Here is a 115343-nt window from a genome sequence, read left to right as displayed (position 1 = left end):
GAATGAAGGTCTGTGCTGGTGGCATTGTGGGAATGGGTGAAGGCGATAAAGATCGCGCCGGGTTATTGATGCAATTGGCGAACCTGCCGGAGCACCCCGAATCAGTGCCCATCAATATGCTGGTAAAAGTCGCCGGTACCCCGCTGGAAGAACAAAAGGACCTGGACCCCTTCGAATTTATTCGCTGTATTGCTGTGGCCCGTATCATGATGCCGAAATCCCATGTGCGCCTATCCGCCGGTCGCGAGCAGATGAGCGATGAGATGCAGGCAATGGCCTTCCTTGCCGGCGCCAACTCTATTTTCTACGGTGAAAAACTGCTGACAACTGCGAATCCGGAAGCTAACGAAGATATGCAGTTGTTCAGTCGCCTGGGTATTAAGCCAGAAGAGTATCAGCAGTACGCCGATGAGGCTGAGGTGGAAGCGGAATTGAACGCGCAGATCACCGAACAGCAAAATGATGCTTTCTTCTACGACGCGGCCAAATGACCCTGAATGAAGTCCTGCAACAGCGCCTCGCCGAGCGCCGCCAGCAGAATCTGTACCGGGAGCTAAAAACCCTCGATCGCGCACCCGGGCCGCGAGCCCGGGTCGACGGGCGGGAGCTACTGGTATTTAGCAGTAACGACTACCTGGGGCTTGCCAGCCGCGAGGAAGTCATCGCAGCACAGAAGGCGGGAGCAGAGTGTGGTGCAGGCGCCACAGCCTCTCACCTGGTTAATGGTCACCTGGATATTCATCACCGCTTGCAGCAGTGCATCGCCGAAGTAAGCGGGCGAGAAGCGGCGCTGATATTCTCGAGTGGCTACATGGCGAATATCGGCACTATTTGTGCCCTGTTGGGGCGAGCCGACAATATTGTTTCGGACAGGCTTAATCACGCCTCACTGATTGACGGTGCCCGCTTGAGTGGCGCCAACAGTCTGCGCTTTGCCCATAACGATCTCGCTGGCCTTGAACGCCAATTGCAGCGCGCTACTAGCCGGGGTGGCGCTACTTTAGTAGCGGTGGATGGCGTTTACAGCATGGATGGTGATTTGGCCCCTCTGGCTGAGATTGCCACTCTGTGTAAGCAATACAACGCCTGGTTAATGGTTGATGAGGCCCACGGCTTTGGCGTAATGGGTAGTGAAGCATACCCGCTGGCGGGCAGCTGTGCCCTGGCGGGGCTGACCCAGGAACAAGCCCCGGTTGTGATGGGTACCTTGGGTAAAGCGGTTGGCAATGCCGGTGCCTTTATTGCGGGCTCCCGGGCACTGATAGATTTCCTCACCCAGTTTGCGCGGCCCTATATCTATACCACCGGAATGACGCCAGCAGTGGCTGCCGGTGCCTTGGCTGCTATCGAATTGATTCGCGATGAGCCTCAGTTGCAAGGGCGCTTGCGGGTAAATATCGCTTATTTCCGCCGCAGGGCACTACAGCTCGGTCTACCTCTTCAGGCGTCGGCCAGTGCGATACAGCCGCTGGTGTTGGGCTGTGAAAGTACTGTGATGGCGGTTGCCAGAGAATTGCAGGAGCGCGGATTCCTGGTGGGTGCCATTCGCCCGCCTACAGTGCCGCTGGGCACTGCACGCTTGCGCATTACCCTGAGCGCGGCTCACCGGGCCGAGAATATCGATGACCTACTAGGCGCGCTGCAGCAGATTTTGCAGGACGCAGGGGTACTGGATAAGTGATACGGGTTGAACACTTGGTTTTCCTGCACGGGTGGGGCGGGAGTGCAGACCTTTGGCAGCCGCTTATAGAATCCCTGGCGCGTCGTACAGAAGTGCAACTCCACTGTATTGAGTTACCTGGATTTGCTACACAGGGCGCTGAAGACTGGCCCCCACTAGAAGCTTTGCTGCAGAAGCTTTACCAGCAACTTCCCCCTCGCTGTATCCTGGTTGGCCACTCCCTCGGCGGTATGCTGGCCGTTCGCCTGGCTTCTATAGCGAAGCAGGACAAAGTTCTGGGGTTAATGACCATAGCTGCCAATGCCTGCTTTGTGGAACGAGATGGCTGGCCGGGCATGGCCGAGAGCACTTTCAAGGCATTTTTCGATGCTTTTACATCATCTCCGGAGAGTACCTGGGAGCGATTTTGCTCGCTGCAGGCGCGGGGTGATAGCGCCATGCGCTCTTTACTTAAAGACCTTAAGGCACAAACACCTCAAATAAATAGTGATGCCTGGCGGGAAGCATTGTGCTGTCTGGCAGAGTTGGATAATCGCCAATACCTGGAACATCTGTCCGTGCCGGCACGGCACCTGTTTGGTGACAGGGATGCCCTGGTTCCCATTGAAGCTGCTCGGTCCATTGAGGCGTGTGGGGGCACCGTCAAAGTCATACCCGAGACGGGCCATTTACCCCATTGCACCAAAGCTGACATCGTCGCTGAATATCTATTCGAGCTTCTCGAGTCTATTGGAAATCCCCCGGCTGAGCCGTTTGATAAGGCTGCGGTAGCTCGCTCTTTTACCCGGGCAGCACAGGGCTACGATGATTGCGCCCATCTGCAGCGGGCAGTCTGCCGGCAACTGTTGGCCCAAGCCGATGACAGCTGGGCACCCCGCACAATCCTCGATTTGGGCAGTGGCACCGGATTCGGTACTGAACTGTTGCGGCGGCATTTTCCTAAGGCGCAAATTATTGCCCTGGATCTGGCGGAGGGGATGCTGAAATTTGCCCGGACGCAAAGACCCGAAGCTGATGGTTACGTTGCGGCCGATGCCGAACAGTTACCCCTGGCGGCGGGTAGTATTGATTTGGTGTTTTCAAGTATGGCGCTGCAATGGTGTTACCGTCTGCCGCAATTGTTTGCAGAGTTGCAACGAATACTGGCTCCCGAAGCGCGGTGCCTGGTTGCCACCCTTGGCCCTAAAACCCTGGTGGAATTGAAACAGAGTTGGGCTCAAGTGGATGGGGGTGTACATGTGAATCAGTTCCTGCCCGCCGAGCAGTGGCGTGAAGCGGCGCTGCACAGTGGTCTCAGCGGATTGGTTACGGATGAATTGCGCCTACTGCACTTTGATAGCCTGCGGCAGTTGATGCGGGAGCTTAAGGGAGTGGGTGCACACAATATTAACCGGGCGGCTGATAAAGGTATGACAGGTCGTCGCAAACTGCAGCACTTGTCCGTGGCCTATGAGAATAAGCGGGAAGAGCGTGGATTGCCGGTAACTTACGAGGTGATCTATATGAATCTCACCGCTTGCAGGGCAAAAAAATCCGGCTGACCTGCGCCTATCGCAACGCAGGGAGCCGGGTGCAAGATTGAAGAGATCAGGGGTAGATGTCGATAGGGATTGGCGTCTTCACCAGAGCCCAGATTTCGTCCATTTCGCGATTGGAGGCCACGGCGATACAGCCATCGGTCCAGTTGGTGCGGCGCAGGTGTTTTTCCATATAGGACCATTGGGGCTTGATACCGTGGATCATAATGTCACCGCCGGGACTGACCCCCATTTTGGCTGCCCGTGCACGGTCCTGCTTGTTGGGATAGGACACGTGGATTGAACGGTAAAAACGGCTGTTGGGATTCTTCCAGTCCAGTGTGTAGCGGCCTTCAGGGGTGCGCTCGTCCCCCTGGCGAACCTTGTGTCCCCTGGGGTTATCGCCAAAAGACACGGTATAGCTTTTCACGACACGGCCGTCCCGTATCAGCTGCATGAGTTTCTTGGACTTATAAACTACGACGTGGTCAACGGGATCAACTTTCGCTGAAGCAAAGATTGGCACCAGCAGGAGCAGGGCAAAGGTCAGGTATCGCATGGTCTTTAAGCAGTTCGGGTAGTTGTCGGTTATTTCGCAATGACACCGCATCCCTGCTGTCTGTCCCCTTTAAAAGGGGGTTATTGTGTGAGCGCAACCCCGTGCCTTCTTATCGATGTACGGCCTGATTTGTTCAAAATTTGCGCTACCGGGTTAATTTATCACCATCTGAGTGGCGTGAAAAGTCACGTTATGAAAAAAGTTAACTTTTATTGGAGGAGGGGGTTAGGCCTTGGCAAAAACCTATTTTATCGCCGGTACTGACACCGAGGTCGGCAAGACATATGTGAGCGCCGCACTGCTATCGGCAGCGGCGGAGGCAGGCTTGCAAACGGCGGCAGTGAAGCCTGTGGCATCTGGATGTGAGCACACGGATGATGGCCTGCGCAATGAAGATGCCCTTTTGCTCCAGGAAGCGATGACTCTGAAGCTGCCTTACCAGCAAGTAAACCCCTTTGCCCTGGAGCCCGCTATTGCTCCGCATATAGCGGCCGCAGAGGTGGGTAAGCAGTTAAATGTTGCGCGGATGGCTGGCGTCTGTCGGGGAGTGATGTCTGCAGGGGCCGACCTGGTTTTGATCGAAGGTGCTGGTGGCTGGCGCACCCCGTTGGGCCCAAGAAGCTTTCTGTCCCAGTTGCCCCGGGAACTAAACCTACCGGTCATACTCGTGGTGGGCATGCAACTTGGCTGTATCAACCATGCATTACTCACAGTAGAGGCAATCCGCCGTGATGGGCTTCCGTTAGTGGGTTGGGTAGCCAACTTTGTACGTGGTGAGGGTATGGCTCGCGCAGAGGAGAATCTGCATACCCTTAAGGCTCTACTGCCGGCTCCTCTTCTAGGCTCTCTTCCATTCGATAGCGCCGCGAACTATCGCAATGCTGCCCAGTACCTGGATATCGATGGGTTAATTGCCCAAGCCGATCACTGATGGGGCGGTAGGATAAGGAGAAGGCGCAAAATGCTGTCCTTACAAGGTGATATTACTAGGCCTGATTATATCTGATTTAAAAAGCTAGTTCGTAGGGCGATATCATTTTCCAGAAGTTGGGCGATATTTCGTGTGTCATCGATACCGGAATGCAGTCGCCCACTAAATGTAAGCCCCGATAGTTTAATAGCCTTGGCTAGGTTGACGCGGTGTCCTTTATTGTCAGCGAATATTTGCTTCACATTAATGTGAGGCAGGTACTGTAAGGGGTTTGCTATTTCCTTTCTGCCTGTTTCCATGCGCAATTGCCATGCATCAAAATTTCCCCAGCTGCCCCATGCGGCTAATTCATAGTTGGAAAGCCAATCTTTGAATTTATCCAGTACCCCGGGTAACAACGAGGCCTTATCAACCTGCTCCTGAGTAATACCCGTTAATTCGGTACAAAATAGTGTCAATTTCCTGTGAAGAAAGGGTTTTACGTATAGCTGCCTTTCATCTAATTGAACAAAAGATTTTTGTGTCAAACTTCCCACTATCGCACCCAACTCTATGGTTTCGGCTTCTTCTGGAGGGAGGGGCGGCTCGTTATCACAAGTACATTCGAGATCAACCAAAAGGATACAGGTTTGATTCTTCATCGTTAATTGAGAAGCTTTTTGCAAGAATATTCATGACAATGTTTAATTTATAGTCTATGTAGTTATTCGGATAAAGCTGGCGTGATTTTCTCTAATTTTTCATTATTTCCTAACTCGGTTATTGCAGTTATTGGATTTGCGTTATTGATTTATTAAAGGGGGAAACAAAACGCGCACCAAAAATTTGTATCGTCCAGCAGTAAAAAGTAGATGGATATATTCTTATGGGGATATCTCTTTGATTGGGGTTGGGAAATTGACTACGAATGAGCATACAAATGGCTGGCAACCACCGATTCTTGAAGATCCCAGCAGATACTTGAAACTAGCAAATAATTCTTGGTTTAACTTGCTGGTAGATTTGCAAGACATACTTACTCGAGAGACAGCAATGTTCTGGCGAGGCCAGGGAATTGGAACCGTTCACTTACCTGTTACGACTGGTAGTATTTCGAGCCCAGTTGGGCTGGGCAGTGATTCAATTCCTGTGAGTATTCAATTAAATGGTCAGGAAACATATCTAGCCGACTCCATGCAGTTTCAGCTTGAGTTGTGTTGTCGAATGAAGCCTCGGGGCGCTTATTATCTAATGCCGTCATTTCGTGGGGAGGACTGGGACGCTACACATCTCTGTCAGTTTATGCACAGCGAGGTAGAAATTAGTGGCGACTTGGATGAGGCTATGTCTTTGGCTGAAGGATATATCCGTGTGCTTTGCGAAGCGATACTTAGGGAGCAAGCTGAGTCAATTACACGAGCAATCGGCAGCTTAAGTCACTTAGAGTCAGTGGCAAACGGAGATTTAACTTTTAATTCTGTTACTTTTGATGAAGCCGCCAAGCTTCTTCAGGACAAGCCGGAGTTTATCGATAAAACGGATTACGGGCGAAATCTTACTAGAGCGGGAGAGCGAGAGCTTATCAGAACTATTGGCCCCTTTGTTTGGGTTACCAAGTGGGACCATGGAATTGTTCCTTTTTATCAAGCCATGGATAAAAACGGCTATAGCGCATTAAATAGTGATCTCTTATTTGGATGTGGCGAAGTGGTTGGTTGTGGTGAGAGACATGTTGACGATCTGGCCGTTCTCACAGCTATGAAGGTACATGGGGTAAATCCAGAATCCTATAAGTGGTATACGAATATGAAGCGGGTTTACCCATTGAGAACGGCTGGATTTGGCATGGGTGTTGAGCGATTTTTGATGTGGGTGCTCCAACACGATGATATTCGGGATCTCCAGATATTACCTCGTAGAAATGGATTTGAATTGTCACCATGAGTTCTTTCGATAGGGACCCTTCAAGTTACAATATTTCTAATCAGGTAAGAATTAGCTCACTGGGATTAGCTGAAGATAGAGTACCTCAGCACTTACACCCCATACTTTCATTTATCAATTCATGGGCAAATCAACAAGATGCACCAGTGACTATAACTATAGGTGGAAGCATCGCATCTGGTGAAGCCGATGCTTTTAGTGATTTGGATATCACGGCAGTCTATGAGTCGACTAATCCACTCAATAGGGCCAGAGCTGAATTTGAGCAGATGTTCACCCGGTATTTTAATATTTGCGTGACATTCTCTGCTGTGCATGCGGGAATCCCAAATTTACTTGTTTTCTATACTCGACAAGATGACTGGATTGTAAAGTTAGATATAAGTTTTTTGTATTGTACAGATCCTCCCTGCTGTATCCAAGAACCATTCATCGTCTTGCGTAAAGATATTCCTATCAACCAAAACACCATGCCTGATACGGAATCAATGTCAGTGCAGGATATTATTCCTCGTTATTGTGGATGGCTTTGGTATACATTTGCAAAAATTAAAAGAGGTGAGAGTCTGGCTGCTTGTGACTCTCTCGCCTTTACACGTAAACATGCCATTATCCCACTTATTCAACAGGCTACAGGTGTTAAATTACAGGGGGATCGGCGATTAGAGCAGCGATTGCCGACCGACTGGGTAGAACAACTTCATAACACTCACCCTCGTACTTTGAAGCCTGAGGATCTTTATTTGAGTCAAGCTAGCCTTCATCAAATTTTCCTGCGAGCGGTTAATGAAATAGGAAAGTCTGATTTGTTACTAGAGGAGCAAAAATATAATCAGCTTGTTGATGTGTTACGACGGCAGGGGCTAACCATTGACTGGCCTGAATAATGATGCAATGTCGGTAAACTTTGGGCGCTCTGGGCATAAGCCCAGAGAAACAATGTTCGAAATGAAAAGTTTACGCTATCAATATGAATAACAGGTTTTATCCTAAGTTAATACCGGGAAAGGCGATAGCAATATATTCACCCTCTTCAAATGTAGCAAGTGAATATCCTGACCGATTAATTCGGAGCGTCAAAGCCTTGGAGCGAACCTTGAATACAAAGGTTGTACTGCCGGAGCAGGTGTGCTTTTCAAGAGGATTTACGGCAGGGACTGCATTGGAGCGGGCTCAGGCGTTTGAGAGTTTATTACTCGATCACTCGATTGCGGGAATCATGTGTTCAATTGGAGGATTCAACTCAGCTGAAATATTAGAACACTTGAATCGAGATATTGTTTGCCGATACCCCAAAGTGTTAATTGGCAACAGCGATGCGACAGCCTTGATTTTAGGTATTTTTAGTTTGAGTGGATGGACTACTTATTTTGGCCCCACGCTGTTACCCCAGTTTGGCGAATACCCTCAGCCTTTTGCTTTTACGATCGAGAACCTTTTTTCTGCCATCGGTAATAATGAGACCTTGACAGAGCTAAGAGATCCTGCTGCATGGACTCGTGAATTTACTGACTGGGGTGAAAGTCCGCAACGGCGTCGTTTGATGGGAAAAGACAGTCACCGAATAGTTTATCGAGAAGGGCTGGGTGAGGGGATATTGTTTGGAGGGAATATAGAGACGCTAAATATGCTTGTGGGTACGCCATATCTTAATATCCCCTCAGATATTATTTTTTTCTGGGAGGCCCATGCTGAAGAAGCGCGACTAGAGAGGGTTCGTCGTGCCCTTACCCATCTGCGTCAATCAGGGATACTCTCTCACGTTAGAGGTATGCTTATTGGACGCTCTCCATATTGCACTGATATTGCCGGCGTCACGCTAAAAGATACGGTTCTTGAGGCTTGTGCAGATTTCGACTTTCCAATAGTGGCGAATCTAAGTTTTGGGCATACGGATCCCATGTTGACTTTACCAATCGGCGTTTTGGCTAATGTTTGTGTAATGAAAGGTAGTGAGGCCCGTATCACAATTGTCTAACTTACTTTTGTCAAAACAGGGATGCCCATGCGGTTATTGCTTGAGTACCCCGGGGGAGAGGTCGCAATTTATTGTCTGTCAAAATGATGTTGCGACCGCACTAATACCGATACGTCCGAGAATTAGGGGGAATGTGGTGGTGGTGCCTCACGCCTATCATACGGATTTTTCCACATTCAATCAGAGTGAGTTCCGCGATCTGTTTAAGTGTGTCAGGGAGTCTACTTTTGCAGTAGAAAACCTCTATGATCCGGATGGTACCAATGTCTGGTGTGATTGGGGGGGAATTACGGGGCGATCCTATCTTCACTTAGTTTGGGAGATTGTCCCCAGGAGTGATAGGAAAGCGGGTAGAAAATATCGCTATACGGATATTTTTTCGTGTCCGCAATGGAGTTCGCCGGAGAGGGCGAAGGAAGCTGCACGTCTACGCGGTGCTCTCAATTTCTCGAAATAACCCCTATTATAAAACGATCATAACTTGTATTGAGTTTGCTGTGCCTTATACGTTTCGAGTTCGAAGGCCGTGCCCGCTATGTACACTGATGCATTCGAGTGTTCCGCTGGTAAAGGAGATGAAGCACGCTTGCCTGGCGGTAAATCCGAGGCAGCGCAGTAAAGGCGCATTGTTAGTAATCCCTTCTTTGCACACGAATCATTTTACCGCTTGTGACTCGGTAGTTTTATCAGATGTCAGCAATTTGATCCTAACGGGTGTTGATATTCTGCGAGAGGCATTTCAGCCAGATGGTATTCATACATTCTGCAATTCCGGAGTGTCCGCAGGCCAGTCTGAAGATCACATGCATGTGCAAATCATCCCGCGATATGCAGATGAGCCCTATTCATTTGTACCCAGTGATGAGATTCCACTATTAGCTGAGGATAAGTTAGCCGAACTCGTCAGCGTTCTACTGCGAAGGAGCACCAATGTAGACTAGCAGCAGTTTTTTCAGCCGGCTCTAGTGAGCGGTACAGCATCCATTCAACAGATTGTTCCCACTCTTTAGAACTGAGTGCTTGTCAGGTTCCTCAAAGCCCGAGACTGTTGACATTAGGGCGCTTCGGCCCTAGATTCAAACGAGCGTTTGAAACACTTGAATGAGGACCGGGAGCATGGCCGACTATAAGGCGCCACTAAGGGAGATGAACTTCCTACTTCACGAGGTATTTGCTGCGGAAAAACTCTGGGCGGAATTGCCCGGGTTGGCTGGAGCGGTAGATCGTGAGACCGCAGATGCGATTCTCGAAGAGATGGCCAAGCTGGCTGCCAACACCCTGGATCCGATCAATCGCACTGGCGACGAAGAGGGCTGCCAGTGGAATGACGGTGTGGTGACCACGCCGAAAGGCTTTAAAGAAGCCTATGCCACCTTCTGTGAAGGCGGCTGGGGTGGACTGCTGGGCAACCCGGAATACGGCGGCATGGGTATGCCGAAAATGCTGGGCGCTCAGGTTGAGGAGATGATCAATGCTTCAAATATCTCTTTTGCACTCTACCCGGTTCTGACTAACGGCGCCTGCCTGGCAATTGATGCCCACGCCAGTGATGCGCTGAAAGAAAAATACCTGCCCAAGATGTATGAGGGAACCTGGGCTGGTGCCATGGGCCTTACCGAGCCTCACGCCGGTACAGACCTGGGTATTATCCGCACCAAGGCCGAGCCCCGTGGCGATGGCAGCTTTAGCATTAGCGGCAGCAAGATCTTTATCACCGGCGGTGATCAGGATCTGTCCGAAAACATAATTCACCTGGTATTGGCAAAATTGCCAGACGCACCCAAGGGACCGAGAGGCATCTCGCTGTTCCTGGTGCCCAAATACAAGGTGAACGAAGACAACAGCATCGGCGAGCACAATGATGTGAACTGTGGCTCGATCGAGCACAAAATGGGTATCAAGGCCTCCGCTACCTGTGCGATGAACTTCGACGGCGCCCAAGGCTGGCTGGTCGGCGAGGAGAACAAAGGACTCGCGGCCATGTTTACCATGATGAACTACGAGCGTCTGGGTGTCGGTATCCAGGGCCTCGGCGCTTCAGATCGCTCCTATCAGAATGCTGTTGAATACGCTCGCGACCGTATCCAAAGCCGCTCTCCAGCGGGCGCCAAGCAGCCGGAGAAAGCCGCAGACCCCATCATTGTGCACCCGGATGTGCGCCGTATGCTGCTTACCCAAAAAGCTTTGGTGAATGGTGGCCGCGCCCTGTCCACTTACGTGGCCAAGTGGTTGGATATTTCCAAGTTCGGCGAGGGTGAAGAGAAAAGGAACGCGGAGAATATGGTTGCCTTGCTGACCCCGGTAGCCAAAGCCTTTACTACCGATATGGGATTGGATTGCACGATCCTCGGTCAGCAGGTCTTCGGTGGCCACGGTTATATCCGCGAATGGGGCCAGGAACAGTTGGTACGCGATGTGCGTATTACCCAGATCTATGAAGGAACCAATGGTATCCAGGCTCTGGATCTGGTGGGCCGTAAGACTGTAGCCACTGGCGGTGCTCTATTCGAATTGTTTGCTGCAGATGTACAGGGCTTTATCGATGCCCAGATTGATCGAGAGGAAATGGCAGAGTTTATCCAGCCGCTCATCGCTGAGATGCAACGCCTGCGTGAAGCAACTGAGAATATGGTTGCCGCCACTCAGCAAGACCCCCACGCACCGGGTGCTGCCTCTGTAGAGTACCTGCACCTGTTCGGCTACGTCGCTTACGCCTTTATGTGGGCGAAAATTGTGTCTGCGGCGCTGCCGAAAGCGGAAGCGGATAGCTTCTACAGCGGCCAGATAAAGATAGCGCGCTTCTACTTTGCTCGCCTGTTGCCACGTACCCAGGCATTGGCCGGCAGTGTCAATGCAGGCAGCGCTAGCTTGATGGACTTGGAGGAAGAGCTGTTCTAACAGCCCCCAAAGAAAGTGTTAAAAAGCCCCGCATCGCGGGGCTTTTTTGTGGAGCTGTAGAAAGCTTTCTCCTAAACTCAGGGCACAAAAATAACGAGCGAAAGTGCCCATGTTAGATCCCTCCGAAAAGAAACTCTCCGATGAAGACCAAGCCAAGGTCGATAAATACCTGCAGTCCGGCATCAACAGTGTCGAACGCAAGCCTTTCCGTCCCTGGGTATTGTTACTAGGCTTGTTAGCGTTATTGACGCTGCTATCGTTGCTGAGCCTGTACATCGCCCAGACAAAAGGTATCGTCTAGCGCGGCGTGGAGCTTCCCAAGTGCTGGAGTAGCTGCCATTCGTCACCGGAAACTGGCTGGATAGACAGGCGCCCCTGTTTTACCAGCACCATCTCTGCTAACTGGGGGATGCCCTTGATTTCTGCGAGGGGCACCGGCCGCTGGAACTCACTTCGCCAGCGAATATCGACGCAGTACCAGCGCGGTTTATCCTCGCTGGACTTGGGGTCAAAGTACTTGCTTTCCGGGTCGAACTGGGCCGGATCGGGGTAGGCAGAGCGAACCACTTCGGCGGAGCCCACAACTGCCGGCACCTTACAGGCACTGTGATAAAACAGCACGCCATCTCCTTCCTTCACCTTATCGCGCAAAAAATTGCGTGCCTGGTAATTGCGGATACCATCCCAGCGACCGCAACCGCTGGATTCGGCAGCGAGGTCCTGAAGGCTGTATTCATCGGGCTCAGATTTAAATAACCAGTACGTCATGCGGCAGTTTGTCTCTTTGCTGCGCCGGGTGGTGTTTCGCCGGCTTTCGGCGCCATTTAGTATGAAGCTGCCGATTAGTGTCAAATCGGCGCATAGATTTTTACCCAATAAGCGGGAGATTATGGGAAGCAAAACACTTCAGTGGCTCTCACAGAAGCTGGCCAGTCGTCGTTCACAATACTGGGCCCTGCAGCTCTCTGGTTGGGGGGGCTATACGCTGTTGACCTTTGTAGGTAGTTTTTTTTGGGTGAATGACCACTGGATTCACTCTGGCTACATCATAGTTGCCACTACTGCGGGAGTTGTTCTCAGCGAGAGCATGCGTTTGGGTTTTCACCGCCTGTGGAGTAAGCCTCCAGCGCTGCGATTAATAGGTTCTTTATTGCTGGTAGTGATGGCGGCGGTGATTTGGGCGGCAATAAAGTTCAGCGGCTCCCTGTGGCTGTATGGTCACGATGGTGATGAGCACCCGGCACTCCTGGCCATCTATTGGTTCACCTATTCATTTCTGATTCTGATGACCTGGGCGGCGCTCTATTACGGCATCAAGTATTACCGCTCCTCTCAGGCGCAGCAGGAGAAGGCGTTGCGGGCGGAATCAATGGCGCATCAGGCTCAATTAAAAATGCTGCGTTACCAGTTGAATCCTCACTTCCTGTTTAACACACTCAACGCAATCTCCACCTTGATCCTCGATAATGACGGGCGCACGGCCAACAATATGGTGACACGCCTGTCTCAATTCCTGCGCCATTCCCTGGATAATGACCCCATGCAGAAGGTCACCCTGGCGAAGGAAGTTGAGGCGCTGATGTTGTACCTGGACATTGAAAAGGTGCGCTTCGCCGATCGCTTGGGGGTGAATCTGGATTTACAGGGGGAGTCCCCCCAGGCCCTGGTGCCGAGCCTGTTGTTGCAACCGTTGGTTGAAAACGCGATCAAATACGGGATTGCACAACTGGAGTGGGGCGGTGAGATTGGCATCAAGTCGCGGGTTTTCGCCGGCGAATTGTTGTTGGAGGTCAGTGATAACGGCCCCGGTATGTCGGAAGAGGAGCTGCGCCTGATTGGCAAAGGCTACGGAGTGGGTATTCGCAATACCTGTGAGCGCCTTAAGGCTCTTTATGGCGATGACCAGAGAGTGCGTTTCCGCAATCGTCCGGAAGGGGGCTTGTCGGTAAATATTCGTATTCCCTTTGAACAGGAATAAATAAATGAGTGGAGTAGAGATCCTGAGGGCGATCGTTGTCGATGATGAACCCCTGGCTCGTCGCGGCTTGCGGCTGCGCCTGGAGCAGATGGCTGATATAGAGGTGGTTGCAGAGAGCGGCAATGGTCGCGATGCATTGGAGAAAATACTGGAGCTGAGGCCCGATGTAGCATTTGTGGATATCCAGATGCCCGGCGTAAACGGTTTGCAACTGGTCCAGTTGATTCCGTTGGACTCTCTGCCTCATGTGGTATTTGTCACGGCCTACGACCAGTATGCGGTAGAGGCTTTTGAAATCAATGCGGTGGACTACGTATTAAAACCCATCGAAGAAGAGCGCTTGGAGTTGGCTCTTACCCGAGTCAGGGAACAGAGAGCCAACGCTGATATCGCTAACCAACGAGAGCAATTACTCGAAGCTGTTGCCGATTTGACCAAGGAATCCCCTGAGGTGTTGGAGCAGAAGCTGGTTAGCGGGCAATTTGCCGGTAGTGCCTATCCGGACAAAATTGCAGTGAAAGATGCGGGCAAAATAACTTTGGTGCCCTCCAGTGAAATCGACTGGATCGATGCTGCCGGTGATTATATGTGTGTGCACGCTCGGGGTGAGACCCATGTGATGCGTATCACCATGAAAGAGCTGGAGCAGCAGTTGGACCCGAAATTGTTCCAACGGATTCATCGTTCGACTATCGTCAATTTAAGTCGAGTACGGGAGATACGAGCCCATATTAATGGTGAATACCATCTGGTGTTAGATAGCGGCGAATGTTTAAAAATGAGCCGCAGCTATAAAAATAAAGTCCAGCACTTCCTCTGATCCATAAATTTTTTATGGCTCTCAGGTGAGGCAGCAAAGCAGATGGGTTTTCCACTGTAACGCTGCCTCTTAAGGCATGGATTTCATTTTGTGAATTTTTATTTTCTTTCCGGCGAATAAACAGGCTCTTCATGGCCTGATCGAATTTTCCTGGCAACTAGTCGCAACTGCCTTGTAAGGAATTCATATTCCGCTAGCCTTCAATCCCAATAAAAAACTGGGGCTGAAGTAATGGCATTAACACGCGCCGCTTTAAAAAATCCCGCTGCTGCGGGGGTCGCAGTGGTTATGGCTGTTCTGCTTGGAGCTTTCCTCGCCAGCCAGCTGCCGGTTCAACTTTTCCCCGATATCGACAATCCTCGTATCGCTATCCAGGCGGGCTGGAGAGCGGCCGCACCGAAAGAGGTGGAGGCGGAAATTGTCGAGCCGATCGAATCCGTATTACAGGGCCTCACCGGTCTGGAAATGATGCAAGTCAACGCCGGTCGCGGTGGCGCCTGGGCAAATCTGGAATTTGCCATGGGCACCGATATGAACAAGGTGCTGATTGATGTTATCAGTCGTATGAGCAGCCTGCCGCCATTGCCCCGGGATGCGGAGCCACCGCGAGTAATGCTGGGTGGCTGGGGTGGCGATGCCACAGCACTGACCTATTTCTTTCTGCAAAAACTACCTGATAACCAGAATAACCTGGATGACTACGCTGGCCTGATCGAAGATGTACTGCGCCCGGAGTTGGAGTCGGTGCCCGGGGTTGCCAGTGTCCAGGCCCAGTCTGGGAGTGCGGCACAGGAAGAGTTACAGATTATTTTTGATCCCTGGAAAGCAGCTGAACTGGGAGTAGAGCTGCCTACAGTGAGTCGGCAGCTGGCGTCGGCCAGGGATGTCTCCGGTGGATTTACCGACGTGGGGCGGCGTCGTTATACCCTGCGCTTTGTCGGCGAGTATGAACCCAAAGACTTATCCGAACTGGTGTTGGAATGGCGCAATGGACAGCCGGTGCGCCTGGGCGATATTGCCGAGGTCAAGGTGGGGCCTTCTGAATCCCGCGGTGTCACCACGCAAAATGGCAATCCGGCAGTTTCTCTCCGTATTAACCGTACCAACAATGCCAATATGCTGGCTACTTTGGAGCGGGTTAAGCAAAAAGTCGCTGAGCTGAATGAAACTAAATTAAAAGCTGAGCAGCTTGTGCTGGTGCAATCATTTGATGCATCGGTATTTGTTTATCGGGCTTTAAACTTGCTCGGCGGTAATATGATTTTGGGTATCGTATTAGCTGTCGGAGTGCTCTGGTGGTTTATGCGACGCATGCGTGCGACCTTGATCGTTGCCGCAGCGATTCCAATTTCATTACTTTCGACCTTTGTGGTGCTGTCGGCCGCAGGCCGCAGTGTGAATGTAATTTCTCTGGCGGGACTGGCCTTTGCCACCGGTATGGTGCTCGATGCTGCGATCGTAGTGTTGGAGAATATTGTGCGCCTGAGAGAAAAAGGTCGGGGGGCCGAGGAGGCTGCGGAGCAGGGTGCGGGCCAGGTGTGGGGTGCACTGTTGGCTAGTACTGCGACAACCGTTGCGATATTCCTTCCGGTATTTTTCCTTAACAGTGTCGAAGGGCAGGTCTTCGGTGACCTGGCCCTGACTATTGCTGTCGCTGTGGTGTTTTCCCTGTTGGTTGCGGTGGCTGTGGTTCCCCTGGCTGCGCGTCTGTGGCTACCCTCTATCTCTACTGAAGACCGTCTCTCCCGAGTGTGGGAAAAAATAACTGCGCGGGTAATGGCTTTGACGAGTACCAGGACCCGCCGTTGGCAGGTGATCGGGGGGCTTTTATTAATGCCCATGGTTGCGACTTATTTATTCTTACCAAACCTGGATTATTTACCGCCGGTAAAAAGAGATGCAGTTGATGTGTGGATGAACTTCCCCGCATCCACTAATACCAAAACTTTAGAAACAGAAATCGTCAACGAGTTGGATAAGCGCATGGCACCCTACATGAGTGGTGAGCGCGAACCAGCCCTGAAGAACTACTACGTGATCACCTGGCCCAATGGCGGCACTATGGGAGTGCGGGTTAAGGATATGGATCAAGCCAAGGAGATGGAGAGAATCCTGCGGGAAGAAATCCTGGTGGATATTCCTGATTTCCAGGGATTCGCCGCGCGGGGTAATCTGTTTGGCCAATTCGGTGGTGACCGAAACATTGCTTTACATCTGCAATCCCGTGATGCCGAAGCATTGATGCGTGCGGCTGCCCTTGGGGTTGAGGTTGTTGAAGAGGTGATGCCGGGAACGCCGGTGCAGACCAACCCAGGCTTATCTTTATCAGAACCTGAATTGACAGTGCGCCCCAATGATCGCGCAATGCTGGAGCAGGGTTGGAATCGCCAGGATATGGGCGGACTGGTTCGAACGCTGGGCAATGGTCTCTATGTCGGCGAGTATTTTGACGGTGAAAAGCGCCTGGATATTATTTTTAAAGCGCAGCCCTGGAGTACTCCCGAACAACTGCAAAATACGCCGTTGGTAACGCCCCGTGGGGAAGTGGTGCCGCTCAGTCAGCTGGCCAGTGTGGAGCGGACTGTGGGGCCGGGCAGTTTGCGCCGGGTTGATGGTCGTCGCACCATTACACTGAATATAGTACCGCCGGAAGATGTGTCCCTTGAAGAGGTGCGCGCACAGCTGGAGGCGGATGTATTGCCGAAGATTCGCGAAGCTCTGCCCGCTGATGGGAGTATATTGGTGGGAGGGAATGCCAGTGACCTGGATAAGGCCCTGGCTTCGCTTTCCAAGAATTTCCTGTTAGCGCTGCTAATTTTATTCCTGCTGATGAGCGCACTGTTCCGCTCCTTGCGGGATGCTTCTCTGGTATTGCTCACCGTGCCCCTGGCGACAGTGGGCGGCGTGTTGGCGCTACAAATTTTAAACTTGATCGACTTCCAACCACTGGATCTGCTCACCATGATTGGCTTTGTGATACTGCTAGGCCTGGTGGTGAATAATGCTATTTTGCTGGTACACCAGACACGAGCGGCAGAGATGGCGGGTAGCACTCGGGTGGACGCTGTAGAGCAGGCCTTGCGCCTGCGTTTGCGCCCTATTTTTATGAGTACCCTGACCAGTGTATTTGGCATGTTGCCACTGTTGGTTGCTCCCGGTGAGGGCAGTGTTATCTACCGCGGCCTGGCCGCAGTGATTGTGGGCGGCATGGCAGTGAGCACGCTCTTTACCCTGGTTTTATTGCCGGCATTACTGCAAACCGGCAGCCTGCCACTACCCAAATTTACGGCTATGCGCGAAAGGTTTGCCCTGAGGAGTTCACAATGAAGAAATTGCTCGCAGGAATCGTTTTATCTCTGGGTGCCAATGGCGTATGGGCGCAGGGCGATCCTATTGCGGTATTGGTGGATCGGGCCCAAGTTCGGGAAATTGCTCCGAGCCAGTGGTCTGCAGGTGAGGTGGTGAGCCGACGAGATATCCTGGTTTCTTCTGAACTGGATGGTGTGTTGGAATTTGTCGCTGAGCCCGGCAGCTTTATTAAAAAGGGTGAGCGCCTGGCCGAGCTGGACAGTACTCATTGGCGATTACAGCTGCGCAATAGTGACAGCCGTATTGCACAATTGCGTGCGCGGTTGACCTATATGGATGCTCAGTTAAATCGACTGAGTAAGTTGGCGGAAACCAATAGTACCTCCCGAGCTGCACTGGAAGAGCAGCAGGCTGAGCGCGAGGCAATGGCTCAGGACCTGATTGCGGCTCAAATTGAGCGCGACCGACGGGCCTATGAATTATCTAAAACAGCCATTGATGCACCCTTTGATACTTTAGTGGTGAGCCGCGAATTACAGGCGGGAGAATATGTGCGCACAGGTTCGGAATTACTGCGAGCCCTGGATATGTCACAGATGGAAGTGGAGGCGGATATTCCCCTGACGGCCCTGCCGCTGATTCGCATTGGTGACACAGTGGCGCTGCGCAGTGATTCTGTCTCTCTGCCGGGAGAGGCTCGGGTGGATGATCAATTATTTAGCGGACGGGTACGTCAATTTGTGCCTGTGGCCAGCGATCGCTCCCGGCGAGTTAAGCTGATGGTAACTTTGCCACAGAGTGCGCCGGAGCAGTGGGACTGGATTGTCGGTATGCCGGTACAGGTCTCTGTGCCCATTGCGCAGGCGCAGGCCACCATGTCTGTGCCAAGGGATGCCTTGGTTTTAAGAAATGGCGATACCTTCGTATATCGAGTGGGCGAGGGGGATAAGGCTGAGCGATTATCTGTGCGCATCGGCAGTGGTGATGGTGAATGGGTGTCGGTAAGCGGTGATCTCACTAAGGGCGATCGTGTGATAGTGCGTGGTGCTGAGCGCTTGCAGCCTGGACAGGAAGTTAAAGTGCTGTCGGAAGTGGTGCGAGATAAAGAGCCATTACAGGCGGGCAGTGGCTAATTCCTGATTTTCCCTGAAGGCCTTCTGATCAAATACAGGGTGACTCGCTGCTTGTGATCGCCCTGGCCCTCCTAATTTTCCGCCAAGCAATGATGTCCTCTCCCCATCTAAACTATTTGTGGGTACATCGATTAAGTAATAATCATTCGCATTGACTGGCGAGTATTTCTTCAAATATCATCCGCTCCGTTTATGGTGCCCCTGCACCGTTCGCTGATTTGGAATGAGGTTTTAGCCGATGAAAAGTAACGGCTTAATGAAGAAAAAAGCGCTGTCAGCCTGGATTGCTGCCGCCGTGCTCGCCCCGCTGGGAAGTTCTGCTTGGTCTGCTGAAACCATGGAAGAAGTCAGCGTCTACGGAGAGCAGGAGGAGACCAGTACCGCCTCTCGCCTAAGCCTATCTGTTTACGATACTCCGCAAACGGTAACAACTATATCCCAGGCTCAAATCCAGGACTTTGCCCTACAGGATATTAATGAGCTGCTGAAATATACCCCTGGGGTAACCGTAGAGAACGTAGAGACGGATCGTACTTATTACACTGCTCGCGGCTTTGATATTGTGAACTTCCAATACGATGGTATCGGTGTTCCCTTTTCCTCTGGTTTATCCCATGGGCATCAAGACACAGCGATATTTGATCAGGTTGAAGTGGTGAAGGGCGCAGCAGCTCTGACCACAGGTCTGGCTAACCCCTCCGCGACGGTTAACTTTATCCGTAAGCGTCCGACAGAAGAGTTCAAGGCGGGTGTAGATCTGGTTGTCGGTGAAGAGGGACGTTTGCGCACCCAGGGAGATATCTCAGGTTCTATCAGCGATAACGTCCGAGGCCGGTTGGTGGTTGCAGAGGATCAGGCCGACTCTTATCTTGACCGCTACGAAACTGACGGCAGTGTCTACTACGGTATTGTGGAAGCGGATTTGACTGATTCCACCACCCTGACCTTAGGCCACAGCCAAAATCGCAGTGAAGCCGATGGCAGTATGTCTGGTGCCCTGCCACTTTTCTATACCAATGGCAGCGCTACCGCTTACGATGTTTCCACAAGCACGGCACCGGACTGGGCTTTCCGCAATGTAGACAGAACCCAGACTTTTGTTGAACTGAAGCAGGATCTTTCCGCAAACTGGTCCGTCACTGCATTACTGACCCAGAATGAAATCGATATGGATGTCGAGGAGATGTATGTCTACGGTACTCCAGACAGAGAAACCGAACTGGGTTTACATGGTTATGCGTTTGGCTATAAGTTGGATGAAAAGCAAAAGATTGCCGATGTGTTCCTGTCAGGAACTTACAATTTGTTCGGCCGCGATCACGAGTTGGTGGTGGGAGCCAACTATGCGGATATCGAACTAACCGGCCAGTCTTTCTACAGCTACTCCGACGGTTATCCGGTTCTTGGCAGTGACTGGGCTAATGGCACAACGGCGCGGCCTGACTTTGTTGATTTTGATCCTTATAAAGATGGCCACGAAGACGATCAAGAACACAAGTCCCTGTACTTTGCCACTCGTTTGAATATTACCGACAGTCTGTCTTTATTGGCCGGCGCGCGTAAAATGGAAGTGGAACAATCCGGCTACAATTATGGTGTTGATGCTGACACTTCGGCGGATGAAACTGTTCCCTATGTAGGGGCCACTTTTGATTTGAACGATAGTTTCTCATTCTACGGTAGCTATACTGAAGTCTTTACCCCGCAGTCTTGGGTTAACCCTGAATTTAAACCACTGGGCGCCGCAGAGGGAGACAGTTCCGAGGTGGGGTTTAAGTACTCCCTTGCGGGTGGACAAGCAACGGCTAGTGTTGGGCTATTTGAATCCAACCTGAATAATCTCGGTGAATACCTAGATAAGGTTGATGGAAAGAATGTTTACGAGAGTGGTGATTTCACTACAAAGGGCGTTGAGCTGGAGCTAATCGGTTCAATTACCGAGAATTTCAATATCAGCTTTGGCTTTACCCACTTAAGTGAAGTAGTCAATAAAGACGGTGAGGAAGATCGCACTTATATTCCACGCAACACCCTGAAGGTGGCCGTGGCCTACGATTTACCTCAAGTTCAAGGCTTGAAGTTCGGCGGCGGTATCAATTGGCAGGATGATATTTACATTGAGCCTGTCGAGGGTGTTCGTGTAGAGCAGGATAGCTATGCGTTGCTCAGCGCCTTTGCCAAGTACGATATTTCTGATGCTTTAACGGTTGGCCTCAATATTGATAACCTGACCAACGAGAAATATATCAACAGCCTCTATTGGACCCAGGGCTATTACGGCGCTCCGCGTCAGGCACAGTTGAGTGTGAGCTGGCGCTACTAAGGCGCCTAGTTAACTCCGTTGCAGTTTAACCCGGTACTTGTGCCGGGTTTTCTGTTTTTTAGTTTTAGGTAAATGTTATGCGTCAAACCCTGGTTCTTTTACATCGTTACCTGGGGCTTGCTACTGCGGTCTTCCTGATAGTCACCGGGCTAACCGGCGCTATTATCTCCTGGGATCACGAACTGGATGAGTGGCTTAATCCCCACTTATATAAAACTACTTCCAGCGGCGAACCCTTAGCCTCTATCGAGTTGGCAGAACGGCTTGAAGAGTCCTTGCCGCAAGTCCAAATATCCTATTTTGAATTGGTACAGGAGCCTGGGCATACCCAGTATTTCTGGGTAGAGCCTCGAATTGACCCGGCTACCGGTAAATTCTTTGCGGTGGATTACAACCAGGTATTTGTCGATCCGACCAATGGGGAAATTATTGGTAAGCGCGAGTGGGGACGTGTCTGGCCAATAACAACTGAAACCCTGATGTCGTTTTTGTACAAGCTGCATTACAGTTTTCATATACCCGAATTTTGGGGCACTGATCACTGGGGGATTTGGCTGCTGGGCGTTATTGCACTGGTATGGACAATCGATTGCTTTGTGGGGCTAGCGGTGACTTTACCTCGTCGCAAGAAATCCACCCGAAAGCCATCTCGGACTTGGTGGCAGCGATGGAAGCCCGCATGGATGATTAAGGCCGGCGCTGGGCGTGCCAGGCTCACATTTGATTTACATCGTGCGTTCAGCCTGTGGACCTGGGCGCTGCTGCTGACAATTGCATTTACGGCCTTCTCACTGAATCTCTATCGAGAAGTGTTTTTTCCCCTGATGTCGCTGGTATCAGATGTGACTCCGTCGCCCTTGGAAGAGCGCACACCTAACGATCACAGCAATCCAATTACCCCGTCGTTGTCTTTTCGGGATATAGCCGCGATTGGAGAAAACCAAGCTGCGCAGATTGGCTGGCAACAACCGCTGAACTCCCTGTGGTATGCCCGGGAGTGGGGGATATATCGGGCTGAATTTTTTGATGCCAGCGCAGGGCATGGCGCCGGAGGTGTTGGTCACAAGGCTCTATTTTTTGATGGCCACAGCGGCGAATATCTCGGAGACTTTATTCCCTGGGAAGGGACGGCGGCAGACTTATTTGTACAGGCGCAATTCCCAGTGCATTCCGGTAGGATCCTCGGTCTCCCTGGTCGCATACTGATTTCAATTATGGGGGTGGTGATTGCGATGTTGAGTGTGACTGGAGTTTTAATCTGGTTACGTAAACGTCGTGTGGCAGTCAGTAGTCGGATGGATAGCAGGTCTCCCTTGCCGAGTACAGCTGTATAATTCTATTGGTTAGACCAGTGGTAATTGGAGCAATTTAATGGCGCTCTAGTTACCGCTTGGGATAGCCTTGGGGATGACTTGTTCGCACCATACCCTTAGCGGATTGCAATTTGCTGATGACATTAGCCATGCGATCCCTGCTTACCCTATTTCTTGTACTGTTCTGTTCTGTTTCGGAGTCTCAGGTTCGATCGGACCACCTGCCTCCCGGAGCTGAGCCTATCGAAGTGAATAACCAGACAGTTTTTTATAAAAATGGTTATTTCTACCGCAAAGGCCCCGACGCCTATACCCGGATTGAGCCGCCTCTGGGAGCTCGGGTCTCCCGAGTACCTTTTGGAACCCCCATTAACTTGGGTAACAAGCATTATATGCTTGCGGGTAATGGTACCTTTTTCTTATTAGACCCCAGGGACAATCAATATGTGGTGGTCACGCCCCCTCCCAATTGGCAGCATGTTAATCGCAATCCCCTAGCTCCGAAAAAGAAAATATACCCCCGAGCGTATCCGCCCCGCCATTTGCGGCACCGCTCAGAGGGTAAACGAGTCGATCGTAAGGATTGGGATATTTACTGTGAAGCCCGGGCGGCAAATTTGCTGCGCCGTACGGATGAGCCTGGTAAAACAACCAGACGGGCTATGCGTGAATATCGCAAGGTATACAGAAAATGTTTGCGTCAAAGTCGGCGCTTCAGGTAAATGCATGGGGCAGGGAAGTCCCTGGGCTACACTGAACAATATGGCCCAGTAGGCGCCTATTTTATTAGTGCCGGATTTTTTCACGGATAGAAGTATTTTATGCCGGGTGCCAGCCTTTTTATCCCTCGTTGTAGTGCCGGCAAAGAATTTTCTTTTCTTCACCTCGCCCTTTCATTTCTCCTTTTCTTTAGTGTCGCCTGTGTCTCTGTTTCCAGTGTCGCCCAGCTTCCCGGTAGTAAACCCAAGGAGTTTAAGCCGGAGGTTCCAGATTTTGCTGACCCCTCTGCCGATTGGTGGACTGGATGGACCAGTGCCTCTCCCGAAGAGCGACGAGAATGGCTTAGCTTGGTCACAAAGAGCTGGGAGGATTGGGAAAAGGATTTGCCGGAGGATGAGGCCTTACAGGAAGGTGCAGAAAAGATTAGCCAAAGTTTACAAGGGATCGCAATTACCTGGAAAAAACGAGAGGAGTACCTGAAAGTCCCTTTAATGCCGGATGTGGATTTTCCAGAGAACCCAACGGTATTGAACTGGGCCAAGGCCGATTCTGCCATCAGCCGTGGCCGACGTAGGTTGAAAGGCGTAGAACTGGAGGCTCGCCAACTTAAATCAACCCAGTCCCAGTCTCTATCTTTACTGCGTAAACAAGTGATTGTACTGCGCGATTCCAGTGGACGAGAGGAGGATGAGGCGGCGCAGGCCCTACTTTTAGCTCAAATAAATCACCTAAATATTATTGAGCAGCTGAGTACCGTTAATACTTTCCTGGGAACCTGGCGGGAAAAGATTAACAGCGCAGAAATTAAATTGCGGAGACTTCTGGATACCCTCGTCTACTCCAGTAAAGATGCAGAGGAAATAGATAAGGATATTGCCGCGAACGAAAAGAAAATCGAACGTATTTCTGCGACCCGCACCAGTATTCAAAGCACTACAGAACCCTCCACTGACCCCACCATCAATATGCAGAAAGACCTCACCCTGATGCAGCTTGAAGTGGACTTGTTAGAGGAGCAGCTGGAAAAACGCAAAAGTGAGTTGCTGCAATCCATCAATGAGGTCCTGAATGAAGAGGGCGAAGAGCGCCCCCTGATTATCAGTCGGGATTTATTGGAAAACGCCAACTCTGTGATTGAAAGTGCGTCGCGGGAGTTGGCGGTGCGCCAGCGTCAAGTGGTGGCCTGGCGCGAAGATGAAGAGAACGAAGACCTGAGTCGCTGGTGGTCTTACTTTGAGCGTATTGGCAGTGGCCTGGCCCGCGCCAATGACCTCGAGCAGGATATTCAGCGCTATGAAAAGGCCCAGCTGGAGGTTTACAAGGAGCGCCAGGGTTGGTGGGCAACAGTGCGCGAACGAGTCGCACTGGGCGCAAGACAAGCTTATAACCGCTGGCGTAAGTTGGCGGATTATCAGCTATTTACCGTTGCCCAGAACCCGATAACCCTGCGGTTGATCGCCAAGATGATTGTGGTCTTGGTGGGGGCCTGGCTATTGTCTGGACTCACCCAGGCCTTCCTGCGCCGGCTTGTGCGCAGGGAGCATGCCAGTGAATCCTCCATGTACAATCTTGGGCGGGTGTTGCATTACATCTTTATTTCCGCGGCCCTGATTGTGGTGCTCAGCATGTTGGGCCTGGATACCTCCAAGTTGGCCCTGGTCGCTGGAGCCCTGTCGGTAGGTATTGGCTTTGGGCTTCAGGCGATCTTCTCGAATTTTATCTCCGGTTTGATTTTGCTGTTTGAGCGCCCTCTCAAAGTGGGTGATCTGGTGGAGCTGGAGTCGGGCGTTTTTGGCCGCATCCGCGATATCAGCGTGCGCTCAACCCGTATTACCACGCGGGACAATGTGGATATCTTGGTGCCCAACACTGAGTTTGTTGCGGGCCGGGTTATTAACCACACACTGGATGATCCTGTGCGCCGTATTCATGTACCCTTTGGTGTGTCTTATGCCTCGGACCCAGATTTGGTGCGGGAAGCTGCCCTGGAAGCTGCTGCTCGAGTCAATATCACCCATACCGACTGGAAGCGAAAAACCGAGGTGTGGCTGATGGGGTTCGGGGATAATGCCCTCGACTTCAAATTGGTGGTGTGGGTCAACAGCAATATGGTGACTTCCCTGGGAGACTCCTATGCCCTGTACAACTTGGAGTTGTTGCGGGAATTTCGCGATAAGGGTATTGAGGTACCTTTCCCTCAAAGAGATCTGCATCTGCGCAGTTGGGATGTTCCGGCGATCATTGGCCGTACCGCCAGGAAGTAAGTGAGGTCCGGCTGGCATGACACCTCCGGGATTTCATAGTATTTTCAGCCTACTGGCCTTTGTGTCGGTGCAAGTTCATTTACCGGTGTTACTGCGTTTTCTCACAGGGCGCTGATGAAATCACAATAAGGGAAGCCCGTGCTGATCATCCCCATCCAAAACAAACCCGACTGGCGCCGGCCGCCATTAATGTGTTTTGCGTTGATTGCCCTTAACTTGCTGATGTTTGTTTTCTATCAAGGGGGGGATGAAGCTCGCTGGCAGGAAGCTGAAGATTACTATTTTGAGAGTGACTTACCGGACCTCGAAGAGCAACGCTTTCTTGTGTATGTCAATGAAATGCACCCAGAGTGGAGAGCGCAGATGGGTGTGGAAGGGGAAGAGTTTTTTTACCGGGAATCCCTCGGTAACCCTGAATTCCACCACTGGCTGTTGCCGAAGCTCGAAGCAGAGGGTGAGACCGAGTGGTTACGACAGAGGCAGGAGTTTGCCCAGCTGCGGGATAGGGTCAGTAGCAACGCACTGGGGCTGATACCGGCAGACCCGAGTATTGCTGGGGCCTTTGGCCATATGTTTCTACACGGAAGCTGGGATCACCTTATCGGCAATATGGTGTTTCTGCTGTTGTTTGGCTTGTCTGTTGAGTTGGCCCTGGGAGGGTTGTGGTTTATAGGGCTCTACCTGGTGGGAGGATTGGCGGCAGCAGGTCTGCATGTACTGGTGGAATCCGGCAGTCATGTACCGATGGTGGGTGCCTCCGGTGCGGTCTCGGCAATTATGGGCATGTTCGTCGCGGTTTACGGTGTGCGCCGGCTACGTTTCTTTTACACCATTGGTTTTATGTTTGGCGAATTTAGTGCACCGGCGCTGCTGGTGTTACCGCTGTGGTTGGGTAAAGAGATTTTCGGTTATTTGTATGGAGATGCCAGCATTGCCTACTGGGCCCATACTGGTGGTTTACTTGCGGGTTTTGCCCTGACTTTGGCGGTGTTGTACTGGCGCCCGATGGTGGAACCTATGCCGGAGGAAGAGGAGGCCCCGTCCCCCCAAAGGGTAGCCCTGGCGCGGATTGATCGTTTTTTGGAAGAGGGAAAAATCCTGGAAGCCACTGAAGCGGCAGCCTCAGCGGTGCGGCAATATCCACAGGCGTTAACACTGATTGAGCGCTATATAGAACTGACCTCGGCGGCGCCAGAGAGTGACGGTTACCACCGGGCCAATCTCGCTTTATTTGCCCAGGCAGGAAATCTGGAGATCGATGGCCATACCCTGGCAAGTGGCTATCGCCGCTACTTGGCGGCAACAAAAAGTCCAAAGGCGCTCACCGGAAAGGCAAACTTATTGATGGCACGGCGTGCAGCGGAGGAAAAGGACTGGCCGTGGCTAGAGGAATTACTGCGCCACTTGAAACAGCAGCGAGTGAATCACCCCTTGATTCCGAAGCTGGGAATGGTTCTGGTCAATTACTATCGTCGCCTGGGTGAGGAAGGCCGCGCGCGCGAGGTGAAAGAGATGACCCAAGATATGGCTGCCTCAGGTTGAAGAACATAATTCGGTATGTCTTATAAATAATTAAGTAATGTATTGGGGGTAGAGTGAGTCGCTATATTTTGACCGGGACCGAAATTGCTGGGATGGAGGGGGAGCGCAAGGTACATTTCCTCAATGCCAATGCGGTGCGTAAAAACAAGTCCCTGGGTGATCTTACCGGCATATCCGGCTTTGGTTTCCATATGATTGAAATCGAGCCAGGTTATGAATCCACAGAATTCCATTGTCACTATTTTGAAGACGAATGTGTTTATATCTTGGAGGGTAGGGCCGAGGTGCGTATTGGTGACGATCACCACCAGGTTTCTGCAGGGGATTTTATTGGCTACCCCGCTGGCGGCCCGGCTCATGTGATGCGCAATGTGGGGGAAGTGACCTTGCGCTGCATAGTTGTAGGCCAGCGACTGCAACATGATGTTGCCGACTACCCAGAAAAAAATCAGCGGATCTACCGAAATAGTGGTTTACCTTGGGAGTTGGTGAATCGGGATGACATTGACCACCCTAAGTAGTTTTCGCCGGTAGAAAAAGAATGGATTTTTAGCATATGCCTGAAAAGATTCGGGTCTTTTATAATTCCGCCTGTCCAGTTTGTAACGCAGGAATTTCAGCACAAAAGAAAAAATCCGTCACCTGCCAAGTGGATTGGGAAGATGTTCATATTGATGAAGATAAAGCGAAGGAACTGAATACAGATTTAGAGTTCATCCGTGAGCGGCTGCATGTATTGGATGCGGATGGAAATCTGAAAGTAGGCTACGAAGCTTTTATTACGATTTGGGAGAACTCTCCCAAGGAGCAATGGAAGGCTAGGGTGTCGAAGCTAGCCGGCCTTAGGTGGTTTTTGAATAAAGGTTACAACGTTTTTGCGCGAGGTTTGTATCTATGGAATCGGGCGCTAAAGCATTGGTAGCGAATATCGGGCTAGGTTTAGGGTAGCCACCATAGATGGCTACCCATATTTTGTTATTTAGTGAATTTCGGCAGTGCTGTTAAGTACTTTCCACAGGGTATCGATTTCAGAACGCAAAGCACTCTCTGGAAATTTCTGTCGGACAAAGTGCAGTAGTTTTTTTGCCAAGTCTTCTCTATCCAATCCATCCATATACACTTGTGCCAATAACAGATAGGCAGCATCGAGTTGTGGATAGGCCTCTTTATGTAAATTATTGAGTAGCTGTGCTGCCAATTGGTATTTATGCTGTTGGTATAGCACCTTGGCTAGTGCATGGCGTATCTCCGGCTTAGCCACAGGCGGGCTGGGCTCTGTGGCCATATACAGTTCAGCTGCCTTATGTGGGCGATTTATCTGTACAAATTTTTCTAATAGATGTGGCCCCAGCTCCTGAAGGGCTTTTTTATCGTCGGTAGCAAGTAAAAGGCGGTAGTAGCGCTCATTAAGAGTTTCGTCGTTAGGGAAGCGGCGCAATCCTTCAACCAAAGCCTGGCGAGCGCCCTTGAAGTCCCCTTCGCGTAAAAATATTTGCGCTTCAGCCCGAGCGCGCTTACACAGGAATTCATTTTCCTCTAAGTAATTTTCATCATCTTCTTGTATTGAGGCTATTCCCAGTTTTTGCTGTCGAGTTAAGCAGATATATCCCATCACAGCACTTGAGACGATGGAAAAGTAAGAGACAATGGCTGCCGTGGTCGGGAAAATTGCCCAGGCCGGCAGTTTATCGCTGACCACGGCCATTAGTATATTGGGTGCGAAAGAAATGATATTGGTAATAATTAACAGCAACCAATAGGGCCAGCCAATGATTAAGGTAAATTCCAATAATTTGAGTGGGTTGATTGCGGACCTCAAACTATGGGTAAGCGCTAAGGCAATCATTGCAGCCGGCGCTAAAAATGACAGGGCGGTCGCATAAATCATTATGACATTGAGGCTTCCAGTAAATTGTACAAGTTTGTAGCCAACAAAACCGGCGATCAATGTCATTCCAATGACTTTCAGAAATAACATTGCACCATTGCCATCAAGTGCATCTGCCAGTGGAGGGGCTTCCAGTTGGCCTCCTGCGAGTCTTTCGATGACCAAGAGATTGTAGCGGGATACAACAGCTACAATGGCCACCAAAGCGACAAGGGTCAGAAGACCCATTGACGTTATTACCATACTGCCCGCTGCTGCAACAGCCATGATTGTTAGAGGGCCAGGCTTAAAAGCATAGAGAAAGTAAAATAGCCCCATTTGCCAAAAAGGCTTGGCGTTGTTACTGGCTCCGATATATTCCAGGCTATCGCGGCAGAGTGGGCATTCGGGACCCTGCCCATGGTAATTGGTACTCGAACCCGGAATACACTCACCACAGAACTGACGGTTGCAGGGCTGGCACTGCCAGGATGCAGTCTTGCTAGTGTGATAGTGGCAGGAATCAGCCATTTATTCTTCCCTAACGAATTTCTCTACTTAATAGTTATTTTGTCTTGGTTCACAGTTTATCTGTCGACTCGGTGGCGGTGCAATCATCAAGTATTTTTAATGTCCTGTTAGAATGCAGGAGAAATACCGATAAAATTGGTACACAAGTTTCAAAATAGGTGTTGTATGACAAAGGCTATGCATATTCATTTGGTTGAGGGCTTTGCGCCGGAACCCTGGGGAGAATCAGCACTGCTGAGCTTTGATGGTAGCGCTGCCAATATTCATATTAGCGCTGCGAAAGGCGCTGTGTTGGTTGCAGCGCAGCGAGCTGCCCGAAAGCTCGATGGTATGGGGGTCAACGATGTTGTCCTCAAAGGAGAAAGCTGGAGTATTGAAAGCCGCTGGGCATTTTGGGCAGGTTTTTTTAACCCGCGTAAATCCAACAAAATTGACTGGGGGACTGATGACAGCGCCGAGTTAAAAGAACTCGCCGCCCGTGAAAATGCCAGTCGCTGGGTTCGTGAAATTACTAATGGTACTCCTGATGATGTGTCTCCGCGTGTATTGGCGGAGAGCGCTGCAGAAATGCTGCAAAAGCTGGCTCCCAGTGCGGTAACTTACCGTATAGTTGCCGGGGATGACCTGCTGCGTGAAGGGTTTGTCGGTATCCATAACGTTGGGCGTGGTAGTGTACGTGAGCCCGTGATGTTACAAGTGGACTTCAACCCGACGGGTGATGACCAGGCGCCGGTTGATATGTGTTTGGTGGGTAAAGGAATTACTTTTGACTCCGGCGGCTACAGCATTAAGCCGTCCAACAACATGGCCACAATGAAATCCGATATGGGGGGCGCGGCCATGGTAACTGGAGGCTTGGCTCTCGCAATAGCCAGAGGTCTCAACAAGCGGGTTAAACTCTATCTCTGCTGCGCAGAAAATCTGATCTCCGGTCATGCCTTTAAATTGGGCGATATTATTAAATATAAAAACGGAGTGAGTGTAGAAATACTGAATACCGATGCTGAAGGGCGCCTGGTGCTGGCCGACGGTTTAATTGCAGCTTCGGAAGAAGAGCCTCGCTGGTTATTGGATGCCGCTACTCTGACAGGTGCAGCAAAGATGGCTGTAGGTCGGGATTTCAACTCTGTCTTTAGTTTTGAAGATGAAGCAGCTCAAAAGGTATTGTCTGCAGCTTCTGAGGAAAATGAAAAGGCGTGGAGACTTCCTTTAGAGCGTTTCCACCTTGAGCAAACCCCGTCCAATTTTGCCGATATCGCCAATGTTGGTATTGAGGGAAGTCCTGGTGCATCTACGGCAGCCTCCTTCCTGGCTCGCTTTGTACGGGATGAAGGTCGCAATTGGGTGCATATGGACCTTTCAGGCTCTTACCAGCCCAGTGGCAATGATCAGTGGGCGCCAGGTGCTAAAGGGCACGGCCTGCGTACAATTGCACGCTTCCTTTTGGATAATTAGCAACCGGCAATTTATGCCAAATTCCCTTCGAAACGCGCCTAATAGTCGGCGCGTTTCTTTTACCTCTCTCTTAATACCTATAAGTCATTAAAAAAATTGTACTCCAGCTGATATTCGGGATATTAGTAGAGTTCTGCTAATTGAGGTATTTCGGTTCTGGTTCGTTAGCAGATACTTGGGCCTGGAAGCTTTTGCCAGGTGAATAAGATAATCAGTGATTCGGTGAGCGGTAATGAGCACTGCAACCTCTACAAATAATTCGGATTATAATCCAAACCATTGTGCCAATTGTCATGCAGAGCTATTGGGGCCCCATTGCTATGCCTGTGGTCAGCCGGTTAAAGGCATGGTTCGTCATTTCTCCTCAGTAATTGGAGACTTTTTTGATACCCTGCTTGCTTTTGATTCTCGCACATGGAAAACAATACCCTCTCTGTTTTTTAGACCTGGATTTTTAACCGCTGAGTATTTCTCTGGTCGACGGGTCCGTTATGTCAGCCCTGTACGCTTGTTTATCTTTCTATGTATCACCAGCTTCTTTGTAACCCAGATAAATAGTGATTGGGCTATTAATTTTGGAAATGTAGACGTTGAGTCAGTCGATGTTGAAAAAGCGAGCCAAGGTTATAACGACGCCATCGAAGATATTCGAAAAGGCAAAGAAAAGCACGTAAACAATAGTTATGCTGTCGCTGTTTTGGAAGATGTTGAGAAAAATCTGATTAGCGAACAAGAGAAGCTTACCGGTGGTTTGCATAAACTCAATGAAGATTTAAGTGAGATTGATGGAGGCCAGAATGGATCGGAAAACCTTTCTAAAGAGGAACTGGCCTCAGGATTAAATGAGACTATTAGTGAGTTAGATAGAGAGTTTCTTCAAGTTGATTGGCTTCCCAAACCATTAGAAGATTGGGTTAACCGTAAAGTAGAGAGCGCCCATAAAAATGTAGAAAGGGTGACCGATGATCCAAATCGTTTCAAAAAAGCTTTCTTGGGAGCTCTTCCGTCAACTCTTATAGTCATACTGCCAATATTTGCCATGATGCTGTGGGTGCTTTACGTCTTTAAACGCAGACTTTATATGGAGCACCTGATTGTAGCGTTACACAGCCAGGCTTTTATCTGCCTGAGTATTCTGATTGGCAACCTTTTTTATAGTATAAGTAGTCAACTGGAAGGGTACGCATTTATATCCTCATCTCTTAATAGCCTGATGGCACTATTAGTTCTTTGGGTTCCTGTATATCTTTTTTGGATGCAAAAGCGTGTATATCAGCAGGGTTGGTTCATGACATTGTTTAAGTATTCTTTTTTGGGGTTGGCCTATCTAGTTTTATTATCTGTTGGTGCGGCTCTTACTGTATTTTGGAGTTTGGCAGAGTTATAAGGATATATCCTAATAGGATTCCAACCATTAAACGTATAAGCGTTAAATGGTTGGTGTTGGTGAAACTGTGCTGTTTAGATGTTAAGTTATTCAAACTAGAGAGTTTACTCGCAGCACTGTCTATATTCAGAATATTGTATTGCAAATTTTTATATCCGTAATTCTGTTCAGAAAATTGGGCTTTCGATTACTGGTGGTAAGTAGTTAAAGGGAATGTCGAAGGAAGTAGATCTTGAGTAGTACGACATCAATAGCAAGTGTTTGTAATGAAGATAATAAGTGCGCAAACTGCTGTACACAGTTGTTAGGTCCCCATTGTTATGCTTGTGGTCAGCCCGTTAAAGGTATGGTGCGGCATTTTTCATCTGTAATCGGTGATTTCTTAGATACCTTGTTGGCGTTTGACTCCAGAACATGGAAAACCATACCTGCGCTATTATTCCGACCAGGGTTTTTAACAACAGAGTATTTTTCTGGTCGTCGTGTTCGATATGTAAGCCCTGTACGGCTATTTATTTTTCTCTGTATCACCAGTCTTTTTGTAACTCGTTTGAGTGGAGACTGGACAATCAATTTTATGGATGCTGATGCTTCAAATGAAGGACCTCAGTTAGAAGCGTCGGGTGTCGACCTCCTTTTGCAGGCGGATCGGCCAGTACATACTGAAATTCCTGAACAAAAAGGCCTGCTAGGAGAAATTAAGAAGGCTGAAATAAGTCTTATCGAAGCTAAAGAGGAGATTGAAGAGGGTATTAAAAGAGGTATTAAAAATGAGATTGTTAAAGGCAGTGATAAGGGGCGAATAATTTCTCAAGAGGACTCGGAGCCGGTTTGGCAGTCATCAGCCAATGATCCAGATAATAAATTGATAAGAATGGATATCAAAGGCCTACCAAAGCCCATGCAAGACTGGATGGATGCCAAGATTGAAAATGCCAACCAGAATATTAAGCAAGTTACTGAAAATCCAAATCGGTTCAAGAAAGCATTTCTTAAGACGCTTCCTTATGCACTGTTAATCATGTTGCCAATGTTTGCCATGATGTTATGGGTGCTCTATATCTTTAAGCGTCGACTATATATGGAGCACTTAATTGTAGCTTTACATAGTCATGCTTTTATATTTCTAAGTATCCTGATTGGAAATATCTTATACGTGCTAAGTGTTAACATGGCTGGGTATACTCCTATAACATTAGCTTTAGAGGCCCTGATAACCTTATTGATTTTTTGGGTTCTGGTTTATCTCCTTTGGATGCAAAAGCGTATATATAGGCAAGGCTGGTTTGTAACCTTTTGTAAATATTCAGTATTGGGGATGGCTTACTTGTGTCTATTATCAATTGGAGCGGTTTTTGCCATCGTTTGGAGCTTGGCTGGATTGTAATAACGGTTTTAGCGATATAAATTGATGGACATTTAAAGTTTACAGTTATATATAATCGGAAGATATAGTGGGTATTAAAAGTCGAAAGGAAGCCTCGGTAGAGAGGCAAGATTATTGCTCTAACTGTAATACAATTTTATTGGGGCATTTCTGTTATGGCTGTGGACAGTCAGCAGAAGGTATTGTGAGACGCTTATCAAGTGTGATTAGAGACTTTCTAAATACCCTTGTGGCATTTGATTCACGTTTGTGGAGAACACTGCCGGCTTTACTGTTATCCCCAGGATTTTTGACGATAGAATATTTATCTGGAAGGCGAGCACGATATGTAAGCCCGGTAAAGCTGTTTATCTTTCTTTGCGTAAGTGCCTTTTTTCTGATTCGTATTAGTAGTGATTGGAGTATTGCTCAAGAGCAGTCTATCCGTACTAGTGAGAATGTTGCCGCAAAAATGGTTCAGTCATCCACAGGTGATACAGAAAAACAATTTGACTGGGATCTGCCTGGTGGCAGGAAATTGAAAGTTCGTGGAGCAGAAAATAAGCAAGAAGTATGGTCGATATCTTTTAATCGAGTACTCTCAATTATTGAAGAAAAAGTCTATGCCGTAGAAATTATGCCGCAGTCATGGCGTCATTGGTTTGATATCGAATTCAAAAAGGCGAGAAGTAATATTGAGCGAGTGTCGGAAAACCCTACAATCTTTGCCAAAGCTTTCTTCGGATCTCTTCCTACAATGCTGTTACTTATGCTGCCAATATACTCAGGTATATTGTGGCTACTTTATGCATGTAGAGAAAAATTGTATATGGAACATGTTATTGTATCGCTCCATAGTCATGCCTATGTGAGCCTAACGTTGTTGCTAGGAACTGCTATTTTTCTCTTGCAAGAATTTGTTGAGCCTTTGTTCTGGATGGAAATTTTATGTTATGGGATTTTGCTGCTGCTTTTCCTTTGGATGCCAATAAATTTACTAGTGATGCAAAAGAATATCTATAAAGAGGGGTGGATCTCGACCTGTATTAAATACTCGGCTTTAAATTTTGTTTATCTGCCACTAATTATACTCTGTACGGTAATGGCCGCATTTTATAGTTTGGCTGAATTATAAATTTCTGGTTATTCCAATTTGTGATTCTTGATCCAGCTGCGTGATTTTGTTATTTATAATTGTATGATAGATGGATTTCTATTCTAATTGTTATTAGAAATACGCGGTTTGAAGGTGTTTGTTTTTTGTTTTCATTCAATAGAAAGCAAAATTAATGCCCGCCAGAATTTTACTGTCTCCATAGATATTCATTAAGCACAGTTTACAATCGCTCTGCCCATAAATTCAGTCTAAGTTACATGAATCTGGATGGGTAAATTTATAGGTGTATTCACTTAAATGGAGGGCGTTATGTTTAAATCTATATTGCGTGTAGTTATCTTAGGGATTTTAGCTTCTAGCAGTTATGCAGATCCAATTCAAGATTTAAGTATGCAAAACTATGAAGCGGGTTGGTTTCCAAATTATTGGCAGGGGCAGGGTCCACTGACATGTCGTCGGACTTGTGCAATTTGGGTTGGAGGGGTGCCTGAGTCAGAGGTTGCTACTGACCTGATAGATGATTTTGAATCTACCAGTGTTTGTAAGGTAACTCGCGACCCTGAAATAATCGAGAAACCTGTCAATGACCCATCATCTCACTGGCTCTATGGCAATCAGTTTGACGATAAGTCGGTTTGCTATGTCGGAACTCCTTATGGTGTCAAAGAAGATGATCACTATATGTGTCTGTGTGTATGTAATAAACCTGACCTGATAGTGAGCCAAATCTATGATCCGATCTGGAATCCTGGAACCGGGCAATCCATCATCGTAGTCGATATCACTAATATAGGTGCTCTGGCAGCGCCAATCAGCCAGGCTCGCCTTTTAGATATTGATACACTAGCCAACGATGTACAGGCGACGCCTGCAATTCCTGCTGGTGGCACTGTAAGTATTGTATTTACTTTGGGTTACTGGGTTTTTGACCCGGATGCGGTTTTAGAGGTAACTGCTGACTTTACCAATCTCGTCGATGAGTGTAACGAAAATAACAATACACTGACTTATGCTGAGCAAGGGTAGTAGTAGATAGGGGGAGAGCTCCCGGAACTAAGCCGTAGGGAGCTTTGAGATACTAAATAAAATTAGCTAGAAAGAAACACATTAATAACCTGGCAGCTTTCTTTATCCACCGCGGCATTAGGCTGTTCATTACCGACTGTTTGCTCCCCGGGTATTTTAGGTAGCACGAGATACATTCGTGGATAGTCTCGGACTATATAATCTTTTTTATCTGCACTCAGCCAAGGGTATTCAGCGGCAATGGCTGTTACTCCACGGAGTAAAGCGATACCATCTGTGCAACTATTTGGAGTAGTAGCTGTGGTGAGCATGGCAAAAGCTAATGAAGAGAAGTTCATAATCTCTGCTATCCCAATGGGTCTTCAGACTGACGTTATGTTTATTCTGGGGACAGTATAGCTGAGCTCGATTATGAGCAACAGGCAGTTCTATTAAAGCGGCCAGCCGAAGCTGGCCATCTTCTTTACTATGCGTGCTTTACAGAGGTTTCTTCGACTTTCACCCAGAGGCGTGTCTCTGTCGGACTAATTAATTTGGACAAAAGATTCGGGGCCACAGAGGTTAGCCCAATAAAACCAACTATCGCACGGAGAATAAATGAGTCAAGCCAGTAGATAAGGCCAATTAACAGTATTGCTATCACAAGTGACGGTAGAGTGGCTTGCAAACGAGACCGCTGAATATGCTGATAATCCATTGTCTCAGGTAGTTGTTTCTCGATACGCTCTAATGCGTGCGCTTTTACTGTTTGATTTAAGAACTCAACAGAATGGGTCTTATCCCCGTGCTTGATAGTTATTACATCTGAATTGTGGTCACTGCTAAGTGAATTTATTTCATTGAGAGGGATTCGTGCTGCGGTATCAGGTTTACATAAATGATATATTTCTTCAGGGGATTTCCCCGCTTGATAGGCGGATTGAGCAGTTAAAGCCTGTTTTTTCGGGATATCAAAATAGACGAGTTCATCTCCTTCTAAGGCGACGAGGTAGTTATCATCAATATCAAGCCAGGACGTCTCAGTATAAAAGCCCTCGGGTAGTGCTTTTTTTGATTCCCTTACAAACAAGAAGCTTAAAATCCAATATAAGACGAGGCAGATACCTATAGTGATAGGTGCTGCTTGAATCAGGTTTCCTACAGGTGTGTTACTTTCGATATCTCTTTGAGCATTCTGCGCCAATACATGACCGTAGATGTCGCCCTCTGGAAACCATACTTCGATAGGTTGACTTTGTTCATATTGACTATAAATTCCTTTTGAAACCTCTGCGGAGGATTCAAAGTCCTCATCTTCATAGTTAAACTGATAGTCAATATAGTAATTTGTACGATAGCGCTTTTTACCTTTGCGGCCCCGGTACTCTTCTTCCTCCTCTCTTAACGCTACTACTTCAGCATCTAGAGCTTGATGATTTTCGACCCAACTTAATGATTCATTGTTGGCACGAGAGTAATAGTTTGACAGAAAGTAAGTCAGAATAAGGAAAACTAAAATACATACTGTACGCACCATCGATTTTCTTTTTTGTCCGGGGGACTTCTGTAACGCCATTTAATACATCCTTACTGTGTTTCTTGTGCTTTAGGTATTGGTACTTTTGGAGTAATAAGTTGTTTTTTATAGATTGGGAAATTGGTGTGGGTGCAAAATGCAACTGCAGTTTGTTTGGTAAATAAAACTGAAGGTTAACTCTAAATTAATTTTTATTACTTGACCGGCATCATGGTTGGTTCATTTGCATATTGAGTATTTTCTTAAAGATTATTTTTTATTAAGTAAAACTTCCTACTTAGGATAAGAGCTGACCAATTTGGTACAAACGGTTTAGGTAATACAAACCTTACAAACATTGAGTAGCTGAATGGTAGAGTTTTAATTGCTGTGGGATTTGGACTGACTAGCTAATCTTTTGCCAGCCTTATGAGGTTGGGTGGTTCAGTTTCATGGAGGTAGTTCTATGTTGAACTAGTTTAGGTGAAGTACCAATGTCGTTTTATGTCGTAAATGTGTCATAGCAGACGCGCCCACTGGAGTACAATTCCCTGTGTGGAGGAGATGCTATGACCAAGAAGATAGGTTTTTTTGTTGCAGATGGATTCCAGGCGTTAGACCTTTTTGGGCCCTTGGATGCCTTTATGGAGACTAATAGTTTCGTTAGTGAGGCCTATACAAGTCGTTTGATAGGTTTAACCAATGCATCAGTTAAAACCGCGTACGGCCAAGCCCTATCAGTGGATTTTGATATTTACCAGGATAGGGAAATTGATTACCTGGTCATTACTGGCGGTACTGGGATGCGGCAGCTGCGCTTAAGTCCTAAGCAGGTAAATGCGCTGCGTGCAATCGCAGACAAAGCAGAACGTGTCTTGAGTATCTGTACAGGTGCATTCTTACTAACAGATATATTTCCGGAACAAAAGCACCGCATTACCACTCACTGGCGGCATTGCCGGCAGCTTGCCGAGCAAGCAGTCAATTATCAGGTTGAGCAGGACCCCCTGTTTATTGAAAGCGGAAAACTGTGGTCTTCAGCGGGAATTCTATCTGGAGTCGACTTGGCCTTGGAAGTGATTCGCCAGGATTATGGCAATACTATTGCGGCCAGCGTGGCTAAAGATCTGGTCGTTTATCTTCAGCGCAGGGGAGGGCAGTCACAGTACTCTGATCTGCTTAAAGTGCAATCCAGCGACAGTATGAGGCTCAATCCTCTATTGGAGTGGCTGTCGGAGAATTACCAGAAATCAATCAGCGTTTCCGATATGGCGGAGCGTATTTCCGTCAGCGATCGCCAGTTAACTCGCTTGTTCAAACAGCATCTTAATAGCACCCCCGGACATTATCTAAACCAACTCCGTTTAAACCGGGCGCGGGATTTAATCACCTGTGAATCAGCAAGCCTTGTTCAGGTGGCTCGGCAGGTAGGGTTTGCAAGCTATGATAGCTTTCGCCGGGCTTTTTATGGCCAATTTGGAGTTTCCCCCTCATATTTCAGTAGGAATCGTTAAGCCGCGCTCTCACAAGTGTCTTAGCTTTAAGAGTGCGGCGAGATTGAGAGCTATTCCATTACCACTCGACGCAGATCTTGCCAAAGTGCGACCCGCTGGCCTGGTACTCAAATGCCGCAGCCAGTTCCTCCATAGGGTAAGTCTTATCAATCACTGGCTGTATCTGGTTGGCTTCCAATGCGGTGACATATTCCCGTTGATCCCTACGGCTTCCAACGATCAAGCCCTGTAACCGGGCCTGCTTGGCCATCAACAGTGCTGTGGGCACTTCTCCCGAGCGGCCCGTTAAAACACCAATCAATGAAATATGGCCGCCAACTCTGACTGAATGGATCGATTGCTCTAGTGTACCGGGGCCACCGAGCTCAATTATATGGTCCGCACCTTTGCCTTCCGTCAGCTCCATAACCTTTTTTGACCACTGTGTATGGGTGCGATAGTTGACGCCATGATCGGCGCCTAATTTTTTGGCGCGCTCCAGTTTTTCATTGGAAGAAGAAGTAACAATAACTTTGACCCCCAGTATTTTGGCAATCTGAATTACCGTAATAGATACTCCGCCAGTTCCTAGAGTCAATATTGTGTCGCCAGGTTTTACCTTGCCGTCTACTACCAATGCCCGCCAAGCAGTAAGGCCCGCGGTAGTAATGGTTGCCGCCTGAGCGTGGCTCCAGCCTTTTGGGGCAAGGGTAAAAGCGCTCTGATCGCGCACAACAAACTCAGCGGCCATCCCATCGATACCGTCACCAGGCGTATTGGCAAAGTTACCCACGGAAGCCATAGGCGTACCTGCTGGCCACTGTGGGAAAAAGCACGACACAACAGAATCGCCAACCTGAAAATCGGTAACTCCCTCACCAACTGCATCCACGATACCGCCTCCATCAGACATCAGAATACGGCCGTCCTCTGTGGGAATACTGCCATTGGCAACCAAAAGATCATGGAAGTTGAGGGAGGAAGCTTTAATTGCAACGCGGATTTGGCCTGGGCCGGGTGCTCCCGGGTTAGCGATGTCGCTAACCGAAATATTTTCTAGTCCGCCTGGTGTTTTTAGTGTTAATGCTCTCATGCTACTTCTCCTTCGTTATTTGTAATACCGCTATATATTGTGATTAAGAGGATCAGTTTTAGCAGACTTTGGGTATAGGCGCTTGTCGAAATTTAGTTTCGCTTGTAATAGGGCAATGTTTAATATAGGAAATCATAGCAATATTGTCGTAAATTTTTACTTAACTAGCCGGCTCGAGTAAATAGGGTAGTCGTCTAACTGTTTGAAAAGTTACCTAGTTTGATTCGTCAAAAAATGCGCCTAGATTGATATGATTTCATTTTCAGTGTTTTATTTATCGTTCTATTATTTAAATACTAGCTTAGTTAAAGTTACGGTGAATAATATGCACGAGAATAAGGTTTTGGTTTGTTTATTTGTCTCTGTTGTAGCTTCTAATTTTTCATATTCTCTGAGTTACGATACTGGTAAAGAAAGTGACTGGCTGCTAAATGCAGAAAGTGAAAGGGATCGTCTAATTTTGTTACAAGACTCTCTTGGAGGGTTTTCTGCTTCGATGTGGGAGGTTGGAGCACGTTATAAAACGATTTATTCTGCTTTGCAAGGTGAGAATTTTGACCTTGCAATTTATCATTGGAAGAAAATCAAAACAGCAATAGAGAATGGTTATGTCAGGCGACCGGCTCGTAAAAAGAATGCCGATGCCATTTTTATGAAAAGTATATATGCGGATGTACTGAAGTCATTTGAAAGTCGGGATGTCAGGCGAGCATGGCAAGGATATTCTGCTGTACGTTCTGCTTGTATGACTTGCCATGTTGCTGAAAAAATTCCTTGGATGAATGATCAGCCGCTGTTTCGAGATACTGTGATTCCAGAATAGATATTTATGTTGATATTTGATTATATTAAATTAATCTAAATATGATTTCTTTGTGTTTTGTTGTTTGTAGGAGGAATAACTTTGGTGGCTGATTGCGTCGAGTAATTTTTATGTAAAGTGAATTTTAAAATAAAATATAAGTTGGTTTAATGTAAAAAAAGATGTAGATTTTTAACTTGAAAGATATGTAAAAATATTTGATGTATGAATTTGTGTAATGATTTTCTATTGCGGATAGTGGTGGTAATCACGGGTAACAAAAGACAAGACTTTGGGGTCCAGTATCCCATTTATACAAATCCTAATAATGAGCAGAATTATGAGGTTTTATTATTGTGTTGATGTTTATTGGATCAATTTAAGAAGGTGTTGTTTCCATTGTGCAAATATACTCGGTTCTGCTTTGTGTTAGGGGAACTCAATATAAGTTTCAGGCTGGTTTAACATTATTGTAAAAAACTGCTGCTATACACATCTATCTCGCTATCTTCTTTAACATCCAATTGGTGCGATCGCTTCGAAGTAGAGATAAAGACTGATGTCGATACAAGGAATATGAGTGGAGTAAAAATGGTGGGCCCTCCGGGACTCGAACCCAGGACCTGCCGATTATGAGTCGGATGCTCTAACCAACTGAGCTAAGGGCCCACACATTGCTTGCGAGGATTGTTGCAAGCGGTTGGGAAAAGTACAAGATTTTCCCTTGCAAATCAATGCCTTTGTTAGCACTCAAAGCCGATATGGGCAAATTCTAGAAATCTTCTTTCCCTATTGCTCAAGCTTTCGCCAACAACTGATCTTTATGGAATAGATACCCACCTTGCGAAAGCTGCCAAATACCTTAATTGGTTCGATAGTATTAATTAGAGATTGTAATTGGTACAGCTGTCTTGTTTATGTGAAATGGAGGCTAAAACCCCATACTAAAGTATTTAAATCGGCAGTTTGGGGATAAGGATACAGCACCAAACCAGGAAAGCAGCGAAGAGGGCGACGGCCACGGCGGCGGAGCCTGTGTCTTTGGCAATCTTGGCCAGCGGGTGTTTCTCGGGGCCGATGCGGTCCACGGTCGCCTCAATAGCGCTGTTGATAAGTTCTATTGGGAGGACAAACATCACGGCTGCAATCAATATGGCGCGCTCAGTAGGTGTCTCCCCGGCCCAGAGTGCGAGAGGCACCATTAGGCAGGCAGCAATTACTTCCTGGCGAAAAGCTTCCTCATTGCGCCATGCAGCGACGAGCCCCTGACTGGAGTAGCTAGTGGCAGCCAGGAGGCGAGCAAACCCCTTCTTGCCGGGCTTGTTGGCAAGCTCGTCAGATTTTTCCTGCTTATTCGCCATTTCTTTTTGCATGCTTATCTCCTGCTTTCACTAAGCCTGCGCGGGGAGGTCATCTTTATGTCACAAAAAAAAGCCCGGTTGAACCGGGCTTTAGTCTAGCGCTTACTCGTCGAGGAAGCTGCGTAAATGCTCCGACCTGGAGGGGTGTCGCAGTTTGCGCAGTGCTTTCGCTTCGATTTGACGGATACGCTCGCGGGTTACGTCAAACTGTTTGCCCACCTCTTCCAGAGTGTGGTCGGTATTCATATCGATACCGAAACGCATACGCAGTACCTTGGCTTCACGGGCGGTGAGGCCGGAGAGTACAGAGCGGGTAGCGTCGTGCAGACCAGTTTGAGTGGCGGTATCCACCGGCGAGGATTGGTTTTGGTCCTCGATAAAGTCACCCAGGTGGGAGTCTTCATCGTCGCCGATGGGCGTCTCCATAGAGATCGGCTCTTTGGCGATTTTGAGGACTTTACGCACCTTGTCTTCCGGCATTTCCATGCGCTCGCCCAGTTCTTCCGGGGTGGGTTCGCGACCCATTTCCTGCAGCATCTGGCGGCTGATACGGTTGAGCTTGTTGATGGTCTCAATCATATGCACCGGGATACGGATGGTGCGGGCCTGGTCCGCAATAGAGCGGGTAATGGCCTGGCGAATCCACCAGGTGGCATAAGTGGAGAACTTGTAACCGCGGCGGTATTCGAACTTATCCACAGCCTTCATCAAGCCGATGTTGCCCTCCTGGATCAGGTCCAGGAATTGCAGGCCGCGGTTGGTGTACTTCTTGGCGATAGAGATAACCAGACGCAGGTTGGCTTCGACCATCTCTTTCTTGGCGCGGCGTGAACGGGCCTCACCAATGGACATGCGGCGGTTGATCTCTTTGATCTGGCCTACGTCCAGCTTAGCGCGCTCCTGGAACTGAGCCAGTTTGCGCTGGGCGCGAACAACTTCGTCTACGACGTGGCGTAGGGCATCGGAGTAATCGCGCTTTTTCTTGATGATTGCGGGAATCCAATCATCATTGGTCTCGTTGCCGGGGAATTCCTTGATAAAGGTCTTGCGCGGCATGCGGGCGCGTTTGATACACATGGCCATAACCACGCGCTCTTGCTCGCGCACGCTGTCGAGTACGTAGCGAACTTCGCCGTACAGCGGGTCGAACTGGCGGGGAGCCAGTTTAAAGAAGCGGAATACATCGCCAACGGCTTCGAGGGCTTGGCCAGCTTCTTTGGAATCGCGACCGTGGGCGGCGATGGCTTCGTCGGCAGCTTTTTGTGCGGCGATCAGCGCGTTCATGCGCTCGGCGAGCTCTTCGGGGTCGATACCGCCGGTAGCTTCCTCTTCCTCGTCGCTGCTGTCGTCATCGCTGTCGTCGTCTTCGGCGTCGTCATCGGAATCTGATGACTCCGGCGCGCTGGCAGCGGCGGCGGCTTGGCCGGCCTGGGCTCCGGGTGGAACCTCGTCGGCGGGGTCGAGCCAACCGGAGATAATATCGGGGATGCGGCGCTCTTCTTTTTCGATCAGAGCGTACTCATCGATGATCTGCTGCACTGCACCCGGCCAGTAGGCCAGGGCGGCCATCAGTTCGCGCAGGCCCTCTTCGATACGCTTGGCAATGGCGATCTCGCCTTCGCGCGTGAGCAGCTCTACGGTGCCCATTTCGCGCATATACATGCGTACTGGATCGGTGGTTCGGCCTACGTCGGACTCTACGGCTGCCAGGGCAGCGGCAGCTTCGGCTGCGGCGATTTCATCAGCGGAGCTGTCGCCTTCAGCCATCAACAACTCTTCGGCATCCGGTGCGGTTTCAAACACCTTGATGCCCATGTCGTTGATCATGCCAATAATGTCTTCCACCTGATCGGGATCGGAAATATCTTCCGGTAGGTGGTCATTTACCTCGGCATAGGTCAGATAGCCCTGCTCTTTACCGCGGGCGATCAGTTCCTTAATGCGGGACTGTTGCTGGGTTTTGTCGGTCATGCACAACCCTGAATTCTGGGAATGAAAATACGGGACAAAGACGCGGGATTATAGCGTATTTGCACTAGCAATAACCACTCTAGCTGTCAAGTAACGGCGTAGGTGCGATGTTTAGGGTGCTGGGGTTCCCGATCCCGCCCGGCGGGGGTGAGTGAATATAGTGCTGAGCCCGCAGTTTTCAAGGGGTTGGCGCTTATTAATTCTGCTTTTTTCGCCAATTGGCTAATAGGGCCAGTTGTTCTTCGGGGCTCAACTGGGCGCTGTTCTTGAGTTGATCGAGTAAATCGCGGTTGCGCTGTTTGTCCGCAGCTTGTTTCAGGCGCAGCAGACAGTCGTTAAATTCGGTGTGCGGATCGTATTCCAGGTTGCTGTCATCCTGGGCGAGTTGCCGCGCGACCGATACCAGTGGAGAAATAGCGAGCTTGGCCAGGGTATCGCAAGATTCTGCGCTGTGATGCGCACGCCAGTGGCCGATCAATTGATAGAAATTTAATTGGGGGCGACTTTTGTACAGTTCTACCAGCTGGATAAACAATGCCAGGTCTTCATTGCCCTCGATGGGGAATTGCTGTGGATTTTCGATTTGTTCTGCCAGCTCTGGGTGGTGCAACAGTAGGGCGATCAGCATGCGCTCCGGTGGCAGGAGATATTGGCTCTGGCGGCGCGGACTGTTGTAACTCGGTGCTGCACTTTCACTGAAGTTGTTGTCGCGCTGCCAGGGTTCCGGCGGTGTGCGGTGCTCCAGCTCCTCTTGAGGGGAGGGTGCTTGGCTTGGCTCTCCCGGTGCAGCTGTAGGTTGCGGGTGGGGCTGTTGCGGCGTGCGAGCTTTTTCTGTGCGGATAACCTCTTGCAGGGTTTCCTTGTCGAGCCCGGTGCGCGAGGCCAGTTGTTGGAACATCAGCTGGCGGTAGACGCCATCGGGCAGGAGGTCCAGCAGGGGAGCGGCGAGTTTGGACAGGCGCGCGCGGCCATCCATGGTCTGCAGGTTGATATCTTCGCTCAGCAGGTCGAAGAGAAAATCTTCCAGCGGTAGGGATTGCTCCTTAATTAGCTGCTGGAAACGTTCACCGCCCAGTTGGCGTACCAGGGTGTCCGGGTCCTCGCCTTCCGGCAGCAGCAGGAAGCGCAGGCTGCGCCCGTCCTGCATCTGCGGCAGGGCCGACTCCAGAGCGCGGCGGGCGGCAGCGCGGCCGGCGCGGTCGCCGTCAAAGCAAAACAGCAGTTCCGAGGTATGGCGGAAGGCGAGTTGAATATGGTCTTCGCCACAAGCGGTGCCCAGGGTGGCGACGGCGCAGCGGATATCGAACTGGGCCAGGGCCACCACATCCATATAGCCTTCAACCACAATTAGGCGCTCTAAATTGCGGTTGGCCTGGCGCGCTTCCCACAGGCCGTAGAGTTCGCGGCTCTTGTGGAAAATCGGGGTTTCCGGGGAGTTCAGGTACTTGGGTTTGTCGTCGCCCAGTACCCGCCCGCCAAAGGCGATGGCGCGCCCGCGCTGGTCGCGGATAGGGAAAATAATACGGTTGCGGAAGCGGTCGTAGTGATGGCGCGCGTTGGGCTTGGTGTTGCCATCACTGTCCTGGCGGCGAATGGCCAGGCCTGCCAGTTCCAGTTGATCCGCTTTCTCGGGGGTATCGGCTAATGCATTGAGCAGGTTGTCCCAGCCGGGGGGCGCAAGGCCGATACCAAAGTCCCGGGCAATCTCACCGGAGAGGCCGCGATTACGCAAGTAGGCCACCGCATTGCCTGCGGCGGGGTGGTTACGCAGTTGTTCACGGTAGTAGTCGGCGGCTTTCTCTGTGAGCTGGTAGAGAGATTGACTCTCCCGCTGGCGCTTTTCTTGCCCCGGTGCCAGTTGTTCCCTGGGAACTTCCAGTCCACGGGTGGCCGCGAGTTTTTCCACCGCTTCTGGGAAGGGCAGGCGGTCGTACTCCATGAGGAAGCCGATGGCATTGCCATTGGCGCCGCAGCCGAAACAGTAATAAAACTGCTTGTCCGCACTCACGGTAAACGATGGGGTTTTCTCGTCGTGGAAGGGGCAGCAGGCAGAGTAGTTTTTGCCGGTTTTACGCAGCTTGACCCGGCTGTCCACCAGCTCGACGATATCTGCCCTTGCGAGCAGATCGTCGATAAAGTGCTGGGGTATCTTGCCGGCCATGGGGATTCGCTCAGCTTAGGCCAGTTGGGCCTTCACCAGTTTGCTCACCGCGCCCATATCTGCACGGCCCTGCACCTGGGGTTTAACCTGGGCGATGACTTTGCCCATATCCGCCATGCTGTTGGCACCGGTGTCTTTGACGGCGGAGGCAACGATATCGGTGATCTCAGCTTCGCTCAGCTGCTTCGGCAGGAATTCCTGGATAACTTCAATTTCAGCCTGCTCTATTGCTGCCAGCTCAGCCCGGCCAGCTTTCTCGTACTGGGTAATGGAGTCGCGGCGCTGCTTGGTCATTTTGTCCAGCAGGGCGAGGATGCGGGCGTCATCCAGGTCGATTCGCTCGTCGACTTCAACGCGTTTGATCTCGGCGTTGATCAGGCGCAGGGTGGCCAGGCGCTCTTTGTCTCGCGCTTTCATTGCGTCTTTAGTGGCTTGGGTCAGGGTTTCCTTGAGAGTGCTCATAATGAGTGTTCCGGGATTGTTGGCAATGAATTTTGGATCAGGGGCTTAGGATAGCTTGTCTGCTGGGCGGGGGAAATGCGTTAGCCCAAACGAAAAACGGCGCGCGAGTATGGCTCGCACGCCGTTCTTTATAGCTCCGCTACGGGCTAAGCCCGTCCGGCCGCCTCGCTGCGACAGGCTTATGCAGCCTGCGGCTCTTAGTAGAGACGCTGGAACTTGCGGTTTTCGCGCTGAAGCTTTTTAGCGTGACGCTTAACAGCGGCAGCAGCTTTGCGCTTACGAACAGCGGTGGGCTTCTCGTAGAACTCGCGACGACGTACTTCAGACAGTACGCCTGCTTTTTCACAGGAGCGCTTGAAACGGCGCAGGGCGATATCGAAAGGTTCGTTGTCTTTGATTCGTACAGAGGGCATTAGGATACCTGTTAAAATTCGTTTCTCTCGGCCATTCCGGCAATGCTCTCGCAGTTGCATCCGGTGGCCGGTTCACAGCGAGGGCGCAAATTCTAAACACTCCTATACGGGATCGCAACCCCATTTTCCAGTATGATAACCGCCCCTCGAAGAAGTCACGAGAATGAAATCAAGTGCGCGTCCTTGGTATAGAAACTTCCTGCGATGAAACTGGCGTCGCTATTTACGATTCTGAGTCCGGTTTGCTCAGCCATGCCCTGTTCAGTCAAGTGGACCTGCATGCCGATTATGGCGGTGTAGTCCCCGAGCTGGCGAGCCGCGATCATGTGCGCAAACTCTTGCCGCTGGTTCGACAGGTAATGAAGAAGGCCGATACCAGCCCTTCAGACCTCAATGGTATCGCCTATACCGCAGGCCCTGGTCTGGTGGGAGCGCTGATGGTCGGGGCCTGCGCGGCCCGTGCACTGGCCTATGGCTGGGATATTCCGGCGGTGGCGGTGCACCATATGGAAGGCCACCTGCTGGCCCCAATGCTGGAGGATAATCCGCCCGCCTTTCCTTTTGTGGCCCTGCTGGTTTCCGGCGGACACACCCAGCTGGTGGAGGTGCGGGGGCTCGGCGATTACGAACTGATGGGTGAATCCCTGGATGACGCTGCCGGCGAGGCCTTTGATAAGGCGGCTAAAATGCTCGACCTGGATTATCCCGGTGGCCCGCGTTTGGCTGCCCTGGCGGAGAAAGGAGACCCCAAACGTTTTACTTTCCCACGTCCTATGACTGATCGACCGGGCTTGGATTTCAGTTTTTCAGGTCTTAAAACCTTCACCCTGACTACGGTGCGCAAGCACGCCCTGGAGGATGGTTTACCGGACGAGCAGACTTGCGCAGATATTGCTGCGGCTTTCCAGGAGGCGGTAGTGGATACCCTGGTGATTAAATGTCGTCGCGCTATTAAGGCTTCCGGCTATAAAACCCTGGTGATTGCCGGTGGAGTTTCCGCAAATAAATTATTGCGTGAGCGTTTGGAAACGAGCCTGCGAAAGGATAAGGCCAGCGTCTACTATCCCCGCCATGAATTCTGTACTGATAACGGCGCCATGATCGCCTATGCCGGTAGTTTACGTTTAAAAGCTGGGGAGCAGACGAGCCTTGCGGTGGATGTGCGCCCGCGCTGGCCTATGACAGAATTGCCCAAGACCGAACTTTAAAAATCCCAGGGCTAGCCTGGCAGTAAAAAGAAAAGAGCCGATAGATGGATATTGTTTATATACGGGATTTAAAGGTAAATACCATTATTGGTATTTACGATTGGGAGCGGGAAGTGCGCCAGACGGTGAGCCTCGATCTGGAGATGGCTTTCGATATCAGTGAGGCGGCGCGAACAGACAATATCGAGCACACACTTAACTATAAAGCGGTGGCCAAGCGCTTGATCGCTTTTATTGAAAGCAGTGAGTTTCTGTTGGTGGAGACCATGGCAGAGCAGGCTGCGGCAATTGTCAGGGAAGAGTTTTCTGTAAGCTGGCTGCGACTGCGGTTGTCCAAGCCGGGTGCGGTCAGAGGGTCCAGGGATGTGGGTGTCATTATTGAGCGCGGCGAGAGGCCGGCAAAAGGTGCAGCAGCGATGTCTGCGGGAGTGTAAACGTGGCTCAGGTGTATCTCAGCCTCGGCAGTAATATCAATCGTGCGCAATATATCCGCGCAGCGCTGGATGCCCTAACCGGGCGGTTTGGCGAATTACAGGTGTCCCGGGTCTTCGAAAGTGAAGCGGTGGGTTTCCAGGGCGATAATTTTTACAACCTGGTGGTGGGGTTGGAAACTGACTTGCCGGTAGGGCAGCTGGCCCTGTGTCTGCGCGGTATTGAAGATGCCAATGGCCGCTTGCGCTCCGGGCCCAAGTTCAGTGCACGAACCCTGGATATTGATATTCTCACCTATGACCACCTGACCGGAACTGTCGACGGGGTAAAATTGCCTAGAGGTGAGATTGTAAAAAATGCCTTTGTTTTACAGCCTCTGGCAGAGATTGCTCCAGAAGAATTGCACCCGGTCGAGCAGAAAACTTACCGTCAGCTGTGGGATGAGTACGACCAGGCTTCACAAAAATTGTGGCCGGTGGAATTTATTTGGCCGTGATTCCAATAAATTTCTAAAAAAAGTAGATAAAAAAGCAGCCCTTTGAGGCTGCTTTTTTATTAGGAGTAATTAACTTAGGCTCATTAGCGCTTCTTTAGTGAACGAAGTGATTTCCTCCGCGCGATCTTCCCGCACCTTGGCGAACCAGTGTGGGTCTTGTAATAGCGCGCGGCCAACGGCAATCAGGTCGAACTCCTGGTTGTCCATACGGCGGGTCAGTTCGCCTAAATCGGTAGGATTGGCCGTGCCACCCATGCCCTGGTTATTGCCGCCGATAAAATCATCGTCGAGGCCGACACTGCCGACAGAAATTACCGGTTTTCCCGTCAATTCCTTGGTCCAGCCTGCCAGGTTGAGATCAGAACCCTCAAATTCTGGCACCCAGAAGCGTCTTGTAGAGGCGTGGAAAATATCAACGCCGGCTTCAACCAGTGGTGTCAGGAAGCGTTTCAGTTCTTCCGGGTTTTGCGCCAACTTGGCTTCGTAATCCTGCTGCTTCCATTGGGAGTAGCGCAGCACTATGGCGAAATCTTCGCCTACGGCTTCACGTACCGCTTTGATAATTTCCACTGCAAAGCGGGTGCGATTTTCGATGGAGCCACCGTACTCGTCATCGCGTTGGTTGGTACCTTCCCAGAAAAACTGGTCGATCAGGTAGCCGTGGGCGCCGTGAATCTCTACACCGTCAAACCCAATTTCCTTGGCTGCTTTCGCCGCGTCTGCAAAAGCTTGTACAACTTCCTGGATGTCCTCTTTGCTCATCGCCTGGCCATTGGGCTTGCCGGGTTTGAACAGGCCTGAGGGGGAGTAGCCGGGCACTGATTTATCCGGGCCTATGCCCTCTTTGCGCACGGAGCCTACGTGCCATAACTGCGGGATAATCTGGCCACCGGCAGCGTGTACTTCGTCTACCACTTTTTTCCAGCCGGCGAGAGCGGCCTCACCGTAGATTGCCGGAACATTCTCGTAGCCGTTGGCGGCTTTATGATTAACGAAGGTGCCTTCGGTAATAATCAGTCCCACTTCACCTTCAGCTCGGCGGCGGTAATAGCCGGCCACTTGGTTATTGGCTGAATAGCCCGGTGACATAGTGCGGGTCATGGGAGCCATCGCAACCCGGTTGCGCAGTTTTAGGGATTTATGCTCGAAAGGACGCAGCAGGCTGTCCAGGGAACCACTCATATTTCTCTCCTGAATGTCTCGATTCAACACTGGGACTCACTGGTCCCGCTCGGTCACAATTAAAACGGTTGCGTTATAAGACCTTATTTTAAAGTTGAGTTCAATATCTGGTTTCGTATTGCAACTCTTTTGCCGGTATACTGGCTAGGGAGCCTCTGAATAACTCCGTGATGCCTCTGCGGGCCATGAAGGCTGCAGATGTTAGGCGCAGCTCGCCGCGAATGGCTCAGTCCTTTGCAAGAGCTGCAACGCAGCAGCTGTGGCCTTCAAGGCCCGCCCTTCGGGGCTTGCAGAGCGATTCACACTCCGCGTTGCGACTTCTTGAAAGGTCTAGACATTCCTGCGAAGCCGCGCCTTGATTGTGAACCGCTCTGCATGCCAGAGGTATCACGGAGTTATTTAGAGGCTCCCTATATGTCACGTAAACGCTTTGATGATCTTGATTGCTCCCTGGCTTGCGCCCTAAATGAGGTGGGGGACTGGTGGTCCCTGCTGATAATTAAGCAGGCGATGCTGGGTACCCGCCGTTTTGTGGATTTCCAAAGAGACCTGGGAATTGCCAAAAATATCCTTGTGGATCGGTTATCACGTCTGGTGGATAACGAGGTGCTGGTACGCTTTGATGCGGGTGAACACGGTACTCGCTACGAGTACCGCTTAACGGAAAAAGGCCGGGACCTGTTTACGGTGGTAATCGCCCTGCGCCAGTGGAATCTGCGCTGGAATGGCAATAAAGATGGGATGCATCTGGTCGATAAAAACAGTGGTGAGCCTATCTCCGAAGTGGCTGTTCAGAATGCCCAGGGACAAAAACTCAGTATTCGCGATGTATTATTTGTGGATGAAAATGGCCAGCCCCTAGAGCAGGCTGGCTAGCTGGCTTTTTGAGGGGCTCTATCAATCCTGGCTCTTGGACAGCAGTCTGATTATGTCCAGAGCCCTGCCCGGCTCCCAACGCATAACAGAGACAACGCCGTGCATGGCCAGTAGGCGCTGGTCTATTTCCCCTTTCTCCTGAAGCTTGTGTAATTTCTCTGTGGCCTCGGTAAAGCCGCGCTGCTCATAAGTGAGTAGTAATTTGACGGTCTGCTCCACCGGAGTGATTTGGCGTGGAACAGGGGTATACCCCATCGCGCTTACCATACTCTCAGCCGCCAGCCAGGTGGACCAGGGGTTTTGCCCGGTAATAAGCTGGCCATCCACGCTGACTTGTTCCAGGTAAGTGGGCCCAGCCTGAAAAAACGCGCCTTGCTCACGTAAGCGATCCTCAAGCAGGAATGGAAATCGTTGCTCGGCGTCAGGGATAAGAAAAAGCTCCTCTGCGTTAGTAAAAGCACTGATCTGCCGATCGGCGATTAAGGGCTTGCCATTATCCAGGGTGACATTGGCAAGGGCTGCTGGCCCGTGGCATACCGCTCCGATAATTTTGCCGCTGTTATAGATTTTCCGCACCAGGGACTGGATATGGGGATTGTCGGGGAAATCGAACATGGTGCCTTTACCGCCGACAAAAAATACGGCCTGGTAATCCTCTGCTGATACCTGATCGATAGGAATACTGTTGTTGACCTTTTGTTGTGCCTCCGGGTCATTGAGAAAGGCATAGTCGAAAGGCCCCAGATCATCTTTATCGATCACCGCAGGCGGTTTGCCGCCTTTGGGACTGGCAATATCGACAATAAATCCGTTGGCTGAAAAGATGTAATAGGGGCGTGCCAGTTCAGTTAATTCATAACCAGTCGCCTTGCCACTATCTCCCATCGTTTCAGTACTGGTGACAACAGCTAAGATTTTTCCTCGGCTTTCCCTGGGTAATTGTTGTAAATACGGCAGGTCACTTACTGTCGTAGTGGAAAAGTCCTGCTCTTGGGGTGGAATTAGGCCCTTAACCCAAATAATAAAACCAAAAAATACGGACAAAGTCAGAGCCAGGGAAATAACAATTTTCTTCAACATATTAATCTCCAAAATTACAGTAGCAGACGGGAAATCTTCTAGTGAGTTCGTAGGAGAATAAGGGGTGGAAGGTGAAATTCAGGTGAGATTGCAATTGCTATTTAGGAAGAAAGAAAAAATCTGCGCTTGAGATCTTATAAGGTATGGATGCTGATTCACTGTGCATCTCGAGCGCATACGGTAAAAATTTGAATCTTAGAACGCTACTGTGTAAAAGATAGAGAGCACTGATAAATATTTTTTTTACATTGGATAGAGATGGTCCAATTCAAGGCTTTACAGATTCTCTTGGCCAGGAAAAGGCCTTGACCAATACCGTCACTGCCTTCCCTTTTTTGGCCGGGTAAGAGGGAGGTTTTAAGATCTAATTGGTTGTCTGTGGCGTTCTCAAAAAAGAGTGTGTCCCCCTTATAGGTAATAACCAATTCAGGGCTGGTAGCGTGCTGTAATGCATTGCTGATTAAGTTGTCGAAGAGCAGACTTACCAGGTGTCGATTGGCCAGGACTCTGACTTTGTGCCCTAACTTTAAATCAACATTAAAATGCTTTTGTACAATTAACTGGTGTTGAGCTAAAAGACGCTCCTCTAGTAAAGCACGCAGTGGGATATCTCTCGACTGTAGAGACTCAGAGCGGGCGAGGGCTAATAGTGTCTTAACGGTTTTTTCCATACCGGTAACAGTTTCTAATAGCTCATTTTTCTCAGCTAAAGTCATTTCCCGATTTTGACTGAGCGCCAGTGTGCTTTTCAGAATGGTTAGCCCGGTGCGCAACTCATGGCTTGTATCCCGGGTAAACTCAGTTTCCCTGCGCAATGTTAGCTTGAGCTGGTTAAGTGTATCTTGCAACGTACTTGCGAGATAACCGATTTCATCTTGTTCATTGTTATAGGGCAGGGAAATTTGAGAATCGCAGTTTCTCTGCTGCTGAACTGCTTTAGCAAGGGTTACTACAGGAGCGATGGTTTTACGGGAAATACGAAAAGCACAATAGAGGGCTAAGAGTAGGGTCAAGATACAGGCGCTGGCAAAGAGCCAGAGAAGTTTTGAAGATTGTCGCGTAACAGTGAGCAATTCACTGACTTCAGCTACGAGAACGGCGGAATGGTTGTCCGGAAAATGTACTCTGCGTAAATGGAAGTGATGTTCAGTATCACTAAACCACTCAGCCTTTTCTGCATAGCTTGGTAGAGCAGTGCGCAGTTCGGCCGGAATTATTTTGCTTTCAGTGTATAGCGTTAAATAGGGTAGGCGTGGCTCTGGGGTCGCATTAGTCAGTCTTGCCTGCTGTTCGAGGTAGCGGACTTCTCCGGCCAATAAGTTATCGAGTAAATGGTCTTCAACTACATAGGCCACCATCATACAAATGGCAAAAAACACCAAGCATAGCAGTAGGGTAAAACTGCCAAAAATAGCGAAGACCTTCCTCTGTAAATTACTGGTTTCGCGCATTGGGAGTTTCCAACTGATAACCGAGATTGGTGATGGTTTTCAACATAGGGGCCTGGAAAGGCTTATCCAGTGTTTGGCGAAGACTATAAATGTGGGATTTTAAGGCGTCTGTTTCTGGGGGTTCATCACCCCAAATATGGTGGATTATTGCCGAGCGGCTTACTGGTGCTGGCGACGCCTGGGCAAGCATAGTGAGAATGCGAAAACCGATAGTTGTCAGGGGCAGAGGTTGTTTATCCCGGTAGGCCGTTTGTTGGCGCTGGTTTATCTGTAAATCACCGACCTTAATTTCTTCACTGGTATGCAGCTGGTGTCTACGTGCCAGGGCGCGGCATCTCAATATCAGTTCCCTTGGTTCGAAGGGCTTACATAAGTAGTCATCGGCACCGATACCAAATCCGCGTTCTTTATCTGCGAGAGCATCTCGGGCAGTTAACATCAGAATTGGCATATTAACTGGCGCTTGTGCCTTGATCTTTTCGCAGACCTCCAAGCCGTCCATATCCGGCAGGCCCAGGTCGAGAATAATCAGGTCGAAGATTTGTTCCAGGGCCAGCTGTAAGCCCTGGCGGCCCCGCTGGGCATAATCTATCTGCCAGCCCTCAGCGTGCAGGAATTCGGCAAGCTGGCGGGCGATAGTGGGGTTATCTTCAATCAACAATATCTTCAGTGAGCGCACCGGCAAATCTCTTGTGGCAGAGGAAGTTACAAAGCATTCTGACAGAGTGCCGGTGAAATTGAAGTGAAGCCCCGTTGTTGGACTGTTTTAGATATTGAGGTTGCGGCCGCCGTCAACAGCAATAACCTGGCCGTTGATATAGGGGGCGTCACAGACCAGGAAGCGCACGGTTTTGGCGATATCGCTGGGGTCACCGGTTCGGGCCAAAGGAATGCGATGGGTGATTTGTGCTTTCTTGGCTTCGTTAGTTGCCTCTTGCTCTGGCCAAAGAATGGCACCGGGGGCGACTGCATTGACCCGGACCTGGGGAGACAGCTCCAGAGCGAGGCTTTTTGACAGCATTACCAGCCCAGCCTTGGCGGCGCAGTAAATAGTGTGCTCGGGCATCGGGCGCTCGGCGTGAATATCCGCCATATTAACAACGCAACCCTGTTGTTGGCTGAGTGTTTCTTTCAGGGCCTGAGTGAGAAAGAAGGGGGCTTTGAGGTTACTGCCTACCAGCCGATCCCAGTCCTCCTCGGTCGCCTTCCCCACAGGCGTGGGGTGAAATGCTGAGGCATTGTTGATCAAAACATCAATACCGCCCCAGGCCTCTTGCGCGCGCTGGGCCAGATTGGAACAGGCTTCGGCGCTATTCAATTCACTGTGCAACGCTATGGCAGAGTTGGGGCGAAGTTGGTTCAGCTCGTTTGCCAGGGCCTTGGCAGTATCAGCCGAGTTGCGATAGTGAATAACAACTCTGTGATCTCTATGTAGCTCCTCAGCAATAGCACGACCCAGGCGTGCAGCGGCACCGGTAATCAACACATTACGCAATGTAGTCATCCTTTACTTTGGCGATTGCCTTGATGCGCTCCCGGTCCAGTGCTTGCCCCAGTTTCGCACCCTGGTAGCCCTGTTTAATCAACCCCTCGGCAGTTACTGCTGCTGCCCCATCTCGAGCGGCGCGCAAAAAGGCTACCTGTGGATAATCTCGATTCTCCAGCCCCTCACGACCTCGGGCATCTGCCTCACAGGCGCGAAGAAAGTTTTCAAATCGCTCGGGACGTCGCAAGGCATCCAGACTGCGGATCATTTTCATAATGGTCTGTGGGCGCAATTCGAAGGCTCTGTGGCAGTGCAGGTGATATTCGCAGACCCCGACAGCTAGTGCAGTCAGGTCTTTTGGGGTACGCCAGCGCTCACAGACGGCCTTTACAAGAGGTACGCCTGCTGCCTCGTGGCCGTGGTGGCTGGGAAGAATTTCCTCGGGAGTCAGTCCTTTGCCCAGGTCGTGTAGCAGTACTGCAAAACGCAAGGGGAGCTCTGCCGGTGCGGCGCGCAGGGCTAGTAGTACGTGTTCTCCAGTGTCCACTTCGGGGTGGTGTTTGGGCGGCTGAGGAACACCAAACAAATTCTCTAATTCTGGTAACAGTACCGAGAGGGCACCGCAGTCTCGCAGTACTCGAATAAATATATCGGGGTCTGGCTCGGTAAGTGCCCGGCTTACCTCTTTCCAGACCCTCTCGGCCACCAGATATTCCACTTCACCCGCTTCTACCATCTGGCGCATGAGTATCATGGTCTCAGGGGCAACGCTAAAGCCAAGGTGATGGTAGCGGGCGGCAAAGCGGGCCACTCGCAGTACTCTTAGGGGGTCTTCTGCAAAAGCAGGGGAAACATGGCGCAAAAGCCGAGCTCCAAGATCTTCCTGCCCACCGTAGGGGTCAATTAGATTGCCGTCTCTGTCTTCTGCAATGGCATTAATAGTGAGATCTCGCCGCAGGAGATCCTCTTCCAGGGTGATATTGGCATCGGCGTTAACGGTAAAACCGCCATAGCCGTGTCCGCTCTTTCTTTCGGTGCGAGCGAGCGCGTATTCTTCACCGGTCTCAGGGTGTAGGAATACTGGAAAATCTTTGCCGACGGGGCTGTATCCGAGGTCCTGCATTCTATCTGCATCTGCCCCAACCACTACCCAGTCACGCTCGGTGACTGGGCGATTCAAAAGTCTGTCGCGCACTGCGCCGCCAACAAGGTAGATCTTCAAAGCATTTGCTCCAGAGCTGGAGGGACCAGTGATCTGATAGGTGATTGTACTGCCATAAGTCCATTTGTTCCGGCGTTGTTCCAGGTTTGTCTGCTGGACGGAGGATGAGCGGTAGGAGTGTAAGAAGCTTCGGCAAGATAAAAAAAAGGCCCCGAAAAAACAAGGGGGCCCAGGGTCTTAGGGTATTCGCTTAGCAAACATTTCTTCGCCAACTATGGGGGCTCTGACTTAACAACCACTCCACTGGAAGGGATCCCGTGACAAGTCCCAAGTCACGAATCTAGCGCCATTCTAAGGAACCTGTCTTACCTGTCAACTATATCTATTAGTATTTTTTGAGGGGGTTGTTCCGCTGTTCGTTAATAAATTACATGGACCGAATTTCGGGCTGGGTTTGCAGCATTAAACAGCATAATTTATAGGGGCGGTTCAGCTGGACAGGATAATTTCACGTGTAACTCTGTGGGGCAGAGGATACTTTCGGGAAGTTGACTGTTCTTCTTTTTAATCGCAGTTGTTGGGGAGAATAAAGATGAGCGAATTACATGTGCTAACCACCGGGGAAGCAGCCAGGTACTGCGGTGTTAACTTCCGAACGGTGATTCGCTGGATTGAGCGTGGCCAGCTCAAGGCATACAAACTTCCAGGGCGCGGTGACCACCGTATCTGTGTTGAGGATTTCGTGGGCTTCCTGCGGGATAACTCAATGCCAGTTCCAAACGACTTGGCAGTTCCCAGTCGAAAAGTGCTCTTGTTAACGACTGATCCTGAGCTGACTTCAAGTGGACGCCAGGCGCTTCAACAGATGGGGTGTGAGGTTGAAGTAGCCAGTGATAGTTTTTCCGCCGGTATCATGATGGCGAGTGCCAAGCCGGCGTTGTTAGTGGTTGACACTGGGTTGCTTGGGGAGAGTGGGTTTCAGGTGCTGGACTACCTCAGATCCCGCAGTGAGTATTCGAACTTGAGCATTCTAGTTGTACCTTCTGATGATGATGGAGAGAAAGCCCGTTGGCTGGATGCTGGAGCTGATGCCCTTTTAACTCACCGCTCTGAGCACGGTGAACTTTCTGCAAAGGCCAAGCTTTTGTTGGAAGCTGATGCCTAAGTAGCGTGATCCGCTAGAAGGCATTATTTCCCCATTCTGTGCGGGGCTGGTATTTCAACAGTTCCCGTGCTGAAACCTAAATGGGTTTTGGTATTAGCATGGACTCCTCTTCACCCTCCGGTCGGTCCCGACCTTGCTCCGGGCAGTGACAACTGGCCGTTATTTGATCCCCGTTCAAACTGTTCAGGTGAACATCGAAGCCCCATAGCCGGTGAAGATGCCTTAGCACCTCTGTTGTATCTTTACCGAGAGGTCGGCGGCGGTGCTGCGTATGGTGCAGGGTCAGTGAACGGTCACCACGGGTATCTACTGAATATACTTGGATATTCGGTTCCCGATTGCCCAGGTTGTACTGTCCCGCAAGGTTCTCCCTTAACTGGCGATAACCGCTCTCATCGTGAATTGCGCTGACAATGATATCGTTCTCTTTATCGTTGTCGCTGATACAAAATAGTTTCATGTCTCGCATAACCTTGGGAGACAGGAATTGTAAAATAAAACTTTCATCTTTGAAGTCGCGCATGGCGAACTGAAGGGTTTCACGCCAATTACTTCCAGCAATGTCTGGGAACCAGCAGCGATCCTCTTCAGTGGGGCTTTCACAGATACGCCGTAAGTCAGTAAAAATACTGAAGCCCAGGGTATAGGGATTGATACCGCTGTAGTGAGGGCTGTCAAAAGAGGGTTGGTAGATAACATTGGTGTGGCTTTGTAGAAACTCCATCATAAAGCCTTCAGTCACCCGCCCGCGCTTGTACAGCTCGGTTAAGAGAGTGTAGTGCCAGAAGGTAGCCCAGCCCTCATTCATTACTTGGGTTTGCCGCTGTGGATAAAAGTATTGGGCCAGCTTACGTACAATGCGCACCAGTTCCCGTTGCCAGTTTTCCAGTAGAGGGGCATTTTTCTCAACAAAGTACAGGATATTCTCCTGAGGCTCTTCGGGGAAGCGTTTCTCCTTTGTCTCCTCTATACCGTCACCGAGTTTTGGGATGGTCCTCCATAAATCATTGAGCTGTCTTTGGCGGTACTCTTCTCGCTCTTGCTGTTGGCGTTCTTCTTCAATAGCCGAGATTGGGTAAGGGCGTTTATAGCGATCTACACCGTAATTCATTAGGGCATGACAGGAGTCGAGAATGGCCTCGACTTCATCAAGCCCATAGCGCTCTTCACAGCGGGAAATATAATTTTTGGCAAAGATCAGATAGTCAATAATACTGCTGGCATCTGTCCAGGAGCGAAACAGGTAATTCCCTTTAAAGAAAGAGTTGTGCCCATAGGAGGCGTGAGCAATCACCAAAGCCTGCATTGTCATGGTATTTTCTTCCATGAGGTAAGCGATGCAGGGATTAGAATTAATCACTATTTCATAAGCCAGCCCCATCAATCCGCGCTGGTAATTATTTTCCACGCTGATAAATTGCTTGCCAAAAGACCAGTGGTGATAACCCACTGGCATTCCTACCGAGGAGTAGGCATCCATCATCTGCTCGGAGCAGATAACTTCAATCTGATTTGGGTAGGTATCTAACCCAAATTCTTCTGCCAGTGCGCCGATGGCGCGATCATATTCCTGAATTAATTCAAAAGTCCATTCTGAGCTTGTTGATATGGGCTGACGCGACTCAGATTCAGGTGCTTCAGCGCCACTGGCAAATTTGTCGAGCATCAGGCAGTCACCTTTTTGCGGAACAGTTGTCGGAACACCGGATAAATATCCTGTACATCGACAATCTGCTCCATAGCAAAGTGATCAGGGAATAAAGTGCGGACACTTTCATACTCTTCCCACAGGGCCTGGTGATCTCTGGGAGTGATTTCCACATAAGAGTAATACTGCACATGGGGCATAATATCGTCGATAAGGATTCGGTGGCAGGTACTGGAGTCATCGTTCCAGTTATCACCATCTGAGGCCTGGGCTCCATAGATATTCCATTCGCTGGCGGGGTAGCGATCTCTTATAATACGTCGCATTAATTTGAGCGCGCTTGAGACAATGGTGCCGCCAGTTTCCCGTGAATAGAAAAACTCCTCTTCATCAACTTCTTTGGCGCTAGTGTGGTGTCGAATAAAAACGACTTCTGTATATTCATAACTGCGCTGTAGGAACAAATATAAAAGTAAGAAGAAGCGTTTGGCCATATCCTTTGTGGCTTGGTTCATCGAGCCGGATACATCCATCAGGCAAAACATCACTGCCCTAGATCGAGGTTTTGGTTGTCGAATCAGCAGGTTATATTTCAGGTCGAAATCATCGAGGAAAGGGACTCGATTGATACGGCTGCGAAGTTCGGCGATTTGGTTTTTAAGAGCCTCAATTTTGCGCTGGTCTCGCAGAGCAGTATCTTTGTTTTCTTCTTGGGATAGGTCTTCCTCTAAATTGCGCAGGTTTCTTCGCTTATTACTGGTCAAGGCGATGCGTCTTGCATGGGCAGCCCTGAGTGAGCGGATCACATTGAGACGACCTGGAGTTCCTTCATTACTAATTCCGGCACGTACTATTTGAAAAGACTCGTTGCCGGCCAGGCGTTGCTTGATCATATTGGGCAGCTGGAGCCCCTCAAACATAAAGTCCAGAAACTCTTCTTGTGATATCTGGAAGACAAATTCATCAACCCCTTCCCCGCTATCACTGGCACCACCACCATTTCCATCACCGCCTCGCTGACCTTGACGAGGGATACGATCACCAGCAGTAAATTGCTTGTTTCCGGGTAGAACTCGCTCTACGTGCCCACCGCTACCGTGAGAAAATAAGGGTTCGCTGATATCCCGAGTAGGGATACTGATTTGCTCTCCCTTATCCATGTCCATAATAGAGCGGCTATTCATGGCGTCGCCGACAGCTTTCTTAATGTGAGCTTTGTAGCGCCTTAAGAATCGCTGCCGATTAACCGTACTCTTTTTCTTTCCATTCAAGCGGCGGTCGATGATATAGCTCATATTTCTGCCTTTGTTCTGAATAAAGCTCACAGGCATCCATCGCCATAAATCTATTCAGAATATTTCCTGCTGAATCCACCAAACACAATTGTTGGTATCTTCACTATAGCGAGCCATTGAGGGTCCCGATGAGATGCTGTGAAATCACTCAAGTGCTCACTAAAAGTTAATGATCTAATCAGTATCCGGATTTGGCTTCCTCGTATTTTTCCAGTGACCTTAATAGAGGAAAACCTTACTACTGAGATTTTCTCACTCGTAGATACCATTCGGATAACAGTCTAACCTGCTTCTCGGTATAGCCCCGTTCAACCATACGCGCAACGAAGTCTGCATGCTTGCGTTTATCATCTGCTGAGGCCTTGGTATTAAAGGATATAACTGGCAGAAGATCTTCCGTATTGGAGAACATTTTTTTCTCGATAACGGCACGTAGTTTCTCGTAAGATCTCCAGTCGGGATTTTTTCCTTGATTGTTAGCCCTGGCGCGGAGAACAAAATTGACTATTTCATTGCGGAAATCTTTTGGATTGGAAATTCCTGCAGGTTTTTCTGTCTTTTCAAGCTCTTCATTAAGGGCGCCGCGATCCAGTATTTCACCGGTTTCGGGATCGCGATATTCCTGGTCCTGTATCCAAAAATCAGCGTAAGTGACATAGCGATCAAACAAGTTTTGGCCGTATTCAGCGTAGGATTCCAGGTAAGCTGTTTGGATTTCCTTACCGATAAATTCTACGTATCTTGGAGCTAAATATTCCTTGATAAACCCGAGGTAAGTCTCTTGCACTTCTGGTGGAAATTGCTCCTGCTCTATTTGTTGTTCCAGAACATAGAGTAGGTGGACTGGATTTGCCGCCACCTCAGTAGCATCGAAATTAAAAACTTTTGAGAGGATCTTAAAGGAGAAACGGGTGGATAGTCCGTTCATGCCTTCGTCTACCCCTGCATTATCCCTGTACTCCTGAATGGTTTTTGCTTTGGGGTCGGTATCCTTTAGGTTTTCACCATCATAGATACGCATCTTTGAATAAAGGCTGGAGTTCTCAGGGTTTTTAACTCTCGATAATACAGAGAATTGCGCCAACATCCGCAGGGTGTCTGGTGCACAGGGCGCTTTTGACAAGGAGCTATTTTCTAGCAGTTTCTGATAGATTCGTATTTCTTCCTGCACTCTTACACAGTAGGGCACCTTGACGATATAAATACGATCCAGGAAAGCCTCATTGTTGCGATTATTGCGGAAGGATTGCCATTCTGATTCATTGGAATGAGCGAGGATTGTACCGTTGAACGGAATTGACCCCAATCCCTCTGTACTGTTGTAATTTCCTTCTTGTGTTGCAGTTAGTAGGGGGTGAAGCACCTTGATAGGCGCTTTGAACATCTCGACAAACTCCATCAGTCCCTGGTTGGCCCTGCATAAACTACCAGAAAAGCTATAGGCGTCAGGGTCATTCTGGGGGAAATCCTCAAGCTTACGAATGTCGATTTTGCCAACTAGTGATGAAATATCCTGGTTATTTTCATCACCGGGCTCTGTTTTTGAGATAGCAACTTGATCGAGAATAGAAGGACGAATTTTTACGACACGGAATTTACTGATGTCCCCTTTAAATTCATGCAATCGCTTAACAGACCAGGGAGACATAATAGTGTTAACGTATCGACGTGCAATTCCGTAGTCCTCTTCAAGGATGCGGCCATCCTCAGTAGGAGAGAAAAGGCTCAAGGGAGATTCAAATACTGGCGATCCCTTAATTGCATAGATGGGCACCTGCTCCATCAAGGCTTTTAGCCGCTCTGCAAGGGATGACTTTCCGCCACCAACAGGACCTAGCAAGTACAGGATTTGCTTCTTCTCTTCCAGACCCTGTGCGGCATGTCGGAAGAAAGAGACAATTTGCTCTATGGCTTCCTCCATACCATAGAATTCACTGAAGGCCTTGTATCGCTTAATAACCTTATTACAGAAAATACGTGACAGGCGCGGGTCCCGTGAGGTGTCTACCAGTTCGGCCTCGCCAATGGCCATCAGCATCCTCTCAGCTGGTGACGCATAGGCACTGCGGTCTGTCTTACACAGCTCCAGGTATTCCTGAATACTGAGTTCCTCGTCCTGGATAGATTCGTATCTTTCCAAGTAGTGATTGAAAATTGTCATGGTGTCTACCTCCCTGTAGCCTACTGGAATTAGCTCAGTTTCCTGCTTTGGTTAGGATGTCGTACGCCCTTGGCTTCTCTTGCCCAAATGGGACGAGCGATGCATGAGCTGTAAAGTCCAGATCGTGTTTGGGATACGCTTGGCGTGAAGCACTATCGTTATTGCCGCTGTGAACCTTGTTCTTTGCTGGAGTAAGTATTGAATGCCCCCCAGCTTTTCCAGCATAGCTTTCCCTTTGAATGAGACAGTGGAATGTCACTTATATAGGTTGAATTGGGCGGCTGTTTTACGCTTTACTACAGCCCATATTGGGTAGTAGAAAAATATTGAGGAATGGAAATGTCGATTTTGGTGACTGGAGGTGCTGGATATATTGGCAGTCATACCTGCATAGAGTTGCTTGCTGCCGACTTTGAGCCTGTAGTTGTGGATAACCTATCGAACAGCAGTGAGGAAGCCCTACGGAGGGTTGAATTAATTACTGGCAAAGATATTCCTTTTCACAATCTGGATATTAGTGATAAGGAAGGTTTACGCAAAGTATTCTCTGATCATAAGATTGACGCTGTAATTCACTTTGCGGGGTTAAAAGCAGTTGGTGAATCTGTTGCGCAGCCACTGCGCTATTACCAGAATAATGTAGCTGGGACCTTGACCTTATGCGAGGTGATGGAGGAGTTTGGGGTTCACCGCCTGATCTTCAGTTCGTCGGCAACGGTTTATGGTGATCCTGAAACAGTACCAATTAAAGAAGATTTCCCTACTGGCGCAACCAACCCCTATGGCTCAAGTAAGTTGATTGTGGAAAACATGTTGCGAGACCTTTGTGCTGCACCGAACAGCCAGTGGAAAGTGAGCTTGTTGCGTTACTTCAATCCGATTGGAGCCCATGAAAGTGGGACTATTGGTGAAGATCCCAGTGGTATCCCCAATAACTTACTACCCTATGTTTCCCAAGTGGCAGTAGGTAGATTGGAGCAGTTGCAGGTTTTTGGTGGTGATTATGATACCGTCGATGGTACTGGAGTTCGAGATTATATACATGTAGTTGATCTGGCTCGCGGACACTTGGCGGCGCTGAATTTAATTTGTAGAGAAGATATTTCTGAGGGTTGTTATACCCATAATTTGGGGACGGGACAGGGCAGTTCTGTTTTACAAGTCGTACGTGCTTTCGAGAGTGTCAGTGGGAAGGAAATCCCCTATAACATTGCTCCACGGAGACCCGGAGATATTGCAGAGTGCTATGCAGATCCAGACCTGGCTGAAACAGAGTTGGGGTGGAAAGCTGAGTATGATTTAGTGCGTATGGTGAAAGATACTTGGCGTTGGCAGTATAAAAATCCTAAAGGGTACAGTGCAGATTAGGCAAAATTAAGTCAAGGAGATTTGATCCTATTTTTGCCCACAGATGATTAGGTTTTTCTATCAATCTAATAATACTCATTGCTTGCGTAGCTCCTTGCAGATGTTGCAAGCGGTGAGTTCTTTTCATGTTCTAAATAAAATTATGTCAACAGTACTTGGTTTAAGGGGCCATTAAGCTACTGATAAATACAATCCTGTTGATTGACTGGAACGCTTCTGATTAGCTAAGAATAAGAATTATTTGTCTGTCTGGTTGTATGTATAACTCTGTATTGATAGTTATCAATATATGGAAGCATTTATTACTTCAATTTTTATTTATTTTTCTCAATCTAAAAGGAGTTAAGATTGAAATATATTCAGTTTTTACTGTTATTTTTAACTGGTTTTTCAGCTTTAGCTGAAGATATATCTGGGGTGGATATCGCGATTGAGAAGCAGGGCGATAAGCTCTGGAAGCTTACCTATCAAATGGATAGGCCGGCAAGCCGGATTAGCTTTGTACGTAACCCGGATGCCTCTCGTATAAAACACTGGAAGTCTGTGTCACCAGAATTTGAATTAGTTTCTATGGATGGTGAAGAGTTTATGGTTAGAAAAGATAGAAGTTCATTCGAACACATTGAAATTTATTTGACGCCTAGCTATATATCTCTTCCCAAAGACTATGCACCTTTCTCCCCGTATTCAGATGGTGGAAGCCTGATATACACAGGCCGCTTTTTTGCTTGTATTGACAACTGTGATGATAAAGTAAAAGCCTGGCGAATAACTATGCAAGTTCCCCCAGGTGAGCATATGATCATTAACGGGAAGATAAATGTTGGGACCGCCAGCTGGATTGATCGTGATAATGGAATGAATATCTATGTTGGAACTCAAGAACCTATAAATACAGCTAGTGTTGTAGCTGTTATTGATAACGGTTTGCCGGAAAAATTGAGATTGTCTTTAGAGTCAGATATTCCCAGGTTAATGAGTTATTTTGAGCAAAGGCTTGGGGCACTAAGTGGAACAAAGCCGGCCTTGTATGCATCATATGCGAATGTCGACGATAACTCTTGGCAGGGGGGGACCTTGCCACATCAGGTTTTTATGCATTGGAATATGAATGAACTTGATGGGAAATTTTCCGACCCTAACTTTATTAATGAAACCATTTGGTTTTTTGCTCATGAGGTCGCACATTTATACCAGCAGGGTAGTGAAACAGGATTGTATGGTGATGCAAATGAAACGTGGTTACATGAAGGGAATGCGGATTGGTTAGCCGCGCTGGCTTTATTAGATTTGTATCCCGAGTCATCAAAATATGTCTCTAATAAAATTAAGGCTTTTAAGGAAAGTTGCACAAAAGGTGTAAAAGAGATTCCTTTGGTTGAGGCTGCTAACAGGGGCAGGTTTGATCTGTATTATAGCTGTGGTCTGCTCATACATCGAGCAATTGACCTGTTTCTGCAAGGTGAAAATACTGATCCTTCAAATATTTTTTCAATGTGGAGCAGTTTTCGTCAAGAGGTCGAGGGCGGCGGAGAAAAAGGCGCTGATACTTTCTTGGTGCTTCTCAGCCAGAGGGAAGGAGCAGCGGAACTTGTTAATTCTATTGAGCTTTTACTTGATGGGAAACCGTCGAGTGTAGGAGTTGCTTTGGATCAATTAACTTATGGCTTATAAGGTTATTCAAGCTAGGTAAACTGACAGTTACACTCCCAGGTGATAACTGTCAGTTTATTTTTTTAGATTCGGTCGGTTTAAATTCTTCTTTTAGGCTTCAGGGCGAAGTGATTTTTATAAGCTGCAGTCTGTACAAAAAAATTCTTCATCACTTAATCGCATTGCAGTCAGGTACCCTCCCCAAACGCAACCTGTGTCTAGGGCATAGATATTCTCAGTATCTGCGCGGCCTTCCAGGGCAGCCCAATGCCCAAAAATAACCTTGTCATTTCTGGTTTTTCGATTGGGAAAGCTAAACCATGGCTGGTATTCACCGTGAGAGGCCTGGACCCCCTTTTTATTGATTAGATCCAGAGTGCCATCAGCCTTACAAAATCGCATTCTTGTGAAGTAATTGGTAATGGACCGCAGGCGTTCGATGCCGATCAAATGATCATCCCAACAGTGTGGCTCATTACCGTACATGCCATAAAAATATGCCTTTGCCATAGCTTCGTCGGCGAGGGCCTTATGCACTTCAGTGGCGAGCTTTTGCGCTTTAGTAACGCTCCAAATGGGGGGGATACCCGCATGCACCATGGTGTACCCCTTCTTATGTACTAGAAGGGGTAGGCTTTGTAGCCACTCCAGTAACTTATCAGAATCTTTTGCTTTTAAAACCTTGGCAAGGTCGTGCTCTTTTTCAGACAGAGATTTAGCGCCATGGGCGATCGCCAGTAAATGGAGATCATGGTTGCCCAACACTGCTGTAACCTGCTGGCGGTGCTGATAGAGATAGCGAAGGGTGCTCAGGCTATCCTCACCCCGGTGAACCAAGTCTCCGGCAAGCCAGAGTTTGTCACGGTCAGCACTAAAATTGATTTTCTTAAGAAGGCTTTGAAAAGCTGCAAAGCATCCTTGAATATCTCCGATGGCGTAAGTTGCCAAGGTTCCCCCCAATAATGTGAAAAATAATTATTGTTGTTGCAAGTTTGTACAGTAGTCGGCCAGCTTAACAAAGTCCTCGACGCTTAAGGTTTCTGCTCGGCGGCCGGCATCAATGGGTAGCAGCTCGGGGTCGAGATCCGGGAATAGGGGTTTTAAAGCATTGCGCAGGGTCTTACGGCGCTGCTGGAAGGCTATATTGACGATTCTTTCCAATAATCCTTCATCTTTTGCGGTAAATGGCAGAGTGCTGTGGGGAACCAATCTCACGATGGCAGAATCCACCTTAGGGGCGGGCCGGAAAGACTGCGGGGGTACAGGGAACAGGCCCTGTACGCGACAGTAATATTGAACCATCACGCTAAGTCGCCCATAAGATTTAGTCGAAGGCGTAGCGCTGAGCCGATCTACCACCTCTTTCTGCAGCATAAAATGCATATCCTGGACTTGCCCGCGAAAACTGAGCAGATGGAACAGTAACGGTGTGGATATGTTATATGGAAGGTTACCGACAATGCGTAGCTGCTTATCTCCAGCAAAGGTGCCAAAGTCAAATTTTAATGCGTCCTTTTCAATGATGCTAAATTCCGGGTATTCCCTGAATTTAAATTCCAGCATCGGAATCAGGTCGCGATCCAGTTCGACAGCGGTTAGAGATGGGCAGCGTTTTAATAGTAATTCTGTAATTGCCCCTTGACCCGGGCCAATTTCCACTAGCGTATCTGATTCTTTAGGGCCTACCGCACGAACAATGCGCTCGATAATATTTTCATCGACGAGAAAGTTTTGTCCAAAGCGTTTGCGGGCTTTGTGTTGAAAGAAGTTATCCATTGATATATCTGTAACCTGGATGATTAATTTTGCGGTTAAGCCTTGGGGTGCTAGTGAGCATTTCAGTTGGATACCCTTTAGGGCCTTTCACTGCGCTCACGTGGTGAGGGCATGGTTCACTCTTTCTCCAAGCAAGTTTTAGGCACTGCGCAATTTAGCTATCGCCACAGCCTGAGACAGTGCGGTTTTGAGGCTGCCGCAGTCTGCAATGCCTGTGCCCGCGATATTGAGAGCTGTGCCGTGGTCTACTGAAGTGCGGATAAAGGGTAGCCCCAAAGTGATATTGACGGCGTGGCCAAAACCCTTGAATTTTAACACTGGAAGCCCCTGATCGTGATACATAGCTAAAACGGCGTCACATTCCGACAAATGCGGCGGGGTAAAAAGAGTGTCTGCGGGAAGTGGACCTTTCAGTGATATACCTTGGTGGCGCAAGTGTTCAAGTGTGGGTTCAATTATTTCTACTTCCTCATGGCCTAAGTGTCCCCCTTCTCCAGCATGGGGGTTGAGGCCGCAAACGCTAATACGAGGATTGGAGATGCAGAAATGTTCCCGCAAACTGGCGTCGAGGATGGTAATAATCTGCTCTAGAAGCGGGGGGGTGATAGCAGCGCTCACCTCTTTGAGGGGCAGGTGAGTTGTCACCAGAGCAACTCGAAGGTCCTCTGCTGCTAGCATCATAACGACACGCTCAACACCGGCTTTTTCAGCAAAGAACTCTGTATGGCCGCTAAATGGAGTGCCGGCATCATTGATAATGCCTTTGTGTACGGGCCCTGTAACCACGGCATCAAACTGGCCGGCCAGGCAACCCTCTGCCGCAACTGAAAGAGTTTCCAATACATAGGGTGCATTGACTGCATTCAGTAGGCCGGGTTTAGCAGGCTCGGCTATGGAGACCGGTAGTATGTAGAGAGCACCGGCAGGTGTTCCCTCTGTGCCTGCTTTGGACAGAGGAAGGAGCTGAAGAGGCAACCCCAATGCCGCAGCGGTATCTGTCAGTAGCTGGGGATCAGCAATTGCGACAATCTGTGCAGGAGAACTCTCTTGTGCAATCTTCACGGCGAGCTCAGGGCCAATACCTGCAGGTTCTCCGGGGGTGAAGGCAATTTTAGGAGCCATTGCTATATAACTTTCCTGTAGCTACAAAAAAAAACCGGGCACAGGGCCCGGTCTTTACCGCTGAAAAAGCGGCTTACTATTGGTTTCCTGAGTCCTCGGTGGTCTCAGAGTCCGGCAATTTGATCTCAACGTACGCCTGGTCGCGAATCTCACGACGCCAGTTTTGTAGTTCCTCTTCATAGCGGCGGTTGCGCAGCAAGTTGGCTGCCTGATTGCGGATATATTTGTCGGTCATATCCTGCTTGCGCCGATCTTCAACCTGCAGGATATGCCAGCCGAACTGGCTGCGGAAAGGCAGGCTAATGCTGCCAATCTCAGTTGCATCCATAGCCTGGGTAAACTCTGGCACAAACTGTCCGGGCATAGACCAGCCAAGATCGCCACCGGATAGCATAGAACCTATATCCTCTGAGTTCTCGCGCGCGAGCTCGCTAAAGTTATCGCTGGCCATGGCCTCTTCACGGAGCTCAATCAGCTTATTGTAAGCCTGGTCATCGGTAAGAATAGCGGATGGCTTAAGCAGGATATGGCGAACTTTTGTCTGTTCCACCAACTGCTCGCTGGCGCCTTTCTGCGCGTGAATCTTTAATAGGTGAAAGCCGGCATCACTGCGGAAAGGCTCGGTAACATCACCGGCTTTTAAGTCGGTGAGGGCATCGGCAAAAAGAGTGGGAAGCTCGACGGTCTTGCGCCAACCCAGGTCGCCACCGGAGAGGGCATTCTGGCCGGCAGAGTTTGCGATTGCCAGGCGGCGGAAGTCAGCGCCGTCTTTGGCCTGTTGGGCTAGGTCTTCAGCCTTCTCCCGTGCCTGGGTAACTTCGCTGGTGGGAGCGCTGGAACTCACGGGGATCAGGATATGGCCCAGTTCAAATTGAGGGGACTTCCAAAACTCCCCCTCCTTGGAGCGCAGGAAGTTATCGATATCCTGGTCAGTAATCTGGATCCGGCGGTTAACGCTGCCTTGCTCAACCCGGCGAATCATCAGCTCTTGGCGAATTTGCTGACGAAAGCTCTTCATGCTCATACCGTCAGCGAGCAGGCGTTGGCGGAACTCTTCGGGGCTGACTCCGGCATTTTGTTGGACACGGGCGATAGCTTGGTCCAGCTCCGATTCAGAAACGGTGACACCTGCGCGAGAGGCCATTTGCAGTTGCAAACGCTCGATAATGAGTTGTTCGAGAACCTGGCGGCGCAAAACATCCACTGGAGGAGCCTGCACCTGTTGTGCTTGGATTTGGCTTGCGATGGTATTCATGCGCTGGGCCAGTTCACTGGCCATCACAACATCGTCATCAACAACAGCAACTACCCGGTCAAGGTTTCTGACTTGTGCGGTGGCAGTGGCGGCGATCAGAGCGCCAGCTGCCAGTACGGGTGCCAGGCCCAGCTTCGGTATGAATTTCTTAATTATTCTCATCACTGTTTCAGCTCTTCTCTCTGATCAAAGTTGGCAATCCCCTGGGTCAGCATTTCTGTCACGGTTGAACCAAAGCCTGCTAGCCCTTTGAGTTCGACTTCAAGATAGATACCTTCGTCATACTCAAGGTCTTCAGCAGATACAACCCCTGCGAGATCATTGTCCAGCGTGCGTCGCCACACCAGTCGGGTACGGTAGCAGCAGTCGTCATATTCGATTCCTGCCAGGTATTCCAGTTCCCGATTCAAAGTAAGATCATAGCTGGCACCAGCCATGAGTGAGGTATGAGTACCAAGTGGGAGGACAGTTGAGGCGTTTAGTTGGCTCACGGTTTCATCTTCATCTTCGTCCTCATCATCGTCATCCGTTGCGTCCGGGCGCTCGTAGTAATAGCTTAAGTTAAAGATGCGGTAATCGTCGTCAAGATAGCGCAGGCTGAAATTACCGCGATTAATATTGTGCTCACTATCTTCATAGACCAGCTCAGTCCCCAAACGGAGGGATTCGAAAGGGCGACTTTCGATTCGTGCAGCCAGCTCTGACCGTTGGGTATCCTCAATGTAAGAGTCACGGCCAATTTGTCGGTCACTGGAGTAATAGACTTGCCCGACACTGGCTGAGAAGAGGTCCCGACCACTAACGGGATCGATATAGCGGGTTGTCAGGCCAAGGGCAATTCTGTCCGCATCGTCGATTCGGTCATTACCGGTAAACCGGCTATCGCGGAACAATTGGTCGTAACTGAAAGTGTAAAGTGATGTGTCGTATAACAAGTTGTTACTATTTGGGTCGATATCCTCGGCATCATCACTGATATTAAAGAAATCACTCTGATCGGCATTGCTACTAATCAGGGTAAACAACCGTGGCTCCAGCGTCTGGATAAAGTCGCGGTTAAATAGGTGGCTATCGCGCTCAAAGTAGAGCCCAGTATCCAGAATAAACTGGGCAGCAGCCGCATCGGGGGTGTCGTCGGCATCCTCAGGTAGAAACAGGTCACTCACACTGTAAGCGAGGTAGCGACCAGCAACTCCCGGCTTGAAATATCCCCAGAGCCACTCTTTATCCCAGTAGAATTCATAGTCGAGGCGCAGCCGATCTGCAGTGATAAAGTCTCGTGTTTGAGTCGTGACACTGTCGGGGTCATCGGTGTCTTCAATAAACCTTATGGTTTGTGTGTCACTGTGATCCCAGCTGGTGACTTCGTTCTGCATAGTCAACAGCCAGTCATCCCAGCGGTAATCGCCGTCTATATCAAAACGGGGGTATTGGGCAAATGTATCGAAGGCGTCATTTTCCAGTACCTGATAGTCTTGGGTACGTAGCGTTGCTTGCCAGTGCTCGCTGCGCAGTTGCCCCTGAACTTTCTGGCTAACTCGGGTTTCTGCATTGATATCGAGGTTGGCCGTGCTTAAATCACGGAAATAGTCTGGGTCGCTGACCTTGGTGTAGTCGATATCGGTACGCCAGACGCTACCGCTGTAGCCCCCTTGCTGCTCCAAACTGATCAGCCAGCGGTCATCACCTTTGTAGGGGAGAACCAGGTCCTCAGGGAAGCCCTCATCAATCAGGTCCTGGGCAAGGTTATTATTGCCGCCATCGTCGTCGGGGAGATCGGCAAGACGGATTTCTGTACTAAACATTTCTGCCAGGTGCCTGAACTCAACCTCTAGCCCGGCTCCGCGATATTGGATGTAACGCGGGGAAATGGTGGCGTCCATCTGCGGGGCAATATTCCAGTAGTAGGGAATGGAGAGGTCCCAGCCATTCTTATCGCTGTTGCTGAGTGTGGGAAACAGGAAGCCGGACATGCGCGCATCGCCTACAGGAAAGCGGAAATACGGCAGGTATAAGACAGGAACGTCCAGAATCTCCAGGCGCACATCCCGTGCAGTCCCCTGGCTTTCTACTTCATCAATATTGATCTCGCGGCCCGTAAGTTGCCAGAATTCACGCCCGGGCTCACAGCGGGTATATGTGCCCTCTGTCAGGGTTAGCTCACCACTGGTTTGACGTGCAGCTAGCTCGGCGTCCCCATGAATAAAAGCATCGTGTACCACATAGGTAGCATCCTCAATAGAGGCCGCTTCGCTTTCGGTATGGACTTCAGCGGAGGAGCCGCGGATCAGTAAACCTGGCTCCCGAAGCTCAACCGCACCATCTAAAGTAGCGATATTTTCCGGGCGATTCAGTTTGACCTGGTCGGCGAAGAGCTGTCGGTAACCTTGGGTAATATGTACATTCCCGCTCAGCTCGGCTGAACCATCTTCCAGCCACTGGGATTTCTCAGCAGTGGCTCTGAGCGGGGCCTCCCCAGGGGGCAGGTCAGAACCGGGATAGTTGCGCGGAGGGGCCACAAAGGCGCCAGAGCACACCGCAGGTAAATTGGCTAGCTCCTCCGGGGTTAGCTCAGAGCGGGGCAACCAGTCCAAGTACAAATAGGGGTTGTAGTCGGGATCAGGATACGGTTCGCCCTGATTGGCTTGCGCCCACAAGGGCTGAGCAGCGATCAGGCCGAGAGCGATGGAGCGGGCTTGGGAGTTATTAGCAATCGCCAGAGCGAGGCGACGCCACCGGGAGACTTCAAGCATCAAACGATATGTTCCAGCTATCTTTTAGTGTTTCTTTATCGATGGATACGTGCGACAGCTTTCGAGCCGGGGCGCGCAAAATCATCGTCCGATTCTACTTGAATGTAGATGTGGTTAATAGCCGTACTGAAGTCGTAATGTTACAGCTAGAGGCTCAGCTTCGAAACGTAAATTACCTGGAACTCGTGTTCTGTTTTTAGCTGAGGCAAAGTAGGGGCTCCAATAAATAGTGATGGCGTCTCTGGACGCAGAGAGGCTCGGGGTTAAAATGCAGCTAGAAACAGTTGGAATATAAGATGAGCCTAAGATCGAGCAGTGAAGTTGAGCAAGGGTGCGAGATCGACACCGATCCCAGACGCAATACCTTGTGTGAGTGGGTTGGCGTGGCCCTGGGTATGGAGGCTCCGGCTGATTTATTGAGCCTGGCGGGAGATGCTGGATTTCGCCGTTATTTTCGCACTCTAACCGAGCCGTCACTGATAGCGGTAGATACCCCTCCCCAATTGACTAACCCCGCCCGCTTTGTGGCTCTGGCTGATTACTTGCGCCGCAACGGTATCCATACGCCGATGGTGGTTGCTGCAGACACCGCAGAGGGGTACCTGCTGCTGGAAGATTTGGGGGATACCCAATTGTATAGCGTGCTCAACAGCGACAGTGTTGAGGGACTCTACGCAGAGGTAATGAGTGAACTTTTATGCCTGCAGCAAATCCCTTTTGAGGAACAATTATTCCCAACTTATAGTCGGGAACTACTTCTTAAGGAAATGCAGGTTATGCCTGAGTGGCTGGTGCGAGAGCTACTTGGCTACCAGCTTTCAGAGCGGGAAGAAAAGCTGCTGGAGCAAACCTTTGAATTGTTGCTTAACAGTGCGGAGGAGCAGCCTCACACGATTGTTCACCGGGATTACCACAGTCGCAACCTGATGATCCGCGACGGGGAAAGGCCGGGGATTGTCGATTTTCAAGACGCAGTGTGGGGGCCCGCCACCTACGATCTGGTGTCTCTGCTCAAAGATTGCTATATCCGTTGGCCCCGCGAGCGGGTAGAGCGCTGGGTGCTGGCTTACGTCGCGACTGCTGAAGCGGCGGGTGTTATGCAGCCTGTGGACCCACAACTTTATCTTCGTTGGTTCGACTGGATGGGGTTACAGCGTCATATTAAAGTGCTGGGTCTGTTCCCGCGCCTCAGTCTGCGTGATGGAAAGCAGGGATACTTGCAGCACCTGCCGCTGGTGATTCGCTATGTTTTGGAAACCGCTGAGCGCTACCCAGAGCTGGAGCCGTTTACTGATTGGTTCAGCGGCACCCTACTGCCGCAGATAGAGCCTTTGCCCTGGTACAGCGATTACCGCTGTGCCGGTGACTAGCCGAAGTAGGCCGTACGAAAACTGTACAGATTAATTTAATGAGCAAACCCAAAGAGAATTCCCCTTTGACTGCCATGGTATTGGCAGCAGGTTTTGGGCGCCGTATGCGCCCACTGACTGACCAAACTCCAAAGCCTCTGTTACCGATTGCCGGTAAGCCCCTGATTGAATATGCGATTGAGCGCTTGGCAGCTATTGGTGTGCAAAAGGTCGTGATTAACCTGGGCTACTTAGGACCCAAAATTCGTCAACAGCTTGGTTCTGGTTCCCGCTGGGGGTTGGATATTCACTACTCCGTCGAGCATGAGGAGGAGCCACTGGAAACTGCCGGCGGGATTCTCAAGGCGCTGCCACTGATCGGCGATTCATCGTTTTTGGTGGTTAATGGTGATGTCTGGTGTGACTATGACCTGTCGCAATGGATCGAGAGATCGCTGCCGGAGTCTTGCCCTGGACGCCTTTTGATGGTCCCCAATCCTCCCCATAACCCCGGTGGAGATTTTGGCATAGAGGGTGGCTTGCTGTCGGGTACAGCCAAGCCCCGCTATACCTTTGCAGGTATTAGCTGGCTGCGAGCTGAAACCCTCACCAAATACCCTAAGCGTCGCGAATGCTTCGGGCTTGGGGAAGTGTTCACCTTTAATGAGGATAAGCTACAAGCTGAACTCTATGAGGGGGACTGGTGCGATGTGGGAACCCCCGAGCGCCTGGAAAATTTAGATCGCCGACTGACTGGCGAAAGTTGAGTTACCAAAGGATATTTTGATGTCAGATTACAAGATCGCTCCCTCTATTCTCTCTGCAGATTTCGCACGTTTGGGTGAAGAAGTGGACAATGTGTTGGCAGCCGGAGCGGACTGGGTGCATTTTGATGTGATGGACAATCACTATGTGCCAAATCTCACGATTGGCCCTATGGTATGCCAGGCCCTGCGCAAACACGGTGTTGAGGCTCCGATTGATGTGCACCTGATGGTGGAGCCGGTGGATGAGATGATTCGCATGTTCGCCGATGCCGGAGCTACCTATATTACGTTCCACCCAGAAGCCTCTCGTCACCCGGACCGCTCCCTACAATTGATTCGCAGTCTCGGCTGTAAAGCGGGGCTGGTGTTCAATCCAGCCAGTGGCCTCGATGCGGCCAAGTATGTAATGGATAAGTTGGATATGATCCTACTGATGTCGGTGAACCCGGGTTTTGGTGGGCAGAAGTTTATCCCCAATACCCTGACCAAGTTAAAAGAAGCTCGCAAGTTGATTGATGAGTCTGGGTTTGATATTCGCCTTGAGATCGACGGCGGTGTGAATCGCGACAATATTGCCGAAATTGCTGCAGCTGGAGCAGATACCTTTGTCGCTGGGTCTGCCATATTCAATACCCCGGACTACGCTGAAGTGATTGCAGCCATGCGTAAAAGTTTGGCTTAATTTACAAAACTGGCGGGCAATCTCTTGCCCGCCATAGACGGGATTTGTTAACTTGTGCGCCTGCACTGAGGGAATTTCCGTGAACCACTCTTTCTCCCTGACAAACAGTTGGCGATGGCGCCACTGACCTGCTGAGGCCCAATCGAGTTTGGCGATTGAGGCACCTTTCCCGTGGGCGCTGCTTATACTCTGGCGCCAATCATAAAAGAATGAAAAATTGATCGGAGTCTCCATGACCCCTACTGAATACGCTCAACTTGCGTCTGAGGGTTATAACCGTATCCCCCTGGTAAGGCGCGTACTGGCGGATATTGAAACGCCACTGTCCACCTATTTGAAACTGGCCGGAGGCCGTTACAGCTATTTGCTGGAATCGGTCCAGGGCGGGGAGAAGTGGGGACGCTATTCCATTATTGGTTTACCTGCGCGGACTCTGCTCAGGGTTAAGGGCACTGACATCACCGTGGAAACTGATGGTGAGGTTGTAGAGAGCTACAGCGTCGCCGACCCTCTGGAGTTTGTTGAGCAGTTTCAGCAGCGCTATCAGGTGCCTGAATTAGCGGATCTGCCTCGTTTTAACGGCGGGTTGGTGGGCTATTTTGGCTATGACTGCGTGCGCTATATCGAACCGCGTCTGGCCGCCAGTACTCCGCCGGATACCCTGGGTAATCCGGACATCCTGTTGATGGTCAGCGATGAATTGGTGGTTTTTGACAATCTTGCCGGTGCGGTAATTCTGATTGTCCACGCAAATACAGCTGAAGAAGCAGCCTATGAAAAAGCCCAGCAGCGCCTGGACCAATTGGTTGGCCAGTTAGCACAACCGCTGCCGGATACTGTGCCCCTCGATTTGCATGGGCGCGGCATTGATGAGAGCGAATTCCAATCCCACTTTGGCGAGGATAACTTTAAGCGCGCAGTAGACCGGGTTAAAGAGTACGTGCTTGCCGGTGATGTGATGCAGGTGGTGCCCTCCCAGCGCCTGTCTGCGCCTTTCAATGCGCCGCCACTCAATTTTTACCGTGCTTTACGCAGTTTGAACCCTTCGCCGTATATGTATTTCCTCGATCTGGGTGATCACCATGTGGTGGGCTCCAGCCCAGAAATTTTGGTGCATTTAGAAGAGGGGGAAATGACTGTGCGACCTCTGGCGGGAACCCGCCATCGGGGAGCCACTGAGGAGGAGGATCTTGCCCTGGAGGAAGAGCTGTTGGCAGATCCCAAAGAACTCGCCGAACATCTGATGCTGATTGACCTGGGGCGCAATGATATCGGCAGGGTGGCTGATACTGGCAGTGTCAAAGTCACCGACCAAATGTTTGTCGAGCGCTATTCCCACGTGATGCATATCACCTCCAATGTTGTCGGCCGGTTAAAGTCGGGCCTCAGCGCCATGGATGCTCTGCGCGCGGCACTGCCGGCCGGTACCCTGTCGGGCGCCCCCAAGATTCGCGCTATGGAAATTATCGATGAGCTGGAGCCAGAAAAGCGTGGCATTTACGGTGGGGCGGTCGGCTACCTGGCTTGGAATGGCAATATGGATACCGCTATCGCCATTCGTACTGCAGTTATCAAGGGTGGCCGACTATATGTGCAGGCGGGGGCTGGCCTGGTGGCCGACTCAGATCCACAGTCAGAGTGGAATGAAACAATGAATAAGGCCCGAGCGCTTTTCCGCGCTGCCGGTATGGCGCTGGCCAAGAGTAGTGACCCTTTAAAGATCGAGCAAGATGAGCGAAGTTAGTATTTCTCAAAAGTTGACCCTGGCTGAACGCTGCGAGCGAGTCGTCGCAGCGCCGTTATTTAACCAAATCATTATCGGAATGATTCTACTCAATGCTGTCGCTGTTGGGTTGGAGACTTCCACTTGGGTGACGGAGCGCTTTGGTACGCTGCTGGGCGCTATTAATCAACTGATTCTCGCCTCATTTGTTATTGAGGCGCTGGTTAAAATTTTTGCCCATGGGGCCCGTCCCTGGCGTTACTTTGCCAGTGGTTGGAATTGCTTTGATTTTACTATTATTGCACTGAGTTTGATCCCTGCTACAGGGCCGCTAGCTACCCTGGCGCGTTTGGTGCGGGTATTAAGGGTTTTGCGGCTGGTGTCTGCATTCCCGGAACTCCGCACACTGGTGGACACGCTTTTGCGCAGTTTGCCAAGCATGATGCACATTGCTTTGTTGATGAGCATCATTTTCTATATCTATGGTGTAGCGGGTTATTTCCTATTTCACGATATTGATCCAACTCACTGGCGCACTTTACCCATCGCATTTTTGAGTTTATTCCGCATAGTCACCTTTGAGGACTGGACGGATATTATGTATACAGCGATGGATTCGATGCCTTGGGCCTGGCTTTACTTCGTCAGCTTTGTGGTCATGGGGGCGTTCGTAATGATTAACCTCTTTATCGGTGTAGTCTTGAATAACCTGGAAGAGGCCAAATTGCGACGAATGGATGAAATGTGTCTGCCTCCAAGCCAGACCGAAATCCTGCGCGAACTCCGCGCAACCCAGGCCTCTCTCGCACGCCTGCAAAAAAGAATGGAAGAATCCACTTATCAACCAGAGGCTAAGGGGGCCGCACAATGATTTTAATGATCGATAACTACGACTCCTTTACCTGGAATGTAGTGCAGTACCTGGAAGAGCTGGGTGCAAAAGTGGTGGTAAAACGCAACGACGAAATTACCCTGGAAGAAATCGAGGCAATGGCGCCAGAGAAAATTGTGATTTCGCCGGGTCCCTGTACCCCCAATGAGGCGGGTATTTCTCTCGATACCATTCGCCGCTTTGCCGGCAGTATCCCTATTTTGGGTATTTGTCTGGGGCACCAGAGTATTGGGCAGGTCTTCGGTGGCAGGGTAGTTCGTGCCCGGCAGGTTATGCACGGCAAAACATCTCCTATAGTGCACAACAATTTGGGGGTGTTCCACGGTTTGTCCAACCCATTTGAGGCGACTCGCTATCACTCACTGGTAGTGGAGAAAAGCAGTTTACCGGAATGCCTGGAGATCACTGCCTGGACTGAGACAGAGGATGGTGAAATTGACGAGATCATGGGCGTGAAGCACCGGGAATTAGCAGTAGAAGGGGTGCAATTTCATCCTGAGTCAATTCTCACCATGCACGGTCACGATATGTTGAGAAACTTTATCGAGTCTTGAGGGCCGGAAGAACAAGTGCGCGGCGGGCAGGTCCCGCCAGAATCAATAACCAGAGTGGGGCAAAGGGGGAAAAATGAATATTCAACAGGCCATTGCCAAACTGGTGGATGGCGAACACCTTACTCGTGAAGAAATGCGCGAAACCGTGGGCCAGATTATGCGTGGCGAAGCGCTGGAGTCACAGATAGGCGCACTCCTTATAGCACTGCGTATACGCGGTGAGACAGTCGATGAAATTGTCGGCGCAGTGGAAACCATGCGTGAGCTGGCGGTAAAGGTTGAGCTCGACCTGGAAAACACAGTTGATATTGTCGGCACCGGTGGCGATGGCGCCAATCTATTTAACGTGTCCAGTGCGAGCAGCTTTGTTGCAGCTGCTGCCGGAGCTAAGGTAGCCAAGCATGGCAATCGCTCGGTGTCGTCCAGTAGTGGTTCTGCGGACCTGCTTGAGCACGCCGGCGTATTTTTGGAATTGAGTCCCTCGCAGATGGCGCGTTGCGTAGAGACTATCGGTATTGGCTTTATGTTTGCGCCCAGCTTTCACAATGCAATGCGCCACGTTGGCCCATCGCGAAAGGCATTGGGACTGCGTACCATCTTCAATCTACTCGGGCCGATGACAAATCCGGCGGGGGTAAAGCGCAAAGTAATCGGTGTGTATGACAAGCGCTACTGTCGCCTGTTGGCTGAGGTTCTGCAAAAGCTCGGTTCAGAGCATGTGCTGGTTTTACATAGTGATGATGGGCTCGATGAAGCCAGTATTGCTGCGGATACCTTTGCTGTGGAATTAAAGGATGGTGCCTTGCAGGAATATACCCTCAAGCCTGAAGACTTTGGCTTGCTGCGCCGTGACCTCTCTGATCTTAGTGTTTCTGGTTCCGAGGACTCCCTGGCCCTGATTCGCAATGCGCTGGGTAAGCGCAATACTGAGGCGGGGCAAAAAGCCGCGGATATTATTGCGCTTAACGCAGGCCTGGCAATTTATGTCAGCGGCGTTGCGCACTCTGCAGAGCAAGGTGTCGCTATGGCACAAGATGCTATCGACAGCGGTCTCGCCGGAGGGAAAATTAACGATCTTGCCGCGTTTACCAGTGCGTTTCGCCCAGAGGAAATTCAATCGTGAGTACACCGACCATTTTAAAAACAATTGTCGAGCGCAAGTGGCAGGAGGTTGCTGAGCGGAAGGCTGAGTGCTCCACCGACGAAGTTCGCCTTCGCGCCAGGGATCAGGAACCGGTGAGAGGCTTTGTCGATGCAGTGGATCGCAAGATTTCCACTGGTGAGGCTGCAGTAATTGCCGAAATTAAAAAAGCCTCTCCCAGTAAAGGCGTGATTCGCGAGGATTTCCTTCCTGCAGAAATTGCTACCAGCTATGAAAAAGGTGGCGCGGCTTGTCTGTCAGTACTAACCGATGTCGACTTTTTTCAGGGTGCAGATAATTACTTGCAGCAGGCCCGAGATGCCGTACGCCTACCGGTGCTGCGCAAGGACTTTACCGTTGATCCCTACCAAATCTATGAAGCTCGCGCGATTGGGGCCGACTGTATTTTGCTGATTGCAGCCTGCCTGGAAGATCCACAGATGGCGGATCTCAACGGGCTCGCTTTGGAGTTGGGTTTGGATGTCTTGGTGGAAGTGCATAACCACAAGGAGTTGGAGAGGGCCCTGGCATTACCTAACCGCTTAATCGGCATCAATAATCGCAATCTGCACACTTTCGATGTGCAGCTGGAAAATACCTTTAAGTTACTGGACTTGATCCCCGACGACCGTCTTGTGGTCACGGAAAGTGGTATTCATACCACAGATGATGTTGCGGCGATGCGTGGTCATAACGTCAATGCTTTCCTGGTGGGAGAGGCCTTTATGCGGGAGGAGGAGCCGGGCAGAAAATTGATGGAAATGTTTAACTGACCGCTTACTCCAGTAGTAGAAATAAAAAAGGGCGATGTAAAAATCGCCCTTTTTTTATGCGGTGTATTTATTCGGTTACTAGCGGGTACCGTACACCACCATGGTTTTACCTTTAACGGAAACCAGGCCCTGTTCTTCCAGGGTTTTTAATACGCGGCCCACCATTTCCCGGGAGCAGCCGACGATACGGCCAATTTCCTGGCGGGTGATTTTTATTTGCATGCCCTCGGGGTGAGTCATTGCATCCGGCTCATTGCAGAGGTCGAGCAGGGTGCGAGCGACACGCCCGGTGACATCCAGGAAGGCGAGATCACCAACTTTGCGTGTGGTGTTGCGCAGGCGGCCTGCCATTTGGGTGGCCAGGGCAAAAAGAAACTCTGGGTGCTGGCGAGTGAGTTCCTGGAACTTGGTGTAGGAGATTTCTGCCACCTCACACTCGGTTTTGGTGCGGACCCAGGCACTGCGGGTGTCCTGATCGAACAGGCCCATCTCACCGAAAAAGTCTCCGTCGTTGAGGTAGGCAACGATCATCTCGCGGCCTTCATCGTCCTCAATCAGAACTGTAACGGAACCGCGCATAATGAAATAAAGGGATTCACAGCGGTCGCCAGCATAGATAATTGTGCTCTTGGCCGGGTAGCGACGCCGGTGGCAGTGGGCCAGAAAGTCTTCAATATTGCCGATAGTCATGGGGTCTTCGATAGCAACCGTCACGGATTTATTCCTCATTTTTTGTCTTGTGCTCTATCCCGGCTTTAGCAGCTGAGCACTATTGAATTATCGCGCGAAAACAAAATCCCCAACAGGGGCTGACCGCGGCAAAGTTCCGCAGTGTGACCTGTGACACTATGGCACTGGGTCGCTTGGACTTCATAAACCACGATGCGTTCATAGAAAAAGCATTTGATCATGCGTCATTCGGCTTTCGCGCGGAGGCGTACCAGACACTATACCGGAAACATACAGGTGCCGGGATAGACTTCGCCAATATGCTAAGCTTCGCCGCTGAAGTTTTAATGGGAGTGGAGTGATGCAGGGGAAAGTAACCTGGGTAAATGATTTAACCTTTGTCGGTGAAGCCGGCAGTGGTAATTCGGTAGTGATGGAAGGCGGCCGCACAAATAATGGTGTGCGCCCGATGGAAATGATTTTGCTGGGCGTCGGTGGCTGCGCGGCTTACGATGTGGTGAGTATTTTACAGAAGGCGAGACAAGACATTATTTCCTGTCATTGCGAACTGGAAGGTGTGCGCCCGGATACAACCCCATCGCCGTTTGAGCGAATTGAAATGAAGTTTGTAGTGCGCGGTCGCGGATTGAAGGAATCCCATGTTGCCCGTGCAGTGGAACTCTCCGCAGAGAAATACTGCTCAGGCTCCATCATGTTGCGCAATGCGGGCGTCGAGATTGTGCACAGCTACAGCGTTGAAGAAGCTTGAAAGGAAATTAGCAGGGAGGAAAGGGAGGAAAGGGAGGAAAGGGAGGATACTGGGCGTAACCTCCCTAAAATCCAAGTCGTTTTAGTGAGTGAAGAGTAACGGTCAGATCTTATAACTGGCTGAAGTCATTACTTTGGATACCAGAGACATCACTCCTTTTACCGGAGCGGGGAAGCGGGCACCACCGGCGGCCAGTGCGGCGTGGGCGTGCTCGTCTTCGTCAATTAACATCTGTTCCACTACCGCACGGCTTCTCTTGTCGTCGGCGGGAAGCTTTTCGAGGTGGCTCTCAAGATGTTTACACACCTGGTCTTCCGTAGCGGCCACAAAACCGAGGCTGATTCGGTCGCTGATTTTCCCGGCGGCGGCGCCGAGCCCAAAGGACATGCCATACCACAGCGGGTTGAGTAGGCTGGGGCGGCTGTCCAATTCCTTCAAGCGCTGTTCACACCAGGCCAGATGGTCGATCTCCTCATCGGCAGCGCGCTCCATTTCCCCCCGCACCTCGGGCAGCTTGGCTGTCAGGGCCTGGCCCTGGTAGAGCGCCTGGGCGCAGACTTCACCGCTATGGTTGACCCGCATAAGGCCAGCGGCGTGTTTGCGTTCGCTGTCGGTGAGGTCTGTCTCGGCTTCACCCTTCGCCGGGGATGCCCGGCCGTGGCAGGGTTCGCCGGGGCTCAGGGTGCGCAGAGCCCGATCCGCTTGAATTAACAGGCGGTCGAGTCCGCTGAGGCTGCGTTTACTCATAGTATTCTGCTCCCTGTGGGAGGCGACCGCTTATGAGCGGCCGCCGAGGCCAGCTGTTAGTCCTGCTGCTCTGCAGAAACCTTTTCTCTTTCGACAGCGCGGTAGCCGATATCTTTCCGGAAGAACACGCCGTCCCAGTAGATAGCCCGAGCTGATTCATAGGCATTTTCCTGAGCTTTAGCGACGGTATCTCCCATTGCTGTTGCGCACAACACCCGGCCACCATTGGTGACTACGCGCTCACCATCCAGTGCGGTACCGGCGTGGAAGACCTTGGCATTGTCACTGTCTGCTTTGTCTAGGCCGCTGATGGCATCGCCTTTGCGGTAGCTGCCGGGATAGCCGTGAGCGGCAAGTACCACACCCAGGGCTGGGCGGGGGTCCCACTCAGCAGTGACAGTGTCCAGCTTCTTGTCCAGAGCAGCCATGCACAGGTCGACCAGGTCCGACTTCAGACGAATCATAATTGGCTGGGTTTCCGGATCGCCAAAGCGGCAGTTGTACTCGATAACCTTCGGAGTACCGTCGCTGTCGATCATCAGGCCGGCGTAAAGGAAACCGGTGTAGGGCGTACCCTCAGAGGCCAGGCCTTTAACGGTGGGTTCGATTACCTCTTGCATAATGCGCTGGTAAATGGTGTCAGTCACCACCGGTGCCGGGGAGTAGGCACCCATACCGCCCGTATTAGGGCCGGTATCGCCATCGCCAACGCGCTTGTGATCCTGGCTGGTGGCCATCGGCAGGATATTTTCACCATCCACCATCACGATAAAGCTCGCTTCCTCACCCTGGAGGAACTCCTCGATAACCACGCGGCAGCCGGCTTCACCAAAGGCGTTTCCAGACAGCATATCGCGTACAGCGAGCTCAGCCTGCTCTTCGGTTTCGGCAACGATTACACCCTTGCCCGCAGCCAAGCCGTCGGCTTTAACCACGATGGGCGCGCCGCGCTCGCGAATGTAGGCAACCGCCGGCTCCACTTCGGTGAAATTGCGGTAGGCAGCGGTGGGGATTTTGTGGCGCTCGAGAAAGTCCTTGGTAAAGGCTTTGGAGCCCTCCAGTTGGGAGGCGCCTTTGCTGGGGCCAAAAATAGCGAGGCCACGGGCATTAAAGAAATCGACAATACCCTCTACCAGCGGTGCTTCCGGGCCGACAATAGTTAGTTCTACGCCGTTTTCTTCGGCGAAATCTGCCAGGGCGGCGAAGTTATCCACACCGATCGCGATATTTTCCAGCTTGGGTTCGCGGGCAGTGCCGGCGTTGCCTGGGGCAACATAGACGGTGCCGACATTTGGGTTTTGCGCTGCTTTCCACGCCAGAGCGTGCTCGCGGCCACCTGATCCGATAACCAATACGTTCATTCTTAAATCCCCCTAAGTCGACCGATCCGGTCCATTGCACAGGTTATAGGTGTGCTAGTTTAACGTGGAATTGATTCTGGGGCCTGAGTCTCGCCCCTGGATTCAAATGATTTGTGCGGGCTGGGAAGTATCGATACTTCCCAGCCCGTTGATCATAGCCCGCAGCAATAAGCATTTGCGGGCGTACAATCTTAGTGGCGGAAGTGGCGCATACCGGTAAATACCATGGCCATATTGTGCTCGTCCGCTGCGGCGATCACTTCTTCATCGCGCATGGAGCCGCCGGGCTGGATGACCGCCTGGATTCCTACAGCGGCAGCATTATCGATGCCGTCGCGGAAGGGGAAGAAGGCATCGGAAGCCATAACGGATCCTGCAACGGCGAGGCCGGCGTGCTCGGCCTTGATCGCGGCGATACGCGCGGAGTTTACGCGGCTCATCTGGCCTGCGCCTACGCCCACAGTGCGACCGTCTTTGCCGTATACGATGGCATTGGATTTTACGAACTTGGCCACTTTCCAGGTAAACAGCAGATCGCGGATTTCCTCTTCAGTGGGCTGGCGCTTGGAGACCACTTTCAGGTCGGCAGCGGTGATCAGGCCGTCGTCGCGGTCCTGAACCAGCAGGCCGCCATTGACGCGCTTGTAGTCCAGCGCCGGGGTGCGCTCGCTGCTCCACTGGCCGCATACCAGCAGGCGCAGGTTCTTCTTCTCGGCAACGGCCTGTTTGACCTCTTCGGAGACTGACGGTGCGATGATGACTTCAACAAACTGTCGCTCGACGATAGCGCGGGCAGTGGCGCCATCGAGTTCCCGGTTGAAGGCGATGATACCGCCAAAGGCGGATTCGCTGTCGGTAGCGAAAGCCAGGTCGTAGGCCGTGCGAATATCTTCAGCGATCGCCACACCACAGGGGTTGGCGTGTTTAACGATCACGCAGGCGGGTTGCTCGAAGGACTTAACGCACTCCAGTGCGGCATCGGTATCGGCGATATTGTTGTAGGACAGCTCTTTGCCCTGCAGCTGGGTGGCAGTGGAAATACTGGCCTCAGCTGGGTTGGCTTCGGTATAGAAAGCGGATTTCTGGTGCGGGTTCTCACCGTAGCGTAGATCCAGTTTCTTGATAAATTGGCTGTTGTAGGTGCGCGGGAACAGCTGCTTTTCTTCGCCTTTAATGGCGCCCAGGTAATTGGCAATAGCGCCGTCGTAGCCCGCAGTGTGTTCGAAGGCTTTTACCGCCAGATCAAAGCGGCTGACGTGGCTCAGGGCACCATCGTTAGCTTTCATCTCCTCGATGATCTTGCCGTAATCGCTGGCATTGACCACGATAGTGACATCTTTGTGGTTCTTGGCGGCAGCGCGAACCATGGTAGGGCCGCCGATATCGATGTTCTCGATAGCGTCTTCGAGGGAACAGTCGGGCTTGGCAACGGTTTGAGCGAAGGGGTAGAGGTTAACCACCACCATATCGATCGGGGTGATACCGTGCTCGCCCATGATGGCATCATCGGTACCACGGCGCCCCAGAATGCCACCGTGTACTTTCGGGTGCAGAGTTTTGACACGGCCGTCCATCATTTCGGGGAAGCCGGTGTAGTCGGAAACTTCTACCACGGGAATACCCGCTTCCTTGAGCTGGCGGTGGGTTCCGCCGGTGGAAAGAATCTCAACCCCCATTGCGGAGAGCTGTTGAGCGAACTCTACAATGCCACTCTTGTCAGAGACACTAATTAGAGCGCGGCGGATGGAAACCTTGTCTGTCATTGCACTTGATCCAACTGGTTTTCGAAAAGGATGTTTAAAGGGTTTTAGCGGTTGTCCACTGTGGCAACAAAAACGCTGCCGGGAAAATAGCGAAGGGGGATGAGTTACCTCATCCCCCTTCAAAATTTCGCTCGGTGGGAAGCTTACAGCAGGCCGTAGCGCTTCAGCTTCTTGCGCAGGGTGCCACGGTTGAGACCCAGTAATTGCGCGGCGCGGGTCTGGTTGTGGCGGGTGTATTTCATCACCACTTCGAGCATGGGCGCTTCGATCTCCGACAGCACCATGTCGTAGACATCGGTTACCATCTGGCCATCCAGGTGGCGGAAGTAGTTCTCCATTGCGTGCTCGACGGCATCGCGCAGGGACTGCTGCTGTGGCTGTGCCAGTTGAGTCTGTCCCCTGGAGGATACTTCTTCATTGCCAGTATCCGGAATTAATACTTCGTTGTTCATGCCGCTTGTGCCCCTCTCGTTATTCGGCGTTCAAACCACTCGTGAACGCTGGCATGTTGTACTTCTGCACTCTCTATTTGGAAAAAGGTCTTGCGGAAGGACTCGCTATCCGCGAGCGTCTTCAAGTACCAGCCCACATGTTTGCGAGCGATACGGACCCCCATCACTTCACCGTAGAATCGGTGTAGTTCGCCCAAATGGGCGAGCAAAATATTCCTGACTTCATCCAATGTCGGTTCGGGTAGCCGCTCGCCAGTGGCGAGATAGTGGGCTATTTCCCGAAAAATCCATGGTCGTCCCTGTGCTGCACGGCCAATCATGACCGCCGATGCGCCAGTGTAATCGAGCACCTCTCGGGCTCTCTCAGCACTGCAGATGTCGCCATTGGCAAAAACCGGGATTTTTACCCTGGATACAATTTCGGCAATGGTATCGAATTCAGCCTGTCCGTGGTAGCCACAGGCGCGAGTGCGACCGTGAACCGCCAGTGCAGCGACCCCGGAATCCTCGGCCATTTTGGCTACAGTGACGCCATTGCGGGAATCCGGGCACCAGCCGGTGCGGATCTTTAGCGTCACCGGGACGGAAACAGACTGGACCACGGCTTGAAGAATATCCGCTACCAGCTTTTCATCCCGCAGCAGGGCGGAGCCCGCTGCTTTCTTACACACCTTTTTTGCCGGGCAACCCATATTAATATCGATGATTTGCGCGCCGCGACGAGCATTCTCCCGAGCGGCTTCCGCCATCATCTCAGGATCACCGCCGGCGATCTGCACCGATATGGGCGCCGCTTCGCCACCGTGATCCAGGCGCAAGCGGGACTTGCGGCTGTTCCACAGGCGAGTGTCCGAGGTCACCATCTCCGAAACCACCAATCCGGCGCCGAGTTCTCGGCACAGCTGGCGGAAGGGGCGGTCGGTGACACCGGCCATGGGCGCCAGAATTACCGGGTTGTCGATAATATAGGGGCCAATGGCAGTAGACACGGTAGCTCCATTTGGGCTGTAGGAAGGGCAATCTGTGCCCCGGCAAAACAGCCGCCTATGATAGCGGCTGGCCCGTTAATGGCAAAGCGAAAAAGCGGGCAATTTGATCGAACACTGTTCATTTAGCCTGCTGAATGCGCAGGTTTGGTTGTTTATGGCGCCAAATCCCCTTTGCTAAAAACTTGGCCGGGGTGCTTGTGTGCGCTCAGTGAGTGATGTTCAACTCGTAGTTTACCGCTTCTGCACCGGGGTCAACCACCTCAATCGCGATATGAATGGGGCTGTCCTGGGGCATTAGTTTGCGTCCGGCCAACTCCCCCTGTAGGTACTCGTTCGGGGTAAACCGGCGACTGGCCACAGCCTTGTCCTTCAGGTCGCTGAAGTTCAGCAACAGGTTGGGGAAGGGTTGTGCGTAGGGGGCGGTATTTAGCAGCACTGCATCCACTACCAGGGCGCCCTGCAGCTGCGGGTGGGTACGCACCATTAAGTTTGTGGCCTGGATCGCCCGGGTATCTTTTAGTTGAGGTAAGGTGCAGCCGAATAGTGGGCAGGCGGCAGCATAGAAGTCGCGCCAGGGTTGTTTGCGGCTGAGGCTATCGAACTGGAAGTATGCAACCTGAATCACTATGCCGAGGATCGATAGGGGAATCAATGCGCGCCATAGCCAGGGAGAGGCGGTGCGTTTCTTTTTGGGGACTCCCCACGACATCTCCACAGGCGCGGGCTGGATGGCTGAGATCAATTGCTCCCGCTGCGGCTCTTCAGCAGTGGTAGATTCGCCACCGAAGTAAGGCTCCTGGCGGCTTTCCTCAGTGGGGGGAGGTGTATCTACAGACTCGGTTGATACTGCAGGCTCATTGTTGTCCCAAGACGATTCCTCAGCGAGGGAGCTAGAAGTTTCAAACTCCGGTACTTCAGGTTGGCCGTTGTACTCGGGCGAAGGGTCAGAATCAAAATCAGGAAGTTCTTCCCAGTCCGGCTTGAGGATTTTATCCAGGTCCTCTTCGGGTTCCGCTTCCTCTTCGGTGTGAGATGCTTCCAGCTCCTGCCACTCATGGTCGCCAAAGGCGTCACCAATTAATTCCTGCGCTGCTGCACTATATTCTTTTGGTTCAGATTTGGGCGCGCTGTCAGGTGCCCCCTCATTGGTTGCACTCTCCCGACCGGCAGTTTGATCTACAGCTGGTGGAGATGGCGGGGTGGCGGGTTCGTCCTCGTCGAGCTCGATATCGTCGTGGATCAGGAAGTCATCGTCTTCCAGCAAAGCCTCCAAATCATTGCGGCTCTCGCTATCACTTTCTGAGAAAACGATATTTTCGTCTGCGCGAAACACCTGCAGGCAAGACCCACAGCGAACGGCGCCGCGGGCAGCGCGCAGTTGCTGGTCATTAATATGAAATGATGTGCTGCAATGAGGGCAGCGGGTTACCAGTTGAGACATTCGACTAGAGCGCAGTTTATTTAGCAGCCAAGTTTATCAGCCCAAAGGGGTCCCGCGTAGTGCTGGGGAGCGCATTTAGCGCACCCGCTTGCCTGTCAGTCTGACCCATCCCTCGTGTTCGCCGTCAGGATCGAACTCAATCCATTCGCTGTAAGCATTTTTCACCTGCTCTGCCTGGGAACTGAGGATGCCGGACAGACAGATTTTTCCGCCCAATTGAGTGAGCTGTATCAGTTGAGGGGCGAGTTCTACAAGGGGACCGGCGAGGATATTGGCCAACATAACATCGGCGGCTTCGCTCGGCATTTGTTCTGGCAGGTAGACCGGGAAGCGCTCGGGGTTTATGCCGTTGCGCTGGGCATTGTCGCGGCTGGCGAGCAATGCCTGGGGATCGATATCGGTGCCGAGAACTCGCTCTGCTCCCAGTAGTAGTGCGCTAATTCCCAGAATGCCCGAGCCGCAACCGAAGTCGATGGCACTCTTACCTGCGAGTTCCTGCTGCGCCAACCATTGCAGACATAGGAAAGTAGTTGGGTGCGTGCCAGTGCCGAAGGCAAGGCCCGGATCGAGCAGCAGGTTCACGGCGTCTGGCTGTGGTGGTTCACACCAGCTGGGGCAGATCCATAAATTGGGGCCGCACTGGATGGGTTTGTAGTGGGTCATCCACTCTCGCTCCCAATCCTTGTCCTCAAGTTGCTCCCAGCGGGCATTGGGCAACATTTCGCATAGGAAGGAAGCTGCTTTTGCCTCGGTAACTGAGGTATCCACTTCCGCATCGAACAACCCGGTAACCCGTGTTTGCTCCCATAGGGGCACCTCTCCGAGCCCGGGTTCAAGGATCGGTTGGTCAGCGTTGTCTTGCAGGGTGACAGATACGGCACCGGCAAAAAGCAGTGCGTCTTCGATTTTTTCCGCGTGATCACGGTCGGTGTCCACGCGGAGTTGTAGCCAGGGCATAATTATTCCGGAATTGTTATAGCGATGTTTACGGCATTGTTGCGGCCGGGCCGCACTCAGATAACGACGCTTGCCACGCCATCCATGGCAAGGTTCAGTGTCGTTTTGTTTGCCGCAATTCTCGCTAACTTTGCCCCGGCTGGCGAGCGCTTAAAGACCTAACTTCTTCTCCAGGTAGTGGATATTGACCCCACCCTTGGCAAAGTTTTCATCTCGTACCAACTCTTCCTGTAGGGGAATATTGGTTTTGATGCCGTCCACTACCAGCTCCGACAGGGCCACACGCATACGCGCCAACGCGGTTTCACGATCTTCCGCATGGGTGATCAGCTTGGCGATCATGGAATCGTAGTTGGGGGGTACCGAGTATCCGGAGTAGAGATGGGAGTCGACCCGCACACCCAGGCCGCCAGGCATATGGAAGTTGTTTACCTTGCCGGGGCTGGGGAAGAAGGTCTGTGGGTCTTCGGCATTGATACGGCACTCAAAGGCGTGACCTTTGATTACGATATCTTCCTGCTTCAGGGATAGCTTCTCACCGGCACAAACCCGAATCTGCTCCTTGATCAGGTCGACGCCGGTTACCATTTCGGTAACGGGGTGCTCCACCTGGATACGGGTGTTCATTTCGATAAAGTAGAAGCGCTCATTTTCATACAGGAATTCAAAAGTACCCGCGCCGCGATAGCCGATATCGATACAGGCTTGTACACAGGACTCATGTACCTGCTCGCGTACCTCATCGGGAATGCCCGGAGCTGGGGCTTCTTCCAAAACTTTTTGATGGCGGCGCTGCAGGGAGCAGTCGCGATCGCCCAGATGGATGGCGTTGCCCTGGCCATCGGCCATTACCTGGATCTCAACATGGCGGGGATTCTGCAGGAATTTTTCCATGTAGACGGTGCCGTCACCGAAGGCCGCCTGGGCTTCGGACTTGGTCACGGCAATCGCGTTCACCAGTTCCTCTTCCCTTTCTACTACGCGCATGCCGCGACCACCGCCACCGGCGGCAGCTTTAATAATGACCGGATAACCGATGCTGCGGCCGATCTCCATGCAGCGTTCGCTATTATCGGGCAGCGGGCCGTCAGAGCCTGGAACGGTGGGAACGCCAGCCTTTTTCATGGCGGCAATTGCAGACACCTTGTCCCCCATCAGGCGGATCACATCCGGGTCAGGGCCAATAAAGGTAAAGCCGCTCTTTTGCACCTGCTCGGCGAAGTCCGCGTTCTCTGCGAGAAAGCCATAGCCGGGGTGCACGGCTACTGCGTCGGTGATTTCCATGGCGGAGATCAGGGCCGGCACATTTAGGTAGCTCTGCGGGGATGGGTTGGGGCCGATACATACAGATTCGTCGGCCAGGCGTACATGCTTGAGATTGCGGTCTACCAAAGAGTGCACCGCCACAGTGGCGATGCCCATCTCTTTACAGGCGCGCAAAATCCGCAAGGCGATTTCGCCGCGGTTGGCGATTAGGATTTTGTCGAACATTGTGACTTACCCCACTCAGACGATGGTCACGAGGGGCTGGTCAAACTCAACCGGTTGGCCGTCTTCCAGCAGGATCGACTCAATGGTACCGGCCTTGTCGGCTTCGATCTGGTTCATCATTTTCATCGCTTCGACGATGCACACAACATCGCCAACTTTGACCTGCTGGCCCACTTTCACGAAGGCCTCGGCGCCAGGGCTGGGGGCAGCGTAATAGGTGCCTACCATCGGGGATTTTACCGCGTGTCCGCTGATAGCCGGCTTGGACTCTTTTTCAGCTGGGGCAGCAGGAGCGCTGGGCGCCGGAGCAGCGGGGGCGGCAACCGGTGCGGGAGGCGCGCTGTAAATCGGTGCAACGGGTTGGGCTGCGCTGCTGACGCCGCGACTGATGCGCACGGACTCTTCGCCTTCTTTGATTTCCAGCTCGCCGATATCCGATTCTTCGAGCAGCTCAATCAATTTTTTAATTTTGCGGATATCCATAGTTATTTACTCGCAGTTTGATTCATTGTTGTGCAGGTGTGGCATCCAGTTGGTGGATGGCTGCCTGTAAGGCCAGGGTGTAGCTGTTGGCGCCAAAGCCACAGATTACGCCGCAGGCCAGATCTGAAAGATAGGAATGGTGTCGGAAAGCTTCCCTGGCGTGGGGATTGGACAGGTGAAGCTCAATAAACGGGATGGCAACGGCTGCCAGGGCATCGCGCAAGGCGACACTGGTATGGGTGAACGCAGCGGGATTGATCACGATAAAGTCGACCCCACTGGTCGCCGCCAAGTGGATTCGTTCGAGCAGGGCTGATTCACTATTGCTCTGCAGGACTTCCAGTTCGTGGCCGGCGGCGTCGCACTGGCGCTCGGCGGCTTCATTGATATCCGCCAGGGTGGTAGACCCGTAGATGTGCGGTTCGCGACTGCCTAAAAGATTTAGGTTGGGGCCGTGAAGGAGAAGAAGTTTAGCCATAATTCGCCCTGAAGAAAGTTGCCGAAAACCCATATAAAGTGGGTTAAAATTGGCTATCTTGCGGGCAAACTCGAAATTTCGGCCTAGCTGCCCGAACTCATTAACCGAGTCTGCCGCAAAAGTGACTCCCTGTCCATGCCAGACTCGGAGTTTATCGAAGTTAGCAGCAGTTCGGCGATATTGGGCAAAAAATTAGTTCAAAATATCCGGGCTGTGGCCTGTTTACCTTGGGTTATTGGCTACAAAGGCGTCAAAAACTTTACTGAGTCACCCCAGTGCTCAAAGGGGAGTCCACAGCGTTCTCCAATTCCTGTAGTAAATCATCTTGAGAAAGTATTTGCGGCAGTATTTTTGCGTCGCCCCCATCGGCGGGATAGAGGAGATACAGCGGCACACTGGTACGCCCGTATTTGGCCAATAATTCGCTGATTCGCGGATCCTGGTTGGTCCAATCTCCTTTCAGCGCGACCACGTTGAGGCGCTCCAAAGCATCACTGACCTCGGTGCTCGACAGCACAGCTTTCTCATTCATCAGGCAGGTGATGCACCAGGCCGCGGTCATATTGGCCAGAACTGCACGCCCCTCACTGCGCGCAGTCTCCAGTCTCTCTGCCGAATAGGGCTCCCAGTAATCGCTGCTGGACAATTGTTCGGACTGATTGATGGTTTTCAGTTGCGGAAGTAGAAAAACCGCCAAGGCCAGGGAGGCCAGGGCCAGGGAACCGCGCAGCCAGTGCCATTGCGGACGCGGCCAAAGCCACAGGGCAAATGCAATGGCTACAGCACCAGCCAGTACCAGGGCAACCCCATCCCCCCCGGCTTGCCGGCCCAGAACCCACAGTAGCCATACCGCAGTGAGATACATCGGAAATGCCAACAGCTGCTTCAGGCGATCCATCCAGGGGCCGGGTTTGGGCAGCTTTTCCGCCAGAGCGGGGATATAGGTCAACAACAGGAAGGGGGCCGCCATACCGGCGCCAAGGGCGGCAAAAACACTTAGCGCAATTAGCGCGGGCTGCGTAACAGCAAACCCCAGTGCGGAGCCCATCAGCGGTGCAGTACAGGGGCTGGCCACCAGGGTTGCCAGCGCGCCGGATGCCACAGAGCCCGACAACCCCTGACGTTTATTCAGGTTGCCGCCAATACCCATCAGGTTACTGCCGAGCTCGGTCATTCCGGACAGACTCAACCCCATGATAAAAAACAGGTAGGCGAGTGCTGCCACCAACCAGGGGGATTGAAGCTGGAAGCCCCAGCCGACAGCCTCTCCGCCGGCGCGAAGGGCGAGCATCACAGCGGCGATAGCCACAAAGCTCAAAACTACGCCCAGTGTATAAGCCCAGCCGTGGTGGTGCCTTTGGCTTGCATTTTGTGCCGCCTGGCTCACTGCTAGTAATTTAATCGACAGTACTGGGAAGACACAGGGCATCAGGTTCAGGATCAGGCCACCGGCAAATGCGAGAAGCAGCGCCAGTGATAAGGTGACATTGCTATTGCCTGCGGCACCGCCAGCACTCGCTGGCGGAGTGGGTGCGCCTGTAATTAAGGCGCTGTCCTGCGGTTCTATATCCTGACTGGCAAAATCCACACTGTAGTATCGGGTCTGAGGTGGATAGCAAAGGCCGGCATCTGCGCAGCCTTGATAGTGGAGCTCCAGTTGGGTAGAACCGCTGGTTTCAGGGATTTCCAGGGCAAATTCGAGCTGGCCTCGGTAGACCTCAGTCTCTTTCTCGAAATAGTCGTCCCAAATGACTTCACCGGTTGGCAGGTTCAGGGGGATGGGAGTTTTCTCACCATTATCGACCCTGTACAGCGCCAGTTTTTCGCGATAGAGGTAGTACTCTGGGGCAATCTGGAAGAGTGCACTGAGGCCGTTGGCATCAAAGAGCAGATCTTGCTGATAAGCTTCATCGACCGGCAGGAAAGTGTTTTCCTGGGCGCTGCTCAGCGAGGCAAAAGGGTTATCGGAATTCTGCGCTGTAGCTCCAATGCTGGTTGTGGCCAGCAGGATTGTCAGCAGAACGAGGAAATTTTTTCGGAAACTTTTGGTCATCACAGCCATAGATGAAAAAATTCATTATAGTCGGGCGCATAGTTCAGACTGCTGCACCAGACGGGGGTTCAGTCGCCGCAGCAGTATAGCGACGCCAGTGGTACAAAAAAACAACAATAGGGGATTGTTTTGCCGTCATTTGAACGCCTTCACAGCCTTGGGGTTTTACTGCTACTGGCATTTTGCCTGGGGGCCTGCTCATCCAATAAGCCCGCACCTAAAACGGTTGTCCCTCCTCCCGCCCCTAAAAAGACGCCATCCCAAGACCAGGTTCGGCGCAACAATATTTCCTTTTTTTTGAGTCGTGCGGAACAGGCGCTACGCAAAGGGCATCTAACCCAGCCTGCCGGCGCCAGTGCCTACGACTATTACCTGCGTGTATTGCAACTGCAACCGGATAACAGCAAGGCAGAAACTGGTATTCAAACCATTGTGGTCACCTATGTTGAGCGGGCGCGAGACGCCCTGCGTCGCAGGGATTTTGGGGAGGTGAATACCCTGTTGAAACGGGCTGAGATGCTGGCCCCGGCCAATCCGCTGGTGGCTGAAGTGCGTACACAGTTGGTCCGTGAGCGGGGGAGAGCGCAGCTCGATTTACCGCAAGGGGAGGTGATAGGTCTACCAGCCGGTGAACTCGCAGTAAGGTCTGCCGGGCTGGTGGAACAGTTGCAGCGAGTAGCGGGCAGGATTCGCAGCGAGCAGCTGCGCGTCATTATCGTAGCGCGCAGTGATGCTGAGGGCCGTTGGGTTTATCAGCAACTGCGCGAGGCTGTGCCCGGGTATCGGGTGCGTGGAGATATCAAAGTCGGGAATCCGGCGAAACTGATTCTGATTAAGCCCAGCGGAGGGGCACCATGAAAAAAGTATTGGCATTTGCCTTTTTAATCACCGCACTCCTTGTGTCTAAGGGCGCCTATTCCATAGGAATTACGGCGGAGGGGTATGCCCGGGAAACACCTCCCGGACCTTCGATGAGCGCTGCCTTTGTGTCGCTGCACAACACTGGTGATTCGAGTCAGGTACTCACAGGTGTGGAGCTGCCGGGTGTTGAACAGGCTTCGGCAGACCTGCATACCACTATATCGGAGAACGGAATAAACCGGATGCGCCCGCTGGATCAGCTGACGATTGCTGCAGGGGCAAGTGTAGATATGGCTCCCGGTGGAGTTCACTTAATGATTAAAGGTCTGCGCCTGCAGGCGGGGGAGGAGTTGCCGTTGCGACTGCTTTTTGCCGATGGCAGCAGTGTAGATATTCTTGTGCCAATAGTTCGGATGAGTGATGAGGGTGAGCACCACCACCATCACCATGGCTGAATTGGCAGTTTTTTTGAAGTGAGGGGGAATTAAACATGAAGAAGTTATTGGTTTTTGCCGGTGCACTGCTACTCAGCGCTTGTGCTCACAGCCCGCTGCAGATTTGGCTGCAGCCTCAGGTCCAGGTTGCTCCTGAAGCGATAGGCGAAGGCTTTAGTATGAGTGTGATGGGAGTTAATGAACTGCCCTCTGGCGGCTTGGGATCATTGGGGGGTGTTTATGCGGATACTGCTCAGGTAAGTATTGGCAATGACGCTGGTGAGGCTATTGCAGCGGGATTGCGTAATGGTTTTTCAAATTGGTCATTTCGAATTACCGATACCGCGCCGGAAGTTCAGGTGATCGCAAAATTGGTAAAACTCACCTACAACAGTCCAAATACGGTTTATACCACTGAGATTGACACCGCTGCTGAAATTCACCTGGAAGTGAAAATTGGTCCTCGCACTTATTTCGGCACTTACAGCGCTTCCGGCAAAGATCGGAACCTGGTTAAGCCCAGTCGTGAAGAAGTCCAAAGTCGTGTGAATGGACTGCTTAGCGCAACTCTACAACGAGTATTTGAAGACGAGAAATTAAAAAATTTCTTGCGCAGCAATCTGTGAATGTGCAATTTATACATTTGTAGAAAAAACTCGGCTGGGAGGCTGGATAATTGAATAAAATCGGCGATCGTGGGCGATGATGTCGGTAACCTTTTTCGGTTATGGCCTGTCGCAAGGCACCTCCCCGCTGCCGGGAAAGGTTTGCGCTTTGCTCTGTTGTGTTTTGAGTGAGTTTTCCCGTGACGCTGTTTAATCCAGAGGCGGCAAGTTATCTCGGCCCCCTCGCCCAGTTGGAAGAGGGGCTGCGCCCCTGTGAGCAGATCAGTTTACAGGCGGCGGAGGCGGCTCTCGGTGAAGTTGCCGATGGTGTCATTGTCACCGATGCTGCGGGTACGGTGGTTTACACCAACCCCCTGGTCAACGAAATGACTGGGGACCTGGTTGGATTGCTGCCCGGCCAGCCACTCAGCGAAGGTTTGCGCCTGTGCAATAGCCGGGGCGATGCGATAGAGCCGATACTGCCGGCATCCAGTGACCTGGGTGAAGTACCCAGAACCAGAGAGTTTAATGCCTGTATTGAGCGCCCAGGGGAAGAGCATGTCCCGCTTGAAGTGACCGTGCAGGTAATGGCTCTTTGGGATATGGGGGTGCTAAAAAATTATGTTTTGGTGCTGCGGGATACCTCTGCCGCGCGCCGGGTTTCCACCCGCCTTATGTGGCAGAGCAGCCACGACGCCTTAACCCGACTGCCTAACCGACAATTCTTTGAGAGTGAGCTGCAAAGCCAACTCAGCCTCTGTATCGATAAACGCCAGCACCATGTATTGCTCTACCTGGATGTTTATCAATTCAAAGTTATTAACGACACCCTGGGCTTTGTTGCCGGGGACCAGTTGTTGGTTCAGTTGGTGGAGTTAATCAAGCGCTGCCTCTCCAGCGACGATCTGTTTGCCCGGGTGGGCAGTGATGAGTTTGCGATACTACTGCGCGACTGCACCCTGGAAGAGGGTGGTCGTGTGGTGGCTCGGCTGCGCGACTCTGTGCAGAGCTTCAGTTTTTTCTGGGAGGGGAATGACAACCGGGTCGCAGTGTCGATTGGTGTTGTTGGTGTCGATCACTTTACCCCCAGTGCCAGTCAGTTACTGGCGTCGGCCAATGATGCCTGTTGCAGTGCCCGGGAGCAGGGCAGAAATCGCGTTAAGCTATTTGGCGACTCTCGCAAGGTATTGGAGAAGCGTCGCGAGACCACCTGGGTTGCGGAAATTCACGCGGCTTTGCGGGAAGACCGCCTGATGTTGTACCGGCAGCCAGTGGTTTCACTAAAGGGGGACCGCAATGTCCACCACTATGAAATCCTGGTGCGGATGCGCGGCCGTGATGGTGGAGTGATTTCACCGGGGCTGTTTTTGCCAGCCGCAGAGCGCTATGGCTTGATCGAGGAAGTGGACCGTTGGGTAATTCGCCGGGTCTTTGACTATATGGCCCAGGAGCAGCGCCTGGGGATGGGCGGAATTAATTATGCGGTCAATATTTCCGGCATCAGCCTGGGGGATGAGACCTTTGCTGATTTTGTGCTGCAGTCTTTGTCCGATGCCGGTGTAACGCCCTCGCGGGTTCAATTTGAAATTACAGAAACCAGCGCCATCAATAATCTTGAACGAGCCCTGATATTTATCCACAAGCTGAGAGCCGCCGGTTGCAGCTTTGCCCTGGATGACTTTGGTCGCGGTGTTTCCTCCCTGGCTTATCTGCGCCAGCTGCCGGTAGATTTTCTTAAAATCGATGGAAGCTTTGTGCGCAATATGCTCGAGGATGAAATTGATAGCGCAATGGTGAGCACTATTGATCACTTGGCGAAGAGAATGGGTATCAGCACTATCGCCGAGTATGTAGAGAGCCCGGAGTTAATGGAAAAATTGAGCCAGATGGGGGTGGACTATGCCCAGGGGTTCGGTATTTCCGCAGCGACGGGGTTGCCGGAGCTGGATAGCTACCCGGGGATGCTCCACCATTCCAGAGGGCCCAAGCCTTAGGGGCCCCTGGAAATCATGTGTCTATAGATAACTGCTATTAGGCAATTGCTATTAAACAACCGGTGCGAGTAATTCGGAGTGCTGCTCGGCTTCTAGTCGCGGGCCGTATTGGCTCACTACCTGGGCGGCAGCGCGGCAAGCGAGTTCGCCGGCTTCGGTAAAACTCATTTCGCGGTTAATACCGTAGAGGAAAGCACCGGCAAACATATCGCCTGCGCCGTTGGTATCGATGGCGCGGACTTCGGGGCTCTCTATGCGGTGAACGTCGTTGCCGTCCCATAGCAGTGCGCCATCGGCACCCAGGGTAATCGCGAAACTGCGGCAGTAATCGCGCAGCGCTTCAACGGCGCCCTCCACAGAGTCGGTACCGGTAAAGCCCAGAGCCTCATCCCGGTTGCAGAACAGCATATCCACACCGCCGCCAATCATTTCCCGCAGCCCTTCGCCGAAGAACTGAACCATAGCCGGGTCAGACAGGCTGAGAGCGGTTTTAACTCCGTGGGCTTCGGCTTCTTCGCGAAGCTTGATCGCTGCGGCACGACCCGTTTCAGAGGAGACCAGGTAGCCTTCGATATAGGCCCACTTGGAGGCGGACAGTGCATCGCTATCCAGCTCAGCGACTGAGAGCTGTTCACTCATTCCCAGATAGGTGTTCATACTGCGTTCGGCATCCGGGGTGATAAGTACCAGGCATTTGCCGGTAGTGCCCTCATCAGCTTGCTTCAGTGTTTCGGGGTAGTCGACCCCGGCGCTGTTAAGGTTGTTTCTGTAGAAATCACCATTCTCGTCAGCGGCAACTTTGCACGAATAGAAGGTGCGGAGACCGAAATAGCTGGCAGCAATGACTGTATTGGCACCGGAGCCACCGCAAGCCAATTTGGCAGTGACCATATGGTTTTGAAGGTCGTCTACCAGCTGTTGCTGACGGGCATCATCTACCAGGGTCATGATTCCCTTTTCCACGCCAAGGCTGCTCAAATCCTGGTCCGACACTTCGATTTCTGTATCGAGTAGGGCGGCACCTATGCCGTAGAGATCGTATTGCTGCATATCATTCCTATTCGGGCTTATTGTCTACATTTCCGCCGCATTATGGACGTGATTTTGCCAAGTGCAAGGCATTGGGGAGGGCTGGCGACAGCAAACCCTCACATAGGCGCTTGTTACATCTTGGTGAACTTATAGGCGGTTGCTGCGGTCAATCCTCGCACAGGTGTAAATAGCACCTTCACGTAAACCTCCAGGTGATAGATACTGCCAAGCCTGGATTTTAGCCCGCTAATTGAGTGGGCCCGCCAGTGCTGAAAGGCACTGGCAGCAAGATACCAGCGGAGCTGCCACCTGCTGGTACCCTGCCTTCGACTCTTCGATTGGGGCTGGTTAGGTCTCATGAGTCGCTTGATGTACTGAGTTGGCAGCGGGACTGAATCCTCATATGGCATCAACGAAGCGCCGGCGCGTCAGAGCGTCAAAGCCCAAACGACGATATCGCTGGCTCAAGCTGCTAGTGCTTTTAGCCCTGGTGGGCTCCCTGGCGCTGGCAGCGTATATGGCTTACCTGGATGTGCAGCTGCGCGAGCGACTGGATAGCCGTCAATACCAACTCCCCGCCCGAGTCTACGCTCGTCCGCTGGTGCTGCGCGAGGGTATGGCAATGCATCCGGATGAGTTGGAGTCCGAATTTGCTGCCTTGAATTACCGCAAGCAGGGCACTCTGAGTGAGCCTGGCTCCTGGGTTCAGGACGGAATGAATTACAAGGTCTGGCGCCGGGACTTTATCCATGCCAATGGCCGCCAGCCTGCTGCAGTGGTCTCCTTCCGTCTGCGCAATGATCAAATTAGCGGCCTGCGTGATGACAATGGCCGAAGCCTGGCAGAATTCCGCCTGGACGCAGCTAATATCGGCTCTCTACTAGGGGGAGGCGATGACCGCAATCCAGTGCGTTTCGATGATATTCCTCCCTTGGTAGCCAATACCCTGATTGCTGTTGAGGATCAGGACTTCCTCAATCACTTTGGTGTTTCCCCTCGCGGTATTGCCCGGGCCATGGTGGCCAACGCAAAAGCCGGACGATTGGTACAGGGTGGCTCCACAATTACCCAGCAGTTGGTCAAAAATATCTTTTTTGACCATAAGCCCAGCCTAAGGCGTAAATTCAACGAGGCCCTGATGGCCATCCTGATGGAGGTGCACTACGACAAGCGCTATATCCTGCAGGAATACATCAATGAAGTGTGGCTGGGTCAGCAGGGTGCCAGAGGTATTTATGGCTTTGGGTTGGCCTCCGAATTCTATTTCCAGCAGCCCCTGGATACCTTGGAACCCCATCAGGTAGCGCTGTTGGTGGGGCTGGCGAAAGGTGCGTCTTACTACAACCCCTGGCGCAATCCCGAGAGAGCACTGCAAAGGCGCAATACCGTGCTGGAATTGATGCTGGAGCAGGGGCTGATTACTCAGGAGGAGTTCCAGAAGTATTCCGCCAAGCCTCTGGGGGTGGTCAAGGGTGGTGTCGGTGCGCAGAATCCTTACCCGGCCTTTACTGAGCGGCTGTTGATTGAATTGCGTCCCTACTATTCCTACGAGGAATTGCGCACTTCGGGTTTACGGGTTTACACCACCTTGGCCCCTTCGGTGCAGAAGTTGGCGGAGGAGTCCATCAGTCAGGGCGTTAGCCAGCTGGAGAAAGACCGAGGGATCAAAGCCAATTCACTCCAGGCCGCGACAGTATTGTTGGATAATCGCAACGGTAATGTGCTGGCCATGGTGGGAGATCGGAACCCGGACTACCCAGGCTTCAACCGGGCGCTGGAAGCCCGCCGCCAGGTGGGCTCCCTGATTAAGCCGGCTGTGTTTCTCACTGCTCTAGAGCGACCGGAAGAGTACAATCTGGCCACCCTGATCGATGACGCCCCGGTGAGAATTGAAGAGGCGGATGGCGATGTATGGATGCCGCAGAACTTCGATAAGCGCGCTCACGGACAGATACCGCTTTATATCGCCCTGGCCAAGTCCTATAACCTGGCGACGGCTCATTTGGGATTGGATCTCGGCCTGCAGAATGTACGCCAGACGATTCGCCGCCTGGGTGTTGAATCCAGGCTCCCCCGAGTGCCGGCGATGTTGCTTGGTGCTGTGGAGATGACCCCGTTCGAAGTTGCCGGTATGTATCAGGCCATTGCGAACAATGGTGAGACGGTACAGCCGCGCACACTGCTGGCGGTATCCGATGCCCAGGGCGGCCGTGTACAGCACTTCCGCCGCAAGGCTAATCGCGGTGTCGACCCCGTTCCAGCTTACCTGTTGCGCTGGGGGCTGGAGCAGGCCATGCGTGAGGGTACCGGACGCCGCTCCGCCAAGCGCTTGCCAAGTAGCATCGCCTTTGCCGGGAAAACCGGAACCACTAACAATAACCGCGATAGTTGGTTTGCGGGCTTCTCCCCGGAAGTAACCGCCGTAGTCTGGCTCGGGCGCGACGACAATGAGCGCACGCGCCTAACTGGCTCCACCGGCGCACTGCCGATCTGGACGGAGATTATGCGCAAGCTGCCCCATCAACACGGACCGGCAGAGATGCCCCGAGGAGTGGAGCTTAAGTCAGTGAACTCCCGGGGGCAGTTTATGGACCCGGATTACTGTCGCGGTGGTTATGAGATTCCTTTCTCCTACGAGAGCCAGCTGCAACCGGCGCCGGAATGTCGGGGGCAGAACCGCTGGCGCTGGTTCCGCAATCTCTTTGGCAATGGTCGCGACGAAGCGGCTCCCAGAGAGGAGATGAGTCCCGGTTGGGGGGTGGATACCAGTGAGCAGCAGATGCGCGATCAGCGCCGCCAACAATTGCAGGAGCAACTTCGAGGTGACGATGCGGAAGAGTTTGGTGTAGATCCCGAGTATGGCTCCGATTATGAAGAGGAGCCCCTGGAGCTGCCAAGAGATAATACTTTTGGCGGGAGGGCTCACAGCGTACCGGCAGAGGAAGCCCAGCCGGTGGGGCCTGACCTGGAAGATCAGTGGCCCTAGGGAAGGTAGCGCGCGATTGAATCGCGCGCTTTATCGCCGGCTATCAGTCTTGCAGCAACTGTGCGGCTTCTTCGGCGAAATAGGTGAGGATGCCGTCGGCACCGGCGCGCTTAAAGGCCAGTAAGGACTCCAGAATAACCGCCTCTCGCTTCAGCCAGCCATTTTCAAATGCGGCGCAATGCATCGCATACTCCCCACTTACCTGATAGGCGAAAGTGGGAACCCGCAATTCTTCTTTTACCCGACGCACTATATCCAGGTAGGGCATACCGGGTTTCACCATCACCATATCCGCGCCCTCTTGCAGATCCAGGGCGCACTCGTGCAATGCCTCATCGGTGTTGGCGGGGTCCATTTGGTAGCTCGCTTTATTGCCACCTTTCAAGTTCCCGGCAGAGCCCACTGCATCGCGGAAAGGACCGTAGTAAGCGGAGGCATATTTAGCGGCGTAGGACATAATCAGGGTATTGCTGTGGCCCGCGCCTTCGAGAGCATCGCGAATGGCTCCGATACGGCCATCCATCATATCCGAGGGGGCTACCATATCGGCACCGGCCGCAGCGTGTGACAGGGCCTGCTGTACCAATACCTCAACGGTTTCGTCGTTGACGATATAACCGCTGTGGTCCATCAGCCCGTCCTGGCCGTGGTTGGTAAAGGGGTCCAGGGCTACATCGGTGATAACTCCCAATTCCGGTACCGCATTTTTCAGCTCGCGAACAGCCCTTTGTGCCAAGCCATCGGCGTCGTGGGCGGCACTGGCGCAATCGGACTTTGCCGACGGGTCGACTACCGGAAACAGGGCTATTGCGGGGATTCCCAACTCTCGAACTGTCTTCGCTTTCTTGGCCAACAGGTCCACGCTCAGGCGTTCAACACCCGGCATTGAGGCGACTTTTTGGGTTTCGTTACGCCCCTCAATAACAAACAGTGGCAGGATCAAGTCGTCACTGCTCAACTGGGTTTCCTGCACCAGTCGACGGGAAAAATCCTTTGCACGCAGGCGACGCAGGCGAGTGTTGGGGTAGGCACCACGGCCGAAACTTTGGCTCATCGGGAAATTACTCCGGCTATCCATAGGGCCGCAGAAATCCCGCAGCCGCAATTGGCAGCCATCATATCAAATTGCCGCAGTGGGTGATTTTCGATTGCTGAGGGAAAGCGGTTTAAAAATGGGGCTGATGTAAGTGCCTTACCAATAGTTTGCCGGCGGCTTCTATATGTTTTGCCAGCAGTGCGGCGGCTTGGTCCCCGTTTCCCTCTTGGAGTGCATTGAGTATTGCAAAGTGCTCGTCCTGACTGGTGTCCTGGTAATTCAGGCCGTGGGATTGGTAACCGATATAGCGCTCACATTGCCGGTGCAGTTGCTCGACGGTACTAAATAGCGTGGGTCTTGCAGCTGCCTGGTAAATACAGGCATGGAACTCCCAATTCATTTTTCCGATCTGTTCGGCGGAGAGTTCAGGTTTGGCTTGCATGGATTCCAGAATATCTCTGGCCCGCCCCAGGATCTCTCCATTAAGGTTTTCCAGTGCCAGGGATTGCAGCAGCGGTTCCAGGCGCATGCGCATCAGGTAGAGGTCTTCCACTTCAATAGGGTCAAACTGCGGCACTGCGACGCCGCGCTTGCCGTGTCCGGTTAACCAGCCCTCATTTTTCAATCTTTGTAGAGCGTCCCTAACCGGAATACGGCTCACTGAGTAAAGTTCGGCCAGCTCGACTTGTTTTAGCACTTGGCCGGCGGCGAAGCGCCCATGCTGCAAGTCCGACTTAATTTTTTCGTAGAGGCCCATCGATGTTTATTAATTCCTGCGCTTGAAAAACCAGTAACACACCAGCCCTCCCAGCAGCCCCCAAAAGGCAGAGCTAATGCCAAAGAGGCTGATACCGGAAGCACTGATCAGAAAAGTGATAATTCCGGCTTCGCGACTGTCGGCCTCGGCTGTTGCGCCAGCCAGGCTGCTACCAATGACGCCAAGCAGTGCCAAGCCGGCGAGGCCGGCAATCAGTGCCTGGGGAAAGGCGCTGAATAATGCCACAACGCTAGCGCCGCAGAGGCCCACCAGCAGATAAAAAATACCGGCGGCAATGCCGGCGGTATAGCGTTTATCGGGGTTGGGATGGGCTTCCGGGCCGGTGCAAATAGCAGCGGTAATAGCCGCCAGATTAAATGCAAAGCCACCAAACGGTGTCAGCAATAAAGAGGTGAGGCCGGTGCCGCTAATAACAGGAGATATAGGCACTCTACTGTAGCCACTGGCGGCCAGGGTTGCCGCTCCGGGCAGGTTCTGAGAGGTCATAGTGACGATAAAAAGAGGAAGGCCAATGCCAATTAAAGTGGAGAGGCGGAATTCTGGCGTGACCCAAACAGGGTGTGCCGCTTGCCAGCCGATCTGGGCCGATGCAATGAGTTGCAACTTCCAGCAAGTCGCCACTCCAGCCGCTAGTACCAAAATAATGGCATAGCGAGGCGCCCAACGGCGCCCGACTAGATAGGTCAGTAACATGATGCCGACCAATAGCGGTTGCGCCTGCAGAGAAGTAAATACTGAGAGACCAAATTGCAGAAGTATGCCTGCGAGCATAGCGCTGGCAATCGGTGCCGGCACCATTCGCGCTACCCGCTCAAAGGCTCCGGACAAGCCCACGAGGAGTGTTAACAGGGCGCTAAACGCAAAAGCACCAATCGCCTCAGCAATGGGGATGCCACTTAAACTGGTGGCCAAAAGTGCAGCACCTGGAGTCGACCAGGCAGTGATTACCGGGGCGCGGTAATACCAAGAGAAGGCAATACAGGTAATGCCCATCCCCAGGCCCAGGGCGCCAATCCAGGAGGCGATCATTACTTCACTTGCGCCAGCTGCACGTGCGGCTTCAAAGACTATGGCGGCGGAACTGGCTACTCCCACCAGCACGGCGACAAAGCCCGCGCTGATGGCGGACAAGCTGGTATCTGAAAACGGTGAGTTTTTCAAAATGTATACCTTTTATATTTTGTATACATTTTTAGCTGTTAGTTTTTTTGAGCGCAATAACTTTGCGGTGAAGCGACTGAGGCTTTATAGGAGGGGGGGGGGTAAAGTTAAACGGGCATAGAGGCAGCACCCGCAGGCTGCGGGTGCTGGAGAGAGGTGGGCAATTAGCCGAGGCGGGCGAAGACGCGCTCAGCGGCAGTGATTGTGGCCTCAATATCCTCATCGGTATGAGCTGCGGACATAAACCCTGCCTCATAGGAGGCCGGTGCCAGGTAGACACCTTCTTCCAGCATGCCGTGGAAGAAACGGTTAAAGCGCTCGTTATCGCAGGCCATTACCTGTTGATAGTTAGTTACTTTAGGTTCTTCGGTGAAGAAGAAACCGAACATGGTTCCGGCCTTATTGGCGGTAATTGGGATACCTGCGGCCTTACCAGCCGCCAGGATGCCCTCTACCAAACGGTCGGTTTTGGCAATTAAAGGCTCGTAGAAGGCGGGTTCTTCCACCAAACGCAGGGTTTCCAAGCCCGCGACCATAGCCACAGGGTTACCGGACAGGGTGCCCGCCTGGTAAACCGGACCCAGGGGTGCGATTTGTTCCATGATCTCGCGTTTACCGCCAAAGGCGCCAACGGGCATACCGCCGCCGATGACTTTGCCGAGGGTGGTGATATCCGCCTCGATACCGTAGAAGCCCTGGGCCCCGGTCAAGCTCACCCGGAAGCCGGTCATCACCTCATCGAGAATCAACAGGGCACCGTGTTGGTCGCAAACTTCGCGCAGGGTTTCCAGGAAGCCGGGTACCGGCGGAATGCAGTTCATATTGCCGGCAACAGGCTCGACGATGATACAGGCGATTTGATCGCCCAGCTCTTCGAAGCAGCTGCGCACACTATCAGCATCGTTGTAGCTCAAGGTGATGGTGTGATCTGCCAGGGCGGCGGGAACGCCGGGAGAAGAGGGTACACCCATGGTCAGGGCCCCGGAGCCGGCCTTAACCAACAGGGAGTCGGAGTGGCCGTGGTAGCAGCCCTCGAACTTCACAATCTTGTCGCGCCCGGTAAATCCACGGGCCAGGCGAATCGCGCTCATGGTGGCTTCGGTACCGGAATTGACGAAGCGCACCAGGTCCATATTCGGCCACAGGCGGCAGAGTTCTTCGGCCAGTTCGGTTTCCAGTTCGGTTGGCGCACCGAAGCTCAGTCCCGATTGGGCCTGTTCCACCACGGCTTCAATAACTTCCGGGTGTGCGTGGCCCAGCACCATGGGGCCCCAGGACTGTACGTAGTCGATGTAGCGCTTCTCGTCTGCATCGTAGAGGTAGGCGCCCTCGGCACGGCGGATAAACACCGGGGTACCGCCGACTGCGCGAAAAGCCCGTACCGGAGAGTTAACGCCGCCGGGAATGTACTGCTGTGCTTCTGCAAAGAGCTGCTCGGATTTACTCATAAACTTATATTCAGGTTCTGCATAAAGGGCCTGAGGAGCATTATCGCGGGGGTGGCGCCTGAGGACAATGTGTAGATTGGCGACGACCGGTCACAGACTGTGTAGACAGAAGATCTCACCGTCATGGGGACGGTGAGACTGATCGGGGCAGGGGCGAAATTTGTGTCAGCAGCTCCAGGTTTAGCGTTCGCACCAGAACAGCCGGTTGGGGATCGGCCTTCCCATTCCCAGGCGCCGGCTGTCTTTGATCGCACTCCAAGCGTATTGCTGACTGCGGGTAACCGCTTCGATAATGGTCAGCCCGTGGGCGATATGGCAGGCAATGGCGGTAGCGAGGGTGCCACAGACGCCATAGGCCGCTGGCTGCAAGCGCTCCCACTTGAACTCCCGCATGAGGCCGCGCTCATCGTAGAGCCGGTTCTGTAATTGTTGCTCGTGGGGCACGCCAGTCAGCAACAGGTAGCGACAGCCGGATTCGAGGATTTCCTGGGCCATGGCATCGAGGACATCGGCCTCCACAGCCATGGCGCGCGCTTCCCTGCGGTTGGGACACACCATGGTTGCCTTGGGCAACAACAGCGACACCATAGCCTCCCACAGAGGCGGGGCGAGTACGCTATCTTTGTCGGCCAGTGTGGCATCGGGGTCGATAACGACGGGAATATCCGGGTAGTCGTGGAGTACGCTGTGAAGCGCGCGCACATTCTCCACAGAGCCCAGGTAGCCGACCTTGATCGCGGCGATCGGCATGTCTTCCAAAACGGCTCGGGTTTGTTCAATTAGCAGGCTGTCGTCGACTGGGGCGACACCCAGCAATTCACCGGTATTACACACGCTGATGGCGGTAACTGCCGAGGCCGCATGGCAGCCGAGACTGACCGCTGTCTCAGTATCTGCGGCAATTCCGGCGCTGCCGCTGGGGTCGTGGTGAGTGACGGTCAGAATAACGGGCTGAGGTGTATCCATAAGTGCTCTACATGACGGCCATTAGCTGTGCGCCTAATTCTAGTTGCTGAGCGCCTTTGACAAGGAATGAATACGCGCCAAATTAAAATGGCTTTACGACAACCAAAATGACGATGGCGACAAGTGCAACTGCTGGGAACTCATTAAATACTAGGAAGTAGCGGCGGCTGCGGGTAACGGTTCCCCGGGCAAACTTGCGAACATAGGCGCCACAGATATGGTGATAGCCCAGGAGGAGAACAACAAAAGTCAGTTTTGCGTGCATCCAGCCGGCGGAGGTGTAGTAGGCCGGGTTCAAACTGTAGAGCCAAATGCCCAAGGCAACGGTGGCCAGCATGGAAGGAATGGCAATACCGCGATAAAGGCGGCGTTCCATAATACAGAAGCGGTCGCGACTAACGGCATCAGTGGCATCGACATGGTAGACAAACAGTCGTGGCAGATAAAAAAGTGCGGCAAACCAGCACACCATCGCAATAATGTGAAAAGCCTTGATCCACAGCATTGAAAGTCCCCTTAAAAGAAACGGGAAGAAAAATTACTTCCGGTAAAAGTTGTTAATTTGTAGCGGCAGAATAATGCCCGCCGTGCGATTGTCCAGCGAACCGCTTTTATGACGGCAGACATATAGGCCATCCGCGCCACTTCTCTCCAGCTTTTGCGAGGCCTCCAGCATTGTCGCTCGCCAGCTTAGGGACGCCAGCTGTTTGCGTTCGCCGGGTAGTCTCAATAAATCGATCATTTCTCCCGGGTCTAGTAATTTATCTGATGCGGAGGAAACTTGTTTTTCGCTCTCGGCCGCCTCTTTCGCACCACCGCGAAGAAAAGTTGCCAAGTCTGCTGCACGCAGTAGTTGCGGTGCCGGCTCCTTGGGTAAATCGATAAGAATCCATTCGGGGTGTTGATTAATTAATTCTGTTGCCGCAGCGCGGGTAATTTCCCTAGGCGTCACAACAAAGCTCTGATTCATTTCGCTGGCAACTCCGACACTGCTCAGCATTTGCTGTCGCCAACTTGGCATTCCCGCTTTATTCAGGGCTCGCAGCGTTTCGTGATAGAGACCGATAGTGGAAAAGAGTTGGCGGCTTACTAATGTGGCCACCACGATCATCATCATTCCAGGGAATAAAATATGTGGGTTATAGGTAAGTTCCAAGATAGCGAGTAGCGCAGCTAGAGGCGCATTGAGCATGGCAGCCATCATTGCCGCCATACCCACCATGGCATAAAAGCCTGGACTCGCGGTGTGCTCACCCAGCCACAAGTTAGCCAGGCCACCGGCAATACCACCGATACAGGCACCGATAATCAGGCTGGGGCCTATTACCCCACCGGGAATTCCGAGCCCTGCCCCCAAAGCGGTTGCAACTAATTTCGCGGCGACAATAGCAATGAGTGTCGCTACCCCCAACTCTCCCAGCATTGCCATCTGCAAAGTGTCATATCCACCGCCCAGGATTTCCGGTACCCAGATACCCAAGGTGCCAGTAACAAGGCCAACCAAGAGAAATCGAAGAAGTGGGGAGTAACGCTGCTGGGGAATCAAAATACGCTGGGAGCGGATAAATAATCCGGCGAGAACCCCAATAACCAGTGCGCACACAAAAAGTAGCGGCAGCTCGGCAAGGGAATTGAGTTGAATCGCGGGTACATTAAAGTCCGGTTGGCTACCGAAAGTCAGCTGGGTGATGGCGCTACCGGCAACAGCCGCGAGAATTATCGGTAAAAAACCTGCCACAGTATATTCCAGCATCACGACTTCCATCGCGAATACTACGCCCGCCAGCGGGGTATTAAAGGAGGCCGCAATTGCTGCGGCTACACCACACCCCAGTAGGTTGCGACCGGAATTATTGGGGAGCTTCAGCGCCCTAGCTAACCAGCTGCCACTGGCGGCTCCCAAGTGTACAGCTGGGCCTTCCCGCCCCACCGAGTGGCCGCTAATTAAAATTATTGCGCCGGCAAAAAACTGTAGCAGGGCATTTTGCATTGGCATTTGCCCCTGGTGATTGTAGAGCCGGTCCAGGACATGGACCACTCCCACCTGGCGGCGTCTGGGGTTTAGAAATAAATAGATACATCCCACTACCAGAGAGCCGATGACTGGCAATGCGAAGCGCCAGAAAGGGGGAAGGGATTCGTAATTTTGTGGGATTGATAAAAACAGCGTGGTCGGCCACTCCATCGCCAGCCGAAAAAGTACAGTTACCCCTCCGGCCAGGATGCCGGTGATCAGGGCCATCCCCAGTAAAGGCGCCAGCGCGTCTTTGGAGGAAAGCTGTAAGCGTATATTTTCGAGGCTGCCAGGCCTAACTAAATAACGCGAAAACGACTTTTTTAGCGAGTTCCTTGGGGGCTGTGACACCGCACATCCTTAAAATGCTGGGGCTTGTGGTAGAGTGCCTGTCTGGTTTTACGATTATCGTCTCAGTTGGCGGATATACCGGAGATTTTAGCAAGGTGATAAAAGTAGCGATTGTCGGGGGCACCGGCTATACAGGGGTGGAATTACTTCGGCTTCTCTCAACACATCCACAAGCGGAAGTTACCGCAATCACCTCCCGTTCGTTGAATGGTACCCCGGTTGCCGAGCTTTTCCCTAGCCTGAGAGGGCACTCGCAGCTGTCTTTCTGTAGCCCCGATCTCGAACAGCTGGCGGATTGTGACGTTGTATTCTTCGCTACACCTCATGGCGTTGCCCAGGCCCAGGTACCGGCACTTATTGAACGCGGAGTTCGAGTGATCGATTTGTCCGCCGATTTCCGTTTGAAAGATATACCTACCTGGGAGCAGTGGTACGGTCAGGCCCACGCCGCTCCGGAATTAGCTCAAAGCGCTGTTTATGGTTTGCCAGAAGTTAATCGGGAACAGATTGCCAATGCGCAGTTGATAGCCTGCCCGGGCTGTTATCCCACCGCGATTCAATTGGGATGGATACCGCTTTTGGAAAAGGGCCTGGTAGAACCTGGTGAGCTGATCGCCAGTGCGGCCAGTGGTATCAGTGGTGCGGGGCGACAGGGTAAGACCGACTTGATTATGGCTGAGAATAGCGACAACTTCCGCGCATATTCTGCCGCCGGGCACCGTCATTTACCCGAGATTGAACAGGGGCTTCGTCGAGTGCAGGCCACTGAATCCTCTCCCGCGCAGGTGACTTTTGTACCGCATTTACTTCCCATGATTCGCGGTATCCACGCTACTTTATTTGCCCGGTCAGTGGGGAAGGTTGATGCCGATGAGCTTCAACAGATCTTTGAAAACCGCTATAAAAATGCGCCTTTTGTAGATGTGATGCCGGCGGGCAGCCACCCTCAGACTCGTACGGTTAGAGGGACCAATATGTGCCGCATCTCGGTATTGCAACCCCAGGAGCGGGATACGGTACTGGTATTATCGGCCATTGATAACCTGGCCAAAGGCGCGTCCGCCCAGGCAATCCAGAATATGAATATTATGTTTGGCTTAACTGAGACGTTGGGCCTGGATAGCCCGGCACTGCTGCCTTAGAATCGGGTGTTTCCCGACAATCGATAAATCCCGGATAAGACTTAGCAGATTTCATGGTGCTCAAAGTTAAAGGCAGCAAGCAGTACCGCATGAAAGTGGTGCCTCATAAACCCTTCTCTGGTGTCATTGCCGTAGTGGGGGTCGTTTTTTTGGTATTAGTGACCTCGGCCGGGTCCTATTTCGCCGGGCAGTATCAGCTGCGCCAGAGCCTCGATCGCAAGACACTGGAGCATACTCAAGTACTCGATCGTGTTACCGCGCTTCAGAGTGAGAATGAATCCCTGCGAATGAGGGTTGCCACTGCAGAGCAGTCGCTGACTATCGGTGAGCAGGCGAGTGAGTCGGTGCGTGCGGAACTGGTGCAGAAAGAGAGCCAGATCGCAGAGCTAAAGCAGGAAATTTCTTTCTATCGCGGCGTCATGGCCCCTGAAGATGGGGGTGAGGGGGTGTCCATTGGACGCTTTATCCTCTCGCAGACCGGCGATCCAAAAAGTTACCAGTACAAGTTACAGATCAAACAGTCCGCAGCGCGTCGGGATGTTGTAAAAGGCACGGCCACATTTACCGTAGTGGGCCGTCAGGATGGGGAACCGAAGAGTTACCCTCTGAAGGAACTGTCGGAGCAGGTGAATAGTGAGTCGATTCAGCTGCGTTTTAAATATTTTCAGAATATCGAGGGAGAGCTGCGCTTGCCGGAGGGGTTTGTGCCCGAAGGTGTGGAGTTGTCACTTAAATCTTCTGGGCGCAAGGGCTTTAATATTGAGCAGCGCTACGGTTGGTTAGTACAGGAAAGTTAGCATAGGTGCCAAAGGCACGAGGTTTTGGGGATTATGTTAAGAAAAAAAGAGAAACAGATAACTATGGCCAATACCGGTAGTAACCACACGACTTTGATCGCTCGTCAGACTGAGATCAGCGGTGATATCCACTTCCGTGGCAACCTGGTCATCGAAGGTAAGGTGCGTGGCAATGTTACCGCTCACAGTGATAGTGATGCGCGCCTGCAAATTGTGGATGGCGGTATCATTGAGGGTGAAATTCGTGTGCCTCAGGTAGTGATCAATGGCAATGTCAAAGGGGATGTGTTTGCTGCGCGCCACCTGGAGCTCGCTTCCAAGGCAATGGTAGAAGGCAATGTACACTATAAGCTGATCGAGATGCTGAAAGGTGCCCAGGTAAACGGTGCCCTGGTATCCAGTGCCGACTTGAGTAGCGCGGGTGAGCCCCATATGCTCGGCTATTCCGAAGATGAAACTGTCATTGAAGCCTCTTAAGTCCGGGTAGTATTGGCTGGCGCTGGTACTTTGTTGTACCGGCCCACCTGCCGGTTAATACTTGACTGAATTGCTGGGTTTAAGCAAGATGACGCCCCCGGGGCTGCACTCGTTATAACTTTTATACGAGCGGTGAATGTCCCGATGAGTTGAGAGAGACTTATGTCAGAAGCTGTATCCTTTTCTCCCGCGCCACTCGTGGTCACAGACAAGGCTGTGGCCAAGGTAAAAAGCCTGTTGGAAGAGGAGGGCAACCCGGAGCTGAAACTCAGGGTGTTCGTGACCGGAGGCGGCTGTTCCGGTTTCCAATACGGTTTTACCTTTGATGAATTGGTTGCCGAAGATGATGCCATCATAGAAAAGGATGGCATTCAGGTCTTGGTGGATGCGATGAGCTACCCCTACCTGGTTGGCGCCAATGTTGATTACGAAGAAGGCCTTTCGGGGTCGCGCTTCGTAGTACAAAATCCCAATGCGTCCGCTACCTGTGGCTGCGGCTCCTCTTTCTCTATTTGAGAAATCCTAACCCGCCCTATTGATCAGGGCGGGTAAATAGCCCCTAGAACCGCCTCTTTCTGCGCGCCAGTCACTCCCGGGCAATTACCGGGCAGCCCTCTCAATGTCTGGCGGGCCAACCAAGCAAATCCCACGGCTTCGAGCCAGTCTGCGTCAATACCGTAACTGCCCGTGTCAGTAATAGACCAGGTGGGCAAGCGACGCTGTAATCGTGTAACCAAGTCCTTGTTTTTTGCCCCGCCCCCGCAAGTGAGCAGCTCGCCGCCTTCGGCAAAATTATGCACGGCGTCGGCGATACTGGCTGCGGTCACTTCAGACAGGGTCGCCTGCACATCTACCGGCGCCACTTCCAAACCGGCGCAGGCCTGTTCGAGCCAGCTGGGGTTAAAAGTTTCACGGCCAGTGCTCTTGGGTGGCTCGGCGGAGAAATAGGGATCTGAAAGCAGGCGGTTGAGAAGTTCAGCATTGGCGCGACCGCTCGCGGCCCAGTCTCCATTTCTATCGTAGGGCTGGTTTTTGTGTAGGTTCACCCAGTAGTCGAGCAATGCATTACCTGGACCTGTGTCATAGCCGTAAACCTGGCCATCTGCCGTCAGCTCAGTGATATTGGCCATCCCCCCAATATTGACCACAGCACGGCTTCCATCAGTTTTGAAAGCGGCCTGGTGAAACGCCGGCATTAAAGGCGCTCCTTGACCACCGAGAGCGATATCCCGGCGACGGAAATCCGCAACGGTGCAGATGCCCGTCAGTGCTGAGATGGTGTTGGGGTCACCGAGTTGCAAAGTAAAGGGAGAAGTCACTGTGCCTGGGGGGCGGTGGCGTACGGTTTGGCCGTGACTGCCAATGGCGGTAACAGACTGACCCTCAACACCGGCTCGGGCTAGCAGGGTATTGGTGGCTTCGGCAAAAACCTGTCCCAGTTGCCGGTCTAACTGTCCGGCGCGATCCAACTCTGAAGGGCCGGGGGCACAGAGGCTGAGGATAGCCTCGCGCAGGCCGCTGTGAATCGGGTGGGCTAACGCAGCCAGGATACGGGTGTTTATTTTTTCTTCATCGCCAAAATCGACCAGCACCGCGTCAATGGAGTCAACGCTGGTGCCGGACATCAGGCCGATAAACAGATCGGGCATATTCGTTGGCGCTTGTTAGGGGCTTTCTTCATCCAGTTGAGCCAGAGCCGGCCCCTGGAAGTTTTCTAGTTTCGCCAGAAGTGGCTGGGTCTGGTTTTTAAAACGGATCATCTCAGAAGTCGGTACCGACTTTGCCTTGGGCAATTTGCGCACAATGGTGGCGGGGTTGCGATGTCTGCCATCCACCAGGAATTCGTAGTGCAAGTGCGGGCCGGTGGCATAACCGGTAGACCCCACAGTGCCAATAACCTGGCGCTGCTTAACGCGCTGGCCCTTTTTGACTTTGCGCTTGGTCAGGTGGAGATAGCGGGTTACATACCGTTCGCCGTGCTGGATAAATACGTAGTTGCCATTGGGCTTGCTATAGCCAGACGCGATAACCCGACCATCGCCAGTAGAGTAAACGGGGGTGCCTCTTGGAGCGGCATAGTCGGTGCCATTATGAGGTCGGCGTGACTTGAATACTGGGTGCAGGCGGCTCGGGTTGAAGTGAGAGCTGATGCGGACTATGTCCAGTGGTGTGCGGATAAATGCCTTGCGCATACTTTTGCCTTCAGGCGTGTAGTAATTGGCATCACCACTGTTATCCACATAGCGCACAGCGCTAAAAGTTCTTCCTTGGTTGGTAAAACTGACCGCAAGGATAGGACCGTTGCCAATTTTCTCCCCATCCAGGAACAACTCTTCGAACATCACACTAAAGTTGTCGCCCTTGCGAATATCGAGGGCAAAGTCGATATCGGAGCTGAATACATCCGCCATCTCCATTATCAGGCTGTCACTCAGCCCAGCATCGCTACCGGCCAGGAATAGGGAACTATCGATCTGGGCCTGTCGGTAAGCCGGATGGCTGTCGGGCTCACGAGTTATCAGTGCGTGTTCAAACTTATCTGCATTTGTGCGGGTAAACTCAATTTGATTGAGTCGATCTCGCTGCAATTTCAGGGACTGCAGCTGGCCATCATTATTTGTTTGAAAGGTCAGCTCTTCACCCGGAGTTAGACGTGCCAGCTGTTTTGCCTCTTTGCCGCTACCCAGAAGCTGGTACATCTCTTTGGCGCTGATTTTTGCACGTTGAAATAGGTCTGACAGGGTATCCCCGTTACGTACTTCAAGGCTCAACGACTTGACCGCCTCGACACTGACGTTAAGCAGTGGCGTTTCCGCCGGCGTATAAGTGAGAGCAGGTTTGGCTTCAGTGCTGTCGCCGCTTGTGACCTCTGAAAGTTTGACGGGTAGGGATGTGCGCTTAGAGGAAATCTCCGGTGAAGGAATCAGAACGGCCAGCATAAGGACAAAGGCTGCGATGCCAGCGGTCAGCGCATGAACGCGGGGAAAATGCTTGGGTAAGCCGCCAATACGGAGGCCTGTACTCGATTTACGATGGTTTTGCATGGCGTTAGCGGATGGTACTGGCGGTCGTTGTTATTTGCGCTTGAAAAACTGAGTGTCTAAAAAACAGGCATTGGAGGGGCTTTATAGCAAAAAAGCCGCCTTGGTTCACGAGATAATTGACACGTCTTTGCACGGTTTGGTTCCTCATGAATTTTGTTTTTAGTGCGGATGCTGGGCTGCTGCACGCTTGTATTTGCCGCAAACTTCGGTAATGTTGCAGCGCAT

At 51.5% G+C, this 115343-nt stretch carries 102 protein-coding genes and 1 tRNA gene (1 of these 103 running past the window's edge); 54 read left to right on the top strand and 49 right to left on the bottom strand.

All coding sequences use genetic code 11. The features are described 5' to 3' along the window. The 3 genes in view from bioB to bioC are tightly spaced (each overlapping or abutting the next) and all read left to right on the top strand, a layout consistent with a single transcriptional unit that may run on beyond the window. Positions 1 to 491: the final stretch of a biotin synthase BioB gene (gene bioB / locus ACJJIS_RS19935; protein WP_413665834.1), read on the top strand. 559 nt of this gene lie to the left of the window's left edge; only the last 491 of its 1050 coding nucleotides appear in the window; its start codon lies beyond the left edge, outside the window; the stop codon is at positions 489 to 491. Next, positions 488 to 1681, top strand: coding sequence for an 8-amino-7-oxononanoate synthase (bioF, locus tag ACJJIS_RS19930; protein ID WP_444914902.1), 1194 nt, complete (start codon positions 488 to 490; stop codon positions 1679 to 1681). The genes bioB and bioF overlap by 4 nt, the downstream gene beginning before the upstream one ends. Continuing rightward, positions 1678 to 3222 carry a malonyl-ACP O-methyltransferase BioC gene (gene bioC / locus ACJJIS_RS19925; RefSeq protein WP_475708894.1) on the top strand — a complete coding sequence of 515 codons (1545 nt, stop codon included), beginning with the start codon at positions 1678 to 1680 and terminating at the stop codon, positions 3220 to 3222. Before bioF ends, bioC begins: the two co-directional genes overlap by 4 nt. 46 nt (positions 3223 to 3268) lie before the next feature. On the opposite strand, the gene ACJJIS_RS19920 is transcribed toward bioC, so the two are convergent. After that, entirely contained in the window at positions 3269 to 3808 is a 540-nt protein-coding gene (locus ACJJIS_RS19920) for a L,D-transpeptidase family protein (protein WP_444934750.1), read from the bottom strand. Between the two features lie 181 nt (positions 3809 to 3989). Here ACJJIS_RS19920 and bioD point away from each other — a divergent pair, with 181 nt between their 5' ends. Continuing rightward, positions 3990 to 4688: a dethiobiotin synthase gene (gene bioD, locus ACJJIS_RS19915; RefSeq protein WP_413664193.1), complete on the top strand. Its 699-nt coding sequence runs from the start codon at positions 3990 to 3992 to the stop codon at positions 4686 to 4688. 65 nt (positions 4689 to 4753) lie between these two features. Here the strand turns inward: bioD and ACJJIS_RS19910 are convergent, their stop codons facing one another. Continuing rightward, on the bottom strand, positions 4754 to 5353 hold the full coding sequence (locus ACJJIS_RS19910) for a 3'-5' exonuclease (protein WP_444934751.1): 600 nt from the start codon (positions 5351 to 5353) through the stop codon (positions 4754 to 4756). Positions 5354 to 5513: 160 nt separating this feature from the next. Here ACJJIS_RS19910 and ACJJIS_RS19905 point away from each other — a divergent pair, with 160 nt between their 5' ends. The 7 genes from ACJJIS_RS19905 (at position 5514) to ACJJIS_RS19875 (ending at position 11788) form a co-directional block, all read left to right on the top strand. Then, entirely contained in the window at positions 5514 to 6611 is a 1098-nt protein-coding gene (locus ACJJIS_RS19905; RefSeq protein ID WP_445355179.1) for an amino acid--tRNA ligase-related protein, read from the top strand. Further along, positions 6608 to 7498: a hypothetical protein gene (locus tag ACJJIS_RS19900; protein WP_475708893.1), complete on the top strand. Its 891-nt coding sequence runs from the start codon at positions 6608 to 6610 to the stop codon at positions 7496 to 7498. Before ACJJIS_RS19905 ends, ACJJIS_RS19900 begins: the two co-directional genes overlap by 4 nt. A gap of 83 nt (positions 7499 to 7581) precedes the next feature. Continuing rightward, positions 7582 to 8589 (top strand): S66 family peptidase, encoded by a 1008-nt coding sequence (locus ACJJIS_RS19895; protein WP_444914897.1) that lies wholly within the window; start codon positions 7582 to 7584, stop codon positions 8587 to 8589. Then, positions 8564 to 9046 (top strand): HIT domain-containing protein, encoded by a 483-nt coding sequence (locus tag ACJJIS_RS19890; protein WP_475708892.1) that lies wholly within the window; start codon positions 8564 to 8566, stop codon positions 9044 to 9046. Before ACJJIS_RS19895 ends, ACJJIS_RS19890 begins: the two co-directional genes overlap by 26 nt. 118 nt (positions 9047 to 9164) lie before the next feature. Continuing rightward, positions 9165 to 9530 carry an HIT family protein gene (locus ACJJIS_RS19885; protein ID WP_475708891.1) on the top strand — a complete coding sequence of 122 codons (366 nt, stop codon included), beginning with the start codon at positions 9165 to 9167 and terminating at the stop codon, positions 9528 to 9530. Between the two features lie 175 nt (positions 9531 to 9705). After that, positions 9706 to 11487 carry an acyl-CoA dehydrogenase C-terminal domain-containing protein gene (locus ACJJIS_RS19880; RefSeq protein WP_475708890.1) on the top strand — a complete coding sequence of 594 codons (1782 nt, stop codon included), beginning with the start codon at positions 9706 to 9708 and terminating at the stop codon, positions 11485 to 11487. A 109-nt stretch (positions 11488 to 11596) separates the two neighbouring features. Beyond that, complete coding sequence (locus ACJJIS_RS19875; RefSeq protein WP_413664201.1) at positions 11597 to 11788, top strand: DUF3094 family protein; 192 nt, start codon at positions 11597 to 11599, stop codon at positions 11786 to 11788. On the opposite strand, the gene ACJJIS_RS19870 is transcribed toward ACJJIS_RS19875, so the two are convergent. After that, a complete protein-coding gene (locus tag ACJJIS_RS19870; RefSeq protein ID WP_444914894.1) occupies positions 11785 to 12255 on the bottom strand; it encodes an EVE domain-containing protein in 471 nt (156 codons plus the stop codon). The genes ACJJIS_RS19875 and ACJJIS_RS19870 overlap by 4 nt on opposite strands. 121 nt (positions 12256 to 12376) lie before the next feature. On the opposite strand from ACJJIS_RS19870, the gene ACJJIS_RS19865 reads away from it, so the two are divergent. From ACJJIS_RS19865 to ACJJIS_RS19815, 11 genes are all read left to right on the top strand, one after another. After that, positions 12377 to 13465, top strand: coding sequence for a sensor histidine kinase (locus tag ACJJIS_RS19865; RefSeq protein WP_444959218.1), 1089 nt, complete (start codon positions 12377 to 12379; stop codon positions 13463 to 13465). A 4-nt stretch (positions 13466 to 13469) separates the two neighbouring features. Next, positions 13470 to 14285: a LytR/AlgR family response regulator transcription factor gene (locus ACJJIS_RS19860; protein WP_444912010.1), complete on the top strand. Its 816-nt coding sequence runs from the start codon at positions 13470 to 13472 to the stop codon at positions 14283 to 14285. A 231-nt stretch (positions 14286 to 14516) separates the two neighbouring features. Then, positions 14517 to 17612, top strand: coding sequence for an efflux RND transporter permease subunit (locus tag ACJJIS_RS19855; RefSeq protein ID WP_444912011.1), 3096 nt, complete (start codon positions 14517 to 14519; stop codon positions 17610 to 17612). Then, positions 17609 to 18727: an efflux RND transporter periplasmic adaptor subunit gene (locus tag ACJJIS_RS19850; protein ID WP_282934509.1), complete on the top strand. Its 1119-nt coding sequence runs from the start codon at positions 17609 to 17611 to the stop codon at positions 18725 to 18727. Before ACJJIS_RS19855 ends, ACJJIS_RS19850 begins: the two co-directional genes overlap by 4 nt. Before the next feature lie 238 nt (positions 18728 to 18965). Continuing rightward, complete coding sequence (locus ACJJIS_RS19845; protein ID WP_475708889.1) at positions 18966 to 21050, top strand: TonB-dependent siderophore receptor; 2085 nt, start codon at positions 18966 to 18968, stop codon at positions 21048 to 21050. A 77-nt stretch (positions 21051 to 21127) separates the two neighbouring features. Continuing rightward, positions 21128 to 22384, top strand: a complete 1257-nt coding sequence (locus ACJJIS_RS19840) for a PepSY-associated TM helix domain-containing protein (protein ID WP_475708888.1) — start codon at positions 21128 to 21130, stop codon at positions 22382 to 22384. 116 nt (positions 22385 to 22500) lie between these two features. Beyond that, complete coding sequence (locus ACJJIS_RS19835) at positions 22501 to 23085, top strand: DUF6515 family protein (protein ID WP_475708887.1); 585 nt, start codon at positions 22501 to 22503, stop codon at positions 23083 to 23085. Positions 23086 to 23184: 99 nt separating this feature from the next. Further along, a complete protein-coding gene (locus ACJJIS_RS19830) occupies positions 23185 to 25347 on the top strand; it encodes a mechanosensitive ion channel family protein (RefSeq protein WP_444914888.1) in 2163 nt (720 codons plus the stop codon). 138 nt (positions 25348 to 25485) lie between these two features. Next, positions 25486 to 26889, top strand: a complete 1404-nt coding sequence (locus ACJJIS_RS19825) for a rhomboid family intramembrane serine protease (RefSeq protein ID WP_444914887.1) — start codon at positions 25486 to 25488, stop codon at positions 26887 to 26889. Positions 26890 to 26942: 53 nt separating this feature from the next. Next, positions 26943 to 27410, top strand: coding sequence for a cupin domain-containing protein (locus tag ACJJIS_RS19820; RefSeq protein ID WP_413664211.1), 468 nt, complete (start codon positions 26943 to 26945; stop codon positions 27408 to 27410). A gap of 35 nt (positions 27411 to 27445) precedes the next feature. Beyond that, positions 27446 to 27811 carry a thiol-disulfide oxidoreductase DCC family protein gene (locus tag ACJJIS_RS19815; RefSeq protein ID WP_475708886.1) on the top strand — a complete coding sequence of 122 codons (366 nt, stop codon included), beginning with the start codon at positions 27446 to 27448 and terminating at the stop codon, positions 27809 to 27811. A gap of 57 nt (positions 27812 to 27868) precedes the next feature. Here the strand turns inward: ACJJIS_RS19815 and ACJJIS_RS19810 are convergent, their stop codons facing one another. Then, positions 27869 to 29287, bottom strand: a complete 1419-nt coding sequence (locus ACJJIS_RS19810) for a hypothetical protein (RefSeq protein WP_475708885.1) — start codon at positions 29285 to 29287, stop codon at positions 27869 to 27871. 165 nt (positions 29288 to 29452) lie between these two features. On the opposite strand from ACJJIS_RS19810, the gene pepB reads away from it, so the two are divergent. The 5 genes from pepB to ACJJIS_RS19785 all read left to right on the top strand — a co-directional run bounded on the left by pepB (position 29453) and on the right by ACJJIS_RS19785 (position 35638). Then, a complete protein-coding gene (gene pepB / locus ACJJIS_RS19805) occupies positions 29453 to 30742 on the top strand; it encodes an aminopeptidase PepB (protein ID WP_444940143.1) in 1290 nt (429 codons plus the stop codon). Between the two features lie 232 nt (positions 30743 to 30974). After that, positions 30975 to 32129, top strand: a complete 1155-nt coding sequence (locus tag ACJJIS_RS19800; protein WP_444934765.1) for a DUF3667 domain-containing protein — start codon at positions 30975 to 30977, stop codon at positions 32127 to 32129. A 232-nt stretch (positions 32130 to 32361) separates the two neighbouring features. Further along, on the top strand, positions 32362 to 33516 hold the full coding sequence (locus ACJJIS_RS19795; RefSeq protein WP_475708884.1) for a DUF3667 domain-containing protein: 1155 nt from the start codon (positions 32362 to 32364) through the stop codon (positions 33514 to 33516). Positions 33517 to 33583: 67 nt separating this feature from the next. Then, on the top strand, positions 33584 to 34630 hold the full coding sequence (locus ACJJIS_RS19790) for a DUF3667 domain-containing protein (protein WP_475708883.1): 1047 nt from the start codon (positions 33584 to 33586) through the stop codon (positions 34628 to 34630). Between the two features lie 291 nt (positions 34631 to 34921). Next, positions 34922 to 35638, top strand: coding sequence for a CARDB domain-containing protein (locus ACJJIS_RS19785; RefSeq protein ID WP_444926549.1), 717 nt, complete (start codon positions 34922 to 34924; stop codon positions 35636 to 35638). A gap of 62 nt (positions 35639 to 35700) precedes the next feature. On the opposite strand, the gene ACJJIS_RS19780 is transcribed toward ACJJIS_RS19785, so the two are convergent. Next, positions 35701 to 35976: a hypothetical protein gene (locus tag ACJJIS_RS19780; protein ID WP_444892674.1), complete on the bottom strand. Its 276-nt coding sequence runs from the start codon at positions 35974 to 35976 to the stop codon at positions 35701 to 35703. Between the two features lie 128 nt (positions 35977 to 36104). Next, positions 36105 to 37193 (bottom strand): hypothetical protein, encoded by a 1089-nt coding sequence (locus ACJJIS_RS19775; protein ID WP_475708882.1) that lies wholly within the window; start codon positions 37191 to 37193, stop codon positions 36105 to 36107. A 509-nt stretch (positions 37194 to 37702) separates the two neighbouring features. Between ACJJIS_RS19775 and ACJJIS_RS19770 the strand changes: the two genes are divergently transcribed. After that, on the top strand, positions 37703 to 38647 hold the full coding sequence (locus ACJJIS_RS19770) for a GlxA family transcriptional regulator (protein ID WP_282934496.1): 945 nt from the start codon (positions 37703 to 37705) through the stop codon (positions 38645 to 38647). Between the two features lie 58 nt (positions 38648 to 38705). On the opposite strand, the gene ACJJIS_RS19765 is transcribed toward ACJJIS_RS19770, so the two are convergent. Beyond that, on the bottom strand, positions 38706 to 39719 hold the full coding sequence (locus tag ACJJIS_RS19765; RefSeq protein WP_475708881.1) for a zinc-dependent alcohol dehydrogenase family protein: 1014 nt from the start codon (positions 39717 to 39719) through the stop codon (positions 38706 to 38708). Positions 39720 to 40044: 325 nt separating this feature from the next. Between ACJJIS_RS19765 and ACJJIS_RS19760 the strand changes: the two genes are divergently transcribed. Next, a complete protein-coding gene (locus ACJJIS_RS19760) occupies positions 40045 to 40542 on the top strand; it encodes a hypothetical protein (RefSeq protein ID WP_475708880.1) in 498 nt (165 codons plus the stop codon). A 571-nt stretch (positions 40543 to 41113) separates the two neighbouring features. Here the strand turns inward: ACJJIS_RS19760 and ACJJIS_RS19755 are convergent. From ACJJIS_RS19755 to rpsU, 6 genes are all read right to left on the bottom strand, one after another. Continuing rightward, positions 41114 to 41190 (bottom strand) — tRNA-Ile (locus ACJJIS_RS19755). A gap of 284 nt (positions 41191 to 41474) precedes the next feature. Further along, a complete protein-coding gene (locus ACJJIS_RS19750) occupies positions 41475 to 41894 on the bottom strand; it encodes a diacylglycerol kinase (RefSeq protein ID WP_444914877.1) in 420 nt (139 codons plus the stop codon). A 90-nt stretch (positions 41895 to 41984) separates the two neighbouring features. Further along, positions 41985 to 43853, bottom strand: coding sequence for an RNA polymerase sigma factor RpoD (gene rpoD, locus ACJJIS_RS19745; RefSeq protein ID WP_444906527.1), 1869 nt, complete (start codon positions 43851 to 43853; stop codon positions 41985 to 41987). 196 nt (positions 43854 to 44049) lie between these two features. Then, positions 44050 to 46014: a DNA primase gene (dnaG, locus tag ACJJIS_RS19740; protein ID WP_475708879.1), complete on the bottom strand. Its 1965-nt coding sequence runs from the start codon at positions 46012 to 46014 to the stop codon at positions 44050 to 44052. A 15-nt stretch (positions 46015 to 46029) separates the two neighbouring features. Further along, entirely contained in the window at positions 46030 to 46476 is a 447-nt protein-coding gene (locus ACJJIS_RS19735; protein WP_475708878.1) for a GatB/YqeY domain-containing protein, read from the bottom strand. 197 nt (positions 46477 to 46673) lie between these two features. Beyond that, positions 46674 to 46889, bottom strand: a complete 216-nt coding sequence (gene rpsU / locus ACJJIS_RS19730; RefSeq protein WP_020411530.1) for a 30S ribosomal protein S21 — start codon at positions 46887 to 46889, stop codon at positions 46674 to 46676. A 173-nt stretch (positions 46890 to 47062) separates the two neighbouring features. Between rpsU and tsaD the strand changes: the two genes are divergently transcribed. The 3 genes from tsaD to folK are packed head-to-tail and all read left to right on the top strand — an operon-like array spanning position 47063 to position 49025. Further along, a complete protein-coding gene (tsaD, locus tag ACJJIS_RS19725; RefSeq protein WP_475708877.1) occupies positions 47063 to 48097 on the top strand; it encodes a tRNA (adenosine(37)-N6)-threonylcarbamoyltransferase complex transferase subunit TsaD in 1035 nt (344 codons plus the stop codon). Between the two features lie 44 nt (positions 48098 to 48141). After that, positions 48142 to 48531 carry a dihydroneopterin aldolase gene (folB, locus tag ACJJIS_RS19720; RefSeq protein ID WP_282934467.1) on the top strand — a complete coding sequence of 130 codons (390 nt, stop codon included), beginning with the start codon at positions 48142 to 48144 and terminating at the stop codon, positions 48529 to 48531. 2 nt (positions 48532 to 48533) lie between these two features. Then, positions 48534 to 49025: a 2-amino-4-hydroxy-6-hydroxymethyldihydropteridine diphosphokinase gene (gene folK, locus ACJJIS_RS19715; RefSeq protein ID WP_475708876.1), complete on the top strand. Its 492-nt coding sequence runs from the start codon at positions 48534 to 48536 to the stop codon at positions 49023 to 49025. A gap of 69 nt (positions 49026 to 49094) precedes the next feature. On the opposite strand, the gene ACJJIS_RS19710 is transcribed toward folK, so the two are convergent. Continuing rightward, positions 49095 to 50207: an NADH:flavin oxidoreductase gene (locus tag ACJJIS_RS19710; RefSeq protein ID WP_475708875.1), complete on the bottom strand. Its 1113-nt coding sequence runs from the start codon at positions 50205 to 50207 to the stop codon at positions 49095 to 49097. A gap of 414 nt (positions 50208 to 50621) precedes the next feature. On the opposite strand from ACJJIS_RS19710, the gene ACJJIS_RS19705 reads away from it, so the two are divergent. Further along, on the top strand, positions 50622 to 51083 hold the full coding sequence (locus ACJJIS_RS19705; RefSeq protein WP_475708874.1) for a winged helix-turn-helix transcriptional regulator: 462 nt from the start codon (positions 50622 to 50624) through the stop codon (positions 51081 to 51083). Between the two features lie 21 nt (positions 51084 to 51104). Here the strand turns inward: ACJJIS_RS19705 and ACJJIS_RS19700 are convergent, their stop codons facing one another. The 5 genes from ACJJIS_RS19700 to ACJJIS_RS19680 form a co-directional block, all read right to left on the bottom strand. Continuing rightward, positions 51105 to 52163, bottom strand: a complete 1059-nt coding sequence (locus tag ACJJIS_RS19700; RefSeq protein ID WP_475708873.1) for a type 1 glutamine amidotransferase domain-containing protein — start codon at positions 52161 to 52163, stop codon at positions 51105 to 51107. 203 nt (positions 52164 to 52366) lie between these two features. Further along, on the bottom strand, positions 52367 to 53614 hold the full coding sequence (locus ACJJIS_RS19695; protein ID WP_475708872.1) for a sensor histidine kinase: 1248 nt from the start codon (positions 53612 to 53614) through the stop codon (positions 52367 to 52369). Next, positions 53598 to 54293: a response regulator transcription factor gene (locus tag ACJJIS_RS19690; RefSeq protein ID WP_413664232.1), complete on the bottom strand. Its 696-nt coding sequence runs from the start codon at positions 54291 to 54293 to the stop codon at positions 53598 to 53600. The genes ACJJIS_RS19695 and ACJJIS_RS19690 overlap by 17 nt, the downstream gene beginning before the upstream one ends. An 87-nt stretch (positions 54294 to 54380) precedes the next feature. Further along, positions 54381 to 55118 carry a pteridine reductase gene (locus tag ACJJIS_RS19685; RefSeq protein WP_475708871.1) on the bottom strand — a complete coding sequence of 246 codons (738 nt, stop codon included), beginning with the start codon at positions 55116 to 55118 and terminating at the stop codon, positions 54381 to 54383. After that, the gene (locus ACJJIS_RS19680) at positions 55102 to 56322 is read right to left on the bottom strand and encodes a multifunctional CCA addition/repair protein (RefSeq protein WP_475708870.1); all 1221 of its coding nucleotides are present in this window, start codon (positions 56320 to 56322) and stop codon (positions 55102 to 55104) included. Before ACJJIS_RS19680 ends, ACJJIS_RS19685 begins: the two co-directional genes overlap by 17 nt. A 532-nt stretch (positions 56323 to 56854) precedes the next feature. Here ACJJIS_RS19680 and ACJJIS_RS19675 point away from each other — a divergent pair. Then, positions 56855 to 57427, top strand: coding sequence for a helix-turn-helix domain-containing protein (locus tag ACJJIS_RS19675; protein ID WP_475708869.1), 573 nt, complete (start codon positions 56855 to 56857; stop codon positions 57425 to 57427). A gap of 76 nt (positions 57428 to 57503) precedes the next feature. Here ACJJIS_RS19675 and ACJJIS_RS19670 read toward each other — a convergent pair whose 3' ends face one another. From ACJJIS_RS19670 to ACJJIS_RS19660, 3 genes are all read right to left on the bottom strand, one after another. Beyond that, entirely contained in the window at positions 57504 to 59093 is a 1590-nt protein-coding gene (locus ACJJIS_RS19670) for a SpoVR family protein (protein WP_475708868.1), read from the bottom strand. Beyond that, positions 59093 to 60370: a YeaH/YhbH family protein gene (locus ACJJIS_RS19665; RefSeq protein WP_475708867.1), complete on the bottom strand. Its 1278-nt coding sequence runs from the start codon at positions 60368 to 60370 to the stop codon at positions 59093 to 59095. The genes ACJJIS_RS19670 and ACJJIS_RS19665 overlap by 1 nt, the downstream gene beginning before the upstream one ends. A gap of 238 nt (positions 60371 to 60608) precedes the next feature. Further along, positions 60609 to 62531, bottom strand: coding sequence for a PrkA family serine protein kinase (locus tag ACJJIS_RS19660; protein WP_413664238.1), 1923 nt, complete (start codon positions 62529 to 62531; stop codon positions 60609 to 60611). 339 nt (positions 62532 to 62870) lie between these two features. On the opposite strand from ACJJIS_RS19660, the gene galE reads away from it, so the two are divergent. Then, positions 62871 to 63899, top strand: coding sequence for a UDP-glucose 4-epimerase GalE (galE, locus tag ACJJIS_RS19655; protein ID WP_475708866.1), 1029 nt, complete (start codon positions 62871 to 62873; stop codon positions 63897 to 63899). Between the two features lie 348 nt (positions 63900 to 64247). Further along, entirely contained in the window at positions 64248 to 65573 is a 1326-nt protein-coding gene (locus tag ACJJIS_RS19650) for a gluzincin family metallopeptidase (RefSeq protein ID WP_475708865.1), read from the top strand. A gap of 114 nt (positions 65574 to 65687) precedes the next feature. Here the strand turns inward: ACJJIS_RS19650 and ACJJIS_RS19645 are convergent, their stop codons facing one another. The 5 genes from ACJJIS_RS19645 to ACJJIS_RS19625 form a co-directional block, all read right to left on the bottom strand. Further along, positions 65688 to 66500 carry a symmetrical bis(5'-nucleosyl)-tetraphosphatase gene (locus tag ACJJIS_RS19645; protein WP_475708864.1) on the bottom strand — a complete coding sequence of 271 codons (813 nt, stop codon included), beginning with the start codon at positions 66498 to 66500 and terminating at the stop codon, positions 65688 to 65690. A gap of 27 nt (positions 66501 to 66527) precedes the next feature. After that, positions 66528 to 67328 carry a 16S rRNA (adenine(1518)-N(6)/adenine(1519)-N(6))-dimethyltransferase RsmA gene (rsmA, locus tag ACJJIS_RS19640; protein WP_445355140.1) on the bottom strand — a complete coding sequence of 267 codons (801 nt, stop codon included), beginning with the start codon at positions 67326 to 67328 and terminating at the stop codon, positions 66528 to 66530. Between the two features lie 138 nt (positions 67329 to 67466). Then, on the bottom strand, positions 67467 to 68450 hold the full coding sequence (gene pdxA, locus ACJJIS_RS19635) for a 4-hydroxythreonine-4-phosphate dehydrogenase PdxA (RefSeq protein ID WP_475708863.1): 984 nt from the start codon (positions 68448 to 68450) through the stop codon (positions 67467 to 67469). A gap of 76 nt (positions 68451 to 68526) precedes the next feature. Next, positions 68527 to 69867 carry a peptidylprolyl isomerase gene (locus ACJJIS_RS19630; protein ID WP_475708862.1) on the bottom strand — a complete coding sequence of 447 codons (1341 nt, stop codon included), beginning with the start codon at positions 69865 to 69867 and terminating at the stop codon, positions 68527 to 68529. Next, positions 69867 to 72458 carry an LPS-assembly protein LptD gene (locus ACJJIS_RS19625; RefSeq protein ID WP_475708861.1) on the bottom strand — a complete coding sequence of 864 codons (2592 nt, stop codon included), beginning with the start codon at positions 72456 to 72458 and terminating at the stop codon, positions 69867 to 69869. The genes ACJJIS_RS19630 and ACJJIS_RS19625 overlap by 1 nt, the downstream gene beginning before the upstream one ends. Positions 72459 to 72754: 296 nt before the next feature. Between ACJJIS_RS19625 and ACJJIS_RS19620 the strand changes: the two genes are divergently transcribed. The 8 genes from ACJJIS_RS19620 to trpC all read left to right on the top strand — a co-directional run bounded on the left by ACJJIS_RS19620 (position 72755) and on the right by trpC (position 80339). Further along, positions 72755 to 73828: an aminoglycoside phosphotransferase family protein gene (locus ACJJIS_RS19620; RefSeq protein WP_475708860.1), complete on the top strand. Its 1074-nt coding sequence runs from the start codon at positions 72755 to 72757 to the stop codon at positions 73826 to 73828. A 38-nt stretch (positions 73829 to 73866) separates the two neighbouring features. Continuing rightward, the gene (locus ACJJIS_RS19615; protein ID WP_475708859.1) at positions 73867 to 74574 is read left to right on the top strand and encodes a nucleotidyltransferase family protein; all 708 of its coding nucleotides are present in this window, start codon (positions 73867 to 73869) and stop codon (positions 74572 to 74574) included. Between the two features lie 19 nt (positions 74575 to 74593). After that, entirely contained in the window at positions 74594 to 75256 is a 663-nt protein-coding gene (rpe, locus tag ACJJIS_RS19610) for a ribulose-phosphate 3-epimerase (protein WP_444892691.1), read from the top strand. Positions 75257 to 75488: 232 nt separating this feature from the next. Then, positions 75489 to 77000: an anthranilate synthase component I gene (gene trpE, locus ACJJIS_RS19605; protein ID WP_475708858.1), complete on the top strand. Its 1512-nt coding sequence runs from the start codon at positions 75489 to 75491 to the stop codon at positions 76998 to 77000. Further along, positions 76987 to 77850, top strand: coding sequence for an ion transporter (locus ACJJIS_RS19600; RefSeq protein ID WP_444895314.1), 864 nt, complete (start codon positions 76987 to 76989; stop codon positions 77848 to 77850). Before trpE ends, ACJJIS_RS19600 begins: the two co-directional genes overlap by 14 nt. Then, positions 77847 to 78425 (top strand): anthranilate synthase component II, encoded by a 579-nt coding sequence (locus tag ACJJIS_RS19595; RefSeq protein WP_282934444.1) that lies wholly within the window; start codon positions 77847 to 77849, stop codon positions 78423 to 78425. Before ACJJIS_RS19600 ends, ACJJIS_RS19595 begins: the two co-directional genes overlap by 4 nt. 73 nt (positions 78426 to 78498) lie before the next feature. Further along, positions 78499 to 79548, top strand: a complete 1050-nt coding sequence (gene trpD, locus ACJJIS_RS19590) for an anthranilate phosphoribosyltransferase (RefSeq protein ID WP_475708857.1) — start codon at positions 78499 to 78501, stop codon at positions 79546 to 79548. Next, the gene (gene trpC / locus ACJJIS_RS19585) at positions 79542 to 80339 is read left to right on the top strand and encodes an indole-3-glycerol phosphate synthase TrpC (protein WP_444916172.1); all 798 of its coding nucleotides are present in this window, start codon (positions 79542 to 79544) and stop codon (positions 80337 to 80339) included. The genes trpD and trpC overlap by 7 nt, the downstream gene beginning before the upstream one ends. A gap of 78 nt (positions 80340 to 80417) precedes the next feature. Here the strand turns inward: trpC and crp are convergent, their stop codons facing one another. Further along, positions 80418 to 81068 carry a cAMP-activated global transcriptional regulator CRP gene (gene crp, locus ACJJIS_RS19580; protein WP_051089460.1) on the bottom strand — a complete coding sequence of 217 codons (651 nt, stop codon included), beginning with the start codon at positions 81066 to 81068 and terminating at the stop codon, positions 80418 to 80420. Between the two features lie 301 nt (positions 81069 to 81369). On the opposite strand from crp, the gene ACJJIS_RS19575 reads away from it, so the two are divergent. After that, positions 81370 to 81777, top strand: coding sequence for an OsmC family protein (locus tag ACJJIS_RS19575; RefSeq protein WP_282934442.1), 408 nt, complete (start codon positions 81370 to 81372; stop codon positions 81775 to 81777). Between the two features lie 102 nt (positions 81778 to 81879). On the opposite strand, the gene coq7 is transcribed toward ACJJIS_RS19575, so the two are convergent. The 11 genes from coq7 to ACJJIS_RS19520 form a co-directional block, all read right to left on the bottom strand. Then, entirely contained in the window at positions 81880 to 82524 is a 645-nt protein-coding gene (gene coq7 / locus ACJJIS_RS19570) for a 2-polyprenyl-3-methyl-6-methoxy-1,4-benzoquinone monooxygenase (RefSeq protein ID WP_108731610.1), read from the bottom strand. A 56-nt stretch (positions 82525 to 82580) separates the two neighbouring features. Further along, positions 82581 to 83885 (bottom strand): phosphoribosylamine--glycine ligase, encoded by a 1305-nt coding sequence (gene purD, locus ACJJIS_RS19565; RefSeq protein WP_475708856.1) that lies wholly within the window; start codon positions 83883 to 83885, stop codon positions 82581 to 82583. A 191-nt stretch (positions 83886 to 84076) separates the two neighbouring features. Further along, positions 84077 to 85648 carry a bifunctional phosphoribosylaminoimidazolecarboxamide formyltransferase/IMP cyclohydrolase gene (gene purH, locus ACJJIS_RS19560; RefSeq protein WP_475708855.1) on the bottom strand — a complete coding sequence of 524 codons (1572 nt, stop codon included), beginning with the start codon at positions 85646 to 85648 and terminating at the stop codon, positions 84077 to 84079. Between the two features lie 143 nt (positions 85649 to 85791). Further along, on the bottom strand, positions 85792 to 86100 hold the full coding sequence (gene fis / locus ACJJIS_RS19555) for a DNA-binding transcriptional regulator Fis (RefSeq protein WP_020411495.1): 309 nt from the start codon (positions 86098 to 86100) through the stop codon (positions 85792 to 85794). Next, positions 86097 to 87089, bottom strand: coding sequence for a tRNA dihydrouridine synthase DusB (dusB, locus tag ACJJIS_RS19550; RefSeq protein ID WP_475708854.1), 993 nt, complete (start codon positions 87087 to 87089; stop codon positions 86097 to 86099). Before dusB ends, fis begins: the two co-directional genes overlap by 4 nt. A gap of 205 nt (positions 87090 to 87294) precedes the next feature. Then, a complete protein-coding gene (locus ACJJIS_RS19545; protein WP_445360602.1) occupies positions 87295 to 88530 on the bottom strand; it encodes a DUF3426 domain-containing protein in 1236 nt (411 codons plus the stop codon). A 75-nt stretch (positions 88531 to 88605) separates the two neighbouring features. After that, on the bottom strand, positions 88606 to 89487 hold the full coding sequence (gene prmA, locus ACJJIS_RS19540; RefSeq protein WP_475708853.1) for a 50S ribosomal protein L11 methyltransferase: 882 nt from the start codon (positions 89485 to 89487) through the stop codon (positions 88606 to 88608). A gap of 150 nt (positions 89488 to 89637) precedes the next feature. Beyond that, on the bottom strand, positions 89638 to 90978 hold the full coding sequence (gene accC, locus ACJJIS_RS19535) for an acetyl-CoA carboxylase biotin carboxylase subunit (protein WP_444912054.1): 1341 nt from the start codon (positions 90976 to 90978) through the stop codon (positions 89638 to 89640). Between the two features lie 15 nt (positions 90979 to 90993). Beyond that, entirely contained in the window at positions 90994 to 91461 is a 468-nt protein-coding gene (gene accB, locus ACJJIS_RS19530) for an acetyl-CoA carboxylase biotin carboxyl carrier protein (protein WP_282934436.1), read from the bottom strand. Positions 91462 to 91483: 22 nt separating this feature from the next. After that, complete coding sequence (gene aroQ / locus ACJJIS_RS19525; protein ID WP_282934435.1) at positions 91484 to 91939, bottom strand: type II 3-dehydroquinate dehydratase; 456 nt, start codon at positions 91937 to 91939, stop codon at positions 91484 to 91486. 259 nt (positions 91940 to 92198) lie between these two features. Continuing rightward, a complete protein-coding gene (locus ACJJIS_RS19520) occupies positions 92199 to 93992 on the bottom strand; it encodes a protein-disulfide reductase DsbD family protein (protein WP_475708852.1) in 1794 nt (597 codons plus the stop codon). 129 nt (positions 93993 to 94121) lie between these two features. Here ACJJIS_RS19520 and ACJJIS_RS19515 point away from each other — a divergent pair, with 129 nt between their 5' ends. The 4 genes from ACJJIS_RS19515 to ACJJIS_RS19500 all read left to right on the top strand — a co-directional run bounded on the left by ACJJIS_RS19515 (position 94122) and on the right by ACJJIS_RS19500 (position 97886). Then, the gene (locus ACJJIS_RS19515; protein WP_475708851.1) at positions 94122 to 94850 is read left to right on the top strand and encodes an N-acetylglucosaminyltransferase; all 729 of its coding nucleotides are present in this window, start codon (positions 94122 to 94124) and stop codon (positions 94848 to 94850) included. Next, the gene (locus ACJJIS_RS19510; RefSeq protein ID WP_413664261.1) at positions 94847 to 95308 is read left to right on the top strand and encodes a copper chaperone PCu(A)C; all 462 of its coding nucleotides are present in this window, start codon (positions 94847 to 94849) and stop codon (positions 95306 to 95308) included. Before ACJJIS_RS19515 ends, ACJJIS_RS19510 begins: the two co-directional genes overlap by 4 nt. Before the next feature lie 35 nt (positions 95309 to 95343). Further along, a complete protein-coding gene (locus ACJJIS_RS19505) occupies positions 95344 to 95913 on the top strand; it encodes a YajG family lipoprotein (protein ID WP_475708850.1) in 570 nt (189 codons plus the stop codon). Between the two features lie 179 nt (positions 95914 to 96092). Next, positions 96093 to 97886, top strand: a complete 1794-nt coding sequence (locus ACJJIS_RS19500; protein ID WP_475708849.1) for an EAL domain-containing protein — start codon at positions 96093 to 96095, stop codon at positions 97884 to 97886. A 51-nt stretch (positions 97887 to 97937) separates the two neighbouring features. Here the strand turns inward: ACJJIS_RS19500 and ACJJIS_RS19495 are convergent, their stop codons facing one another. Next, positions 97938 to 98936 carry an adenosine kinase gene (locus tag ACJJIS_RS19495; RefSeq protein ID WP_413664263.1) on the bottom strand — a complete coding sequence of 333 codons (999 nt, stop codon included), beginning with the start codon at positions 98934 to 98936 and terminating at the stop codon, positions 97938 to 97940. 385 nt (positions 98937 to 99321) lie between these two features. On the opposite strand from ACJJIS_RS19495, the gene mrcB reads away from it, so the two are divergent. Continuing rightward, the gene (mrcB, locus tag ACJJIS_RS19490) at positions 99322 to 101904 is read left to right on the top strand and encodes a penicillin-binding protein 1B (protein WP_475708848.1); all 2583 of its coding nucleotides are present in this window, start codon (positions 99322 to 99324) and stop codon (positions 101902 to 101904) included. A 43-nt stretch (positions 101905 to 101947) separates the two neighbouring features. Here mrcB and hemB read toward each other — a convergent pair whose 3' ends face one another. The 7 genes from hemB to ACJJIS_RS19455 all read right to left on the bottom strand — a co-directional run bounded on the left by hemB (position 101948) and on the right by ACJJIS_RS19455 (position 109535). Then, positions 101948 to 102958, bottom strand: a complete 1011-nt coding sequence (gene hemB, locus ACJJIS_RS19485; RefSeq protein WP_475708847.1) for a porphobilinogen synthase — start codon at positions 102956 to 102958, stop codon at positions 101948 to 101950. Positions 102959 to 103070: 112 nt separating this feature from the next. Further along, on the bottom strand, positions 103071 to 103697 hold the full coding sequence (locus ACJJIS_RS19480) for a GntR family transcriptional regulator (RefSeq protein ID WP_475708846.1): 627 nt from the start codon (positions 103695 to 103697) through the stop codon (positions 103071 to 103073). 9 nt (positions 103698 to 103706) lie between these two features. Beyond that, complete coding sequence (locus tag ACJJIS_RS19475; RefSeq protein WP_475708845.1) at positions 103707 to 104879, bottom strand: benzoate/H(+) symporter BenE family transporter; 1173 nt, start codon at positions 104877 to 104879, stop codon at positions 103707 to 103709. A gap of 164 nt (positions 104880 to 105043) precedes the next feature. Next, positions 105044 to 106327, bottom strand: a complete 1284-nt coding sequence (gene hemL, locus ACJJIS_RS19470; RefSeq protein ID WP_475708844.1) for a glutamate-1-semialdehyde 2,1-aminomutase — start codon at positions 106325 to 106327, stop codon at positions 105044 to 105046. A gap of 180 nt (positions 106328 to 106507) precedes the next feature. Then, positions 106508 to 107293: a bifunctional hydroxymethylpyrimidine kinase/phosphomethylpyrimidine kinase gene (thiD, locus tag ACJJIS_RS19465; protein ID WP_413664269.1), complete on the bottom strand. Its 786-nt coding sequence runs from the start codon at positions 107291 to 107293 to the stop codon at positions 106508 to 106510. Between the two features lie 82 nt (positions 107294 to 107375). Then, positions 107376 to 107798, bottom strand: coding sequence for a protoporphyrinogen oxidase HemJ (gene hemJ, locus ACJJIS_RS19460; RefSeq protein ID WP_475708843.1), 423 nt, complete (start codon positions 107796 to 107798; stop codon positions 107376 to 107378). Positions 107799 to 107831: 33 nt separating this feature from the next. Then, a complete protein-coding gene (locus tag ACJJIS_RS19455; RefSeq protein ID WP_444936726.1) occupies positions 107832 to 109535 on the bottom strand; it encodes a chloride channel protein in 1704 nt (567 codons plus the stop codon). 218 nt (positions 109536 to 109753) lie between these two features. Between ACJJIS_RS19455 and argC the strand changes: the two genes are divergently transcribed. From argC to erpA, 4 genes are all read left to right on the top strand, one after another. Beyond that, the gene (gene argC / locus ACJJIS_RS19450) at positions 109754 to 110800 is read left to right on the top strand and encodes an N-acetyl-gamma-glutamyl-phosphate reductase (protein ID WP_475710373.1); all 1047 of its coding nucleotides are present in this window, start codon (positions 109754 to 109756) and stop codon (positions 110798 to 110800) included. A 53-nt stretch (positions 110801 to 110853) separates the two neighbouring features. Then, the gene (locus ACJJIS_RS19445; RefSeq protein ID WP_282934418.1) at positions 110854 to 111597 is read left to right on the top strand and encodes a DUF6776 family protein; all 744 of its coding nucleotides are present in this window, start codon (positions 110854 to 110856) and stop codon (positions 111595 to 111597) included. Positions 111598 to 111630: 33 nt separating this feature from the next. Next, on the top strand, positions 111631 to 112074 hold the full coding sequence (locus tag ACJJIS_RS19440) for a bactofilin family protein (protein ID WP_282934417.1): 444 nt from the start codon (positions 111631 to 111633) through the stop codon (positions 112072 to 112074). 162 nt (positions 112075 to 112236) lie between these two features. Continuing rightward, on the top strand, positions 112237 to 112590 hold the full coding sequence (gene erpA / locus ACJJIS_RS19435) for an iron-sulfur cluster insertion protein ErpA (RefSeq protein WP_108731633.1): 354 nt from the start codon (positions 112237 to 112239) through the stop codon (positions 112588 to 112590). A gap of 23 nt (positions 112591 to 112613) precedes the next feature. Here the strand turns inward: erpA and ACJJIS_RS19430 are convergent, their stop codons facing one another. Together ACJJIS_RS19430 and ACJJIS_RS19425 are read right to left on the bottom strand one after the other, a co-directional pair. Further along, positions 112614 to 113723 carry an anhydro-N-acetylmuramic acid kinase gene (locus ACJJIS_RS19430; RefSeq protein ID WP_444892707.1) on the bottom strand — a complete coding sequence of 370 codons (1110 nt, stop codon included), beginning with the start codon at positions 113721 to 113723 and terminating at the stop codon, positions 112614 to 112616. A 15-nt stretch (positions 113724 to 113738) separates the two neighbouring features. Beyond that, complete coding sequence (locus ACJJIS_RS19425; protein WP_444892708.1) at positions 113739 to 115118, bottom strand: OapA family protein; 1380 nt, start codon at positions 115116 to 115118, stop codon at positions 113739 to 113741. Positions 115119 to 115343 lie beyond the last annotated feature (225 nt).

The sequence above is a fragment of the Microbulbifer maximicatervae (SeqCode) genome (assembly GCF_056231245.1).
This window is presented reverse-complemented; position numbering and strand designations above follow the sequence as displayed.

Bases quoted from the DNA above. Each gene is read 5' to 3' on its own strand.
- bioF (WP_444914902.1), top strand. From the start codon at position 488: ATGACCCTGAATGAAGTCCTGCAACAGCGCCTCGCCGAGCGCCGCCAG.
- ACJJIS_RS19920 (WP_444934750.1), bottom strand. From the start codon at position 3,808: ATGCGGTGTCATTGCGAAATAACCGACAACTACCCGAACTGCTTAAAG.
- ACJJIS_RS19900 (WP_475708893.1), top strand. From the start codon at position 6,608: ATGAGTTCTTTCGATAGGGACCCTTCAAGTTACAATATTTCTAATCAG.
- ACJJIS_RS19895 (WP_444914897.1), top strand. From the start codon at position 7,582: ATGAATAACAGGTTTTATCCTAAGTTAATACCGGGAAAGGCGATAGCA.
- ACJJIS_RS19885 (WP_475708891.1), top strand. From the start codon at position 9,165: ATGAAGCACGCTTGCCTGGCGGTAAATCCGAGGCAGCGCAGTAAAGGC.
- ACJJIS_RS19880 (WP_475708890.1), top strand. From the start codon at position 9,706: ATGGCCGACTATAAGGCGCCACTAAGGGAGATGAACTTCCTACTTCAC.
- ACJJIS_RS19875 (WP_413664201.1), top strand. From the start codon at position 11,597: ATGTTAGATCCCTCCGAAAAGAAACTCTCCGATGAAGACCAAGCCAAG.
- ACJJIS_RS19870 (WP_444914894.1), bottom strand. From the start codon at position 12,255: ATGACGTACTGGTTATTTAAATCTGAGCCCGATGAATACAGCCTTCAG.
- ACJJIS_RS19865 (WP_444959218.1), top strand. From the start codon at position 12,377: ATGGGAAGCAAAACACTTCAGTGGCTCTCACAGAAGCTGGCCAGTCGT.
- ACJJIS_RS19860 (WP_444912010.1), top strand. From the start codon at position 13,470: ATGAGTGGAGTAGAGATCCTGAGGGCGATCGTTGTCGATGATGAACCC.
- ACJJIS_RS19855 (WP_444912011.1), top strand. From the start codon at position 14,517: ATGGCATTAACACGCGCCGCTTTAAAAAATCCCGCTGCTGCGGGGGTC.
- ACJJIS_RS19850 (WP_282934509.1), top strand. From the start codon at position 17,609: ATGAAGAAATTGCTCGCAGGAATCGTTTTATCTCTGGGTGCCAATGGC.
- ACJJIS_RS19845 (WP_475708889.1), top strand. From the start codon at position 18,966: ATGAAAAGTAACGGCTTAATGAAGAAAAAAGCGCTGTCAGCCTGGATT.
- ACJJIS_RS19840 (WP_475708888.1), top strand. From the start codon at position 21,128: ATGCGTCAAACCCTGGTTCTTTTACATCGTTACCTGGGGCTTGCTACT.
- ACJJIS_RS19835 (WP_475708887.1), top strand. From the start codon at position 22,501: ATGACATTAGCCATGCGATCCCTGCTTACCCTATTTCTTGTACTGTTC.
- ACJJIS_RS19830 (WP_444914888.1), top strand. From the start codon at position 23,185: ATGCCGGGTGCCAGCCTTTTTATCCCTCGTTGTAGTGCCGGCAAAGAA.
- ACJJIS_RS19815 (WP_475708886.1), top strand. From the start codon at position 27,446: ATGCCTGAAAAGATTCGGGTCTTTTATAATTCCGCCTGTCCAGTTTGT.
- ACJJIS_RS19810 (WP_475708885.1), bottom strand. From the start codon at position 29,287: ATGGCTGATTCCTGCCACTATCACACTAGCAAGACTGCATCCTGGCAG.
- pepB (WP_444940143.1), top strand. From the start codon at position 29,453: ATGACAAAGGCTATGCATATTCATTTGGTTGAGGGCTTTGCGCCGGAA.
- ACJJIS_RS19800 (WP_444934765.1), top strand. From the start codon at position 30,975: ATGAGCACTGCAACCTCTACAAATAATTCGGATTATAATCCAAACCAT.
- ACJJIS_RS19785 (WP_444926549.1), top strand. From the start codon at position 34,922: ATGTTTAAATCTATATTGCGTGTAGTTATCTTAGGGATTTTAGCTTCT.
- ACJJIS_RS19780 (WP_444892674.1), bottom strand. From the start codon at position 35,976: ATGAACTTCTCTTCATTAGCTTTTGCCATGCTCACCACAGCTACTACT.
- ACJJIS_RS19775 (WP_475708882.1), bottom strand. From the start codon at position 37,193: ATGGCGTTACAGAAGTCCCCCGGACAAAAAAGAAAATCGATGGTGCGT.
- ACJJIS_RS19770 (WP_282934496.1), top strand. From the start codon at position 37,703: ATGACCAAGAAGATAGGTTTTTTTGTTGCAGATGGATTCCAGGCGTTA.
- ACJJIS_RS19765 (WP_475708881.1), bottom strand. From the start codon at position 39,719: ATGAGAGCATTAACACTAAAAACACCAGGCGGACTAGAAAATATTTCG.
- ACJJIS_RS19760 (WP_475708880.1), top strand. From the start codon at position 40,045: ATGCACGAGAATAAGGTTTTGGTTTGTTTATTTGTCTCTGTTGTAGCT.
- ACJJIS_RS19750 (WP_444914877.1), bottom strand. From the start codon at position 41,894: ATGCAAAAAGAAATGGCGAATAAGCAGGAAAAATCTGACGAGCTTGCC.
- rpoD (WP_444906527.1), bottom strand. From the start codon at position 43,853: ATGACCGACAAAACCCAGCAACAGTCCCGCATTAAGGAACTGATCGCC.
- dnaG (WP_475708879.1), bottom strand. From the start codon at position 46,014: ATGGCCGGCAAGATACCCCAGCACTTTATCGACGATCTGCTCGCAAGG.
- ACJJIS_RS19735 (WP_475708878.1), bottom strand. From the start codon at position 46,476: ATGAGCACTCTCAAGGAAACCCTGACCCAAGCCACTAAAGACGCAATG.
- rpsU (WP_020411530.1), bottom strand. From the start codon at position 46,889: ATGCCCTCTGTACGAATCAAAGACAACGAACCTTTCGATATCGCCCTG.
- folB (WP_282934467.1), top strand. From the start codon at position 48,142: ATGGATATTGTTTATATACGGGATTTAAAGGTAAATACCATTATTGGT.
- ACJJIS_RS19710 (WP_475708875.1), bottom strand. From the start codon at position 50,207: ATGAGTGGTTCCCTGGACAGCCTGCTGCGTCCTTTCGAGCATAAATCC.
- ACJJIS_RS19705 (WP_475708874.1), top strand. From the start codon at position 50,622: ATGTCACGTAAACGCTTTGATGATCTTGATTGCTCCCTGGCTTGCGCC.
- ACJJIS_RS19700 (WP_475708873.1), bottom strand. From the start codon at position 52,163: ATGTTGAAGAAAATTGTTATTTCCCTGGCTCTGACTTTGTCCGTATTT.
- ACJJIS_RS19695 (WP_475708872.1), bottom strand. From the start codon at position 53,614: ATGCGCGAAACCAGTAATTTACAGAGGAAGGTCTTCGCTATTTTTGGC.
- ACJJIS_RS19685 (WP_475708871.1), bottom strand. From the start codon at position 55,118: ATGACTACATTGCGTAATGTGTTGATTACCGGTGCCGCTGCACGCCTG.
- ACJJIS_RS19675 (WP_475708869.1), top strand. From the start codon at position 56,855: ATGAGCGAATTACATGTGCTAACCACCGGGGAAGCAGCCAGGTACTGC.
- ACJJIS_RS19670 (WP_475708868.1), bottom strand. From the start codon at position 59,093: ATGCTCGACAAATTTGCCAGTGGCGCTGAAGCACCTGAATCTGAGTCG.
- ACJJIS_RS19665 (WP_475708867.1), bottom strand. From the start codon at position 60,370: ATGAGCTATATCATCGACCGCCGCTTGAATGGAAAGAAAAAGAGTACG.
- ACJJIS_RS19660 (WP_413664238.1), bottom strand. From the start codon at position 62,531: ATGACAATTTTCAATCACTACTTGGAAAGATACGAATCTATCCAGGAC.
- galE (WP_475708866.1), top strand. From the start codon at position 62,871: ATGTCGATTTTGGTGACTGGAGGTGCTGGATATATTGGCAGTCATACC.
- rsmA (WP_445355140.1), bottom strand. From the start codon at position 67,328: ATGGATAACTTCTTTCAACACAAAGCCCGCAAACGCTTTGGACAAAAC.
- pdxA (WP_475708863.1), bottom strand. From the start codon at position 68,450: ATGGCTCCTAAAATTGCCTTCACCCCCGGAGAACCTGCAGGTATTGGC.
- ACJJIS_RS19630 (WP_475708862.1), bottom strand. From the start codon at position 69,867: ATGAGAATAATTAAGAAATTCATACCGAAGCTGGGCCTGGCACCCGTA.
- ACJJIS_RS19625 (WP_475708861.1), bottom strand. From the start codon at position 72,458: ATGCTTGAAGTCTCCCGGTGGCGTCGCCTCGCTCTGGCGATTGCTAAT.
- ACJJIS_RS19620 (WP_475708860.1), top strand. From the start codon at position 72,755: ATGAGCCTAAGATCGAGCAGTGAAGTTGAGCAAGGGTGCGAGATCGAC.
- ACJJIS_RS19615 (WP_475708859.1), top strand. From the start codon at position 73,867: ATGAGCAAACCCAAAGAGAATTCCCCTTTGACTGCCATGGTATTGGCA.
- rpe (WP_444892691.1), top strand. From the start codon at position 74,594: ATGTCAGATTACAAGATCGCTCCCTCTATTCTCTCTGCAGATTTCGCA.
- trpE (WP_475708858.1), top strand. From the start codon at position 75,489: ATGACCCCTACTGAATACGCTCAACTTGCGTCTGAGGGTTATAACCGT.
- ACJJIS_RS19600 (WP_444895314.1), top strand. From the start codon at position 76,987: ATGAGCGAAGTTAGTATTTCTCAAAAGTTGACCCTGGCTGAACGCTGC.
- ACJJIS_RS19595 (WP_282934444.1), top strand. From the start codon at position 77,847: ATGATTTTAATGATCGATAACTACGACTCCTTTACCTGGAATGTAGTG.
- trpD (WP_475708857.1), top strand. From the start codon at position 78,499: ATGAATATTCAACAGGCCATTGCCAAACTGGTGGATGGCGAACACCTT.
- crp (WP_051089460.1), bottom strand. From the start codon at position 81,068: ATGAGGAATAAATCCGTGACGGTTGCTATCGAAGACCCCATGACTATC.
- ACJJIS_RS19575 (WP_282934442.1), top strand. From the start codon at position 81,370: ATGCAGGGGAAAGTAACCTGGGTAAATGATTTAACCTTTGTCGGTGAA.
- coq7 (WP_108731610.1), bottom strand. From the start codon at position 82,524: ATGAGTAAACGCAGCCTCAGCGGACTCGACCGCCTGTTAATTCAAGCG.
- purD (WP_475708856.1), bottom strand. From the start codon at position 83,885: ATGAACGTATTGGTTATCGGATCAGGTGGCCGCGAGCACGCTCTGGCG.
- purH (WP_475708855.1), bottom strand. From the start codon at position 85,648: ATGACAGACAAGGTTTCCATCCGCCGCGCTCTAATTAGTGTCTCTGAC.
- fis (WP_020411495.1), bottom strand. From the start codon at position 86,100: ATGAACAACGAAGTATTAATTCCGGATACTGGCAATGAAGAAGTATCC.
- ACJJIS_RS19545 (WP_445360602.1), bottom strand. From the start codon at position 88,530: ATGTCTCAACTGGTAACCCGCTGCCCTCATTGCAGCACATCATTTCAT.
- prmA (WP_475708853.1), bottom strand. From the start codon at position 89,487: ATGCCCTGGCTACAACTCCGCGTGGACACCGACCGTGATCACGCGGAA.
- accC (WP_444912054.1), bottom strand. From the start codon at position 90,978: ATGTTCGACAAAATCCTAATCGCCAACCGCGGCGAAATCGCCTTGCGG.
- accB (WP_282934436.1), bottom strand. From the start codon at position 91,461: ATGGATATCCGCAAAATTAAAAAATTGATTGAGCTGCTCGAAGAATCG.
- aroQ (WP_282934435.1), bottom strand. From the start codon at position 91,939: ATGGCTAAACTTCTTCTCCTTCACGGCCCCAACCTAAATCTTTTAGGC.
- ACJJIS_RS19520 (WP_475708852.1), bottom strand. From the start codon at position 93,992: ATGACCAAAAGTTTCCGAAAAAATTTCCTCGTTCTGCTGACAATCCTG.
- ACJJIS_RS19510 (WP_413664261.1), top strand. From the start codon at position 94,847: ATGAAAAAAGTATTGGCATTTGCCTTTTTAATCACCGCACTCCTTGTG.
- ACJJIS_RS19505 (WP_475708850.1), top strand. From the start codon at position 95,344: ATGAAGAAGTTATTGGTTTTTGCCGGTGCACTGCTACTCAGCGCTTGT.
- ACJJIS_RS19495 (WP_413664263.1), bottom strand. From the start codon at position 98,936: ATGCAGCAATACGATCTCTACGGCATAGGTGCCGCCCTACTCGATACA.
- mrcB (WP_475708848.1), top strand. From the start codon at position 99,322: ATGGCATCAACGAAGCGCCGGCGCGTCAGAGCGTCAAAGCCCAAACGA.
- hemB (WP_475708847.1), bottom strand. From the start codon at position 102,958: ATGAGCCAAAGTTTCGGCCGTGGTGCCTACCCCAACACTCGCCTGCGT.
- ACJJIS_RS19480 (WP_475708846.1), bottom strand. From the start codon at position 103,697: ATGGGCCTCTACGAAAAAATTAAGTCGGACTTGCAGCATGGGCGCTTC.
- hemL (WP_475708844.1), bottom strand. From the start codon at position 106,327: ATGAGTAAATCCGAGCAGCTCTTTGCAGAAGCACAGCAGTACATTCCC.
- thiD (WP_413664269.1), bottom strand. From the start codon at position 107,293: ATGGATACACCTCAGCCCGTTATTCTGACCGTCACTCACCACGACCCC.
- hemJ (WP_475708843.1), bottom strand. From the start codon at position 107,798: ATGCTGTGGATCAAGGCTTTTCACATTATTGCGATGGTGTGCTGGTTT.
- ACJJIS_RS19455 (WP_444936726.1), bottom strand. From the start codon at position 109,535: ATGGCCCTGATCACCGGCATCCTGGCCGGAGGGGTAACTGTACTTTTT.
- ACJJIS_RS19445 (WP_282934418.1), top strand. From the start codon at position 110,854: ATGGTGCTCAAAGTTAAAGGCAGCAAGCAGTACCGCATGAAAGTGGTG.
- ACJJIS_RS19440 (WP_282934417.1), top strand. From the start codon at position 111,631: ATGTTAAGAAAAAAAGAGAAACAGATAACTATGGCCAATACCGGTAGT.
- erpA (WP_108731633.1), top strand. From the start codon at position 112,237: ATGTCAGAAGCTGTATCCTTTTCTCCCGCGCCACTCGTGGTCACAGAC.
- ACJJIS_RS19430 (WP_444892707.1), bottom strand. From the start codon at position 113,723: ATGCCCGATCTGTTTATCGGCCTGATGTCCGGCACCAGCGTTGACTCC.
- ACJJIS_RS19425 (WP_444892708.1), bottom strand. From the start codon at position 115,118: ATGCAAAACCATCGTAAATCGAGTACAGGCCTCCGTATTGGCGGCTTA.